The following is a 110,671-nucleotide window of genomic DNA, read 5'->3' as shown; positions in this document are numbered from 1 at the left end:
CACCGGACCCCGCACGGCCGGCCGGTGTCTCTCCCGGCCGTGTGTGCTCCCCGCTCGGCGGCGGCGCCGGAGGACCAGGCCGCCGGTGCCGGAGCGGCGGGCACGTCACCCGGGCGCCGCGCCCGGGTGACGGGCCGCGACACGGACCCGGCGGGCAGTGGCGGAGGCGTGGCATGACGCCGCAGCAGGAGGCGGCGGCCGTGGTGGACACCGTCCTGGCCGACCTGCCCCGTCACCGCGGCGTGGTCGTGGACTCGCCGCCGGGCGCGGGCAAGTCCACGCTGGTGGTCAAGGCCGCGGGGCACATCGCCGAGACCGGCGAGCCGCTGATGATCGTCGCGCAGACCAACGAGCAGGTGGACGACCTGGTGGAACGGCTCGCGGCCGAGCATCCCGATCTGGGGGTCGGCCGGCTCTCGGCGAGCGGCTACATCACGCCCGGCCGCATCCTCGCCCTGCCCAACGTCTCGGTCGCGGGCAAGCTGCCCGATCTGGGGGACCCGGCCGTGGTGATCGCCACCGCCGACAAGTGGGCCTGGATCGGCGACCGCACCTGGCCCTGGGCCATCGTCGACGAGGCCTACCAGATGCGTTCGGACAAGCTGCTGCGCATCGCTTCGCTGTTCGAGCGGTCGTTGTTCGTGGGCGACCCCGGCCAGCTCGACCCGTTCTCGATCGTGGACGGCGACCGCTGGGCGGGCCTGTCGTGGGACCCGGTACAGAGTGCGGTCTCGGTGCTGCTGCGGCACAACCCCGACCTGCCGGTGCACCGGCTGCCGGTCTCCTGGCGGCTGCCCGCCTCGGCCGCGCCCGTGGTCTCCGAGGCGTTCTACCCCTTCACCGGGTTCCGCGCGGGGACTGGCCCCGCCGACCGGTCGCTGGAGTTCACGGTGAACGGCATGCGCACCCCCTTCGATCTGGCGCTGGAGGAGGCGGCCGGGTCTGGCTGGGCACTGTACGAGCTGCCCAGCCGCCACACGGTGCGCACCGACGCGGAGGCCGTGCTGGCGACCGCGAGCCTGGCGACGCGGCTGCTCCAGCGGAGTCCGGTCGCGCACTCCGAGCGCGGCAGCCATCCCGTCACGGCCGACCGGATCGCCATCGGCGCCGCGCACCGCGACCAGGTGTCCGCGATCAGGGCCGCCGGGGTGCCGCCGGAGATCACGGTGGACACCGCCAACCGCCTGCAGGGCCGGGAGTACGACGTGACGATCGTGCTCCATCCCCTCTCCGGGCGCCGCGACGCCACCGCGTTCCACCTGGAGTCGGGGCGGCTGTGCGTGCTCGCCTCCCGGCACCGCCACGCCTGCGTCGTGGTGGCCAGGGCGGGCATTCCCGAGCTGCTGGACGCCCACCCGTCGGCCGAGCCGGTCCAGCTCGGCGTGCCGGTGAAGTTCCCCGACGGCTGGGAGGCCAACCAGGCGGTCCTGGCCCACCTCTCCAAGCACCGGGTGACTCCTGACGACTGACCTCCCACCGGCTGAGAGCGCCTTCCCCGCTCGATGGCGCCATACGGTGCGGGTCAGATCGTGCGCCGCCAGACGTCGATGGCCAGCACCTGGCGCATGCCCACCGAGAGGTAGAGGTCGAGGGCGGGCGTGCTGTTGTTGGCGTCGACGTGCAGGTAGGTGCCGACCCGCCCGCGACGAGCGTCGTCGGCGAACGCCCCGCGCAGCATGAACCGGCCCAGGCCGCGGCCCCTGAAGGCGGGGAGCACCGCCAGCCTGCGCACGTAGCCGCAGTTCTCGTCCCCGAGGAAGGCGTTGGTCCCCAGCAGCATCGCCACGGGCTCGCCGTCGAGGCGGGCGACCGCCAGTTGCGACCAGTCGGTGTTGACCGAGGAGTTCAGCTCGTCGTACCACTCGTCGTAGTCCTTCGGGGCGAACCCGAAGTGGTCGGCGAAGCCGGCCTGCTCCACGGCGTGGCCCTGGCGGCGCACCTCCTCGGTGAGCCCGTCGTGCACGGTCATCCCGGCCGGCGCCCCGGGGCGGCCGACCGGCCCGGTGTGGTCGGCGCGGAGCCGGATGAAGCTGGTGGCGGCGCTGAAGCCGCGGGCGGCGGCGACGGCGCGCTTGCCGCTGTCCTCACGGTAGATCCCGATGTCCACCACGGCCCGGTCGTGGCCCAGCTCGGCGGCGATCCGCCTGGCCCGCTCGGTCACGGTCTCCCAGAGCGGGCCGGTCAGCTCCGGCGCGCCGGGGTGCACCACGACGTCGACGTCGACGTTGTCACTGGCGCCCTTGCGGCAGGCCCAGGCCCAGGCCACCAGGCGCCCGCTCTCGTCGTGGACGAGCCAGCCGTCGGAGTCCACGTCGAAGGAGGAGTCGTTCAGCTGGTCGGCGACGTCGTCGAGGGTCATGTCGGCCTTGCCGATCACCTGGGTGTCGCAGAGCGAGATCAGCTCGTGGATCTCGGGGGCGTCGGCGGCGGAAGGCCGCCGGGTGAGGTACCCGGCGGCGGGGATGGTCGTCTTCATGCCCCTCATCGTGGCGGGGGCGGCTTGGGAATCGCTGGGTCGGAACTTGGGATCGGTTGTTGACGCCCGCCACGCTGTGGTTCCAGCGAAGGACGGGTCGACCTCGCGACTGAAGCCGGGGGTCCGCACCCAGGATCTCTGATCAGTCGAGCACCGGCACCTGGGCCTCGGCCTCCTTGGCGCTCTCGGTGCCGCTGCGCAGCGGGACCTCCTTGATGAAGGCCGCCAGCAGCGGAACCAGGACGGCGAACAGGATCGCCCACCAGAAGACGCCGGAGATGGAGTCGGCCAGCGACTCCAGGAAGCCGATCCGTACTCCCGAGGGCAGCTCGTGCAGGGCTGCCGGGTTGAACTGGGCGCCGCCGGAGGCGAGCTGCTCGCCCGCGGCGCCCAGCTTGCTCTCCAGGTTGGAGGTGAGGCGGTTGTTGAAGATCGCGCCGAACAGCGAGACGCCGAACGAGCCGCCGATGGAGCGGAAGAAGGTCGAGGCGCTGCTGGCGACACCGAGGTCCTTCTGCTCGACGCTGTTCTGGGCGATCAGCATGGTGGTCTGCATCAGGAAGCCCATGCCGAGGCCGAGCACCGCGATGAACACGCCGGTCTGCCAGGCGGGTGTGTGGACGTCCATCAGGGAGAGCAGCCACATGCCGATCGCCATGATCGCGCCGCCGAGGACCGGGTAGATCTTGTACTTGCCCGTCTGGGTGATGGCGCGGCCGACGAAGAGCGAGACCACCATGGAGGCGGCCATCATCGGGAGCAGCAGCAGGCCGGAGTTGGTGGCCGAGGCCCCCTGGACCGTCTGCTGGAACAGCGGCAGGAAGTTGATGGCACCGAACATGGCGAAGCCGAGCAGGAAGCCCACACCCGAGATCAGGCTGAAGTTGCGGTCGCGGAAGACGTTGAGCGGCATGATGGGCTCGGCGGCGCGGCGCTCCACCGGGATGAACAGGGCCAGCGTGACGACGGCGAGGGCCACCAGACCGAGGATCTGCGGCGAGTTCCACCCGTAGTCGTTGCCGCCCCAGGTGGTGATGAGGACCAGCGCGGTGATGCCGACCGAGAGCAGGGCGGCACCGAGCCAGTCGATGCGGTGCTCGGTGCGGTACCTGGGCAGCTTCAGCTTGACCGCCAGCAGGGCCAGCGCGACGAACCCGATGGGCAGGTTCACGTAGAAGGCCCAGCGCCAGTCGAGGTGGTCGGTGATGAATCCGCCGACGAGCGGGCCGGCGATCATGGCCAGTGACATCACGGCGGCCATGATGCCCTGGTACTGGCCGCGCTCGCGGGGCGGGACGAGATCGCCGATGATGGCCATGGCGTTGACCATCAGGCCGCCCGCGCCGAGGCCCTGGAACGCGCGGAACGCGATGAGCTGCATCATCCCGTTGGACGGGCCGCCGAGCATCTCCGAGCCCGCCATGCCGCAGAGCACGGAGCCGATCATGAAGATGACGATGGAGGCGAGGAAGATGTTCTTCCTGCCGTACAGGTCACCGATCTTGCCCCAGATGGGGGTCGAGACGGTGGCGCCGAGCACGTAGGCGGTCACCACCCAGGACAGGTGCGTCAGCCCGCCGAGCTCGCCGACGATGCGGGGCATGGCGGTGCCGACGATCATGTTGTCGAGCATGGCCAGCACCATCGCGAGCATCAGGCCCGGTAGCACTACCATGACCTCACGGCGCCGCGCCGGTAAGGCCGCGGTCTCCTTCACTTCGCCCCCTAGAAGAGATCTTGCTTACTTGCCGACCGGTTAGTGTCGGATATGCTGGAAATGTAGGCCGCTTACTTGCCGGCCGTCAAGCTGATTTCTCGGTAAGGGAACCATGAGGGAACACGCCGATACCCGGACGCGCATTCAGGACGTCGCCCTGACTCTTTTCGTCGAGCAGGGCTACGAGGCCACCTCGCTCCGCGAGATAGCCGAGGCCCTCGGCGTGACCAAGGCGGCCCTCTACTACCACTTCAAAAACAAGGACGACATCGTCGCCAGCCTGGCCGAGGACCGGGTGCGCGCGGTCGAGGAGCTGATCGCCTGGGCCTCGTCCCAGCCGCGCACCGAGGAGACGCGCCGCGAACTGCTCCGCCGTTACTCCGACGACCTGCACCGGGGCCGGCACCACGAGATCATGCGGTTCTTCGAGCGCAACCAGACCTCGCTCAAGAACCATCCGACGATGGAGAAGACCCGCCACCGGATGCTGGACCTGCTCACCTTCCTCGTCGAGCCGGACGATCCCACCGCCACCCGGCTGAAAAACTCGATGGCCCTGTTCGCGCTGCACGCCGCGTGGATCATCCTCAGGGACGAGACGATCTCCGACGAGGAGCGCCGGGCCGCCGCCCTGGAGGTCGCGCTCGACCTCGCCCGGCGGTGAGCGTGCTCATCGACCCGCCCAACTGGCCGGGTCCACACGCTCTGTTCTGGTCGCACCTGGTCAGCGACAGCTCGACCGGGGAACTGCACGCCTTCGCGGAGCTGCTGGGCGTGCCGCCCCAGGCGTTCGACCGCGACCACTACGACGTTCCCGAGACCTTCTACGAGCGGGCCGTCGCGCTGGGCGCGGAGGCCGTCTCCTCGCGCGAGCTCATCACCCGGCTCATCGGCTCCGGCCTCCGCCGTCGCAAGGTTCGTCCTGGAATCAGTAGCTCTCGCATAGATTCCGGCTGAGGCGAAGAGTCGCAGGACAGCCGGTCCGCCTGAGGCGGACCGGCTGTCCTGCTGCCGTGTCACATTTTTTCATGCACCGAACTTTGCCGCGCCTTTCCGATATCCGGAGTCACGATCAACCATCTCCGGTTAGGACGGAGCGTGCCGGGCAAGCCTTTAGGTGACCGGCTGCGAAAGGAGGACACCGTGGAGGCCACTATCGCGTTGCGTCTGCCGCGTGACGCCGCCAGCGTTCCCGTGATCAGGCAACTTCTCGACGCCTCGCTCCGCGCCCTTGGCGTGGTGTCCCAGATCCGCGAGGACATCCAGCTCATGCTCTCGGAGGCGTGTTCCAACGCCGTCAAGCACGCCACCCCCAGTGACGACTACATGGTCAGCACCGAGCTGTCCAGGGACCGTTGCGTGATCAAGGTGGTGGACGCCGGCGACGGCTTCGACTTCTCGGGCCCCGCCTTCCCCGCCCCCACCTCCGAACACGGCCGGGGCCTGCTGATCATGCGCGCCCTGGCCGACGACATCCGTTTCGTCAACAGGCACGAGCGAGGCTCGATCGTCTGCCTGGAGAAGACCCTGCGCTTCGTCAAGGGCGCGCCCGGCCTGTCACTGCTGCTCAGCGAGGAGCTTCAGTTCCAGCAGGGCGTCTCTGAGATAGTCGGTGACGGCCCAGACATCGGGAACCATCTCACGGCAGGCGATCACGCCGACGTCAAGTGAGCCGTCGTAGGAGAAGACCGTGATGTTGAGGCCGCCACTGGCGTCGGTCACCACCGAGACGGGGTAGTACGACAGCAGCCGGGCACCGCTCACATAGAGGGGGAGTTGCGGGCCGGGCACGTTGGAGATCATCACGTTGATCGGGCCCGCGCTGTCAGCGAAGAGGTTGAAGGCCGCCCGGGAGGCCAGGCCGGTCAGCGCGGAGGGCATTATGTCGCTGAGCTCCTGAATCCAGCTGGCCGGCGCCAGCGACGAGCGATCCTTGATCAGCCGCATCGCGTCACGTACCGCCAGCAGCCGTTCCAGTGGGTCGGCCACCTGCGTCGCCAGTGTGGTGATCATGATGGTGACCTGGTTGCCCGCGCGCCGGTCATCGGGGGCGCGGAGCGAGAACGGCACCCCCGCGACGAGAGGCTGCTCGGGCAGCGCGTCGTGCTTGATCAGCCACTGGCGCAACGCCCCGGCGCACAGGGCCATCACCACGTCGTTCACCGTGACGCCGAGGGTGTTCTTGACCAGCTTGACGTCCTCCAGCGGCAGGGCGGCGTAGGCGAACCTGCGGTGCGCGCTGATCCTGCCGCTGAAGGGGGTACGTGGGACGGCCATCCGCGGCATGTCGGGCACCTCCGCGGTACCCGACAGGCGGTTGGCCAGCTGCCGGGTGAGCCGCGAGACCAGCCCGGCCCCGGGCACCTGGGAGATCAGGGGGATCTCGTCCAGGTGCGGGACGGCGTTGAGCAGGAACCGCACCGTGTTGGCCGGGTTGACCACCGCCTTGACGATCCCCCTGGTGACCATCTCCCGCGTGTCGATCCGCTCCTCGGGCTCGGCCGCGGGCGCCATCTCGACCTCGGCGGGCTCGGGGGAGGTGTCCAGCAGGCTGGCCAGCACGTCGGCGCCGGTGACGCCGTCGACCGCGGCGTGGTGGACCTTCGTGTAGAGGGCCGTACGGTCGCCGGCCAGACCGTGGATCAGATACATCTCCCAGAGCGGCCGCCGCCGGTCGAGGCAGCGGGCGTGCAGCCTGGCCACCTGCTCACCCAGCTGCTCGTCGCTGCCCGGTCCGGGCAGCGCGATCTCGCGCACGTGGTAGTCGAGGTCGATCCTGGAGTCCTCGGTCCAGTACGGATGGTCCAGGCCGAACGGGACGGAGACGAGTCGCCTGCGGAAGGGCGCGGCCAGGTGGAGCCGCCGGGCAAGCAGCGACACCAGGTCGCTCCGCGACAGCCTGCCCGACAGGATCGCGAGCCCTCCGATGTTCGCGACGTTCGTCGAGGTCTCGAAATTCAGGAACTGCGTGTCCACCGCGCTGAGCTGCCGCATCGTCTACCTCCGGGAAGTCGTTCCTCCATCCTGCTCCCGTGGTGTCGCCAGAGCCAACGCCGCGAGTGCGACGAGGACGACCACCGACACGATGACCAACGACAGCGGGATGAGCGTGAGCACGATGACGACGGTCATGATCTCGCTGATCAACTGCGGCATCGCAGAGCTGTGCCCGGATTGTCCGGCCGTTACACCGCATTCCAGCGACCGAGCTTCAGCGCGAGATGAAGTTCTAACCTGTGGGTTCCGTTCTTGAGGTTGCGGCCGGCCAGCTGCTCGATTCTGGTGAGGCGGTAATAGAGGCTGGTGCGGTGCAGGTGGAGCAACCGGGCGGTCTCCTGGGCGTCTCCCCCGCTGTCCAGGTAGGTCTCCAGGGTGACCAGGAGTGCCGGATGCTCCCGCAGAGCGTCAAGCGGACCGCCAAGCGTGCCGGGAGTACCGGGAGTACCGGCGACCGGCTCGGCGAGCAGCCGGTAGACGCCCAGGTCCGGCCAGTGGGCGACCGGCCGCAGCGCCGGTTCCGCCGCCGCCGCCCTGGCCGCGGTGAGCGCCTCCTCATGTGCCCGTACGGCTGACTCAAGCCCCGGGTGCGGTGCGCTGACCCCGGCGCCCGTGCGGGCCCGCGCGGCCAGCCGCTCCCCCAGCGCCGTCGCGTCCTCGCCACGGTTGAGCAGCAGCACGGCGTGCCGGTCCAGGATCGTGAAGGCCGGCGGCCGGCGCGTCCTGGCCAGCTCCGCGCCGACCGCCTCACGCAGGGAGGCCGGGTCGCCCCGCAGCGCCAGGACGCGCAGCGGCCCCTCCCCGAGCACGCCGGCCGCACGCCGCACACCGATCTCTCCGGTGAGCAGGAGGCTCAGGGTGTGGGAGCTGCCGCCGTCGTCCAGCAGGGCCGCGATCGCGGCGGCGTCACGCACGGCCCGGCCCTGCTCCTGCGGGTTCAACGGCCCCGGGCCCTCGATGATCCACAGGTAGCCGACCCGGCGGTCCTGGTGGAGCAGGGGCACGCAGAGCCGGGCCGCCATGCCCAGTGAGGGATTCTCCGGAACCCTGACCGGCTCTCGGGTCGAGGCCACCCCGTGCTTCTCCTGCCAGGCCCCCACCGCCGCGGGAACCGACCGTGACAGAATGGCGCGGGCCCTGACCTGGTCGACCTCCCCGTGATGGGCGCTGTGCGCGACGACCCGCCCCTCCAGGTCGTCGACGGACATGCCCCTGCCCACGCTCGCGGCCAGCGCCTCCAGCAGGTCCTGAACATCATCCGCGATCACGTTCTAATCCTACAGATGTAGGAAGGATCTCCGCTGGCGGAACGATGACTCCCCCCGGCACTGGCCGTAGCGTCACAGTATTCGTTTTGGAGGAGTCCACCTCGTGAGAGCCGCCTGACAGCCCTGTGAAAGGAGCTTCGTGCAGGAGCGCAGCCGCGTCGCCCCGTGGGCACCGCCCCAGGCACAGCCGCGCCTGGCCGAGCTCGAGGCCGAGGTGTCGGGGCTGAGCCTGGAATCGGTGACCAGGCTGGTCGACGCGGTGCTGGCCGAGCACCGCGGCCGCCTCGACGAGGACGGTGTGGTCCTGTACGCGGGCACCAACACGATGAGCGAGCGCGCCAGGGCCGCCCATGAGATCTCCCTGGGCTGCCGGCCTTCGATGGGCTGGCCGGGGGACAAACGCCAGACCGGCCTGGAGGAGCTGGACGTGCTGGAGGTGCTGGTCCCGCTCCAGATCGCGGCGCTGATGGGCGGCGAGTTCGCCGAGGTGCGGCTGCAGAGCGCCACACTGGCCAACCTCGCCTGCTACAGCGCGTTCGCCGGCCCCGGCGACACGATCGCGGTGCTGCCTCAGACCGCCGGGGGCCACACCAGCCACCACGCCCAGGGCGCCGCCGGGATCCGTGGCCTGCGGGTCGTCGACCTGCCCTACGACGCCGGACGGCTCGACGTCGACCACGCGGCCCTCCCGGCGTTCCTGCGCGAGAGGCGGCCCGCGCTGGTGGTGCTCGGGGCGAGCCTGATGCTGTTCCCCCACGACGTGGCGCGGGTGCGGGCGGCGTGCGACGAGGTGGGCGCCCTGCTGCTCTATGACGCCTCGCACGTGGCGGGACTGATCGCGGGCGGCCGGTTCCAGCGGCCGCTGGACGAGGGCGCGCACCTGATGACCATGTCCACCTACAAGTCCTTCGGCGGGCCACCTGGCGCGGCCGTCGTGACCCGCGACGAGGATCTCGCCCGACAGGTGGCGGCGGCGGCCTACCCCGGCCTGACCGCGAACTACGACGCCTCCCGCCTGGCCCCGCTGGCCGTCGTCGCCGCGGAGCACGCCGAGGGCGGTTCCGGGTACGCCGACCGCTGCATCGCCAACGCCGGGGCGCTGGCCGCCGCGCTGGACCGCGAGGGCTTCACCGTGATCGCCGCCCATCGGGGCTGGACCGCCTCGCACCATGTGGCGGTGGACGCGGGCGCGTTCGGCGGCGGGGACGAGGCCGCCCGGTTGCTGGCCGAGGGGGGCGTCTACCTCAGCGGCATCGGCCTGCCCGGCCGACCTGCCGAGGAGCCCAGGCGGGGCCTGCGGATCGGCACCCAGGAGGTGACCCGCCGCGGCTTCGGCCCGGACACCATGGGCGAGATCGCGGCCCTGATGCGCCGCCTGCTCATCGACGGCCAGACCCCCGCGAAGGTCCGCCAGGACGCACTGGCCCTGCGCCGCGCCATCCCATGATCCCGGACCGGCCCGCTCGACCCCCGGGGGTGCGCCCCCTGGCGGGCCGGTCCGCTGAATCCTTCCCCGGCCGTCTCCACCCGCGCGTCCCTTCCTTCGGGAGAGACCCGCGGGGTGAAGGCTGACGGAGCCTCAGACCGCGCGATGGTACTGGTCGGGCCAGCGGCCTTCGGCCGCGCCGAGCTCGCGGGCGGCGTGGTTCGGCCAGTACGGGTTGCGGAGCAGCTCGCGGCCGAGCAGGACGGCGTCGGCCTGACCGGAGGCGATGATCTCCTCAGCCTGCCGGGGCCGGGTGATCTCTCCGACCGCGCTCACCGGCAGGTCGGTCTCGGCCTTCACCTTCGCCGCGAACGGCACCTGGTAGCCGGGGCCCGTGGGAATGCGCGCGCCGGCGACGTTGCCCCCGGTCGAGACGTCGAGCAGGTCGACACCGTGGGCGAGCAGGTCCTTGGCGAAACGGACCGTGTCGTCGGCGCTCCAGCCCTCACGGTCGTCCCGCGGGTCCTCGGCCAGCCAGTCCGTGGCCGAGATGCGAAAGAACAGGGGAAGCTCGTCCGGCCAGACCTCGCGTACCGCGTCGACGACCCGGAGCGCGAACCGGGTGCGGTTGTCGTACGAGCCGCCGTACGCGTCGGTGCGGCGGTTGCTGAAGGGCGACAGGAACTCGGCGATGAGGTAGCCGTGCGCGCCGTGGATCTCGGCCACCTGGAAGCCCGCAGCCAGTGCCCGCCGCGCCGCCGCGGCGAAGTCGCCCACCAGCCGGTCGATGTCACCGACGCTCAGCTCCGCGGGAGTGGGGTGGCCGTCGTTGAAGGGGACCGGGCTCGGCGCGACCGGCTGCCAGCCGTGCTCGCCTGGACCGGCGGGCCCACCGCCCTCCCAGGTACGGCGGACCGAGGCCTTGCGCCCGGCGTGCGCGAGCTGGATGCCGGGCACCGCGCCGTGTTCCCGCAGGAAGCGGGTGACGCGGGTGAACGCCTCCCGCTGGCGGTCGTTCCAGAGTCCGAGGTCCGCCGGGCTGATGCGGCCCTCCGGCGAGACGGCGGTGGCCTCGGTCAGGATGAGACCGGCACCGCCCACCGCGCGAGCGGCCAGGTGGGACAGGTGCCAGTCGGTCGGCGCCCCCTGGTCGGGCCCCTCGACCGCCGCGGAGTACTGGCACATCGGGGCCATCCAGATCCGGTTGGGGATGGTGAGGTTCCGCAATGTCACGGGCTCGAACAGGACACTCACTGCCGTACTCCTTCTTCGGGGGATCGCGTTCTCCGGAGGCGTCCGGCGGTGCTCCGGCAACCCTCTAGTACGATAATCGACGTACTACGATAGATGTCAAACTACGATTCCTTTCGTACAATCGGACCGATCTCCAGGAAGGGAGCCGCCGTGTCGACCTCGTCCGTCAGGGCTCTGGCGCACCCCGCCTGCCAGGAGATCCGGCTGGAGGGCGTGCTGCACGCGCTGTCCGACCCGATGCGCCTGCGGATCGTACGCTTCCTGCGGCGACTGGGGGAGGGGGAGGGTGCCCCCTGCTCGGCGATCGAGCTGGAGATCACCAAATCGACCACCACACATCACTTCCGGGTGCTGCGCGAGGCGGGTGTGATCAGCCAGGTCTACCAAGGGACCGCCAAGATGAACGCGCTACGCCGCCACGACCTCGACACGCTCTTTCCCGGCCTCCTCGACGCCGTGCTGGCCGCCGACGCGGTCCAGGGGGAGCGTGACGGTCTGCCGGCGACCTGACTCGGCCCGGCTCGGCCCGGCCCGGTGACGGTGCGGCCGGCGACCGGCTCGGCGACGACGGTGCGGCCCGCGGCCGGGATGGCCGGGCGGGACCGTGAGAAGCACAGGACGGAGTACCGTCCTGTCATGTGCCGCAGCATCAAGACTCTCCGTGAGCCCTACGCCAGCGACGTGACCGACGACGACGTACGAGCCGCCGCGCTCCAGTACGTCCGCAAGGTGTCGGGTTTCCGCTCCCCCTCGGCGCGCAACGCCGAGGCCTTCGAAAGGGCCGTGGACGCGGTGACCGCCGCGACCCGGGCCCTGCTCGACGAGCTCCAGTTGAAGCAGGTGTCCCAGGACTGACCGGAGACGTCCGCCCGCCCACCGGCGACACAGGGGTGCCGGTGGGCGGCCGCCGGGCTCACCGGGCGTCGGTCAGTCGCGCACGTTCGAGGAGCGGAAGAGCCTGCTCGCGAACATGACCACCACGCCCACCAGGCCGATGATCAGAGCCCACTTGAGGAGCGTGAACAGGAAGCCCAGAACCGAGCCCAGCAAGATGAAGGCGATCACCACGGCCGCCACGATCAGAAGAATTCGTCCCATGCCCTCAACGCTAGGCCCTGGCCGGGCCCGGCGGCAGACCCGCGAGCCGATGTCAGGGACATGCCAGGGTCATCCCTCAGACGGGCCCCGACCCCCTCCCCCCACCCGGGACGCTCGATGGACACGACGGCCCGCCAGGAGCGACGGCTTCCCCGATCCGGATGAGCAGGTACGCCGGGAACGTGCCCGCTCATCCGGATCGAGGCCGTGACCCTAGAGGGCGGAGCGGCCGCCGACGAGGGGAAGGGTGACCGAGCTGGCGCGGGGGTCGACCGAGACGGCGGTGCCCGGGGGCAGGCGCAGCGTGAAGTCGCGGTCCGTGGAGATGAGCACGACGCCGATCCGGTGACCGGCCTTGACGACGTAGTCGCCGGGCTGGAGGTCGAAGCGGAAGTCGTAGAAGCGGTCCTCGCGCAGCAGTTCGGTCCTGGCCGCGGAGTCGCGGTTACGGACGTCCAGCCAGCCCCTTGTAATGATCTTGTAGGGGGCGGTCACCGTGACGTGCTCGGCCAGCCGGGCGCAACCGGTGTCGCCGGGCACGCCCTGGCCGTAGCAGACCTGGGTGGCACCGTAGGCGACGTCGCCGTAGGCGCGGGCGTCGGTGCCGTAGTCGACGAGCAGCGCCGTCAGGTATGGCGAGCGCCCGCCCTTGAACGCGGCCCGCACCGAGACCTCCGGGGTGCCGGACAGGCGCGCGTCGCGGGCCAGCGGACTCGACAGGTAGGCCAGGCGGTTGGGGTCGGTGCTCTCGGTGTTCTCGACGAGCTGATCGGCACCGCGGGTGCTCTGGTCGACGAAGGACTCGACGACGGCGCGGCCTCGGGGGCGGTCGGCGCCCAGGGTGCCGTTGCGGCCGTCCTGCCCGGCGGCCAGCTGGAGCCGTACGTCGCGGGTGCCCGGCAGCGGCCACGAGGCGTGCTGCGCCCACTGCCCCGGACCCGACTCCACGTCCGCCTGCGGCTCGTCCATGATGCCGTTGCGCAGGCCGTACAGGTGGAAGTCGAACCAGCGGTGGAGCTGGCGCAGCCACTCGGCGTTGCGCCCGGCGAAGGAGAACGGGTTGAAGTGCGCGCCCTGGTGGAGCCAGATCTTGCGGGGCACGTTCCGCTTCGCGAGGGCGTCCCACCACTGGACGGCCTGCTTGGTCTTGACGTTCCAGTCGTTGAGGCCGTGCACCAGGAAGACCGCCGCGCGGACCTTGCGCACGTCGTTGAGGTAGTTGCGCCGGTCCCAGAAGTCGGAGTAGTCACCGGTGACCCGGTCCTGGTCCTTCTCTATCCGGTCCATCAGCGCGCCGCAGGCCTGCTGGGCGTTCTGACGGGTCAGCACGTAGCGGGCGAGCACGTCGGCGTCCTCACCCTGGTAGCCGCCGGGGGCCAGCACCCCGCCGTTGGCCCGGTAGTAGTCGTACCAGGAGGAGATGGCCGCGATCGGCACGATCGCCTTGAGGCCCTTGACCCCGGTCGCGGCGACGGCGTTGGGCAGCGTGCCGTTGTAGGAGACGCCGATCATGCCGACGTTCCCGGTGGACCAACCGGCTTTGACCTCGTTGCCGGCCGCGTCGAATCCGCGGGCGCGGCCGTTGAGCCAGTCGATCGCGGCCTTGGGACCCGCGGTCTCGTTGTCCAGGCCGGTGGTGGGACAGCCGGTCGCCCGGCCCGAGCCGAGGTTCTCCACCAGCGCGATCGCGTAGCCGCGCGGCACGAAGTAGTTGTCGTAGTAGCCGCGGAAGGGCGGAGCGACCGCGCGGGCCACGTCGGAGCCGTCGCCGAACATCTCGTCCTGCAGGTCGTTGAACTTGTTGCGCCGGTACTCCATGCCCGCGGGGTCGGAGCCGTCGAGGTCGACGACGTGGTTGGGCACGTCGTTGCCGCCCGCGTAGTAGGGGCTGGCCTCCATGATGACCGGGACCTTCATCCCGGAGTCGGTCTCCTTGGGCCGCATGATGTCGACGGCGACCCGGTCGGGGAGCCCGTCGGCGTCACTGTCGACCCCGGCGACCTCGACGAACACGGTCTCGGTCAGCGCGTCGGCGCGCGAGTAGACCGGCTGGGTCTCGCCGTTCTCTATCAGGGGGGCCGCGGATCGGGCGGCCACCGCGGGTGACGCGGCGGCCGGCAGGACACCGGCCGGCAGGATGACCGCCAGCGCGACGATGATCGTCTTCCATCTGTTCATCGGAGGAAGCTCCCAGAGGGTCGCTAAAATCTGACAACTCCGGTCAATCTCCTTCGAAGCAATCTTGACCTGCAAGATCGAAGATATAACGAATAGGCGGCTATCTCGCGCTAAGCACGAGTTCCGCGGCGTATTCGGTGAATGGGGGGCCACTGCCGTTCATGGGGTGCCATACGCCCACCGGACGTCACGGACCGGACGGGAGGACGTCGACGCCCCGGTCACGGAACGCCCGCGCGCGTCCGGCGCGGTGGAGGAGGGGATGCCGTTGAGGCAAGATTCGAGGAAGGCTAGCCTTACCTCATGCCTTCCCTCGATACCGGTGAGACCGGCACGATCGTCACGGTCGACTCGGAAGAAGAACTCCGCCGGATCGTCGGCGAGGTCGGCGAGGTCGTCCTGCGCAAGGACATCGGTCACCTCGACGAGCACGCCCGGGATTTCATCGCCACCTCGCCCTTCCTGCTGCTGGCGACCTCGGGATCCGACGGCACCTGCGACGTCTCCCCGCGCGGCGAGGAACCCGGCGGCGTGCTGGTCCTCGACGACCACACGCTGGTGATCCCCGAGCGGCCCGGCAACCGCCGGCTCGACAGCCTGCGCAACATCGTCACCAACCCGCAGGTCGGCCTGTTGTTCGTGGTGCCGGGCACCGAGGAGACCCTGCGCGTCAACGGGCGGGCGCGGGTGGTCAGCCAGGCCCCGTACATGGAAGGCCTGCGGGTGAAGGGGAAGGTTCCCACCCTGGCGGTCAGCGTCGAGGTACGGGAGTGCTTCTTCCACTGCGCCAAGGCCTTCCGGCGCTCGGCGCTCTGGCAGCCGGAGCGGTGGCCGGACCGCGGGGCGCGGCCCACGCTGGGCCGGATCTTCAAGGAGCAGCTGGACCTGGAGTGGTCGGCCAAGCTCATCGACGACGACCTGAGCATCGACGCCCGCGAGAACCTGTACTGACGCGCGCACCGACCACCGGATCCGTTCGGGAGGCGCTCGCCGGCACGCCGCACCCGGTCGATGAGCGCCGGGGAAAACCCGTACCGGCGCCGGGCCCGGGCCTGGCAGGCTGTGCGGATGGAAGTACGGTACGTCCCGGATCACTCGGTGCTGTCGGTGGTGGTCGGCTCGCGGGCATACGGGCTGGAGAGCGAGGAGTCCGACGTCGACCGGCGCGGGGTCTTCGTGGCGCCGACCCGGCTGTTCTGGCGGCTGGCCAAACCGCCCACGCATGTCGAGGGACCGCTGCCCGAGCAGTTCTCGTGGGAGGTCGAGCGGTTCTGCGCGCTCGCGCTGGAGGCCAACCCGACGGTCCTGGAGTGTCTGTGGTCGCCGATCGTCGAGCACGCCACCGCCGCGGGCGAGGAACTGCTCTCCATCCGGGACGCCTTCGTCTCCGGACGAGCCGGACAGACCTTCGTCGGATACGCCAACGCCCAGTTCCGCCGGCTGGACCCCGAGCGTCCCAGATGGAAGCAGGCCATGCACATGGTCCGCCTGCTGATCAGCGGCCTGCACCTGATCCGCCACGGCGAGCCCCTGGTCCGGATGGACGCCCACCGCGACCGGCTGCTCGCCGTACGGCGGGGAGAGCTCTCCTGGGACGAGGTCGACCGCTGGCGCTCCGAGCTGACCGCGAGGTTCGACGGTACGGGCACGCTGCCGGCCGAACCCGACCGGCGGCGCGTGGACGAATATCTGGCGAGCACAAGGGAGGCGGCGCTGTGACCGTGACCCTGCCGTCCTGGCTGGCCGAGATCCCCGCCGGGCAGACACACCCGACCGCCTTCGCCACGATCAGCGGGGCGCACCTGTACGGTTTCCCCTCCACCGACTCCGACGTCGACCTGCGCGGTGTTCACCTGCTGCCGCTGGAGGAGGTGGTCGGCCTGCGGACGGGAAGCGAGACCCTCACCCGCTCCTGGGTGCGCGACGGTGTCGAGGTGGACCTGGTCACCCACGACCTGGCCAAGTTCTGCCGCCTGCTGCTGCGCCGCAACGGCTATGTGCTGGAACAGCTGCTCTCCCCGCTGGTGGTGGCCACCTCGCCGGTCCACCGGGAGATGATCGCCGTCGCCCCCGGCTGCGTCACCCGCCACCATGCCCACCACTACCTGGGATTCGCCCGCACCCAGTGGCGGCTGTTCGAGCGCTCCGGCGAGCTCAAGCCGCTGCTCTACACCTTCCGTGTGCTGCTCACCGGCATCCGTCTGATGCGCACCGGAGAGCTGGAGGCCGACCTCACCCGGCTCTCCGGCGGGCCGTCGTATCTCGGTGACCTGATCGCCGCCAAGCGCTCCGCCGAGCACGGCCCGCTGCCGGCGGACGCGCCGGAACCGGAACGACTGGCGGGCGACGTCACCCGGCTGACCGGGGAACTGGAGGAGGCGCGGGACGCCTCCCGCCTTCCCGACATCGCGCCGTCGGCGGACGCGGTGCACGATCTCGTCGTCCGCACTCGCCTGTCAACGAGAACCGCGATGGCCTGAACCTCCGTCGCGGCCGTCAGGCGCACCCGGCCGCCGGAGCAGCGGTGGGTGAGCTCGTCGCTCAGAGTCTCGGGGAGGGAGGGAGCGACGGCTGTCGCGGCCGGCGGCCCGTCTCGCCGCCGCGCAGCAGTTCCCACCAGCTCTCCAGCAGCGGGACGTCGGCGGTGTCGACGCGCTCACCCGGGCGGGGGACGGCGAGGCGGACGTCACGGGCCTTGGCCTCGCGCCAGAGACGGTCGACCGGTTCGGCCCAGGGGTGCGTGGCCAGGGTGAAGGTCGCCCAGTGGACCGGGAGGAGCAGCCTGCCGCCCAGGTCGAGGTGGGCGTTGACCGCCTCCTCTGGGTTCATGTGGATGTCGGGCCAGGCGGCGTTGTAGGCGCCGATCGGCATGAGCGTGAGGTCGAACGGGCCGTGCGCGGCGCCGATCCCGGCGTATCCGTCGAAGTACCCGGAGTCACCGGCGTAGAAGACCTTCCTCTCCCGGCCGGCGATGACCCAGGAGCCCCACAGGGTGACGTTGCGGTTGAGGGTGCGACCGGAGAAGTGACGGGCGGCGGTCGCGACGAACCGCAGGCCCGCGACGCTCGCCTCCTCGTCCCAGTCGAGCTCGACGATCCGCGAGGCGGGCACGCCCCAGCGCTCCAGGTGGGCGCCGATCCCCAGCGGCACCAGGAACGGCGCGGTCTGCAGCGTGAGCAGGCCGCGTACCGTCGCACGGTCGAGGTGGTCGTAGTGATCGTGCGAGATCACGATCGCGTCGAGCGGCGGGAGGCCTGCCAGCGGCCCCGGCATCGGGTGCAGGCGCCGCGGGCCGACCAGCTGGGAGGGCGAGGCGCGCCTGCTCCACACCGGGTCGACGAGCACGCGGCGGCCCTCGATCTCCAGCAGCGCGGTGGCGTGACCGTACCAGACGACGCTCAGCCCGGTCGGGGACGGCCCGCCCGCCGGTGCGGTCACCACCGGGACCGGCGTGGCCGGGCGGCGCTCCTCGCGGTTGTGCAGCATGTTCCAGGCGATCTCCCGCGCGCTCTGCGGCGAGGGTACGAAGACGCCGGGCGTGGAGTTGCGAAAGAGGCCGTCGTGGAACTGCGGCGAGCGGCGCATCCGCTCCAGCCGCTCCCCCCTGGCCCTGCCCCCGAGTTCCGCGGGGATGTCCTTCAACGCCCATCCGGCGGCGGCCAGTGCCAGCCCGCCCATGAGGAGACGCCCGATCGATCTGCTGCCCGCCATGCGGCCCACGCTCCTGAAGTCGCCAGTGCCTGCAGAACGATCTCGGCTCCGCGGCTGTTCCCGTCACGCCTTGGGCGGAAGCCGCCCAGCGTCGCGACGAACGGGGACCGGAAGGCATCATGAGGAACGATCCCGGCTCCGCCACCGCTCCCGTCACACCATGGGCAGGACCCGCCCGGCAGCATGAGAACCCGGGACCGGAGGGCACCGCTGGGGGTGGGACGCCGCACGGCGACTTCACCGGTCACCAAAGAAGACGAACAGTCCCAAAATATAACGTCATACTGTAAAAGTAGCGATCATGTAGTTATGAAGGTACAAATGCCGCGCACTGTCATGGAGGCCGAAGCCATCCAGGACGAGCTCAGAGCACTGCTCGACCTGACCGGCCCCGGTCCCCGCAGTCCGGCCAGGGTCGCGGGAGTGGACGTCGCCTACGACAGGGACCGGCTGGCGGCGGCGGTGACCGTGCTGGACGGGACGACGCTGGAGATCGTCGAAGAGGTCGCCGTCAGCGGGAGGGTGGCCTTCGACTACGTCCCCGGGCTGCTCGCCTTCCGGGAGGTTCCCGCCCTGCTGGACGCCCTTGAACGGCTCTCCGTGACCCCCGACCTGGTCGTCTGCGACGGATACGGCCTGGCGCACCCGCGCCGCTTCGGTCTGGCCTGCCACCTCGGCGTGCTCACCGGACTGCCCACGATCGGGGTCGGCAAGACCGCCTTCGTCGGCACCTATCCCACGCCCGCGCCCGAGCGGGGCTCGTGGGCCGACCTGACGCTGGACGGCGACGTCGTCGGCCGCGTGCTGCGCACCCGGCACGGGGTCAAGCCCGTCTTCGTCTCCGTGGGACACCGTGTCGACCTCGCCACGGCCTGCCACAACGTGCTGAACCTGACACCCCGCTACCGCCTTCCCGAGACGACCCGCGCCGCCGACCGGCTCTCCCGCGAGGCACTGATCGAAAACTGTCGTCCGGACCTGGTTGGATTCACTCAATACCACGAAATGGGATGAAGTGAGCGACAACGAGTGGGCCGAGGACGTCGACGCGTGGTGCGACACCAACCTGGCGCGGATCCGCCGGCGACTGGCGAGCGGGTTCGATCCCGGGCAGTGGCTACCGTGGCTGCGCACGACGCCCCTGCACCGGGCCGCCCAGGAGGGTGCCGTCCAGGTGATAGAGCTGCTGCTGGCCTCGGGCGCGGAGGTCGACCCCGTCGACGCCGACGGCGCCACCCCGCTCTGGGAGGCCGTGCGCCACGGCTGGGACGACGCCGTGCGGGTCCTGCTCGCCGCGGGCGCGGACCCCTGGCGGCCGTGCATCGCGGGCCGCTCCCCCGGCTCCCAGGCGCTCTTCACCGAACTGGCCGACCTGTTCGCCCAACTGCCTGGGGCTCCCACCGTCAGCCCCAGGCTCCGCGAGCTCCAGGACACCGTCGACGCGATGATGTTCTCCTACGAGGACTACAACGAGGGACTGTGCGTCGCCTTCGTCGGCGAGGTGACCGAGGAGGAGGTCATCCGCCGCCTGGGCGCCGTGCCGGAGTCGTGCCCGCCGCTTTCGACCGGCGAGCTGTGGAGCGCCGAGCATGCCTCCCCTGTGGAGGTCCTGCGGGTGGCCAGCCCGCCGGGGGGTGGGGTGGTGCTCTTCCAGTCCGACGGCATCCTGCCGGTGCACGACGGGGTCGGCCGTGCCGTCACCTCGGGCGGCGGAGTGCTGGCCGGGGCCTTCCCGTTCGCCAGCGCGTCCGTCGACATCTGGCGGGACGGGCTCCCCGCCGGACGGCCCTCGGTGCACGAGCAGCTCTCCGACAGCAGCATGGTCGAACTGTGGATGTGCCGTTTCGGCGACTGCGGCGCCCACCCCTCCACCGCGACCGAGCGCACCCTGGGCCTGATGACGCTGCTGACCTCCACCTACATCACCGAGGAGTGGTTGTGGAGCGCTCCGATGAGACTGGTCCCTGTCGCACTGCGGTGAAATGGGTAGAGTCGCACAACGATGAGAATCCACACGATCACCGCGCTCTGGGAAGACATACCCGACGATGCCGACGACCTCGTCCTGGTACGCGGCGGGTTCCGGGTCTATCTCTGCCTGTGCGGCAGGCCACTGGCCGACAGGGCCGCAGCCGAGCTGCACGCGTCGGAGACCAACCAGTGCACCACCTGCCTGGGCAGCACCGTCGAGAACATCGTGCCCGACTTCTCCCAGCAGTGCACGGCCTGCGCCGGAACCGGCCGGCGCAGGGCGCAGCTGACCTGGCAGCTCGCCCACGCCGAGGCCGAGACGGTGATCACCGTCGAGTTCGTCCGCGGACTCATCGCCGGCTTCACCAAGCCGTTCCGGCTCTCCGAGGTGGCCGACCTGGTCCGCGACACCCTCAACCTCCCGGTGGGCCGGCTGCCGGTCGGCCCACGGGTCCGCGACGTCCTGCGCACCCTGGAGGCGAGGGGCGAACTCGTGCTGCTCTCCGCCCCCGACGAACTCCTGCGCGGCACCTCGGTCATGCTCTACCGCGACCCCTACTGGGAACACGCCGCCGGCTGAGCGTCCTTCGCGGCTACATCTTCTCCGCCGCCGCGAGGTAACCCGCCAGCATGGCCAGCGCGACATCGCGTACCGCGTCGTCGCCGGGCAGGAAATCGGCGCTGTGCATGCGTACGTCCGTACCGTCACCGACCCCGACGAACATCATCAGGCCGGGCAGCACCGCGGAGAGGTAGGAGAAGTCGTCGGCGCCGAAGGAGAGCAGCGGCCGCGAGAGCGTGAGGCCCAGGTGGGTCAGGTGGGCACCGGCTCGGGTGGCGAGCCCGGAGTCGTTGTACAGGACCGGCTCCCCCCGGGTGATGCTCACCTTCGCCTCGCAGCCGTGGGCCCGCGCGACCAGGTCCGCGACCTCCTCCAGCCGGGCGTGCACCTGGTCGCGGATGCGCTCGCTCAGCGCCCTGACCGTACCGCCGGCCGTGGCCTCGTCGGGCACGACGTTGGCCGCGCTGCCGGCCGCCAGCGTGGAGACGCCGAGGACCGCCGAGCTGGTCGGGTCGACGTCACGGCTGACCACCCGCTGCAGGGCGACGACGACGTGCGCGAGCGCGAGCACCGGATCGCTGGTCAGATGAGGGTAGGCGGCGTGCCCGCCGCGGCCCCTGACCACGACCGTGAACTCGTCGGCGGCGGCGTTCACCGTGCCGGGGGTGGCCGCGACCTCGCCTCGCGGCAGGGTGGGCTGGACGTGCGCACCGATGATGGCGGTGATCTGGTGCTCCGCCAGCGACGGCGACCGGGCGATGTCGTGGGCGCCGGAGGGGTAGGTCTCCTCGCGCGGCTGGAGCATCGCGACCAGCGGGGGCGCGCCGGGGGTGTCACCGACCGCGTGGCAGAGCGTCACCAGGGCGGCGAGGTGCACGTCGTGCCCGCAGGCGTGCATGCGGCCCGGCCTCCCGGACGCCCAGTCGACGCCGGTCCGCTCGGTCACCGCCAGCGCGTCGAGTTCGGCCCGTACCGCGACCGCGGGCCCAGGGCCGCCGACACGCACCAGCGCGCCCGTACCGGCCACCGCGTCCACCGGGCGTCCGGGCAGCTCGGCCAGGATCAGGTCGCGGGTCGGCCCCTCCTCCCCCGACAGGTCGGGGTGGGCGTGCAGCCGGCGGCGCAGCTCCGTCGCGGCGGGCAGCCGGCGCTCCAGTGCCGCCCGGAGCCTGGCCTCGACGGAGTCGGCGGCCGAGCCGAAGGCAAGAGGCTCGATCATTTGGCCGGGTCCAGACCGTAGACGCGCAGGGCGTTGTCCACACCGATCATGGTGGCCACCCGGACGGCCTCCTCCTCGGCCCACTCGCCGGCGTCGACCCACCCGCGCAGTGCCCGGCCGAGCCCGCGGCGGAACAGGTGCGCTCCCAGCATGTGCAGCTCCGCCGGACCCCAGGCGTCCGAGGAGAACAGGATCTTGGCGAACGGCGCGAGTTCCAGCGACTCGGCGATCAGCGCGTCCGACCGGCTGCCGGTGTAGTTGACGCCGAGACCGACATCGAAGTAGACGTGCGGGAAGACCTGCGCGAGATAACCGGCGTTGCGGTGGTAGGGGTAGCAGTGCAGCAGCAGGATGTCCACGCCGTGCGGCTCGATGAGCTTCAGCCAGCGGGTGAGCAGCAGCGGGTCGCACATGTGCAGTTCCACATCGGGGTCCCCGTAACCGGCGTGCAGTTGCAGCGGCAGCCCGCGCTCCACCCCGGCCCAGAGTCCGAGGCGGAGCAGCACCGGGTCGTCCACCCGCCACTGGCCGCTCGCCTCACCGGCGGACAGCCAGCGGTCCGCCGCCAGGGCGACCTCCCGGTCACCGGGTGGTGCCGGGTCGAAGGCGAAGCCGTGCCGGTAGGCGACGATGCTCTTGAGGCCGACGGCGTCGGCGGTGCGGCGCTCCAACTCCTCGCGGAAGCGGCCCGGCAGCTCCGCGGCCGAGACCCCCGAGGCGGCCACCTGCTCCAGCACCCGCTCGATGCGGACCACCTCGTGCGCGGGCCGCCCCGACGCCTCCGCCATCCCGGCCGGGTCCAGGACGTCGTCGCCCCGATAACCGGTCTCCAGCAGGAAGCGGCCGATGCCGCTGGCGGCCAGTAGCAGCCGGTTCACCTCGGCGGCGCCCAGTTCGGTGCGGCGCGCCAGGTATTCCTCCGGTGCGGCGTGGGCGGGCAGGCCGAGGACCGGCGCGCACCAGCGGCGGATCGCGAAGCCGAGCTGGGAGTCGAACTGGGTCATGAACGCCGGGATCGGCCGGTCGGACTCGGTCACCAGCGTCTCGAACTCACCGCGGCCCAGGTCTCCCGAGGAGGCACCGTGTACATGGTGGTCGACCAGGGGCAGGGTGGCGAGCACGCTCTCCAGGTCGCCGGCCGCGTCCCCGGAGAAGTTCTCAGTAGACATCGGCGACCTTCCGGCAGAGCTCGTGGTCGGGCAGTCCCTTGACGCAGGCCAGCTCGGCCCGTCGCACGGCGAGGAACGTGTGGAGCAGTTCGTGGGGGAACCAGCCTCGGGCGACCTCGTCGGCCTCCAGCGCGGCGAGGGCCTCAGGCAGGGAGCCGGGGAGCGCGGGCTCTCCGGCCAGGTCGGCCTCGGTCGCGGTCTCCGGCCACACCCGGGCGGGCTCGGCCCCGGCCAGTCCCGCGAGGCCGGCGCGGATCAGGACGCCGAGCACCAGCCACGGGTTGGCCGTGGCGTCCGCCGCCCGGTACTCCAGGTGGAGCTGGCCCGCGGGGTCGGCGCCGCCGATCTCGACGGTCGGCGCGATGCGCAGCAGCGCCTCGCGGTTGCGCTCGGCGAGGAAGACCCCGCCGGCACTCCACCGGTGCGGGGTGAGCCGCAGGTAGGAGCCGACGCTGGGCGCGGTGACGGCCACCACCGCACCGGCGTGCCGCAGGATTCCGGCCGCGAACCTGGCCGCGGTCGAGGAGAGCCTGCCGGGTGCTCCGGCGTCGAACATCACCGGGCCGCCACCGACCTCGCGGAGCGAGAAGTGCACGTGGACGCCATTGCCGACGCCCGCGGGGTCGGCCAGCGGGACGAAGGTGACCGAGTGCCCCCGGCGGCGGGCGAGGTCGCGGACGAACTCGCGCAGCAGGACCGCCCGGTCGGCGGCGACCATTCCGGGGGCGGGCCGCAGGGTGATCTCGAACTGGCCGTCCCCGTACTCGGGGAGCCAGCTCTCCGGCTCCAGCCCGGCCGTCTCCAGCAGCGCGACCAGGTCGGTGCCGAACGGCTCGGCGCCGCGCAGGCGCTGGAAGGAGAAGGGCGGCGCCTCGGCCTGGCCGCCGAGCATGAACTCGTGCTCGAAGGAGACGTTCACCTCAAGGCCCGCGATCTCCCTCAGGTCCGCCAGCGCGCGGGCGAGAAAGCCGCGCGGGCAGCCGGGCCAGGGGCTGCCGTCCAGGCCGGTCTGGTCGGCGAGGTAGAGGCGGGTGCCCGGCACCGGACCGTCGGCGGGCAGGTCGACGGCCGTCGCGGGGTCGGGGAGCAACCTCAGGTCGCCCACCGAGCCGAAGACGTTGTCGTCGGCCAGGTGGCCGAAACAGGTCAGCGCCAGATCGGCGGGGACCCACCCCACTCCGGTACGCAACGTCTGGTCCAGCCGGGCCACCGGGGTAGCCCGGCCCCGCACCTGGGCCGCGAGGTCACAGGTCGCCACGAAGGCGGTCCCTGTCGTCATCGGCTCTCTCCTCCCAGTCCGGTCCGCACCTCGCGTCCCGGCCGCCCTAAGTGAAACATATGGTTCACATGTATGGTCAAGACGGCGGAATGAAACTTAGCATGCGTGTTACCTGGTAGCCCCGACAGAAACGCCCAGGTCATATGTGTCGAGCCAGCGGGAGGCCGCTCCCGCCCGGCATCACCGGAAGGCATCCCATGACGGACAGCTTCTCTCCCGGCAGGCTCAACGGGACGGTCGTCCTGGTCACCGGCGGAGCCCAGGGCATCGGCCGGGGCATCACCGGGGCGTTCCACGAGGCGGGGGCGACGGTCGTCGTCGCCGACCTCGACGAGACGCGCACGGCGAGAGTCACCGCGGAACTCGCCGCCGTCCCTGGCGGCTCACCGGCGGCGGCCTCGGCGGTGCGCCTGGACGTGCGCGACCCGGGGTCGGTGACCGCCGCCTTCGAGCAGGCGACCGCCCTGCACGGCGGGGTGGACGTGCTGGTCAACTGCGCCGGGGTCTATCCGAACACCCCGGTCCTCGAGATGACCGCCGCGGAGTGGGACGAGGTGTTCGCCGTCAACGTCCGCGGCGTGATGCTGGCCTCGCAGGCCTTCGCCCGTACCTCCGGCTCCCTCGGGGGCGGGCGCCGGATCGTCAACGTCTCCTCCGGTGCGGCCCGCTCGGCCCGGGTGGGCGCCGCCCACTACTGCTCGTCCAAGGCGGCGGTGGAGATGCTCACCAGGGTCCTGGCGCTGGAGTTCGCCCCGTCACAGATCACCGTCAACGCCGTCGCCCCCGGGCTGATCGAGGTCCCGGCCACCGTGGCGCTCTCGGCCGAGTACGTGGCGGCACTGGTCGCCGGGCAGCCGGTGCACCGCATGGGCACGCCGGCGGAGATCGCGCGGGCGTGCGTGTTCCTCGCCGATCCGGACTCCTCCTTCATCACCGGGAGTGTTCTCGACGTGGACGGAGGCTTCCTGGCCGGAACGGCCCTGCCGCCGAGCTGATCCATGTTTTACGAGATCAGAGCGGTACGACGGATCGAGTTTAAGTAACAAACCTTTTACAGGTCTAGCCTTTGCCGCAGGATGCAACATACGTTTCAATTGTCGACAGTGACAGAACGTTGCAAAACAGGCATGTGACGCCCTCCGGCATGTCCCGCATGCGTTCGTCCCCTCGTCCCACAGACGCAGAGAGGCTTCACCGTGGCCCGTTCCCCCTTCCTCCGTCCCCGGACGCCCATCCGGGCGATCACCGCCGTCGCGGTGACCGGCGCCCTGGCGGCGCTCACCGCCTGCTCCTCCTCCACCTCCCCCGACACCTCCGCCGCGGAGACCGGCGGCGCGGCCGGCGCGAAGGAGATCCAGATCGGCCTGCTCGCCCCGCTGACCGGGGGCCTGGCATCCGACGGCCTGGGCATGAAGCAGGGGGCCGAGCTGGCCATCAAGCAGCTCAACGAGGCCGGTGGCGTCAACGGGTACACGTTCAAGCTCAAGGTCGTGGACGTGCAGAGCCAGTCCAACGACGCGGTGACCAAGGGCGTGCAGACCCTGACCGACGACGAGTCGGTGAAGGCGGTCGTCACCGGCTACGCCTCCACGTCCAACTTCGAGATCGACGAGTTCGCCGCGGCGGAGAAGGTCTACCTCATCGGCGGCAACACCGCGCAGACCCAGGCCATCATCGAGAAGGACCCGGCGAAGTACCCCACGGTCTGGTCGATCACCCCCGACTACGACGCCTACGGCACCGAGCCGGTCGACCTGGCGGAGTCCTGGGCCGAGCAGGGGCTGTGGAAGCCGCGCAACAAGTCGGCGTTCATCGTCCGCTCCGACAACCCCTACAGCGAGAACATCGCCGACGGCCTGGTCAAGCACTTCAAGGCCAAGGGCTGGAGCATCGCCGGCCAGGAGAAGGTGCCGTTCGGCACGGTCAACGACTGGGGCACGGTCCTCGGGAAGATCCGCTCGGCCGACCCCGACTTCATCGTCAACACCGACTACCAGGTCTCCAACGAGGCCAGCTTCCTGCAGCAGTTCCTGCAGAAGCCCACCGAGTCCCTGGTCTTCATGCAGTACGGCCCCAACCAGCCCCAGTTCTTCGAGCTGACCAAGCAGCAGGCCGAGGGCGTGCTGTTCAACAACCTCGCGGGCATGGTGCCCTCGCCCAGCTACCCGCCGGCCGCGCAGCTGCAGAAGGACTGGCAGGCCGCGTACGGGACCGACAACGTCGACCCGCAGGGCGTGATGACGTACGTGGAGACCATGATCTACGCCGATGCGCTGCGCGAGGTCGGCGACCCCGACGACGCGCTGGCGATCGGTGCCGCCATCGGCAAGAGCGACAGCGAGCGGGCCTCCGGCCGGATCGTGTTCGACCAGGCCACGCACCTGGCCAAGCAGGGTGACGACTACGTGCCGCTGCAGTCCTTCCAGTTCCAGGACGAGAAGCGGGTGCTGATCGCCCCTGAGAAGTACAAGTCGGGTTCCTTCCAGCTCCCGCCGTGGATGAAGAAGTGACCTCGGCTCCCCTGGCGCTGCCGCCGGGCAAGCGGATGGCCGTGGCGCTGACCTTCGACTTCGACGCCCACTCCCCCTGGATGGGCACCATGGGCCGCACCTCGCCGTCCTACCTGTCGCGTGGTGACTTCGGCGCCGAGCAGGGGGTGCCCCGGCTGCTGGAGCTGCTCGGCCGCAACCACCTGCCGGCGACCTGGGCCACCCCCGGCCACGACCTGGTGACCTTCCCGCACCGCATCGAGCAGATCCTGGCGGCCGGGCACGAGATCGCCGCGCACGGCTGCTACCACGAGGTCGTGCCCGACCTGGGGCCCGACGAGGAGCGCCGGCTCATGGAGGTCGCGCTGCGCCAGCACGAGCAGGTCGTCGGGCGCCGCCCCCGCGGCTACCGCTCGCCCGCCTGGGACTTCTCCGAGAGCACGCTGGGCCTGCTCGAGGAGTTCGGCTTCGACTGGGACAGCTCGCTGATGGGCCGGGAGTTCGAGCCGTACCGGCCCCGGCGGGTCACGGTGAACTACGAGTCGGCCAGCGAGTTCGGCCCGGAGAGCCGGATCGTGGAGATCCCCGTGTCGTGGTATCTCGACGACTGGCCCTCGGTGGAGTACGTCGCCGGGGTCTCCCCGCTGGGTTCCCACCGCGACATGGAAGACCGCTGGAACACCATCTTCGACTACGCCCACCAGCGGGTTCCCGGCGCGGTCTACGTGCTCACCATGCACCCGCAGACCATCGGCCGAGCCCACCACCTGCTCGTCCTGGAGGCGTTGGTCGAGCGGATGCTGGCGGCGGGCGACGTCTGGTTCGCGACGCTGAGCGAGATCGCCGATGCCTGGCAGGGCTGAGCCGGGCGCTCCCCGGGGAGCCGGCGGGATGGTCACCGCGCCCGACCCGAGGGCGGCGCGCGCGGGGGCGTCGATGCTGCGCGCCGGCGGCAGCGCCGTGGACGCGGCGGTCGCCACGGCCTTCGCCACCGGAGTGGTCGAGCCCTACATGAGCGGGCTCGGCGGCGGCGCCTGGCTGGTGGTGCGCGAGCCGGGCGCCCCGGCCGCGACCGTCGTGTGCGGCCCGATCCTGGCTCCGGGCCTGGCGCACCCGCGGATGTTCGCCCCGGCGGCGTCCGCGACCGGCACCGGCCTGTACAACTGGCCGGCCATGCGTGACGACGCGAACATCGTCGGCCCGCTGTCGGTGGGCGTCCCCGGAGCGGTCGCCGCGTTGTGCCGGGCGCACGCCAGGTTCGGCCGCCTGCCACTGGCCCAGGTGCTCGCCCCGGCGATCGAACTGGCCGAGGCGGGGCACGAGACCAACTGGTTCGCCTCCTCGGCGATCTGCGCCGAGGCCCGGACGCTGCGGGCCTTCCCCTCCTCCGCGGAACTCTTCCTGCCCGACGGCCTGCCGCTGCGCGGCCCGTCCCAGGGCCCCGGCGACAGGCTCGTCCAACCCCGGCTGGCCCGGGTGCTCCGCGAGATCGGCGCCGGCGGCCCTGACGCGTTCTACCTGGGCCGGGCCGCCCGCGCGATCGCGACGGCCGTCACCGGGGCCGGTGGCCTGCTGTCGGAGAAGGACTTCGCCGGGTATGTCGCCGACGAGTCCGAGGTCCTGCCCGTCGAGATCGGCCCGATGCGGCTGTACGGCCCGCACGCCACCGGGGTGATCTCGGTGATCGAGGCACTGCAGCTGGTCGAGGCCGCCCGGCGGCGTGGGCTGGATCCGGGGGCTCGCCTGTGGGCGCGGGTACTGTCCCACGCCTTCGAGGACCGGCTGCGCGAGGTCACCACCTCCCAGGAGGGTCCGGCGAGCTGGGCCCGGCTGGCCTCCCCCGAGTACGCCGACGAGATGGTGGCCCGCTGGATCGCGGGCGGGAACAACCCTCCCGCGCCTCCCGGCGGCTCCGCCAGGGCGGGGTGCACCTCGCACATGTCGGCGGTCGACGACGAGGGCATGACGGTCTCGCTCACCCAGACGGTGCTCGACCTGTTCGGCTCCCGCATGGTGGAACCGGAGACCGGCATCGTGCTGAACGACGGGATGATGTACTTCGACCCCCGCCCCGGCCGGGTGACCAGCGTCGCTCCGGGCGCGGCCGGGCTCAGCGCGGTCAGCCCCGTCGTGCTGACCGGCCCAGGGGACGCCGAGGCGACGCTCGGCGCCTCGGGCGGGCGGCGGATCATCTCCGCCGTCGCCCAGATCGCCGCCCGCTGGCGTGACGGCGTGGACCTCCAGGAGGCGATCTCGGCGCCGAGGATCCACGCCGAGGGCGACCGCGTCTGGCTGGACACGCGCGACGCGGGGGCCTCAGCCGACCTCTCCGCCGCCGGGTTCGACGTCCAGGTCGTCACCGAGGAGCCCACCACCTGGCACTTCGCCCGGCCCAACGGCATCGCGCGGCGCGGTGGCGGAGCGTGGTCCCCCGGCGTCGACCGGATGAAGCCGTACGGGGTGGGCCTGCCCGGCGGATGAGACAGGCCGGCCGAGACGGCCACCCGGCCGCGGCCCACCACGGCCGACCAACACCACGAGTACCAGCAGATTGAGGGAGATATCGCGATGGCGAGCACTCTGACCGGGCAACGCGCCCTGGTCACAGGCGCGGCGGGCGGGATCGGCGCGGCCATCGCGCACCGCCTGCGCGCGGAGGGGGCGCGGGTCATGATCGCCGACGTCGACGTGGAACGCGGGACACGTACCGCCCTGGAGTTGTCGGGGGACGGCCCCGCATGCGTGTTCCAGGCGGCGGACGTGTCCGACGAGGGCAGCGTCGAGGCGCTGTTCGCGCGGGCCTCGGACGAGTTCGGCGGCCTGGACATCCTGGTCAACAACGCCGGCATCGCGGAGAGCGGCGGCGGCGTCACCGGCGTACCGGTCTCCGAGTGGCGCAGGGTCATGGACGTCAACGTCACCGGGACGTTCCTGTGTGCCAGGGCGGCCTTCCCGCTGCTGGCCGCGGGCGGGGCGGGCGCCATGGTCAACCTGTCGTCCATCTTCGGGGTCACCGGCCTGCCGGCCTTCCCCGCCTACTCCGCGGCCAAGGGCGCCATCGCCAACCTGACCCGGCAGCTCGCCGTCGAGGGCGGCCCGCGGGGAATCCGGGTCAACGCCGTGCTGCCCGGCTACGTCGACAACGACATGGGCGACTCGCGGAGCCTGCTCGACGCCGAGGCCGCCGCGGAGTCCCTGCGGCAGCGCGAGGCGGCGGCGGCCCGCCAGCCGGCCGGGCGGCAGTGCTCACCGGACGAGATCGCCGCGGCGGTCGCGTTCCTGGTCGCCCCGGACGCCTCGTTCGTCAACGGCGTGCTGCTCCCGGTCGACGGCGGTTTCCTCGCCCAGGGCGATTGGCGCGGGCCGGGGCAGGTCGCGTCGTGAACGGGAACTCGCAGGTCATCCTCGCCGCGCACGAGGTCGGCAAGTCGTTCGGCAGCCTCAGGGCCGTCGACGGCGTCTCGATGTCGGTGACGCGCGACGAGGTCTTCGGCCTGGCCGGCCCCAACGGCGCGGGCAAGAGCACGCTGTTCAACCTGCTCACCGGTATCCCGATCCGGCCCGACTCCGGAAAGGTGATCTTCGACGGTCACGAGATCCAGAACCGCTCGCCGCGCTGGATCGCCAAGGCCGGTCTCAAGCGCACCTTCCAGACCGAGGCCGTCTTCGAGTCGCTGAGCGTACTGGAGAACGTCCGTATCGGCTCGGCGTACGGCGGCGCGGGCAGGGCCAGGCGCTGGAACCCCGCCCGGTGCCGGGAGGCGCTGGACGCGGTGGAGCTCGGCGGCGATCTGAACCGCCCGGCCGACGGGCTTTCGCTGATCGACCGCAAACGCCTGATGATCGCCGGCGCACTGGTCAGCGGCCCTTCGGTACTGCTGCTCGACGAGCCCGCGGCCGGCCTCGACCCGGCCGACCAGGACGCGCTGATCCGGTTGCTGGCCGGTGTGCACGGCACGGGCGTCACCATGGTGATCATCGAGCACGTGCTGTCGGTGCTGGAGGCGCTCGCCGACCGGATGGCGGTCCTCGACAGCGGCCGGATCATCGTGACCGGCCGACCGGCCGAGGTCCTGTCCGACCCGAGGGTCGTCGAAGCCTACCTGGGACCGGGGGCCGCGCGATGAGCGATCTGCTGACCGTGGAGAACCTCACCGCCGGCTACGGCCAGGCGAAGGTGTTGCGCGGCATCTCGCTGCGCGTCGGACAGCACGAGGCGATCGGGCTGCTGGGGCCGAACGGCCACGGCAAGACCACGCTGCTGCGCTGCGTCTCCAACCTGCACCGGGCCGCCTCCGGCACGATCGCCTTCGCCGGACGGGACACCAGGGGCGAGTCCCCCGGCAGCCTGGTCAGGCGCGGGCTCATCCACGTGCCGCAGGGCTCGCGGCTGTTCCCGCAACTGACCGTGGAGGAGGCACTGCGGCTCTCCGCGTCCTCCAGCGGGCACTCCTCGACCTGGCGGGACGGGATCGACCAGGTGTTCTCGGTCTTCCCCAAGCTCAAGGAACGGCGCCGGCAACTCACCGGCACGCTCAGCGGCGGGGAGCGCCAGATGGCCAGCCTCGGCATGGGCCTGATGGCCCGGCCCACGCTGCTGATCCTCGACGAGCCCACGCTGGGCCTGTCACCGAAGGTCAAGCACGAGCTGAGCGAGTGCATCGTGCGGGTCCGCGCCGAGGTCTCGTCGGTCATCCTGATCGACGGCGACATGGACCTGGTGCTCGACCTGACCGACCGCTACCACGTCATCCTGCACGGCGACGTGGTGGACAGCGGCGCGTCGGACGGCAGCCGCAGCCGCGACGAGATGATGTCGCTCTTCCTGGGAGGGACCGCCGATGGACGGCATTAGTGTCATCGTGACGAGCACGCTCGTCCTCGGCGGCCTCTACATGCTCATGGCGGCGGGGCTGACGCTGATCTGGTCCACGCTGCGGGTCTTCAACTTCGGGCACGGCGCGCTGATGATGTTCGGCGCCTACCTGACCTGGACGCTGCTCGACGCCGGCGGGCTGCCGGTGGCGGTCGCGCTGCTCGGCGCCGTGGCGGCGATGGCGCTGATCGGGTTGGCCTACGAGTTCCTGCTGGTCAGCCCGTTCATCCGGCGCCCAGGAGGCGACATGCTGGTGATGGTCGCCACGCTGGCGGCCACGATGCTGCTGCAGAGCGGCGCCCAGCTGATCTGGGGGCCGGAGATCAAGCAGCTCCCGCCGTTCGGTGGCGCACGCGTCGAGGTCGCCGGGGCGGTCGCCCAGGGCAGCCAGCTCGTCACGATCCTGCTGGCCCCGCTGCTGGTGGGCCTGCTGGCCCTGGTCCTCAAACGCACCGGCATCGGGCTGACCGTACGGGCGCTGGAACAGAACCGCGAGCACGCCCAGCTGCTCGGCATCGCACCCCGCCGGGTCTACGTCTTCGTGGTCGTGGTCGCGATCGGCCTGGCCACCGTGGCCGGGGCGCTGCTCGGCAGCATGCAGTTCATCTCCCCGGGCATGGGCGGCGACCCGCTACTGCGGGCCTTCGTGGTGCTCGCCTTCGGCGGAGCCGGCAGCCTGGCGGGCACCATCGCCGGCGCGTACGCCATCGGCCTGCTCGAGGCCGTCACCACCTACTACTTCGGGCTCTCCTGGAGCCCGGTCCTGGTCTTCCTCGCAATGATCGTGATCATGCTGGTCAAACCCGAGGGACTGCTGCGGACCAGGGTGAGGAGCGCGTGAACGTCATGACCAACCTGCGCTCCTGGGCCGGCTGGCCGGTCTACGCGATAGTCCTGGTGGCCCTGCCACTGGTCTTCACCGACCCGCACGCCCGGCTGCTGCTGATCCTCTTCACGATGTACGGCGTGCTCGCCATGAGCTGGAACCTCACCCTCGGTTTCGCCGGCATCTTCAACTTCGCCCAGATCGGGTTCTTCGGCATCGGCGCCTACACCACGGGCATCCTGGCCACCCGCACCGGCATCGACCCGTGGCTGGCCCTGCCGATCTCGGGGCTGTCGGCCCTGCTGGCCTCGCTGGTGGCGTTCCTGCCGGTGCTGCGGCTGCGCGGCATCTACGTGGGCCTGGCCACGTACGTCTTCTCCCAGCTCTGCATCTACCTGGTGCTCGGGCAGGCGGGCCTGACCGGCGGATCCAACGGCATCGTCGGCATCCCCCGGCTCAGCCTGGGCGATGTCAACCTGCGGGCCGACGGCCGGATCGGCTACTACTTCCTCGGCGCCGCGCTGCTGTTCGCGGTCACCGTGCTGGTACGGATGCTGACCCGCTCGACCCTGGGCATGTCGCTGCTGGCACTGCGCGACAACGAGGCGCTGGCCACCAGCCGGGGCGTCTCCAGGGTGCGCCAGCACCTGATCGTCTTCATGATCGGCGCGGCCGTGGCCGGGGTGGCCGGCAGCTTCAACGCCTTCCTCAACGGCGTGGTCAGCACCGACGTCTTCGGCTTCGGCTACCTGACCCTGCTGCTCAGCATGATCTTCCTGGGCGGCAGCGGCAGCGTCTACGGGCCGATCGTCGGCGCCGTGGTCGTCACCCTGGTCTCCGACGTGCTGCAGGACGCCGGGGCCTGGCGCGACATGGTGATCGCCATGCTGATCCTCGTGGTGCTCTGGATCGCCCCCAAGGGCCTGGCCGGCATCGCGAACTCCGTCCTCACCTCGCTCCGGCGGCCCCGCACCCCCGCTCCGGAGCCCCTTCCCACCACCTCGAAGGAGACCGTATGACCACCGAACACGACGTGACCCGCCGGGTGCTGGAGCAGGTCGACCTGCTCGCCGAGCGGATGGTCTCCAGCCTGGCCGACGCGATCGCCATCCCCAGCGTGAACCCGCGCTATCCCGGCCAGGAGTACGACAAGATCGTCGGGGCGGAGGGCGACGTCAGCGCGCTGCTCGGCGACCTGTACGCCGAGGCCGGGGCCGAGGTCACCAAGGTCACCGTGGAGCGGGGCCGCGACAACGCCTGCGGCGTCGTGTCCGGCGCCGGCGGCGGCCGGTCGCTGCTGCTCAACGGGCACGTCGACGTCGTACCGCCGGGCCGCCTCGACCGGTGGCGCGGCGACCCGTTCCGCGCCCAGGTCACCGACGACGCGGTGATCGGGCGCGGCGCGACGGACATGAAGGGCGGCCTGGTCGCCGCGGCCTACGCGGCCCTCGCGCTGCGCGGGGCCGGCGTGCGCCTGGCCGGTGACCTGGTCCTGCAGGGCGTCGTCGGCGAGGAGGTCGGCGACCACGAGGCGGGCACCACCGCGGTGCTGGAGGCCGGGTTCGGCGCGGACGCGGCCATCGTCTGCGAGCCGTCCGGGCAGGCGGGCACCCTGCCGGCGTCGGTGCCGGTGACGCCGGGCCTGCTCTGGTTCAGCGTCTCCCTGGAGGGCAAGACCGCGCACTCCGGGCTGCGGGGCATGACCGTGCACCCGACCCTGGAGGGCGACGCGCTCGGCGTCAACACCGTCGACAAGTTCTGGGTCGTCTACCAGGCGCTGCGCGCGCTGGAGGACGACTGGGCCCGGCACAACCGGCACCCGCTCTTCCCGCCCGGCTACTTCAACCTGCTGCCCGGCGTGCTGCGGGCCAACCCCTCGGGCATCCTGGTGCCCTTCTTCCTCGCCGACGAGCTGGTCGTGGAGTACTGCGTCTACCACCACCCCGACCGGTCCAACGAGGAGGTCATGGCCGAGATCGAGTCCCGGGTCATGGACGCCTGCCGCACCGACCCGTGGCTGCGCGAGCACCCGCCGGTGTTCGAGTGGAAGCTGCTCTGGCCGCCGTACTCACTGCCCGACGACGCCCCGCTGAGCGCGACGCTGGTCGGCGCGCACACCACGGCGGCCTGCGGGCAGCCGCCGCTGACGACCGGTTTCATGGGCGTGTGCGACCTGACCTGGATGGACCGCAAGGGCATCGGCGGCCTGGTGTACGGCCCGGGCGTCGGCTACACCGCGCACGCGGAGAACGAGTACGTGGAGATCGCCCAGCTGGTGCAGTCGGCGAAGACCTACGCGCTGACCGCGATCGACTGGTGCGGGCTCGCGGACGAGCGGTGAGCACCGGACGGCCGCGAGGCTGGGAATCGCCGATGGGCGGTGGGCGATGGGCCGCGAGCGGCGGGTGAGCGGTGAACGTCCGCCGGGCGGCGCCCGGTCCGAGGACGACGTTCTCTTTTCGTACGGTTCGTGGCATGATCCCTTCCTTGCGACGCGCCGCACGATCCGGCGGTCGTCCATGAGGAGGCAACATGCTCGGCACCCCTGAGCCGCGCACCGTCGCGGCCCAGCTCCGCGACGTGCTGCCCAAGCTGCCCCGTGCGGAGCAGCGGGTAGCCCGCACCCTGCTCGCGGGCTACCCGACCGCCGGTCTGGAGCCGCTGGCGACCGTCGCGAGCCAGGCCCAGACCAGCCCGGCCACCGTGCTGCGGCTGGCCTACCGGCTGGGCTTCGAGGGCTACCCGGAGTTGCAGCAGGCGCTCAAACGCGAGACCCAGCAGCGCTACTCCTCTCCCCTGGCCCAGTACGGCAGTGCCGAGGAGGACACCGGCAGGGTGCTGAGCCGGTCCCGCCGGGTGCTGCTGGACGCCACCGCCATGACCTTCGACCAGCTTCCCGAGGGGGAGCTGGTCAAGGCCGCGGAACTGCTGGCCGACCCCGGCCGCCGCATCTCGGCGGCCGGTGGCCGGTTCAGCACCATCCTGGCCCAGTACCTCATCGCCCACCTGCACCAGTTGCGTCCCAACGCGACGTACATCGCCGGGTCCACCGCCGACCACGCCGCCCACCTGCTCGACATGGGCCGCCGCGACGTGCTGGTGCTCTTCGACTACCGGCGCTACCAGCGCGAGACGATCGCCTTCGCCCGCGCCGCCGCGGCGCGCAACGTGAAGATCGTGCTGCTGACCGACCCGTGGCTGTCGCCCGCCGCCACGGTGGCGGACGTCGTGCTGCCCGCCCAGGTCCGCTCGCCTTCCCCGTTCGACTCGCTGACCCCGGCGGTCGCGCTGCTCGAAACGCTGGTCGCCGCGGTGGTCGAGCAGCTCGGCGAGGCGGGCAGGAGCCGGGTGGCCGAGTACGACCAGATGGCCGACGACGTGCTGCGCGAGGACGACGGGCCGCTCCCCCCGACCGGCCCCGGCACCGAGCCACCCCGTGGGACCCGGACGACCTCGGAGCCCCACTCCTGACGGCACTCCCGACGGCACTCCCGACAGCACTCCCGACGGTGCCCCGTACGCGTTGACCGCCACCGTGTGCCAACGAGTACGGGGCCCGCCCGATGACCTCGGAGGCTCGGTCGTCAGGCCGCGCAGCCGGCGTACTCGTCGCGGCGCCGGAGCATGGCGACCAGCATCAGCGGGAACATCGCCACGTGGGCGAGCGTCATCATGGCCCCGCCGTCGACGAGCCCCAGCCAGAGCAGCGGGAAGAGTGGCACGACGGGGACGAACATGGCCGCGCACATCTCCAGGGTGGCCGCCCAGCCGTGGCCCCGATAACGCATCCAGATCGCCATGCCGACGGACATGTCGAACGCCATCAGCAGGTAGGCGAGCTCGGGCTGCCGCTCGTGGGAGAAGCCGAGCCCGACGGCGGACAGGAGCATTCCCAGGACGAACATGCCGGCGAACATCGCGATGACCATCTCGACGTAGTGCCAGGCGAACCTGCGCCGGCGGCGGGTGACGGTTGCTGTCTGAGTCATGCCTCCACCGTGCCGCCATACCGGCCGCGTACCAAGAAAGGCCGCCGCAGAGGTCTGGAAACCTGGGATTCCTGTCCTTTCTGACATACGCTCGCCCCGTGATCGCACGCCGGATCGCCGTCATCGGATACGACGCGGCGGAGTTGCTCGACATCGCCTGCGTGACCACGACCCTGGAGAGCGCGAACTGGCATGGCGCCGATCCCTTCTACCGCTTTCGCCTGGCCACCCCCGGAGGCCGTCCCATCACCTGCGGCACCGGCCTGACACTCCAGGCCCAGGAGTCCCTCGAACGGGTCGCCGGGCCGCTCGACACGCTCATCGTGTCGGGAGGCATGGGCCACGAGGCCGCGGCCGGCAACCGATTGATCGTCGCTCACGTCCGCCGCCTGGCACGCGAGAGCCGCCGCGTCGCGTCGGTGTGCACCGGAGCCGACATCCTGGCCGCCGCGGGCCTGCTCGACGGCCGACGCGCCACCACCCACTGGCAGTCGGCGCACGAGATCGCCGCCCGCTACCCGAAGGTCGACATCGATCCCGGCCCGATCTTCATCCGGGACGGGGACACCTACACCTCCGCCGGCATCACCAGCGCGCTGGACCTCACCCTCGCCCTCATCGAGGAGGACCACGGCGCCGAGCTGGCACGGCGGGTGGCGCGGAGCCTGGTGACCTACCTGCAACGCCCTGGCAACCAGGCGCAGATGAGCATGTTCACCGCCGTCGGATCTCCGGAGAACGGCCTGGTCAAGCAGGTCGTCGAGCACATCACGGGACACCTGGACGCCGACCTGACCACGGCCACGCTGGCGAGCGACGCGGGCGTGAGCGAGCGGCACCTGACCCGCCTGTTCCTCAGGCACCTCGGGCGGACCCCGGGCCGGTTCGTCCGCCAGGCCCGCACCGAGGCCGCCGCGCACCTGCTGGTCTCCACCTCCCTGCCGCTGGCCGGGGTGGCGGCCCGCTGCGGCTTCGGAACCACGGAGACACTGCGCCAGGCATTCGCCGACCGCTACGGAATCCCCCCTTCGCGCTACCGCGCCACGGCGACCTCCACAGGGCAGGATCACCTGAAAGTCGCCGGGAGAACCTCGACACGGTAAGTGATCCTGTCTCGACGGCAGGCCTCACCCGACAATGTCAGCGCCCTTGAAGACGGGCCTGCCTCCGGGCGGCGATGACGGTCCCGAGGAAACCGAGGCGGCCGTGGTGGAGGCTCAGGGAATTCCGAGCCGAGGTCACTCCGTGCTCGGGCGACGCGATTACTTTCTTTCTCAAAGTGTTCTCTTGTATTCAGCGAGAGCGGTACGGATGTCGGCGGTGGCGGTGTCCTTTCCGAACATGCTGTAGACGGTGATCTCATGCTCCGCGGACTCGCCGAAAGGCTCGTCGCCGCCACCGTCACCATCCCACCGGCGCTCTCGCTGGTACTCATCGTAGTGTCCGATGAGGGTGGCGCACCCGGCCTGGACACGTTTCGCGCCCGCCCAGGCTCCACCACACGCCGGACGTTCGGTGAAGACCCAGTCGAGAACGTATATCCTGGGCCAGTCTTCCGTCCTCTTGAGTTCGACGAGCCTCTCGTTGAAATGAAAGAACTGATACTCCGAGTGACTGTTGTTGACTCTGGCCTTCTTCCCGTAAATGCCGTACTCCACCATCACCCCGACGCCCGTGCTGGTCGCGGTGAGCACCAGGTCGGGGAATACATCCGGCGAACACAGGGTCGGGTTTTTTTCGCGTCGGGTGAAATGGAACGTTGCAATGTTCTGGCCGGGCGTGACTCCCCCGCCCATGCGGAGCCTGGCCGCCGCCGACGTGTACACGCCCTGACCGTACGACTCATTTTGCACCCATTCGTACTTCACGCATTCTCCCTTTGCCCTGCGGGCTTTCACGACATTCGGACGTTACGTCACGGTACATAATCTGTCGAGTTATACATATCTCCCCCAAACGCCTATATCACCAGCCACCGCTCTTATGCGACAGGGCGTTAATCATCCAGATTTACCGTGACCATACTCCGCCACCACCGACTCGATCATCAATACAAGAAGAAATAATCGTGTACTCAATTCACGTAAGCTTCAGTGAAATCGGGAGACCGGCCGCACTCCGATGGTGTCACCGCACGAGAAACGCCGCCACCAGGGCGAGTTGCGGGAAAAAGCGAGCACCACGCTAACCACGGGTTGAACGTCTGCCGACCTACCCGCTCCTAACGTTTCCATAGTCGACAAAAGTCGGCGTCGGACCGAAAGGGTGGGTCATGCGGCGGCTGAGAAGTGAGCGGCGAAGGCCCGGTGTGATCGCCCCCCTGATCGGGCTGGCGGCGTGCGTCCTGTCCGCCTGTGCGGGCGAGCGACCGGCGTCGGCGCCGGGCTCGCTTCACCACGCCGGGGCCGCCGGTGGGACGCCGACCGCCACATCGCCGGGCGGTGCGGCGAGCGCCCCGGCCACCGGATCGGCCACCGGATCGGCCGATCCGGTGGACGTCTACGCCCACGACCGGCCCGGCATGCTCAGTCCGGTCGTGGCGAGGTTCCCCGAGCGGGTCTACGTGCCCAACAGCGAGAGCAACACCGTCAGCGTGATCGACCCGCGTACCTACCGGGTGCTCCGCACCTTCAGGGTGGACGGGCGGCCGCAGCACGTCGTCCCCTCGTGGGACCTGAAGACGCTCTGGGTCAACAACAACGACGGCAACTCCCTGACCCCGATCAACCCCATGACCGGCAAGGTCGGCAAGCCGGTGTTCGTCGACGACCCCTACAACCTGTACTTCACCCCGGACGGCCACACCGCCCTGGTGATGGCCGAGCGGGAGAACCGGCTCGACTTCCTCAACCCGCGCACCATGCGGCTCCGGCACTCGCTGCACATGCCCTGCCGGGGGATCAACCACGCGGACTTCACCGCCGACGGGACCCTCCTCCTCGGCAGCTGCGAATTCTCCGGCCAGCTGGTGGTCATCGACACAGCCGCCCGTAAGGTCCGCGCCGTCATCGACCTGGCGGACGGCACCACGCGCCGCAAGGGCATCCGGCGCACAGCCCCGCAGGGCGACAACGCGTCGTACGAACTGGAACACGACATGGCGCACGACGCCATGCGGCACGGACACATGCCGTACCCCAACATGCCGCAGGACGTGAAGCTCTCCCCGGACGGCACCACCTTCTATGTCGCCGACATGGCCAAGGACGGCGTGTGGCTCGTCGACGCCGGGGAGTTCCGGGTCACGGGTTTCATCAAAACCGGCGCGGGCGCTCACGGGCTCTACGTCAGCCGGGACTCGAAGGTGCTGTACGTCTCCAACCGGGGCGCCGGATCGGTCTCGGTCGTCTCCTTCGCCCTTCGCCAGCCGATCGACACCTGGCACATCCCCGGCGGCGGTTCACCGGACATGGGCGGCGTGTCGGCCGACGGCCGCCGCCTGTGGCTGTCCGGACGCTATGACGGGGTGGTCTACGTGTTCGACACCGAGAACGGCAACCTCATCCGCAAGATCGCCGTCGACGCCGGCCCGCACGGCCTGGCCATCTACCCCCAGCCCGGACGCTACTCACTCGGCCACACGGGGGTCTTCCGCTGAGGTACGACGACGCTCCACCCGGCTGACGCGAGTACGGCCGATGGATCGCAGAGGACCACCTCCGGCGGAGTGACCGCCCCGCCTCATTACGGACCAGGTCAGGCCGGGGTCAGGCGCTGCGCACCTCGAACATGAAGCAGCCGTACTCCACGGCCCGTACATGTACCAGTTCCACCTCGGGGTCGGCGAACTGTTCGGCCAGGATGGCCTCCGACGCGATGGATCAATGCTCGGCCCTGACCGGTCGGTCCGCCGACGGGAATCAGACCTGGTTGCAGGCCCGCTGTTGAACCGCCGGGGCGATCCGAGGACACAGGGCAAGGATCGAGAGGAGACCCCGCCCCGGTTCACCGGGGCGGGGTCGTACCTCATCGAAGTGGCCGGGTCGGCAGGTGGCCGACGCGGTGTTGGTGCCGGTCTCTCAGGCCGCGCTCACCGCGCGGTTCAGCAGCCGGTCCAGGGTCGGTGTGCCGACCTCGGGCTCGCTCTCCGTGGGGCCGGGGGTGTCCGTCGTGACCGGGTCGGGGACGTCCACCACCGAGGCGTCGGGGTCGTCCGTGGGATCCGGGACAGGGGTGGTCGTCGGCGTCTGGCCGGGGTCCTCCCCGTGCGGGAAGTCCGAGGGCTTGGGCGGCCTGGGGGTCTCCAGCTCGGGCTCCTCCTCCACGGGCGGCGGACCGCCGTTGAGGATCTGGTCCACCCGCTCCGGGTTGTCCATGAGCGGCGCGATGACCGGCTCACCCGGCGCCTGCTCGACGAACACGCCCTCGCCGATCGGTAGGTGCACCGAGGCCAGGTAGCCGGCCAGCGCCTGGGGCACGGTCCGTCCCTCGGCCTGGCTGCGCTCCAGGGCATTGTGCACGTAGAACAGCCCGTGCCCCGCGCTGCCGATGGAAGCACGCAGGATGTCCAGGGGGGTGTGATTGGGCTGCTCGACCTGCAGCCGGATCTGACCGTTCTGCACTCCGAGGCCGAGCTGTCCGGACAGCGTACGGTCCACCCTGACGACGAGGCTGGCGTAGCGGACCGCCGCGTCGGGATCGTCGTAGCCGACGATGGGCGCGGTGCCCGCGCCGTCGTCGGAGCCGAAGGCGATCCCCGGCTCGATGCCGACGATGGTGCCCTCCAGCATTGCCGCCGCGGGGGCGAAGGCACCGGAGGCCGGCGCACCCGGCGTCAGGTCGTCCAGCGAGTCGTAGAGGTACTCGCCCGTCGACTCTCCCACGTTGGAGCGCATCAGGGACCAGAACGGAGGAGCGGGGTCGTTGGACCGGGCTGCGGCCACACCGACGGCGGCCAGCAGGCCCAGGGCGGTGACCAGGGTGAGGCTCACTCCCGCGGTGCGGGATCGGAGCGTCTTCGGCATGTGTTCCGTCCTCAGAATCGGCCGTTGATGTGCGCGACGTCGTGCGAGGTGTAGGTGCGCACGGTGGAGCGGCCTGACTTCATGCAGGAGTCGCTCTGGGAGGAGTGGTCGAGCCCGGTGGTGTGCCCGACCTCGTGGCAGGTCGTCTTCTTACGCTCGTTCTCCGAGAAGCGGCTCATGTCGGCCAGATCGAAGCGGATCTCGTACTGGTCGCACTTCCACCAGCCGTTGATGAGCCCCGGACTGATTATCCGCACGCACTTGGCGTGGGCGTAGATGTTCTTTCCGGTGCTCGACCCGTCCCAGTCGAGGCCCCAGTAGTCGTTGTAGTACTGGTCGAACATCTCCACATCGGTGTGCTTGTCGGGGGTGGAGTCGTAGTGCGTGGCCATGTCGGTCTGGGAGTCCAGCTTGATCATGGCGTAGTTGCCCGCGACCTTCATGTACGAGGTCAACGACGAGTAGTTGTAGTAATGGTCCTTGTTGTCGGCCTGCGCGCAGCACCCTGACGGATGCAGATACGACCATCCGAACGCGTTGGCGCTCGCCGGCGGCGCGAACGTGAGGAGCATGACGAAGGCGAGCAGGGTCGAGAGCGCCAAGGTGTGGCCTCGGACTCCCGATTCGCTCGATGGCTTTTTGGGCACCCGTAGTCCTTACAAAAGGCATGACAAAACGCGATGATCTTCGCAGTTTCCTGACCGTGTCCGCAACAGGCTTTTCTCGCCGTTGACAGGAACGTCCTGACCAGGCACGTCGGCTCGTCCGGCCGGACCCCGGGCGCCGCTGGTCGGCGAATCCGGGCGTTCAAGGCGACCCGCGCGTTCGAGGCCGGAGCGGCAAAAATCCTCGGTGGAGGCGTCAGGATACAGTCGCCGGTTCGGCGGTGACGGTGTCCTCGGTGTCCTCGGCGTCCTCGGCGTCCTCGGCGTCCTCGGCCGAGGAGCCGGCCCGGCGCGCCGGGATCGCGGAGGCGATCGCCGCGGCGACGAGTGCGACGCCGCAGCCGATCAGCAGACCGGTGCGGAAGCCGCTCTCGGACGGCAGGGTGTGCCCGCCCACTCGCATGGTCATCTGGGTGAGGACGACACCGATCACCGCGGCTGACACCGAGGTGCCGATGGAGCGCATCAGTGAGTTGAAGCCGTTGGCCGCGGCGGTTTCCGACCGGGGAACCGCGCTCATGATCAGGGCGGGCATCGCACCGTAGGCCAGCCCGACGCCTATGCTGCAGAGGCAGGTGACGACCAGCAGGCCCCACGTCGTCCCGAGCAGGGCCATCGAGGAGCCGTACCCGAGCGCCATGACCAGGCTGCCGGCGACCAGGGTGACCTTGGGGCCGCGAGCGGCCGACAGCCGCGCACCCAACGGCGAGACCACCATCATCATCAGGCCCGACGGAGCCGTCCACAGGCCGGCGGCCAGCATCGACTGGCCCAGGCCGTACCCGGTGGCCTCGGGCAGTTGCAGGATCTGGATCACGATCAGCGCCTGGGCGTACATCGCGAATCCGACCACGACCGAGGCCACGTTGGTCAGCAGTACCGGGCGCCGGGCGGTGACGCGCAGGTCGACCAGTGGATCACCGGCTCGCAGTTCCCACCAGCCCCACACCACGAAGACGACCAGCGCGACGGCGAACAGCCCGAGGGTGGTTCCGCTCGCCCAGCCCCAGTCCGCGCCCTTGGAAACCCCCAGCAGCAGGCAGACCAGGCCAATGCCCAGGCCGAGCGCGCCGACGACGTCGAGGCGTCCCGTGGTCCGGGCGGGCGTGGCGGGCACCAGCAGCCAGATCAGGCCGGCGACCAGCACGCTCAGCGCGGCCACGCCCCAGAACAGTATGCGCCAGCTCGCGTACTCGGCGACCGCCGCCGCGACCGGCATCCCGAGCGCTCCGCCGATGCCCATGGACGAGCTCATCAGCGCGATCGCGGGGCCCACCCGCTCGGACGGCAGCAGGTCCCGCAGCGCGCTGATGCCCAGCGGGATCATGCCCATGCCTATACCCTGCAGACCTCGCCCGATGATCATCTGGGTCACCGAGTCGGCCAGCGCGCAGGTCACGCAGCCCGCGATGATCGGCACCGAGCAGGCCAGCATCATGCGGCGCTTGCCGTACAGGTCGCCGAGCCGCCCGATCACCGGGACGGCCACCGCCCCCACCAGCAGCGTGACGGTGATCACCCAGGAGGCGTTGGCCGCGTTGGTGTGCAACATGCGGGGCAGCTCGCCGATCAGCGGCACCACCAGGGTCTGCATGAGTGAGGCGACGATACCGGCCACCGCCAGCACACCGACGATCCCGCCGGGGCGGGTGGTGGACGTGGAGTCGTCCACGTGGATCTCCCTTGTCTGGACGAATAAGGCGATGTGTACGATACACATAATGTGCTTAATACATAACATGGGGGTGATACATAGTGATTGCCGATGCGCACCCGTACGGCGAAGCAGGGCGCGGGGAAGTCTGGAGAGGGACCAGCATGGAGAAGCCCACACACTCGATCGAGTACGAGACCATGCTGCTCGGGCGGTACTACCACCTGACCCTGTCCAGCGCCGAACGCGAGGGCGACCATCTGGACCGCAGCGCCTACCTCCTGCTCAGTCGCATCCAGATCGTCGGCCCGATGTCCATCGGGCAGCTCAGCGAGGCGTTCGGCCTGGACCCCTCCACCCTCAACCGGCAGACCTCGGCCATGCTCCGCGCCGGGCTGGTCGAACGTATCCCCGACCCCGACGGGGGCATCGCCCGCAAGTTCCGCATCAGCGCCGAAGGCGAGCGCCGCCTCCAGCACCAGCGCGACGAGATCGTCCGCAGCATGGAGAAGTTACTGGACGACTGGACGCCCGAGGAGGTCGCCACCTTCGCCGCCTGCCTCAAACGGTTCAACACCGACATCGAACGTCTCACCGGCCGTCCCTGGCCCCGCCCCTGACCGCCTACCGGCGATGCCGGCCGAGGTTTCCGGTCAGGGCCGGCCTGGCCCCTCGGGCACTAAGCCCGTCTCGGAGAGGAGACCTCCGGCCCAAAGGATCCGGTAAAGACGTCGGCGGCTTTCCGGCGTCGGGCACGGCGGCCAAAAGACCTACGTGTTAAGGACCTCTGGCTGTTACCTCCGAGTCCTGCCCGGTGGTGTGATGGAGGTATGGGAAGACCCCAGTAGACAAGGAGGACACCATGAGCATGCCGATGCTCCGCGAGCGGCGAGGCCTCGTCCCCGAACTGTTCAACTGGTTGGACATGCCCCTCGCCGCTATGCAGTCGACGGCGGTGCACCCCATCAAGTTCGAGGACTACGTCAAGGACGGTCGCTACGTGCTGCGGGCCGAGTTGCCGGGAATCGACCCCGACAAGGATGTCGACATCACCCTGTCCAACGGCGTCCTGACCATCCACGCCGAGCGGCGTGACGAGCAGCGGGACCAGCAGCGGACGGAGTTCCGCTACGGCTCCTTCACCCGGTCGATCACGCTGCCCAGTGACGTGGACGAGAACGACGTCAAGGCTTCCTACGACAAGGGGGTTCTGGAGGTCAGCGTCAAACTCGCTGACACCAAACAGCAGGAAAAGCACATCCAGATCGAGTCCACGCCCCGGAAAAAGTCCTGACTGATCGGGCGGACCCGCTCGACATGACGCGGGTCCGCTCATGACCCGCAGATCACCGGTCATCCGCCCACCGGTCGGCCACGAGTACTTTCTGTCATAATTTGATATACTCAGGGTAGCGGTTCGGTTAATCCGTAGCTTTGTCATAGTCAGCAAGGGTTTTGCTTTCCTGGAGTGTCGATCGTGCCCACCGTCACGTCACCCGGAGCCGCGAGGAGACCCTGGACACCCGTGGAGCCGGCGTCGAGGTGAGCGTCCATGTCGTAAGACGTGGGCCGCCAGAGCACACTCACAAGCAGGTACGGAAGTCCCGCCCGGCCGGGGCCTTCTGCCCTATCCATATACAAGGCCCCTGACCAGCGTGGAAGCAGGACAACCCACGGGGGGATCATCATGATCACTTTGAGTGTCATCAAGGCCGACACCGGGGGGTTCGTCGGCCACTCCGCGGTGCACCCGAACATGATGGCCGAGGCCCGCCGCGAGATCGACCGGGCGACCGCCTCGGGACTGCTCATCGACGGTCAGGTCGCCAGCTGCGGCGACGACATCTCGCTCATCATGACCCACACCTACGGCGCCGACGCGGGGCTCATCCACTCCTTCGCCTGGGACACCTTCCAGGCCACCACCCACATCGCCAAGGGACTCGGCCTGTACGGCGCCGGCCAGGACCTGCTGTCGGACGCCTTCTCCGGCAATCTGCGGGGTATGGGGCCCGGATATGCCGAACTGGAGTTCGAGGAGCGCCCGTCGGAGCCGGTGCTGTGCTTCCTGGCCGACAAGACCGAGCCGGGCGCGTGGAACCTGCCGCTGTACAAGATGTTCGCCGACCCGTTCAACACCGCGGGCCTGGTCATCGATGGAAAGATGCACGCCGGCTTCGGCTTCGAGGTCTACGACCTGTACGAGGAGAAGCGCATCGTCTTCGACTGCCCGGCCGACCTGTACGACATGCTGATGTACATCGGCGCCCCGGCCCGTTACGTGATCCACGGCGTCCGTTCCAAGACCCTGGACGAGACCGCGGCCACGACCAGCACCCAGCGGCTGTCCCTGATCGCCGGCAAGTACGTCGGCAAGGACGACCCGGTGATGATCGTCCGCTGCCAGTCCGGACTGCCCGCGGTCGGCGAGGCACTGGAGCCCTTCGCCTTTCCGTACACGGTCGCCGGGTGCATGCGCGGCTCGCACCACGCACCGTTCCTGCCGGTCCCGGTCCAGCAGGCGCACCCGTCCCGGTTCGACGGCCCGCCGCGCGTGGTCGCGCTGGGATTCCAGATCCACGACGGGAAGCTGATCGGCCCGCGCGACATGTTCGACGATCCGGCCTTCGACGGCGCACGGGCCCAGGCCGGCGAGATCATGGACTATCTCCGCCGTCATGGCCCGTTCGAACCGCATCGGCTACCACTGTCGGAACTGGAGTACACCACCATGCCCGCTCTCGCCCAGCGGCTCGCGAACCGCTGGACCCCGATGACCACCGAGATCGCGACACCCGTCGGATGACCCGCGTGACCGCCCGGCCATCCCAGGCGATCGGCACCTGATCGGGCTCGCCGCGCACTCGGGAGCACGACACCGCGAACACCTGTTCGATCGGAGGTTCCTTCCATGGAAGCCAAGCAATGGACCGTGCAGATCTACATCACCGAAGAGGGCGACGACACCTCCGCCCGGGCACTCCTGACCACCAAGAACGACACCCACCTGACCGGGATCGGTCACGCGCGTCGCAATCCGGTCGACCAGTCGGTCCCCGAGATCGGCGACGAGCTCGCGGTCGCCCGCGCGCTGGCCGACCTGGCGGAAAGGTTGCGCACCGTCACCGCGGAGGACATCGCCCAGGTCGGCGGGCCCACCTCATGGTGACGGCCCCTCGCCTCGGGCCACCGGGATCGGCATGACCGCACCGTCCGCCTCGGCCACGATCCGCGGACGGTGCGCGCCCTTCCCCTGTCGACGCGCAGGGGCCATCCCATGGCGATGAGATCCACGTGCTCCACCTATCGGAACCTGAACACACCCGTGGAGTCACCCATGAAGCAGAACCGGAACGGCACGATGAAGATCACCTGGCACGGCGGTGGCCGCTTTGACGTGCAGATACGCCGCCACACCATCCGTGTCGACCAGCCCACGGACTTCGGCGGAGGCGACACCGGTCCCGTCCCGGTCGAGCTGTTCGTCGGGAGTCTCGCGGCCTGCGTCGCCCATCGCGCCGAACGCTACCTTCACCGATGTGAACTGCCCGCCGGCGTCACCGTGACCGCCCGCTACGACCTGGGACTGCGTCCGGCACGGGTCGGCCGAATCGATCTGGTCGTCGACGCTCCCGGCCTTCCCGAAGGACTTCGGGAATCGTTCACCACCGTCATCGAGCACAGCGCCGTGCACAACTCGCTGCGGCTGCCGCCGGAGATCACCCTTCAGGTCCGCACCGAGGAGGGAGCGGTCATGGAGGCGATCGAAACGACCTGATGCCACCGGTGACCTGAGCCCGGCACGTCCTCGGGCCGATCCGCGGTCCGAGGATGTGCCGGGCTCTGCTCACCGGTGACGTCCAGGCCGAAGAACTCCGCGGAGTGACCCGCCTCTCCCGGCTCCTTGACGAGCCGGATACCCTCGGTCTCCTCGACCAATGAGATGATCTTCCCGGCAGGGACGACTCCCTCGTTCAACAGCCGCGTGTTCACGCTCCGGCCCGGCGACATCATCGCCACCGGAACGCCGTCCGGGATCGGCTACGCGCGTACACCCCCGTGGCTGCTGCACGACGGCGACGTGGTCGAGGTGGAGATCGGGAAGTCGAGCGGCGTCCGTACTCCAGTGATCAACACAGCGAGCGCAGAGGACTGGGCATGAGTGAGACCGTGAGCGCCGGGCACGGCCCGGCCGGCAGCCACCCCGTGACCGAGCAGGTCGTCGGCCAGCTCCAGGGCGCGGACACCCGATTGATGACCATCATGGAGAGCCTCATCCGTCACCTGCACGGCTTCGTCGAGGACGTGAGGCCGACGGCGGCCGAGTGGGAGGCGGGACTCGCCTTCCTCGCGCGTACCGGCTCGTTCTGCACGCCCACCCGGCAGGAGTTCGTCCTGCTCTCGGACATGCTGGGACTGACCACGCTCGTCGATGACGTGAACAACCAGGGACCAGCCGACATGACACCGAGCTCGGTGGAGGGTCCCTTCCACTCCGTGGCCCCGCCGCGCGAGCTGGGTGACCTCATCGCCGCGGGCCCCGAATGGGGCCGGGCCGAGAGTGCCGTGATCCACGGCACCGTGCAGGACTGCCACGGGAACCGCCTGCCGGGTGCGATCCTCGACGTGTGGCAGGCCGACGACAAGGGCCACTACGACACCCAGGACGCCGGGCAGCCCGAAGGCAACCTGCGCGGTCTGTTCACCGCCGACGAGAACGGCGAGTACTGGTTCCGTACCGTGAAGCCCGCCAGCTACCCCGTACCGATGGACGGCCCGGCAGGCGACATGCTCCGCGCCATGGGACGTCATCCCATGCGCCCCGGCCATCTTCACATCCGCGTCGAGGCAGCCGGGCATCACACGCTGACCACCCACGTGTTCGTCAACGACGACCCCTACCTGGACTCCGACGCCGCCTTCGCGGTCAAGCCGGAGATCATCGTCGACTTCGAGCCGCGCGAGGACCAGGCCTCGATCGAGCGGTACGGGATGAACGGGCCCTACCTGGACGTCACGTTCGACATCAGGCTCGCCACCGAGTCGGAGATGAAAAGGTGATCACGGAGAGCCCCGGCACCTGCTCGCCACCCCACTGGTAACGATCTCCCCGAAGCGGGCCGATCGAATGTCCCCCTCCCGCGGAGGGGGGACATCCGCCGGCGGTGTGACCGCCTCAGCTACGGAGGCGATCGACGATGCCCGAGGCCAGGAGGTACTGGGCCGCGACGTAGGTCGCCATGATCACCAGGCCGGTCATCGGCGGGCGGGGAAGGTCCGCCAGGCCGAACGCGATCAGCGCGTCGGAGAGCAGGAACAGGGCGCCCCCGGCCCCGATGCGCGGGCCGAGACCGGCGGCGGTCACCGCGGTGGCGGTCAGCAGCAGCGAGTAGACGGCCACCGGCAGGCGCAGGTCGCCCAGACCGGGCCAGAGGAGGAAGACCATGCCCGCCCACAGGACGCCGTAGACCACCGGGATCGCCGGACGGCGGCGCAGCGCCCGAAGTGCCCCCTCGCGGACGAGACAGGTCACGTAACAGACGTGCGCCCCGGCGAACAGGGCCATGCCCGCGAGGAAGAGACCGTCGATCTCCAGGGCCACATCACCGCCCCAGGAGAGCAGGAGCGCCGCCACCAGCAGGCGCGGTCCCCGCCGCGCCAGCACCCAGGCCGCGAGCAGCGGCATCAGCAGCGCCTTGGTCACCGAGTTCATCGGGCCTTCGCCGGCGGCGACCAGCACCAGATGGACCGCGGAACAGAGCCAGAAGGCGGTCAGCAGGGTGCGTGGGACCACCCCGGCCCTTAGAACATCATTCTGCACATCTGGATGCTAGGGCCTGCCACCGGGCAGGCCCAAGGCGCCCGTCGCCTTTCGACGGTACGAGGGCGACGAAGCGCTCCCCCGCGGGATCACCGTCGACGACGCGGACCTCGTCGGTCGCGGGGACCCCGACGAACTGGATGCGCGCGCCGTACCAGTCCGACCGGAAGTGGCTCCGTGCCCGTGAAAGCCACCGCCTCAGCCTCGGAGGAGAGTTCCAAGGCCGCTCGAACGCGCGACTCCGGCCAGATCCCCGAAGACCTCCGCACCCGCCAACTCGCCGAGGAGACCACCCCCGCCCCCGGCGGAGGCGGCCCCGTCCCGCCCCCTGACCCCCTTCGGCCGCGAACACCTCTCGGCGAGGGACGTCGGCCTGTGCCGGCGTGGCCGGGGGGCCACCGAGCCACCCGGACCGGGCAGGGCCGATCCGGGACTCCGGGTCAGAACGCAGGGTCAGAACGTGCGGACGGCGAGGCCCCCCTACGGCTTGCGGCCCACGCCGCCGTACTGGAAGACGTCGCGGTCGCGGAAGCTGGTCTGCGGTTCGGGCCGCCACTTGGGCAGCGACACCACGCCAGGCTCCAGGAACTCCAGCCCGTCGAGGAACTCCTCCAGCTGCTGCTGGGTGCGGAGGGTGAGCGGGGTGGCGGCGCTGGCGTTCCACTTGGCGGCGGCCTCGTCCATCGACGGGCTGTGCACGCTGTGCGCGATGGCCAGGTAGCTGCCCGAGGGGAGCGCGTCCAGCAGTGTGCGCACCGCGTTGTGGGCCTGGTCCCCGTCGGGGACGAACTCCAGGACGCCCATCAGCATCAGCGCGACCGGCCGGGAGAAGTCCAGCGTCCGCGCGGCCTGTCGCAGGATGGGCTCGGGATCGCGCAGGTCGGCGTCGATGTAGGCGGTCTCCCCATCGGGGGTGCCGCGCAGCAACGCCCTGGCGTGGGCCAGCACGATCGGGTCGTTGTCGACGTAGACGATCCGCGCCTTGGGGTTGACCCGCTGGGCGACCTGGTGGGTGTTGTCCGCGGCCGGAATGCCGGTGCCCACGTCCAGGAACTGGTCGATGCCCGCCTCACCGGCCAGATGGCTCACGACCCGGCCGATGAACTCCCGCTCGGCCCGCGCGTTGACCGGCAGATCCGGCATGACCTTCACGATCTCGTCGCCGACCGCACGGTCGGGACCGTAGTTGTCCTTACCGCCAAGCCAGTAGTCCCACACCCGCGCCGAATGTGGGATCGAGGTGTCGATTCGCGCCAACACCTCGGTGTCGACCTCTGTGATTTCCTCGCTCATCAGAGCCTCCTCACCAGCACACCCCGTAACAACACGATCGAAGCCCACCTTAGATGATCTCCGATCGGCCCGGCGAAAAAAACGCCGTACATCAGGGCAATTCAGCCTAGGAACCCCCAAAACATGACGTCTTACCGCACCGGTGAGCCGTAACGGCAGGGGCTCCCCCGGTACGGATAGCCGCCCATACCACGGCGTTATGGGATTTTGTGAGGTATTCGTCTGCCTCGCTCGGTGTCAGCTTTGGGGTAGCCCCGACTCTTAGGGCTCCTTGTATCCCTCTTCCCCTCCAGGGACACCGAGAGGAGTCACCCCCCGTGAATCCGAAGACCAAACTGGGCGCCGTGGCCGTGCTGGCCGTCACCGCCCTGGTCACCCCCACCGCGGTGAGCGCCGCCTCAGCACCGGCGGACATCACCGCCCGCACCGTCTCCGCCGACCCTCCGCCGTACTCACCACCGGACGCGGAGGCGCGCAACCGCGCCGTGACCACGGCCAACGCCACCATCGCGATGAGGTCGGAAGCCCTCCTCAAGGGGCAGAACGAGAAGTTCACCCTGACCGCCAACGTCTCCGGCGCCCAGGGCCTGCAGTACCTGACCTACGCGCGCACCTACCGAGGGCTGCCGGTGTACGGCGGTGACGTGATCGTGTCCACCGACCGGGCCGGAGAGCTGGTCGGGTCGGTGAGCTCGGGCCAGCAGTCCAGGATCACGGTCGACGTCACGAGCAAGGTGGACGCCGCCGCGGCGACCGCCACCGCCCGCGCGCAGGTGTCCACCGTGGAGAGCGTGAGCACCCCCCGGTTGCTCGTGCACGCCGCCACCACCACGCCCAAGCTGGCCTGGGAGGTGGTCGTCACCGGCACCAACGGCGAGACCCCGAGCGTCCTGCACGTCTTCGTGGACGCCGTCGACGGGTCGATCTTCGACTCCTACGACGACGTCCGCGCCGGGACCGGCAACAGCTACTACAACGGCAACCCGGTGACCATCCAGACCTCGGGTTCCGGCAGTTCGTACTCGATGACCGACACCACCCGTCCCGGCCTGCGCTGTGGCGGGCAGGGCGGCACCGCCTACACCGGGACCGACGACTCCTGGGGCAACGGCTCGGGCACCAACCTGGAGACCGCCTGCGTCGACGCCCTGTACGCGGCACAGACGGAATGGAACATGCTCCGCAACTGGCTGGGCCGCAACGGGTTCAACGGCTCCGGCGGCGCGTTCCCGGCCCGGGTCGGCCTGAGCGCCGTCAACGCCTACTGGACCGGCACCTATACCAACTTCGGACGCAACCAGGCCAACAACCGGCAGGCCACCCCGATGGACGTGGTCGGCCACGAGTACGGCCACGCCGTCTTCCAGTACTCCGGGGGGCCCGGGGGCAGCAGCACCGAGACCGGCGGCCTGAACGAGTCGACCGGCGACATCTTCGGCGCGCTGACCGAGCACTACGCCAACCAGCCCGCCAGCCTCGACCCGCCGGACTACCTGGTGGGCGAGGAGGTCAACCTGGTCGGCTCGGGCGAGATCCGCAACATGTACAACCCGTCGGCCGAGGGACACCCGAACTGCTACAGCTCCCCCTTCAACTTCGAGGTGCACGCGGGAGCGGGCCCGCAGAACCACTGGTTCTACCTGCTCGCCGAGGGCACCAACCCGGTGGGCAAGCCGGCCAGCTCCGTCTGCTCGGGTCCGGCCACGCTGACCGGCATCGGCATCCAGAAGGCCGGCCAGATCTTCCAGGCCGGGCTGAACAGCAAGACCGCGCCGTGGACGCACCCCAAGGCACGGAAGGCCACCGTGGCCGCCGCCAAGGCGCTCTTCCCGAGCGGCTGCGTCGAGGTCAACGCGGTCAAGGCCGCCTGGACCGCGGTGAACGTCCCGGTGCAGAGCGGCGAGGCGACGTGCCCGTAGCACCGGGCGACTCCCCGCTCCGCAGATGAGCCACGGTTCGGGCCCCGGCGACTCGCCGGGGCCCGAACGGTGATTTGAACATCCGAAAGGGGTACGTATCGGCTGCTGAAAGCCGAAGGCGGAGAACGGGGGCGGCATGCTGGTCCTCAGCCGGTCACCCGTACCGCCCGAAGATCTGGAACGCGGCGGGAGGAGAAGACCGGCGGACCGGGAGGCCGGGCCCCCGCACCGCGCGACCGGATGAGCGACGAGACGACGGCTCTGAGAGACCAGGAGGGAGCCGACCCACGCCGCTGGAAGGCGCTGACCGTCTGCCTCGTCGCCGGCTTCATGACCCTGCTGGACGTCAGCATCGTCAACGTGGCGCTACCGGCCATCCGCAACGGGCTGAACGCCCCGCAGAGCGACCTGCAGTGGGTGGTGTCGGGGTACGCGCTCACCTTCGGGCTGGCGCTGATCCCCGCGGGGCGGTTCGGCGACATGCACGGCCGGCGCAACGTGTTCGTCCTCGGTGTCGTCCTGTTCACCCTGTCCAGCGCGGCGGCCGGGATGGCCGGGGACCCGAGGTTGCTGGTCATCGCGAGACTCATCCAGGGGATGGCCGGCGGGGTGTTGAATCCGCAGGTCAGCGGATTGATCCAGCAACTCTTCCGGGGAGCGGAACGGGGCCGGGCGTTCGGGATGCTGGGCACCGTCATCGGCTTCTCGACCGCGATCGGCCCGCTGCTCGGCGGGGCGCTCATCCAGCTCGGCGGCGGCCCCGACGCCTGGCGCCTCGTCTTCTACGTCAACGTGCCGATCGGCATCCTGGCCGTGGTCCTGGCGTACCGCTACATCCGGCCTCCGGCGCGCGAAAGGCGCCCCCGGGAGAGCATGGATCCGGTGGGCGTGCTGCTGCTCGCCCTCGGCGTCGTGCTGGTGCTCCTGCCGTTCGTCGAGGGGCAGCAGTGGCAGGGCGCGGAAAGGTGGCCGACGCTGTTCGCCGGGCTCGTCGTGCTCGCCGCCTTCGTGGCCTGGGAGCGCCGGTACGGGCGGCGGCGCCAGCCGGTCGTCGACCTGTTCCTGTTCCGCAGACGCTCGTACGCGCTCGGCGCCCTGCTCGGCACGCTCTACTTCGCCGGCTTCAGCGCGATCTTCTTCATTCTCACCCTCTACCTGCAGAACGGCCTGGGCTACTCGGCACTGGAGGCAGGGCTGGCGACCACCCCCTTCGCGGCGGGGTCGGCCGTGGCCGCCGCGCTGGGCGGCCGGACCGTCACCCGGCTGGGCCGGCCGCTGGTGGTGGCGGGGCTGCTGCTGGTCGCGGCCGCGCTGGGCGTCACGGCGCTCGCCGTGCGGCTGGTCCCCGGCGAGCACGTGGCCTGGGCCATCGCGCTGCCGCTGCTCCTCGCCGGCCTGGGCAGCGGCCTGGTGATCTCCCCCAACCAGACGCTGACCCTGTCGGAGGTGCCGGTCGCGATGGCCGGCACCGCCGGCGGGGTGCTCCAGACGGGACAGCGGCTCGGCACGGCCGTCGGCATCGCGGCGATCGGCTCGGTGTTCTTCGCCGAGGTCGCCTCCTCCCACGGCGACTACGCGACGGCGTTCCGGCACTCGCTGCTGGTCGCCATCGCCTTCGTACTGGTCTCATTGGTCGTGGCCGTCGTCGACGTGGTCACCGCCCGGCGTGCCGGGCTCCGCTGAGAGCGAGGGCGGTCACTCCGTGAGCACGCAGCGGGTGCCGGAGTAGATCGTCGGCATGCACCGGTTGCAGTGGATGCACCGGGATTCGACGGCCCGGTTCTTCATGATCCGGTTGGGCAGGTCCGGCTCCATGAGCAGGGCCCGGCCCATGGCGGCGAACTGGAAGCCCTCGCGCAGGGCCAGTTCCATGGTCGCCAGGTTGGTGACGCCGCCGAGGAGCACCAGCGGCATCCTCAGGGCGGCGCGGAAGGCGCGGGCGTCGTCGAGCAGGTAGCCGTCCCGGTAGGGGTAGGAGCGCAGGAACCGGCCGCCCAGCAGCCGCACCCCCAGCCGCTGCGGCTGCCGCAGGGCCGCGGCGAAGTCACGGATCGGGGCGTCGCCCTTGAACAGGTACATCGGGTTGAGCAGCGAGCTGCCCACCGTCAGCTCGATGGCGTCGAGTCCGCCGTCCGTCTCCAGCCAGGTCGCGACCTGGAGGCTCTCGTCGGGCGTCAGGCCGCCGCTGACCCCGTCGTCCATGTTGAGCTTGGCCAGGATCGCGATCCGGCCGCCGACGGCCTCCCTTACCGCCAGGGCGACCTCGCGCGCCAGCCGGGCCCGGTTGGCCAGGCTGCCGCCGTAGCCGTCGGTCCTGTGGTTGAGCCGGGGGCTGAGGAAGGAGCTGACCAGGTAGTTGTGCCCCAGGTGGATCTCGACGGCGTCAAAGCCCGACTCCTCCGCCAGGAGCGCCGCGTCGGCGTGCGCGCGGACGATGCGCTCGATGTCCGCGACGGTCGTCGCCTGGGTCATGCTCATGCCCAGCCAGTTGAACCGCCGGGACGGGCCCAGCGCGGGGAGCCTGTTGGAGGCGGGGTTGGCCACCGGGCCGGCGTGACCGATCTGCGCGGAGATGGCGGCGCCCTCGGCGTGTACCGCCTCGACGAGGCGGCGCAGGCCGGGCACGGCCTCCGGGCGCATCCAGATCTGCCGCCACTGCGTGCGGCCTTCCGGTGCCACCGTGCAGTAGGCCACCGTGGTCATGCCGACGCCTCCGGCGGCCACCCGCCGGTGAAAGTCGATCAGCTCGTCGGAGACCAGCGCCTCGGGGGTCATGCCCTCGAAGGTGGCCGCCTTGATCAGGCGGTTGCGCAGGGTGATCGGCCCGAGCTTCGCGGGCGCGAAGACGTCGGCGGCGGTTTCTGCCATGGGCCAGTGTTACCAAACAAGCGCTTGGATGCCAAGAGGCCCGGGCCGCCGTCAGGCCGGCGCGTACGTGAGGCAGTCGATGTCCTTCTGCACGTAACCGACGACGATGCCGGAGGCCTGGCATTCGTACTGGACGTTGTGCTGGCAGTCGGACATCTTGCAGGCGCCGACGCGGCCGGTGGCGGCGGGGTCGCCACCCTTCAAGTCGACCTTGAAGAAGGTCTCGCACTCCGCGTGATGACTGTTGCCGACCGTGATGGCCAGCGCGTGGCAGACGTGGTCCGCGTTGTAGGCGCACGCATCGACCTGACACTCGTTGACTGTGGGCATTTTCATGGCTGACGTCTCCTAGGACTCGGGCCGGCCCCGGACGCGACCAGCCGTCGTCGGGGCCGGTCCCCCGACGCTCTGTTCGGTATCACCGCGCGGCGGTGCCGGCGCGTCCGGCCGGCACTCGGGCCGTCAGGTCCTCATCACGCTCTCTCGCGCTCACGAGTCGGACATGACACGGTCCCCGGTCCCGCACGCGGACTACCCGGTTTAGTACCGTGCCCGGATCACCTTCACGCTCATCCGGTCCCCAAGGCTTCTCCAAGAGCGGCTTCCGGCGGACCTACACGATCGGGAAAGGCTGGACGGCGTCGCCCTCGACGGTGACCCAGGCGGCGCCGTAGTCGGTGTGGAGGGCGAAGTCGTACGGCGTGAGCGTGTCGCGCACGACGTTGCCGCGGACCACCGCGCCGTTGTCGTGGGAGTCGCCCTGCGGGCCCGGCCGATCCCGTCCACGATCGTCACACCGGAACCCGGGAGCCGCTCGTCCCGAGCGGACGCCTACTTGCGCGAGTCGCTCAGCACCGTGAAGGTGATGCCCGCCCGCACCAGGCGGCCGATCAGCGCGTCGCCCATCGCCACGGCGGTGGTCAGCTGACCGGAGGCCTCCGGGAGGTCGTCCGTCGCCAGGCAGAGCGCCGACTCGCCGAGCATCTTGGCGGTCTCGCCGTAGCCGGGGTCGCCGCCCGCGACCTCGGTGACGACGCGCGCCCCGCCGCCCAGGCCGAGGAAGGTGACCTTGAACCAGCTCCTGGCCCGCTGCTCGACGCCGGGCCCCTCACCGGGTGCGAAGCGGCGCAGCAGCAGGGAGCGCGCCGGTGGGATCTGGGCGAGCAGCGCGAGGGCGCCCACCCCGGTGGCGAGGCCGAGCGCGACGGGCAGTCGCCTGACCGCGAAGTGGTGACGGTAGGTGAAGTCGGGGCCGTAGCGGTCCAGCGCGCGGGCCGAGCGGGCGACGATCTGCGGGTCGAGCGTGGGCAGCGGCAGTGCCCACCCTCCGACGTAGCGGACCGGGCCCGGCATGCCACGCGTCTTCCTGGTCCTGGAGGCCGCGGCGGCCCCGGGCACGATTTCCAGCTCGCGCCGGACGTGTGCGGCCTCGGCCGTCTGCCGGAAGCGGGAGATCGCCATGACGGCGGAGTGCGCGGTGCCGCCGGAGGCGGCACCGGAGGCCCGGACGAAGCCGCTGACCTCCAGCGGCACTCCCTCGGGCAGCCGCCTGACCGTGAAGTAGGCGCCGAGGTCGTGCGGGACGGAGTCGAAGCCGCAGGCGTGCACGAGCTTGGCCCCGGTCCTCCTGGCCCGCTCGTGATGGCGGATGAACATGCGGTCGACGAACTCGGGCTCGCCGGTGATGTCGGCGTAGTGGGTGCCCGCGTCGGCGCAGGCGGCCACCAGCGGCTCGCCGTAGGAGACGTAGGGGCCCACGGTGGTCGCCACGACCCTGGCCTGCCTGGCGATCTCCACCAGGGAGGCCGGGTCGGTCACGTCGGCGTGCAGCAGCGGCAGTTCGGGCAGGCCGATCCGGTCCCTGACCGCTTCGAGCTTGGCCCGGTTACGCCCGGCCAGTGCCCAGCGGAGGGCGGGAGCGGCGTTGCGCGCGAGGTATTCCGCGGTGAGCGCCCCGGTGAACCCGGTGGCGCCGAACAGCACGATGTCGTACGGGCGGTCGTCAGGCATGCACCGAGATTCCTCCCCGCGGAGATCACGCGCAAGACGGGCTCGCCGGATGTGGCCGTGATCACCCCTGGACGGGCGCGGCGACGCGGGGAAGCACGTTCTCGCCGAACCAGTACGCCTCCTCCAGGTGGGGGTAGCCGGACAGGACGAACTCCTCGATGCCGAGCGAGGTGTACTCCTCGATCCGCTCGGCGACCTGGGAGTGGCTGCCGACCAGCGCGGTGCCGGCACCGCCCCGCACGAGGCCGACCCCGGCCCAGAGGTTCGGATGGATCTCCAGGTCGCGGGCGGTGCCACCGGTGAAGCCCTCGTGCAGCTCCAGCATGCGCCGCTGGCCGACCGACTCGCTACGGCCGAGCAGCTTCCTGGCCGAGACGATGTCGGCCGGGTCGATGGCGGCCAGCAGCCGCTCGGCCTCCGCCCAGGCGTCGCGCTCGCTGTCGCGGGTGATCACGTGCAGCCGGATGCCGAAGCGGAGCTTGCGGCCCTGCTCCTCCGCCAGCTCCCGGATCCACTCGATCTTCTTCGCCACCTGCTCGGGGGGCTCGCCCCAGGTGAGGTAGACGTCCACGTGCCTGGCCGCGACCGGTCCGGCAGCCTTCGAGGAGCCGCCGAAGTAGATCTCCGGGACGGGATCGGGCGTCTCGGCGACCATCGCGCCCTCGACTCGGTAGTGGCCGCCGTCGAAGTCGTAGGGGGTACCGCTCCAGGCACCGCGCACGACCGACAGGAACTCGTCGGTGCGCGCGTAGCGTTCGTCCTTGGACAGGTGGTCGCCGAACCTGGCCTGCTCGGCGCTCTCCCCGCCGGTCACCACGTTGAGCAGGAGCCTGCCGCGCGAGAGCCGCTGGTAGGTGGCGGCCATCTGCGCGGCCAGCGTCGGTGACATGAAGCCTGGCCGGAAGGCGACGAGGAACTTCAGCCGCTCGGTCTCGCGGGTCAGCGCGGCGGTGACCAGCCAGGCGTCCTCGCACCAGGTGCCGGTCGGGGTCAGGACCGCCTCGAAGCCGAGCTGCTCGGCGGAGCGGGCGACCTGCGCCAGGTACTCGATGTCCGGCGGGCGGAACGTGGCCGCCTCGGAGCGGCCGTGTCCCCTGCTGAGGCCGTGGCCGCCCCCGGTGAGGACCCGGCTGTCACCGGCGGTGGGCAGGAACCAGTGGAACTTCATCGGATGCCTCCAGGCGTGGATCCCCCGGGCACGGACCTCGGGGCGGGCGTCACGAGGGGTTGTCCAGGGTGGCGTCGAACCTGGTGTCGACGAAGTCCGCGAACGTGACGGGGGCGGGGATGAGCTTGGCCTCGCTGAACGCGTCGGCGACGAGCTGCTCGCGGTCGACGACATCGCCGGCGAGCTTGAGGTCCCGGTACGAGCTGCGCCTGACCGCCGTACTGATGATCGCCTGGTCCAGCCCGGTGAGCTCGGAGAAGACCTTGGACCACACGATTGTTAATCCTTCATATGGGGGTGCCATTACCACCCTCGGATAATCAGCCAGCGGACATACACATATTAACCGATCGGATGTACATGAAACGATGGCCAAAAAGCGATACCCGGCCCTCGAATTCGAGGACCGGGTATCGCGCACGCCGACGATCACAACCAGGGCATCGACCCCGCCCACACCGCGCCGCCGCCCGCGTCCAGCCGATACCAGCCCGGGCCGTACGCCGCTCGCAGCAACACCGGCTCCGTGCACGGGTCCCCCCGGCCCCAGTAGCAGACCCGGCTTCCGCACGATCGTTCGGTTCAATGGCCAAGTGCGTGTCGCGATCACAGCCGAGCCTGGGCGGGGCAGTGGTTCGACGATAACCGTTCTACGTACGCGGCCCGAAGGAGATGATCGCGGCGTTCCACGCGATCGAGCACCAGGCGCCCGCCGGAGACGAGGTCTTCCTCGACGTGTTCGAGACCATCAGCAGCGTGGTGGTGCCGCTGCCACATGAGATCTTCAACGGCCCGCATGACCGCCGGTTCGCGCCCACGCCGGACGGCGATGGGCTGAGTCTGCTGCCACAAAACGCCTGAACCTCCCGCCTGGGCACCGTTGTGGCGTCGATCGGTGGCCCCGGCTCATGGGGCGGCCTGGTAGCCGACGGCCAGTTCGGCTACCCGCCGATGCAGGACCGACACCGGGATCAGGTTGCCGCCGGGGGTGGTCCATACAGCGAGGTTGGCAGGCATGCCCAGGTTCAGCAGCACCCAGAGGACCCCCGCGGCTCACCCCTCATCGAGCAGCGGGTAGGCCAGCTGGGTGAGAAAGTCAGCGTAGTCGTCGGACAGGACGAGCCTGCCGACGAGCTCACGGGCCGAGGTCCAGTGGCCCAGGGCGTACGCGGCCTCGCCGAGTTCCTCGCGGATCACGGCCAGACGCTCGTCGAGAGCATGGGTCAGCATCTGCGCGGTGACGGTGACGCCGTCGTCGAGCCGTACCGCGTTGTGGCGCCACTGCCACAGTTGAGAGCGGCAGATCTCGGCGGTCGCGACGTCCTCCATGAGGTTGTGGATGCCGACCGCGCCGCTGCCGCCGAGCCAGGCCGCCAAGTAGCGCAGGAGCACGTCGGCGGCGTTGTCGAGACCTGCACGGGTGAAGCGGTCACCCGCCGAGCGCACGTCGAGGAGCTGGTCGGCGGTGATCTGCACCTCGCGTCGCAGCCCGAGCTGGTGGGGACGGTCTCCGAGGGTCTCGTCGAAAACCTCATGGCAGACGGGCACCAGGCCGGGGTGGGCCACCCAGGAGCCGTCGAATCCGTCACCGGCCTCTCGCCGTTTGTCGGTGCGCACGTGGTCCAGTGTGATCCGGTTGGCCTCCGGATCCCGTCGCGAGGGGATGAAGGCCGACATGCCGCCGATGGCGTGCGCCCCCCTGCGGTGGCAGGTGGCGACCAGCAGGTCGGTGTAGGCACGCATGAAGCCGGCGGTCATGGTGACGGTGTTGCGATCGGGTAGCACGAAGGCCGGGCCCACGTCACGGAACGTTTTGACGATGGAGAACAGGTAGTCCCAGCGTCCGGCGTTGAGCCCGGCGGCGTGCGGGCCGAGGGCGTGCAGGATCTCGTCCATCTCGAACGCGGCGGTGATCGTCTCGATCAGCACCGTGGCGCGGACCGTCCCGGCGGGCAGCCCGAGGGCCGCCTGGGCGGCGAGGAAGACCTCGTTCCACAGTGCGGCCTCGCGGTGGCTTTCGAGCTTGGGCAGATAAAAGTACGGCCCGCTGTCCCGTTCGAGGAGGATCTGGGCGTTACGCAGGAAGTAGAGGCCAAAGTCGACGAGGGCCGCGACCGCCGGTTCACCGTCGATCTCCAGATTCCGCTCGTCGAGGTGCCACCCCCGAGGGCGCATCACGATCGTGGCCAGCGGGCCCTCAGGCAGCCGGTAGCGCTTTCCGTCGATCTCCTCGTCGATGTCCCGGGCGATCGCGGCCGAGAGGTTGATCTGCCCGGCGATCACGTTGCTCCAGCGGGGGGCGAGGGAGTCCTCGAAGTCGGCGAGCCAGACCTTGGCCCCGGAGCGCAGCGCGTTGACGGTCATCTTGCGCTCGGCCGGACCGGTGATCTCCACACGACGGTCGGTCAGGTCGGCGGGGGGAGGCGGTACGCGCCAGTCCCCGGCTCGCACGCCAGCGGTCTCGGGCAGGAAGTCGCACCGCCCTTCGGCGGCGATCTTCTCCCGCCGGACGGCCCTTGCCGTCATCAACTCGTTCCTGACCGGGGCGAACCTGCGGTGCAGTTCGGCGATGAATGCCAGGGCAGGGCCGGTCAGCACTTCCTCGACACCCGCCACCGGTGGACCGGCGACCCGGACGCCGGGCGGGGGGGTGACGGCGGACTTGGTCATGGAATCTCCCTGTGGGCCGGACGGGATCACCCCGCACGAATTTCTGACACATTAGTCTAATATTTAACGCATGAGAAGGGTGTTTCGGGGCGCCGACCGGAAGGGCCCGTTGCACCGGCATGGCAGATGATTTACGGTTACGTAAAATATTCTACGCAAAGCTAAGGAGCTCCATGGGCAATCGCACCCTGGTCAGCCTGGGTGGTGGCCCGGCCGGCCTGTTCCTGGCCCGGCTATTGCGTCGGGCAGACCCGTCCTGGCACGTCACGGTCTACGAGCGGGACGCTCCGAGCTCGACCTTCGGCTTCGGCATCGGCCTGGCGGACCGCACCATCGCGGCGCTGGCCGAGATCGACCCCGAAACGCAGCGTCGCATCGTCGAGGCCGGAGTGGTCGGCCACGGCATCTCACTGCGTCACCGCGCCACCGACGTGCGGTGGGGCCCACGAGGCGGGACCGCCATCGCGCGCGCCGCACTGCTGGACGTCCTGCGCGAGCAGGCCCTCGCGGTGGGAGTCACCCTCAAGTACGGCACCCCCGCCGAGCTCGGCGAGATCGGCGCCGACGTGATCGTGGCAGCCGACGGCGCCAACAGTGCCACCCGGACCGCGCTCAGCCACGAGTTCGGGGTGACTGACGGGCTCGGCCGGGCCAAGTACATCTGGTTGGGCGCCGAACTCGAACTGGCGGGGATGACCTTCAGCTTCGTCGCCGACGAGCACGGCGCGTGGGCCGCGCACGCCTACCCCTACGCGCCGGGCATGGTGACCTTCCTCGTCGAAACCGATGAGGACACCTGGCGCCGTGCCGGACTCGACCGGCCCTACGCCCCCCTGGGACCCGACGGCACCGATCTGCGCAGCAAGGAATACCTGGAGCGGCTGTTCGCCGCCGACCTCGAAGGCCGCCCGCTGCTCGGCAACAGGTCACGCTGGGCGAACTTCCGCAACGTCGACTGCGCACGCTGGAGTACCGGCAAAGTCGTCCTCATCGGCGACGCGGCCCACACCGCCCACTTCTCCGTCGGCTCGGGCACCACACTGGCCATGGAGGACGCGGTCGTACTCGCCCGATGCCTGGCCGCCGAATCCGACCCCGCTACGGCTTTCGCGCGTTACGAGGCCGAACGCCGCCCCGCCGTCGAACACCTCCAGACGCGGGCCATGGCCAGCCAGATCTGGTGGGAGACCTTCGGACAGCGCATGGACCGCGCTCCCAGCCAGCTCGCCTTTCAATGGCTGACCCGGACCGGGGCCCTGTCCTACGACCGGTTGCGCGCCGCCGATCCCGGCCTCGCCCGCGACGTCGAACGCTGGTTCACCGAAGCGACCTCCGCCGAGGTCGAACTCCCCCTCAGCACGGGCGCCGACCCCCTGTGCACCCCGGTCCGGATCGCCGGCCGCACGCTCCCCACCCGCGTCGTCGTCACCCGGCCTCCGGCCCCCGCGGACTCGGCGGGTCGCCACGAGCGCGACCTCGCCTTGTTCGGCGGCCTCGCCCTGGCCGGCGCCGGTCTCGTCGTCGCCGACCTTGCCGCGGTTCCGGCCGACACCCTTGACTGGACCGCCCTGTCTGGACTCGCCGACTTCGTCACCACCCACACCGAGGCGCTCGCCGGACTGCGGCTTCCCACCGACACCACCTTGGCCAAGGCCGCCGCCGAGGCCGGTTTCGGCTATGTCGAGTACACCTGCCCTGACGTGTCCGAGACCTCGGCCCAAACCTCACCGATGGACCTGGCCACCGTGATCCGGGCCACCGCCACCCCGCTGCGCGGTGTCGCCCTCACCGTACGGGCCGGGACCGCCACGGCCGCCGTCGTCGCCTGTGTCCGGGAGCTGAAGGCCGCAGGAGTGAACCTCGTGCGCCTCCTCCACACGGCGGGGCAGCCCGAAACCCCCACCTCAGAACTGGCGCTGACCGCGCTGGCCGAAGAGATCCGGGCCCTGGCCGGAGTGGCCACCCTGGTGGGCGACGGATCCGCCCGCACCGAGCACCTCCGCACCGCCGTGGTGGCAGGCCAGGCCGACCTGGTCGAATGCTGGCCCACCACCTCGGCTGCCACTGACCGCGGACCGGCTTCCCAGCCGGGCTCCCCTCGTAGTGGGTGAACCGGCCGGGCGCCCATAGCAGGGTAGTGGGATCGGGGAATCCCACTACCCCCGGAGGCTGAGGGCGAGCAGTTCCATCACGTGCATGACCTGCACCTCGGAGCCGGAGTCGCGCAGGGCGTGGCGGATCTGCATGGCGCAGCCCGGGTTGGCGGTGGCGAGGACCGCCGCGCCGGTGTCCCGTACGTGTTCCGCCTTGCGGTGGCCGAGGCGGGAGGCGGTGCCGGGCTGCAGGAGGTTGTAGATTCCGGCGGATCCGCAACAGACACCGGGTTCGGCGATCTCCCGGAGGTCGAGGCCGGGAATGCCGCTCAGCAGGGCACGGGGCTGGGCGATGATGCCCTGGCCGTTTCTGAGATGGCAGGCGTCCTGGTAGGCGACACTGAGTTCGACGGGGACACGGGTGGCTCGAGGGCCGAGTTCGACGAGCCATTCGGTGGCGTCGCGGACCTTGGCCACGAACCGGGTGGCCCGCGCCGCCCAGTCGGGGTCGTCGGCCAGCAGGTGTCCGTACTCCTTGATGGTCGCGCCGCAACCGGCCGCGTTGACGACGACGACGTCGACTCCCGCGTCCTCGAAGGTCCGGATCAGGGCGCGGGCGAAGCCACGGGCCTCCTCGGTGCGTCCGGCATGGGCGCTGAGAGCCCCGCAACATCCCTGGGCGGCGGGGGTCCGCACCTCACACCCCTCCGAGGCCAGCACCTCGACCGTGGCCTGGTTCACACCGGGGAAGAAGACGCGCTGGACACACCCGGAGACCAGACCGACGACGGCACGCCGGGGTTGCGCCCCGGGCACGGTCTCGGGCACAGCGGTCCAGGTGCGGCCGGTCACCTCGGGGGCGAGGGCGGCCATCTCACGTACGGCCGCCGGCAGGAGCCGGGAGACGAACCCGGCGAGAAAACGCTGATACAGCCAGAGCAGCGGGCGGACCAGACGGAGCCTTCGCGGATGCGGGAACAGGGCGAAGATGAGGATGCGCTGTGCCCGCTCCCGCCACGAGCGGGGATGCTCCTCCTCAACCCGTTCCCGCGCGTGCTCGATCAGCCTGTCGTAACGCACGCCCGACGGGCAGGCCGGCAGGCAGGCAAGGCAGCCGAGGCAGTTGTCCAGGTGCCCGGCCTGAACGGGCGAGACGGTGCCCGAGTCGACGATCTGGCCGATGAGCTGGATACGGCCCCGGGGAGAGTCGGGTTCCACGGCGTCAAGGATGTAGGTCGGGCAGGCCGGCAGGCAGAAGCCGCAGTGTACGCAGTCGGCCAGCCATCCGGTTGGGTCATCGCCTCGGGAGCCCGCCGCCGATGCCACCCCGTGCTCGCCCGGCGCGAGCGCGGGCAGCGGGCCAGGCGCTTCCCCGGGCTCGGAACCGGATGGGAACGGCGTGGGCGACGAGGTCATAACCCCTCCAGAAATCGGTGTCGGTTGAGCCGACGCCGGGGGTCGAACTGGTTTTTGACCGTACGCATCAGAGCGACGGCACCCGGCGGCACCCCCCAGGGGTCGGCGGGCAGACGGGCCGCCCCGGGGCCGGTGTCCACCACCACGCTGCCTCCGTACGCAGCGGCCAGCTCGCGGACCCCGTCCAGTGCTTCCCCCCATCCCGAAGGTGGTCCCGCCGGGGAGGGCGCCGGGAGAGACAGGGTGGCGACGCCGACACCGACGGCCGCCTCGGTCCACACCGTCTCGGGGGACCGGGCGCAGCGGGCCACGGTGTGGCGTACGAGGCCGGGCAGGCACGAGGGCGGGGCGGCGAGCCGGAGCCTGGCGGGCATGCCGCCGGCCCCGGGAGAAACTGGGCGGGTGCCGGCCGTACGGCTCTGCGGGGCGCCGGAGGCGAAGGGGGTCACCAGCGCGCGGGCCTGGCCGATGACGTCCTCGACAGCGGCCGGTACCCCTTCGAAGAGCAGCCGCAGCTCCCCCTCGCCTTCGCCGGGGCCGTACCACTGCGCGGCGGCCGGTTCGAGCGCGGCCTCGTCGATCGCTCTGGCCAGGTCGGTGGCGACCGGCAGGCCGCAGGGGACGGCCAGCCACCGGTGACCGGGCGGCAGCGGGGCGACCCGGAAGGCGAGTTCCGCCAGGACGCCGAGGGTGCCGAGACTCCCGGTGTAGAGCTTGCCCAGGTCGTATCCGGCCACGTTCTTGACCACGTTGCCGCCGGCGCGCGCGACGCGGCCGTCGGCGAGGACGACGGTGACCCCGAGGAGCTGGTCGCGTACGGTGCCGTGGCGCAGCCGGAGGGGGCCGCTGGCGTCGGCGGCGACGATGCCGCCGAGGGTGCCCCGGTCGTGCTCTGGGTCGAGGGCGAGTCGCTGGCCGTGCTCGGCGAGTGTCCGCTGAAGCCGGGCGAGGGGCATCCCTGCCTGGGCCCGCACCACGAGCTCCCCCGGGTCATAGGAGAGCAGGGCGTCCAGGCGGCTGGTGTCGACCACGATGTCGGCGGCCGTCCACGGTTCGCCGGGCGCGGCCGAGGTACGAGCGCCGACGACGGCCACGGTGAAGTCGCCGGTGTGACCGAGGACGGCGGCCAGGGCCTGAACGGTCGCCGGGAGGACAACGGCCGGGTCGCCGGGGACGAACGTGACATCGGGGAGGGCACGCAGGTCACGCCGGATGGCGTCGGTGAGGGTCATCAGTACAGCTCCGCCAGGCCCGCGTCCTGGAGCGGATGGGCGCCACGGCGGGGGCCGGGGGGTTCGCCGCACAGGCGCGGGGTGGGAAAGAGTTTGCCGGGGTTGGCGAGCGCGGCCGGGTCAAAGGCGCAGCGGAGGAGTTGCATGACGTCGAGGTCGTCGCGGGAGAACTGGCGGCCCAGATAGGCCATCTTCTCCACTCCGACGCCGTGTTCGCCCGTGACGGACCCGCCAAGGTCGAGGCAGACGCCGAGGATCTGGTTGGCCAGGCGCTCGGCGGTCGCGGCGGCGCCGGGAACCGCGGCGTCGAAGAGGACCAGGGGATGCAGGTTGCCGTCGCCGGCGTGGAAGACGTTGGCGACGCGCAGCCCGGCCCGGTCGGCGAGGGCGCCGATGCGCAGGAGCGCCTCGGGAAGCACGGTGCGGGGCACGACGCCGTCCTGGACGTAGTAGTCGGGGCTGATCCGGCCGACCGCGGCGAAGGCTGACTTACGGCCACGCCACAGAGCGGCCCGTTCGCCCTCGTCACGGGCCCGGCGCACGTCGAAGGCGCCGTGACGGCGGCACAGCTCCTCGACCTGGACCAGGGCGTGGGCGACCTCGGCCAGCGGCCCGTCGAGCTCGACGAGCAGGACCGCTCCCGCGCCGGGCGGGTAACCGCAGCCGACCGCGGCCTCAGCCGCCTCGACGGCGAGGGCGTCCATGAGTTCAGCGGCGGCGGGCACGACGCCCGCGGCGACGATGGCGGAGACGGTGGCCGCGGCCGGCTCGACGCCGTGGAACCCGGCCAGCAGGGTCTCCACCGTTTGGGGAGTCCGGGTGAGCCGTACGGTGATCTCCGTGGCGATCCCGAGGGTGCCCTCGGCCCCGACGAAGACGCCGAGCAGGTCGTATCCGATGGGGTCGGGTGCCCGGCTCCCGAGTTCGACGACCTCCCCGGTGGGAAGCACGACGGTGGCGGCCAGGACGTGGTTCACGGTGAAACCGTGTTTGAGGCAGTGGGCGCCGCCGGAGTTCTCCGCGACGTTGCCGCCGATCGTGCACACGGCCTGGCTGGAGGGGTCGGGCGCGAAGTAAAGGCCGTGCGCTCTGGCGGCGGCGCTAATCTCGGTGTTGACCACCCCCGGCTGGACGACGGCGGTCTTGTCGACCGGGTCGACGCCCAGGATGCGCCGCATACGGGTCAACGCGATGACAACCCCGTCGGCGACCGGCAGGGCACCGCCGGACAGGCCGGTGCCCGCGCCGCGCGCCACGAACGGGACCCCCGCCTCGGCGCAAGCCAGTACGGCCGCGCGCACCTGGGCGGTGGTCTCGGGCAGCACGACCAGGCCGGGCATGACCCGCAGGTGGCTCAGCCCGTCGCAGTCGTAGGTGCGCAGCCGGTCGGAGTCAGTGAGGATCGCCTCCGCGGGGAGCACTCCGGCCAGGGCACGGGCGACCGCGAGGGCCCCGGCCGGCCGGCCGGGGCCCCGGAGGTCCGGCCCGTCCCCGGTGCTCGCAGACCCGGACGCGGGTTCCCGGACGCGGGCACCGGGGACGGGCCCGGCCGGGACGGTCACCCGCGCTCCGCGAGGAGTGCCCCGGCGTCCGGCACCACCGGGGCCAGTCCGAGGGAGGTGAGCAGCGCGTGTGTGGTGGCGGTCGCGGCGCTGAGCACCGGGATGCCGACCTCGTCCTCGACCCGCTGGATCATCTGGAGTGACGGCATCTGCACGCAGGCCGACAGCACCAGCGCGTCACAACCGGAAAGGTCGAGCCTGCGGTAGTGCTTGAGCAGGTCGGCCGGGTCGAGGCAGCCGACGGCGAGGTTGTCGGCGACGCCCAAGCTGAGGGCGTCGCGCACCGTGACGCCGTGGCTTTCGAGGTAGCCGCGTACCAGGTCGGTCAGTTCCGGCAGGTACGGCGTGACCATGGCGACGGTGTGCGCGCCGAGCACGTCGAGGCCGGCGAGCAGGGCGCCGGCGCTGGAGATGACCGGGGCGGCCCCGCCCGCGTCGGCGGCGACCCGGGCCAGGCGCTTCTCCGCGGCGTCGTGGTAGCCGGGGCCCGCAGCCATGATGGCGACCAGGCAGGCGTAAGCGTAGGCGTCGCAGCGGGCGTCGGCGAGTTCGGCGACGCAGCGGTCCGCCTCGGCGTCCATGCGGCGCAGTTCCTCGGCGGTGACATGGCGCATGCGCATCCGGCTGCCGTGCACGGTGAACATGTCGCCGGGGTGGCGGCTCGTTCTCCGGCGCAGGAGCTCGGGGATCTCCGTCTCCATGGTGATGTTGGAGCTGGGCACGATCAGGCCCACCCGGTGGGTGCTCATCGGTTCTCTCCCGGCTTGCGGTACAGGAACCAGAGCCGCGGGCCGCCGTCGGGGAGTTCGGCCTCGGCGACGACGTCGAATCCGGCTCTGCGATAGAAGCGCACGTTGGCCTCGGTGGCGGTCTCGGTGAAGGCTGGGACCCCCTCGGCGTCGCACCGGCTGAGCACCGGTTCGAGGACCCGGCTGCCGAGGCCGCGGTTCTGCCAGTCGGGGTGGGTGCCCATGGAGGCGAGGTACCAGTGCGGCTCGGCCGGCCGCATCGGGTCGACGATCTCGGCCGCGGACATGGCGGCGGGCAGCCGGTCGCCCATCAGTTCCACGATCGTCGATCCGTGGCGTTCCTGGAACGCCTCGTCGGGGCCGACGACACCGGGCGGGAGCCAGGAGGCGACGGCGGCGCAGTCGTCGGTGACCCAGACCCCGTCGAGGCTCGCGGCGAACTCGGCGACGAACAGGGTGTAGAGCCCGCGCAGCCGCTCGTGCCGGTCATCGGCCTGAACGGTCCAGAGGGTGTAGGGGTAGTCGGCGAAGGCCCTGGCCATGGTGAGAGCCATCTGGGTGGTGTCGCCGGGCAGAAAGGGACGCACGTCGGTCATGCCGACCTCCGGAATACGGGTAGGGGCGGGGCGTCGGCGCGGGGCATCCAGGCCACCTCGACGACGTCGCCGATCTCACAGGTGGGGCCGGGCGCGCCGTCTTCGCCGACGATGAGGGTGGTCATCCGAGGGCCCTCGGCGAGCGCGACGACGACGACGGTGTACGGCGGAACCAACTCGGGCCGTACCTTGACGTGGACCTCGGTGCGCGAGTAGATCACGCCGGTGCCGCTCGCGGACGTCCAGGTCAGCCCGTCGTGGTCGCAGGCCAGGCAGAACAGCCTGGGGTAGAACTGATGGGCGCCGCAGCAGTCACATCGCTGCAGCAGCAGGCCGTGGCCGGCTGCCTCCCAGAAGGGGGCGGTGATGGCGTCGCCGTACGCCTCGGTCATGGGGCTCTCCTGTTTGACGGTCGTTGTCATCTGGCCAGGACCACCGTGGACGCGGTGGAGTTGTAGCCGCCCACGCCGTGGGCGACGGCGATCTCGGCGCCGGCCACCTGCCGGTCACCGGCCTCGCCGCGCACCTGCCGTACGGCCTCGACGAGCAGCAGCGCGCCGAGGGCGCCCGGGTGGTTGTAGGACAGGCCGCCCCCCGAGGTCATGGCCGGCAGGTCACCGCCGGGGGCGAGGCGGCCACCGGCCACGAAGGCGCCGCCCTCGCCCTTGGCGCAGAAGCCCAGGTCCTCCAGCGCGAGCAGCACGGTGACGGTGAAGGAGTCGTAGGGCTGGAGCACGTCCACGTCGGCCGCGGTGATTCCGGCCATGCCGAATGCCTCGCGTGCGGAGGCCGCTCCGGCCGTGACGGTCATGTCGGGCATGCTGGCCAGATGCCAGTGAGTCTGGCTCTCGCCCGCGCCGAGCACACGTACCGAGGGTTTGCGCGCGTCGCGGGCGCGCGCGGCGGTGGTGACGACGATGGCCGCGCCGCCGTCGGTGACCAGGCAGCAGTCGCTGCGCCGGAGCGGGGTGGAGATCATCCGGCTGGCCAGGGCCTGCTCGACGGTGAGCGGGTCGCGGGACCAGGCCTTGGGGTTCAGCCGGGCCCAGGAGCGGGCGGCGACGGCGACCTCGGCGAGTTGTTCGGGGGTCGTGCCGTACTGGTGCATGTGCCGGGTGGCCATCATCGCGTAGTGGCCGATGGGGGCGGGCAGGCCGTACGGCGACTGGAACTGCGCGGCCAGGCTGTCGGTGTCGACCACGCCGCCGCCGATGCTGCGGGCGCGGCGGGTGCGCTGGCGTGAGGCGTAGCCGATGAGCGCGACCTCGCAGCGTCCCTCGGCGACGGCGAGCATGGCGTGATGCACGAACGCCTCGAACGCGGCGCCGCCGATGTCGGTGGAGTCGACGTAACGCGGCGCGGTGATGCCGAGGTACTCGCCGACCTGGACGGTGCCCTCCTCCCCCATGTAGTTGACGAACAGGCCGTCCACGTCGCGCAGGGTCATCCCCGCCTCGGAGAGCGCCTCCCGCGCGGCGGTGGCGAACATCGACAGTTCGGTCTGGCCGTACACCTCGCCGAGCGCGGTCTCGGCGACCCCGGCGATGTGCACGCCGTACCTGTCCCGGACGGAGCGGGTCATGCGGTCCTGCTTTCCTGGTGAGTCTCGTGCGTGAGTGGCCCGGCGACCGGAAGGCCGTCCTTGACCACGAGAGCGATCCGGTCACGTAGACCGGTCAGGTCGGTGATGTCACCGCGAAGGGCGACCAGGTCGGCGCGTTTGCCCGGCGCGATCGTGCCCAGGTCGCCGTCCAGGCCGAGCAGCGCGGCCGCGGCACCGGTGGCGGCGTGCAGGGCGCGGTGCGGAGTCATTCCCCCGGCCCGCATGAGGTCGAGTTCTTCCAGGTTACGGCCGTGCGGGTAGCCGATCGCGTCGGTGCCCATGGCGACGGTCACCCCGGCGGCGATGGCCCGGCGGAAGGAGTCGGCGTGCGCTTCGACGATCTCGGCGACCTTGCGCTGGGACTGCTCGCTGAACGCGGCGCCCGAGGCGGCGGCGGACAGGACGCTATGCGGGGCGAGCAGGGTCGGGACGAGGACGGTACCCCGTTCGCACATCATCTCGATCAGCTCGTCGTCGAGGTAGATCCCGTGCTCGATCGAGCGGACCCCGGCGCGTACGGCGTTGCGGATGCCTCCGCCTCCCTGCGCGTGCGCCATGACCCCGAGATCCGCCGCGGCGGCCTCGGTGACAGCGGCGTGAAGCTCCTCGGCGGAGAACTGGGCTCGGCGCGGGTCGGTGCGGGGTGACATGACACCGCCGGAGGCGGCCACCTTGACCCAGTCGGCCCCGGCCCGCACCAGCTCGCGTACGCGCAGGCGCATCTCGTCGGGGCCGTCCACCACCGGCTGCGGCGCGCCGGGTGTGACGGGCAGCACCGGGACACAGCTTCCCGAGGGCAGCCAGGGGTCGGCGTGGCCGCCCGTCTGGCTGAGCATGGTGACGGCGATCCGCAGTCTGGGGCCGCGCACCACGCCGGTGTCCACCGCGACCTTGGTTCCCAGGTCGGCCCCGCCGGCGTCGCGTACGGTGGTCAGCCCGGTGTCCAGCAGGTCGCCGAGGTTACGCACGGTCTGGTAGTAGCGGAGCGAGTAGGGGTCTCCGAGGTGCTTGAGGGTATCGATGCCGTCGACGGTGACGTGGACGTGGCAGTCGATGAAGCCGGGCAGCAGGACGGCCCCGGCCAGGTCGACGCGGGTGTCGCCGTCGAGGCCGGGGCCGACCTCCACGATGCGGTCGCCGTCGACCACGACGTCGGCGGGCGCGGGAGCCGCCCCGGTGCCGTCGAAGACGGTCGCTCCGGTGTAGAGGGTTCTCATCGGCCTGACTCCGTGCCGCTTCGCGCGGGCTCGGCACCACCGAAGAAGTCGTCCAGGACGGGCGGGGTGCGGAGCGCCTCGGGGAGCCTGCGGTCCAGTTCGGGAAGGGTCCATCGGCCCTCGGTGCGCAGCCTGGCAGCGACCCTGGGCATGTCGACGACGATGATCTCCTCACCCGAGCAGTGGAAGACCTGGCCGTCGGCGGGGCAGCCGGCCTGGGCGAGCCAGGCCACCAGGGGGGAGACGTTGGCCGGGTCGGCGGGGTCGAAGGCTCCGTCGGGAACCTCGTTCGCCCCGGAAAGCCCCGCGCTCTCGGTGATGCGCGTGCGCGCGCCGGGTGAGACCGCGTTGGAGCGCACGCCGTGGCGGCCGGCCTCCAGCGAGACGCAGCGCGACAGGGCGAGCATGGCCATTTTCGCCGCGCCGTAGTTGGCCTGGCCGATGTTGCCGGCGAAGGCGGCGACCGAGGTCGTGTGTATGACGGAGGCCTCCGGCTTCGCGCCTTCCCCGGCCCTCCGCCGCCAATAGGCCAGGGCGTGGGCGGTGGGGGCGGCGTGGCCCTTGAGGTGGACGCGGACGACCGAGTCCCACTCGGCCTCGCTCATCTTGGCCAGTGTCCGGTCCCGGAGGATGCCCGCGTTGTTGACCAGGACGTGCAGGTCTCCGAAGGTCGTGACGGCGAGGCCGACGAGGGCGGCTGCCTGGGCCCAGTCGGCGACATCGTGGCCGCTGACGACGGCCTGGCCGCCCGCGTGGCGGATCTCGTCCACGACCTGCCGGGCGGGGGTGGTGTCCTGGCCCGCGCCGTGGACGTCGCCGCCCAGGTCGTTGACCACGACGGCGGCGCCGAGCCTGGCGAGGAGCAGCGCGTGGGCCCGGCCGAGACCGCGACCGGCACCGGTGACGATCGCGACGCGACCGGCGAGTGCGGACACTGGGGCTCCTTTCGGTTGGTTGATCTTTTCCATGAGGACTACCGAGGGGCTGCTGAGGGTTTTGTGAAGGTCGCGGGGTTTCGCGCGGGCCGGCCGGGTCAGCCGAGACGGTCGCGCAGCCAGTCGACGACGACGGTTCTGGCCCGGCCCGGCACATCGGGACCGTCCCCCTGAAGCGGGCCGCCGAAGTGGTCGCCCCGCACCCGGACATGGGTCTTGTCGGTGGCACCGAGCGCGTCGTGGATGGCCCGCACCTGGGTGGGGAAGACGCAGTTGTCGCCGGTGTACTCGACCACCAGGCAGGGCAGCGTCATCTCCGGCGCGGTGCGGGCCATCTCTGCGTTGCTGCTCAGCCCGGACCAGGTGGACAGCCACGCCTCGGGGGTGGTCGTGCGGCCGAATCCGACGAGGCCGTAGTTCGTCACGTCGGGGCGGACGCCGAAGACCGAGCCGTAGCGCCGCTCTGAGGGGTCGAGCGACAGGTCGACGGTGCGGGGGTCGGCGTCGGTGCGGTGCACGGTGACGACCGGCATGTGGGTGGCCAGGCGCAGGTCGGCGGCGGCTCCCAACCGCTTGTGCCGGGCTCGGGCGGCCCTGCGCCGCTCGATGAGCGAGCGGGCCCTGTCGTCGATGCGGGCGACCCTGGCCCGCTGGGCGGCGCGATAGCGCTGGAGGAACTCGGCGGTGAAGGACGCGGAGGCCGGAGGTTCGGCGAATCCGTTCGCCGGGTCGAAGGGGTCGAGCGCGGGGTCGGCGGACAGGGCGTCGTCCTCGTCGGTCACCGAGGGGTCGATGCATTCGAGGAGCAGTGCCCCCTGCCCCGGGTGGGGCGCCAGGTAGGCGACCGCGTCGGGGGCCGGGAGGTCGGCGGTGTCCAGACCGCTCGGGCGGCCTGCCGGGGTGACCGCGATGCGGTCGGCCGGGCCGCGCAGGGCCTGCTGCACGTAGAAGGTGTACAGGCTCGCGCCGCCGGAGTTGCCGAGGGCGGCGACCTGCTCGAAGCCACGCCCGCGCAGGAACGTCATTCCGGCCGCGACATCGAGCAGGGCGCTCTCATGGACGAGCCTGAGGTCGCTGCCACCTCCCCTGCCGGTCTGCGCCCAGACCGCGAATCCGGCCTTGAGCAGGTCGGGAATCAGGTAGTGGCGGCTGGCGTCGGCCCGTGGGTGCATGACGGTGACCACGGAGCGGGCGCGGGGCGGGGCGTAGAGCCAGCCTCGGGTCGCCGATCCGTCAGCGGTGACCAGCAGGTGGGAGGAGACGTCGATCCCGGCGGGCAGGTCCCGGGGATACCAGTCGCCGTTGAGCGCCGCAGGCGGGCGGCGGGCGGTCGTGGTGCGCACCCCGCCTCATCTCCCGTCCGGGAGGACCCGGATGCGGTCCTGGTCGAAGCATTCCAGGACGCCCGTGTATCCCCCGGTGAGCGCGCTGAACCAGACCGCGTCGACCAGGTCGGTACCGGCCCGCCGTACGGTGATGGGCCCTTCCGCGGTCAGCCGGATGTAGCCCGCGCGGCGGGTCAGGAGCAGATCGTCGGCGACGGCGGCGTCGGCCAGCGGCGAGAACTCGGGAACGTCGAGCACGTATATCGCGGTCATGTCAGTTGGCCTCCTCGGTGTGGCCGTCGGCGGAGTCGTCCGGAGTGACCTCGTTGTCCAGTTCCTTGGCGACGAGTTCGGCCTTGCGACGCCAGAAGGCTTCGAGGGTCGGCTCGGTGTCGTCTGCGAGGGAGTCGAGGAGTGCCTCCAGGGAGAGTTCGGCGTCCCGCCGGTCGCGCTCGGTGAGGTCCCGCAGGGGCCGGGTGATCTCGAAGACCATGCCGTTGGGGTCGCGGACGTAGATCGACTCGATGGTCTCGTGGACGATCTGGGCGATGACCCGGACGCCGTGCTCCTCGAAGCGCCTGCGCCAGGCGAGCAGTTCCTCCTCGGTGTCCACGTGCAGAGCCAGGTGGTAGTTGGGCGGCTTGGCCTCTGGATCCTCGGGCACGCCGAAGTAGTAGAAGAAGGCGAGCCGGTCGCCGTTGCCGATGTCGAAGAAGAAGTGGACGAAGTCGGGATGGGGCTTGCCGCCCCACCCCTTCGCCGTGATGGCGTGCGGGGTGGGCAGACCCATGACGTCGCGGTAGAAGCGGATGGTCTCGGCGGGCTTGGTCGTCACATATGCGGCGTGGTCCACACCCCGGGTCCGCATTACCTTCGGCACCCCACCACCTCCTGTCGCTATAGTAGATAATTTTACGCTCAAGTCAAATAATTGGACGGCGTGCTCCCGGCGCACCCGTGTGCCCTGTCCTGCCCCTCTGCGGACCGGCCGCCGGACGTTCCCGGCGCGGTCTATGGCAGGCGGCGCGCCCGCCTACCCGGAGGGTGAACCGCTAGCCGAGCGCGGCGGCCCCGCGCATCTCGAACGGGCCCATGGGCCAGCGCAACGCGTCCTTCATGATCGTGTCGACCTGCTCGGGGGTGGCCACCCCCTCTGCGACGATCATGTCGGCCTCCCTGCGGACCGCGGCGTTTATCCGGTTGGCGACGAACCCCCAGGCCAGCGGCTGGTCGTTGACGGTGACCACCCGCCGCCCGCACGACTCGGCGACCTCGACGGTCAGCCGGTGGGCCTCGGGGGTGACCGCGTCGTGCACGACCAGCTCGGCGCACCGCATCGCGGCGCACGGCTGGAACCAGTGCCAGCCGAAGACCTGCCCGGGCCGGTCCGTGGCGTAGGCCAGGGCGGCGACCGACAGCCCGGCCGTGTTGGACAGCAGCACGGCTGCGGGCGGGCTGACCAGGTCCAGCTCGCGGAAGACACGGACCTTCAGGCCCATGTCCTCCGGTACGGCCTCCTGCACGAGATCCACCCCGTCGCAGGCGGCGGCCAGGTCGGTGACGTAGGTCAGCCGGTCCTGGACGGCCTGCGAGTCCTCCTCGGCGAGCTTGCCCCGCGCCACCGAGGCACGCAGCCCGAAGCGGCCGTCGAGGATGCGCTCGCGCGCCGCGGCGAGCCTGTCCTCGGTGAGGTCGTGGACGCGGACGGTGTGGCCGTGGGTGGCGAAGACCTGTGCGATCTGCGCTCCCATCACGCCGCCACCGGTCACGGCGATGGTCTTGGGCTTCATCAAATACCTCCAGCGTGGAAACCTCGTCCTTCGGGACGGGAAGGAAACGCGGCGCGGTGCCGTACGGGTTCGGTAAGGTTTTCGGCGGTGGCGACAACCAAGCCGTCGTATGCGTGAGGTGAGACCCTCGCCGCCGGGCTGGCGGAGAGGTGAAACGCCTGTGGAGCCGGTGTAAGACCTCAAAGGAGGAGTTTTCTCCTGGCGGGCGACTGGCGGTGAAGCAGGAATTCCCACGGGTGACCGCGGGAGTCCCCTCCCTTCAGGGAGGGGAGAATGTCAAGAGTCACTCCTGACGGGAATGTCGGGGACGAGTCCGCGCCTGCGCAACTTCCCCGCCTCGTCGCGGGGGAGCCTGGCGCGGAACTCCACACTGCGTGGCACCTTCTCCGACGACAGCCGCTCACGGCAGAAGGCGGCCAGCTCGGTCTCGGTGAGTTCCATGCCGGCGGTGAGCTCCACCACGGCGTGCACGCGCTGGCCGTACTCCTCGTCGGGCAGGCCCACGACCGAGACGTCGGCGACGGCGGGATGCTCGGAGATCACCGCCTCCACCTCGGCGGGGTAGACGTTGGTCCCAGCATTGTTGATCATGTCCGAGAGGCGATCGGCCAGGTAGAGGTAGCCCTCCTCGTCCAACCGGCCCATGTCGCCGACGCTGGTGTAGCCGTCGAGGGTGCTGGTCGCCGGGGACGAGCCCAGATACTCGTAGGTCGGCCCGGTGACGTGCAGAGGGCGGGTGAAGACCTCGCCGACCGTGCCGGTGGGCACGTCGCGCCGGTCCTCGTCCAGGATGCGGATGTGGGTGTTCTCGCCGCGGCCGACGCTTCCCGGATGGGTCAGCCACTCACTTCCGGTGATGCAGGTGTTGCCCACCGCCTCCGAGGCGCCGAAGCGCTCGACGACCCGCTCCGGTCCGATTCTGTCGATCCAGGCCCGCTTCAGCCAAGGCGGACAGGGCGCGGCCGTGTGGAACAAGGTTTCGATGCTGGACAGGTCTCGCTCGGCGATGCCGGGCAGCCGCATGACGCGCTGCATCATCACCGGGGCCATGAACAGGAACTGCACGCGGTGCCGTTCGATCAGGTCCACCGAGTGGGCCGGGTCGAATCGGTCGGTCAGCACGAGGTGGTGTTCCTCACACAGGCCGAGGTAGGCCCAGCAGAAGGGCGCGTTGTGATAGAGCGCCCCGGCCACGAGCTGGGTCTGGCCGTGGCCGAACCCGTGCGCCGAGCCCACGCCCATCACCTCGCCTGATCGGTGCACCCAGGGGCGGGGGTCGACGATCACCTTCGGGCGGCCCGTCGAGCCGCCGGAGGCCACCGCCTTGCCCGGATGGGGCACGATCGGGGGCAGCGCTCCGGAGTCCAGGTTCCCGGTGGCGTCGAGTTCGGCCGTGCCGAGCAGCGTGACTGCCGGGGGCCGGTCCCACCCGTCGGCCACGACCACGACCGGCTCGACCAACTCGACGAAGCCGGCCTGTTCCCTCGGGGGCAGGGAGTGCTTCAGCGGAAGCACCATCGCTCCCACCTTCCAGGCGCCGATGCAGGCCAGGAAGTGCGCGGGCCCGTTGCGCAGCGCCACGATCACGCGCGTTCCCGGCCCCGCGCCGTGGGCGGCCAGCAGGCGGGCCACCTGATTGGCGCGGCTTTCCAGGTCGGCCCAGGTGAGCACGGTCTCGGGGCCGCCGACCGGGGCGAAGGTGAGTGCCGGACGGTCGGGGGTTCTGGCGGCGATGTGCGTGATCCGGGTGCCGAACCCCACCGGATCAGCCATTGGCCCGTTCCCTCTCCAGCGTCTCGGCGATCCGGGTGCGCAGATCACGCTTGGACACCTTGCCGACCTTGGTCCGGGGCAGGTCGTCGACGATCTCAACCCGTTCCGGCAGCTTGTACTTGGCCAGTCCCAGATCGAACAGGAACTTGGCCAGATCGGCGACGGTGGGCGCCCAGTCCCCTGCCGGGCGGACGAACGCGCACACCTTCTCGCCCAGCAGCCGGTCCGGCATCCCGACCACCGAGACCTCCGCGACGGCCGGGTGCCGGAGCAGGAGCGCCTCCAGCTCGTCCGCGTGGATCTTCTCTCCACCTCGGCTGATGTTGTCGGTGATGCGTCCCTCGTGGGAGTAGTAGGTGACGCCGCCGATCACGTGCGCGCGGGTGAGGTCTCCGGTGCGGTAGAAGCCGTCGCCGGTGAAGGCGTCACGGTTGCGCTCAGGCGCCCGGAAGTAGCCATGGATGGTGTAGGGCCCCCGCGCGGTCAGCTCACCGATCTCGCCGACCGGCGTCTCCTCCTCGGTGCCGGGAACCAGCACCCGTATCTCATCGAGGGGAGACAGCGGCGCGCCGCAGGTGCCCTTGCGGACGTGCTCGGGAGCGTCGTCGGGGGCGGTGAGGAAGATGCCCTCCCCCGCCCCGAAGAGCGGCACCACCGTGCAGCCGAAGAGTTCCTCCGCCTGGTCTCCCGCGGCCGGGATGGAGGGGGCGAAGAAGACGCGCCTGAGTGAGGAGAAGTCGAAGGTGTCCAGCTCGGGGTGTTCGGCGATGCGGGTCATCAGGCCGAGCCCCATCATCGTGTCCGTCACCCGCTCGGTGGCCACGGCCTCGGCGATCGTCTTGACGTCGATGCGCGGGACCAGCACCAGGGTCGCCCCGGTGAGGTGAGCCGACTGGACGGCCACGATGACGCCCGCGTTGTGCATCATCGGGGCCGCGTGCAGCACCACGCTGCCGGGGCCCCAGTCCCAGAACTGGCCCCAGGCCCTGGCGTTGTAGGCGTACTCGCAGTGCAGGCGCGGGATCACCTTCGGATCGCCCGTGGTGCCGCCGGAGAGCTGGAAGACCGCGACCGACTCGGGGTCGATGCGCCAGGTGGCCACCTCGGCCGCCGCCTCGTCGGGGTCCACGCCTTCGATCAGCGTTTCGTAGGCGTGCTGCCCGGTGCCGGCCGGGCCGCCGCACACCACGATGGTGTGCACGTTTCCGTGCTCGGCGGCGAGCGAGGCGGCGAATCCGGGCAGGTCGTAGTCGCGGAACTCGGCCTCGACCAGATGGGCACGCGCCGCGGTATGCCGGATCAGGTAGCCGATCTCCCGCTCCCGGTGCTGGGCCAGCGAGCAGATCGGGATGAGCCCGGCGCGCAGCACCCCGTAGTAGGCGACCACGGTGTGGACCTCGTTCGCGAGCTGGAACACCACCGGGTCACCGGGCTCAAGCCCCAGGCGGCGCAGCGCCACGGCGAACCGGTCGGCGCGGCGGTCCAGCTCGCGATAGGTGATCCGCTCGGCGGCGGTGACCACGGCGAGCGTGTCCGGCTGGCGCGCGGCGACCAGCTTCAGCTCACCGGCGATGGTGTACGGGCGCCACATCCCGGATTCCCGGTAGGCACGGGCCAGATGGGCCGGATAGGGAACGACATCGAGGGCGTCGGGGACGTTGGAGAGCGTCATGGAACCTCCGGGGCGGGGCCGCCCGGTTATACGGGTGCGCGGTCAAGCGAGATCGGCTGGTCGACGGGGACGACCTGGGTGAGCAGGGCGGTATAGCAGCCCGGGCAGTAGAACTGGCGGAACTCGATCGGAACGTCGACGTAGTCGGCGGGGTCGGCCCAGGCGGTGGGCCCGGCCTCGCCGGGCGACCCGGCACGGCGAGGCAGCGTGGCGAGGTAGTTCTCCCCCCACCGGCCGAGCGGGTGGTCACAGTGCGCGCAGACGACGACGCTGCCGCCCTCGCCGTCGGGGGCGAGTTTGAGGTTGTCGTCCAGCGGGCGGCGCTCACCGGCGACCGCGAGCACCGGCTCCGCCGCGCTCGCCGGGGCCGTCGCCGACTCCCGGCGCCGGACACGGGCCCGCCGCCTGGCGGCGTCCGTGGCCGTCGGATCGGCGGCGCCGGCCTCGTCCAGCACGACCGCGTAGAGCGTGCGGGCCGCCTCCGGTGACACCTTGCCGTCGACCACATCACGCGCGACCCCGGCCGGCTCGCGTAACAGGGGATCGCCGTAACCACCGCCGGCGCCCCAGCGCAGCACCACCGCGCTGTCGGGGTGTACCAGCACCTCGTCGTGGGCCTGCACCAGGTAGCGCTCGCCACCGAGTTCCTCCGTCGAGGTGGGGATGCGTCCCCCGGCGAGCGCCTGGCGTGCCCCGCTGTCGTGGACGACCAGGTCGAGCTGGGTTCCGCCGGGGTAGCCGCCGGCCAGTCCCGGGCTCATCGACGCGGCCTTGCCGGAACCGGTGAACATCGCCGTCATCGATCCCCGGGTGCCGTGCCCGATGACGCAGACCGAGCCGCTGAGACCTCCACGACGGCGCCCCGCGCCTCCGGTGTCGGCCTCCTCCCGCCGCCACAGGTAGAGCAGCGGCTGGGTCAGCTCGGTCATCTCCACGTCGGGCGCGCGGCCCATCGGGATGACGAACAGACCCGCGGTGTCCACACCGTCGGCGTCGGTCTGCGCCCCGTATCCGGAGGCCATCGTGTCGGCGAGGCCGCCGATGAAGGGGCGCCCCTCGGCGTCCATCCCGGACAGCAGGCATCCGTCGTAGGTGCCCGCGCACACCGACTGCACGCGGGGCCTGGACTCCAGCGTGGTGTCGAGCATCTTGCCCAGGCACTCGGCGACCAGGTTGGCCGTCGCCCAGGCCGGGCCGACCGGGGCCTTGGCCACCGCAGCGGGGAAGGAGGCGTTGTTGATCGTGCCCTCCTCGCTGACGAGGTCGAAGCAGCGCATCAGGCCACCGGCCGCCCAGGGGATGTCCCCTGCCAGGACCGGAAGAAGGGCGAACATGACTCCCGCGCGCATTCCCGCGTAGGGACAGTTGATCATGCCCTGCTGCGGGTCGGTGCCGGTGAAGTCGAACGTCAGATGGTCGCCGATTTTGGTCATCCGCAGTTCGATCTGGTAAATGCCTCGGTCGCCCAGTTTGGCCTGCTCCTGGTATCCGACCGCATGCCAGGAGCCGTCCGGAAGCGCGGCGAGCTTGGCGCGCAACCGGTGCTCCGCGTCGTCCATCATCCGCTTCATCACGGCCTTGACCAGGTCCGGGCCGTAGCGGCCGACCAGGGTGAGCAGGCGTTCGGTGGCCAGACGGTTGGCGCCGATCTTGGCACGCAGATCGAGGCCGACCATCTCGGGCACCCGGGACCGGCGCAGGTAGGCGTCGACCACGTCGTCCTGGATCTCGCCGCCACGTACGATCTTGATCGGCGGGGTGGGGACGGCCTCGGAGAAGATGTCGGTGGCGGACGGCGAGAACGAGCCGGGCGCGCTGCCCCCCAGGTCGGCGACATGGCAGATGGCCGTGGACCATCCGAACAACTGCCCGTCGTGGAAGACCGGGGCGAGCACGGCCACGTCGTTCTGGTGCAGGCCGCCGCCCACCCATGGGTCGTTGCACAGGAACATGTCGCCCTCGGCGATGCCGGGGTTGTCTGCCCGATGGAGCAGGGTCCAGTAGATCGCCAGATCCATGGCGGCGACCAGGCCCGTGTTGAACAGGCCGACCTGGACCTCCTGGCCCAGTTCGTCGCCGATGGTGAAGTCGAAGTCGTTGACCTCGGTCACCGAGGTGGAGCCGGACATGCGCTTGAGCGTGTCCCCCATCTCGTCGGTGATCGACCAGATGCGATGCCGTACGACCTCGTAGGTCAGCGGGTCGATCGCGTCGATCGCCGCCTGGTCCACGGTGTGCAGCCGCAGCTTCGGCGAGATGGCGCGGCGCAGTTCTTCGAGCGGGATCGGCCGGCTGGCGAACCGGTCGGAAAATGCGGCAGGCACGTGCGTCCCTCCTAGCTGTGAACTCAGGGCAGGTGGATGGCGAGGTTGCCGAGCCTGTCGATGTGGCCCTCGGCGTCGGCGGGGATGACGACGGTGGTGGTCGCCACTTCGACGACCGCCGGTCCGGCGATGACGTGTCCGGGACCGAGGGCCCGGTAGTCGTAGACGGCGGTGTCCGCCCAGCCGTGCGCGATGTCCAGGAAGACCGGCCTGCTCCCCTTGCGTGCCTCCTCGACCTTGCCGGACGGGGCGGGCGGCGTCGGCAGCCTGGGGTCGACCGGGAGTGTGCCGACACCATGGACGCGGTAGGTGATGACCTGGATGCCAGCCTCGCGGTAGCCGGTGCCCGGGCCGAACTGCCGGGCGTACTGGGCTTCGAAGTCGTCGCCGATGGCGGCCACCGAGGCCTCGTCGAAGGCGCCGTCGGCCACCGGGGTGGTGACCTCGCAGATCTGCGGGCCGTATCTGGCGTCGACCTCCCGGCGCAGGACCACCGATGTGAAGTCCAGTTCCTGATCGGCCAGGGCGGCCCTGACCCGCGCGGTGAGCACGTCGAAGTTGGCCTGCACCCGGGCCGGGTCGAGGGGCAACGACGCCGGATCGCTCAGCTCGGCCGAGACGGTCACAGCGCTGGAGGCCAGGCCGTACGCGGAGAACACCCCGGCTGTCGGGCCGAGCGGCACGACCAGCCGGCGCGCGCCCAGTTCGGCGGCGTAGGCGAAGCTGTGCATCGGCCCCGCGCCGCCGAAAGCATAGACCACGAAGTCACGCGGGTCGTGTCCCGTCTCGACCACGACCTTGCGAACCAGGTCGCCGGTCTGACCGTTCTGGACGGCGAAGACCGCCGCCGCGGCGCCCTCGGCGTCCAGCCCGAGAGGCCTGCCGACCTGTTCGAGCAGGGCCTTCTCCGCCAGTTCCCTGGACAGCGGCTGGCGGCCGCCGAGGAAGAAGTCGGGGTTGAGGATGCCGACGACGAGGTCGGCGTCGGTGACCGTCGGGTTGAGGCCGCCCTGCCCGTAGCAGGCCGGCCCCGGCCTGGCTCCGGCACTGTTCGGTCCCACCCTCAGGTTGCCGCCGGCGTCGACGGCGGCGATGGCGCCTCCGCCCGACCCGATCGCGTGCACCCGCAGCGCGGGGGTGTTGACCGGATGCTGGTTCAGGATCGTTCCAGCGGTGGACACCGGCCGGCCGTCGACGATCAGCCCGACCAGGAACGTCGTGCCGCCCACGTCGGTGGAGACCACGTTCGGGTGGCCGAGCTGCTCGGCGAGCCTGGCCGCGCCGACCACTCCGCCGGTGAGCACCGAGCCCACCGTGGTGATCGCCACCTCGGGCGCCTTGCGCGCCGAGACCGTGCCCCCGGAACCCTGCATGACCAGCAGCGGCCCGGTCAGGCCACGGTCGCGCAGGCGTCGCTCCAGCGGGTCGAGGTAGGCCCGGAGCGTGGGTCCCACCTGAGCGTTCATGATCGTCGTCGCGGCGCGGGCGAACTCGCGAATGCGCGGGGTCAGTTCACTGGAGAGCGTGACGTAGAGGCCGGGCGCCTCCTCCCGGGCCAGCTCCCTGATCCGCAGCTCGTGCGCCTGGTTGCGGAACGACCACAGCAGGCTGACCGCGAGCGCGCCCACTCCCCTGGCGACCAGTTCGCGCAGGTGCGCACGGACCTCGTCCTCGTTGAGCGGCACGACGACCTTGCCGTCACGGTCGATCCGCTCGGTGACCTCACATCGCAACGACTTCTCGACCAGCGGGTCCGGTTTGCGGGTGCGCAGGGTGTCCTGGGCATCATGGGGGGAGAGCCCGAGGTAGCGGCCCTCGACGTTCATGATGGTGATCGCGTCACCGTGTCCCCGGGTGGTCAGGAATCCCACGGTCGCCACGTCACCGGTGACCAGCGCGTTGAGCGCCGCCGTTGTGCCGTGCGCCACATGGCTGGTCCGGGCGAGCAGTTCCTCGGTGGTCAGGCCCGCCTGTGAGGCCAGCAGATCAAGGGCGTCCTCAAAGCCGCGCGCGAAGTCGGGCGGCGTCGATGGGGTCTTCGCGGTGTACAGCGCGCCGGACGAATCCGCCGCGACGGCGTCGGTGAAGGTCCCTCCGACGTCCAGGCCGATCACATATGTCACGCCCGCCTGCCTTCCTGGTCGGGTGGCCGTCGTCATAATCTGACAGTAACGAAAACTATTCGAATGAAGCGTCAAAGTCAACGGGAAACGGGGGCGCCGACCGGCAGCCCGGCACCGCCCACCCCACATGACCGTACGGAGACGTGACGCCGCCGCTGGAACGCCGGCGGCGTCACGTGGCAGGAGTCTGCGCAGGTCGCACGCGGGGGCCAGGAACGGGATGGGGACGGAAGAGGTGGCGGAGCCTTCGGGAGCAGGCATCCACAGGATCGGGAGAACCCGGGCGGGGACCCTGGAGGCGGGCGCCCCACGGAGGACGGCCTCCTTCAGGAGGCGGACAGGGGACTGGGGCGGACAGGGGGCGGCAGGGGGGTGCTTCAGGAGGCGGGACGCTCACCGTCGGCGAGCAGGCGCTCCAGATGCGTGAGATCCTCGCGGAGCAGCGCGACCGCGCCCTCGACCCCCCGCGCCGGAACCCTGTCCTCGCCCCGGAGCAGGCCGCGCGAGACCAGCGTATACATCTCCTCGGCGATCTCCTCGGGGGTGTTGGGCCCCTCCGGGTTGTACCACCAGGCGATCCAGTTGATCATCCCGATGACGGAGAAGGCCGCGACCCGCTCGTTGACCGGCCGGAACTCCCCCGACCTGACACCATCGCCGATGATTATGCTGAGCTCGTCGAGGATGCGCCCCTTGCTGGCGTTGTGCTCCTGGAGGATGTTGTCGGGCAGTTCCGCCTCGTTCCGCTCCAGCAGCCGGAACTGCACCGGGCTCTCCGCGACGCGTATCGCGGTGCCGATCACCACCGTCCGCAGTTTCGCCGCCGCGCTGAGATCGGCGCGTTCCCTGAGCTTGCGGAGCTCCTGCGAGCCGACCCCGGTGATGCCCCGGACCAGCTCCCGCAGGAGCGTCTCCTTGCTGTCGAAGTAGTAATAGAGCGCGGGCCGGGTCATGCCCATCGCATCGGCGATGTCGCGCAGACTGGTGCCCGCGAAGCCGCGTTCAGCGAACAGCACGGCCGCTTTCTCCAGCACCGCGTTGCTCATGAGTTCCTTGCGCGAGCTGGTCTTGGCCACCGGGCACCTTCCGTCACCGCCTACGGGTACGTCCAATACTTTACGGCAGTAGCAACATCCGGACGGCAACTGCGGTGATCACCTACCTTCACCGGGCTTGGAGCCTTCAGAGACGCCGGTACGGCGAGCGGAGACACCGACCCGATCGGCGCCGGCGGGCGGTGAGCGGCCCGGTGAACGTCGGTGGTCACCCCGCTAAGTCCGTTCGACGATCATGGCCATTCCCTGACCGCCTCCGACGCACATCGTCACCAGACCGACCGCGCCGTCCGTCTCGCGGAGCCCGTGCAGCACCGTACCGATCATGCGTGCGCCTGTCATGCCCGGCGGGTGACCCATCGCGATCGCCCCACCCCACACGTTCAGCCGGTCGTCACCGATGCCCAAATCCTCGGCACAGGGGATGACCTGGGCGGCGAACGCCTCGTTCAGCTCCACGAGGTCCACATCCCGCATGCTCATCCGCGCCCTGGCGAGGGCACGGCGAGCAGCCTCGACCGGGCCCAGTCCCATGATCTCGGGGCTGAGCGCGGACAGGCCGGTGGAGACGACCCTTCCCAGCGGCACGATCCCGAGGTCGCGGGCCAGCCGGTCGCTCACCACCATCAGGGCCGCCGCCCCGTCGTTGACCGGACAGGCGTTGCCCGCGGTGACCTTCCCCTCGGGATGCAGAAGGGGTTCGAGCGCGGCCAGCCCTTCGAGGGTCACCCCCCGGCGCGGGCCGTCGTCCCGGTCGGCGACCGTGCCGTCCGGCAGCGTGATCGGAGTGATCTCAGAGGTCCAGAACTCGTGATGGAGCGCCGCCCGCGTCTGCGACCGCAGCGCGAACTCGTCCATGGCGGCCCTGCCGACTCCCCGCAGCGCGGCCACGTACTCCGCCGTCTGAATCATCGTCAGGTAGGCGTCCGGCCGCTCCAGACGATCGCGGGGGTCGCCCCAGGCGAAGTCACCCCGGCCGCGGTGCTCCGCCGTACGGCTCGCCGCCGCCGTGTAGCACGTGTTGGGGGCGCCGGAGCTCTCGGCGTATCCGTGCTCGTAGCGGCTGGCCGTCTCCACCCCCGCCACGACGAACGCGTCCCCCTCGCCCGCCCGGATCGCGTGGGCCGCCATCCGGGTGGCCTGGAGACTGGACGCGCAGTGCCGGGTGACCGTGGTTCCCGGCAGGCCGTCGAGACCGAGCAGCACGGCGACCATTCTGGCGAGGTTCCAGCCCTGTTCACCGCCGGGGCTGCCACAGCCGAGCACCAGGTCGTCCAGACGCGCCAGGTCGACCTGAGGCACCTGGGCGAGGACCGCCGACACGACGGCCGCGGTCAGGTCGTCGGCACGCATCTGGCGCAGACACCCCTTGCCCGCCCGGCCGATCGGCGAGCGGGCAGCAGCCACGATGACCGCTTCTGTCATCTTTCCTCCTGGATGAAGTCCCCGGTGAGGTCCTCGGTGAAGACGGTGCCGGGGATGGGGTCGAGCGCGTCGAGCAACGCGCGGGTGTGCGGATGGGCGGGAGTGACCAGGACCTCCGCGCACGGGCCGCGCTCGACGCACTCGCCGAGATACATGACCGCGACCGAGTCGCACAGGTATCGCACGATCGGCAGGTCGTGCGCGATGACCAGATAGGACAGGTCCAACTCGGCCCGTAGGTCGCGCAGCAGGTTGAGGATCAGGGCCTGCACTGAGATGTCCAGCGCCGAGGTGACCTCGTCGAGCACCAGTGTCCTGGGCCTGACCGCCAGTGCGCGGGCGATGGCCACGCGCTGGCGCTGGCCGCCGGAAAGCTCGTGGGGATAACGGTCGAGCAGGCCGGCGGGCAGGCCGACGAGGTCGAGCGCCTGCCGTACGGCGGCCCGGCCGCTGTCACCGGCTTGCCTGGCGGCCTCGGCGATGACGGCCGCCACGGTCATGCGGGGGTTGAGCGACCCGTTGGGGTCCTGGAAGACCATCTGGATCTCAGGGTGGGGCCGAGGGCTGCGGCCGGCCGCCTGGAGCACGGTTCCCTCCCCGCGGATCTCGCCCGCGGAAAGCGGCACCATGCCGGTGACCGCGCGAGCCAGGGTGGACTTGCCGGAACCCGACTCGCCAACCACCCCGACCGCGCCGCCCGCCGGGACGTCGAGCTCCACGCCGGAGACCGCGGTCACGGCCTTCCCTCTCCGGCCGTAGCGCACACTCACGCCTCGCAGTTCGAGCCGGTTCAAAGGAGACTCCCCTCGACCACCCAGCAGGCGGTGCTGCGCCCGCCTGGGACCTCACGCGGCACGGGACGGGACTGCAGACAACGGTCCTCGGCCAGCGCGCATCTGGGTGCGAACGCGCAGCCCGGCGGCTCCTCGCCCGGCCGGGGCGGCTGCCCGTCGATGGCGGGCACCGGACGGCTGAGGTCGGTGGTCATGGTGAGCGAGCTGTCGAGCAGCGCCCGGGTGTAGGGATGCCTCGGGGCCGCCATCACGTCGGCGGTCGGCCCTTCCTCCACGATCCGGCCCGCGTACATGACCGCGATCCGGTGACAGAGCCCGCTGACCACGGACAGGTCGTGGGAGACCAACACGATCGCCGTTCCGTGGGCGGTGTTGACCTCGCGCAGCAGGTCGAGCATCCCTCGGCGGAGTGTGTTGTCCAGCGCGGTGGTCGGCTCGTCGGCGAGCAGCAGACTGGGCGCGCCGACCAGAGCCATCGCGATCGTCGCCCGCTGCCGCTGCCCGCCGGACAGCTCGTGCGGGTACTGTCGCAGCCGCCGTTCGGCTTCGGGGATCCGCACGTTCCGCAGCCCTTCCAGGGCCAGTTCACGAGCCCGCGCACGGTCGGCACCCCGGTGCGCGCGTGACGCCTCGGCGAGCTGGACCCCCAGCTTCAGCGCAGGGTTCAGGCAGGCCGCCGGGTTCTGGAAGACCAGCGCCAGCCTGGTGCCAAGCAGTCTCCTGAGCTCTTCCGGCCGATCGGAGTACAGGTCGTGCCCGTCAAGTGTGAGCGTGTCCGCGTCTGAGTCCACCGGGTACGGCAGGAGCCTGGCGACGGCGAGCATCGTCATCGACTTGCCCGAGCCGGACTCGCCGACCAGCCCGAGGATCTCGCCTCGGCCGACCCGCAGATCCACCTCGGACACGATGGCGGCGCTGTCCGGGCTGCGGTCCACCGTGACGGTCAGGCCACGCACGTCAAGCAGGGCCGGACCGTCCACGGCATCGCCCACCATTCGTTCCGCGCCCTTCGCGCCGGATGCCCTCCGGACCCGGTGACCACGCCCGGCATCGCCGGTCGTCCAGAGCGAGGGGTTGGCCACGCGGGCCAGTGCCTCGCCGAGCAGGCCGAAGGCCAGCCCGGTCAGCGCGATCATGGCCGCCGGGGCCAGCGCGACCAGCGGGGTGACGTAGAGGTCGCGGACCCCCTGCGACAGCATGCCGCCCCAGTCGTAGGCGGGCGGCTGGACCCCGACTCCGAGGAAGCTCAGCGACGACACCACGACCAGGCTCATCCCCGCGACCACCGACAGGCTCACCGCGAGGCTGTCGGCCACGTTGGGCACGACGTGCCGCACGAACACCCTGATCCGGCCGACTCCGAGCCCTCTGGCCGCCGCGACGTAGTCACGGGCGAGCACTGTCATGGCCAGAGTGACCACGATGCGGGCCACCCCGGGGGCGCCGGCCACGCCGACCGCCACCGCGGCGCTCACGGTCGCCGGCGGCAGGACCAGGGTGGCCAGGATCGCCACCAGGATCGAGGGGAAGGCGAGCACGGCGTCGAGCACGCGCAGGCCGGCCGACCGCGCCCGGGGGCCGGCCGCGGCCACCGCGCCGCCGAGGACCATCCCGCCCAGCGTGGCCACCGCGGCCGCGGTCAGGCCGAGCAGCAGAGAGCTGCGGGTCGCGACCAGCGTGCGGGCGAACACGTCACGACCGAGCCGATCGGTGCCGAGCCAGTGTTCGGTGCTCGGCCCGAGCACCGCGTCGGCGGCGTTCACCGTGACGGCGGGACCGTTCCCCAGCGCGGGCGCGACCAGTGCGACGATGGCCAGCGCCGCCAGCACCGTAAGGGCCACCGGCCCCACCAGCGTGGACCGGAACGCCCGCCAGCCTCCCGGCCGCGCCGAGGCCGAAACGGCCTGGGGCACGGCCGGGCCCATGATCGCGGTCACGGGGTGGCCGTCCGGACGCGGGGGTCGAGCAACTTGACGGCTGCCTCGACACAACTGTTCACCAGGACGATCGCCGCGCCGAGCAGCAGGATCACGGCCTGCACCACCGGATAGTCGCGGGCCATGACCGACTCGACGAGCTTCGACCCCAGCCCCGGCAGCGCGAACACATTCTCGACCACCACCGTCCCGCCGAGTAGTCCGGCGAACACCAGACCGCCGATGGTCAGGGCGGCCGTCAACGCGTTGGGCAGCACGTGCATGCCGTACACCCGGAGCGGGCGCAGCCGCTTGGCCCAGGCCGCCCGCGTGTATTCCTGCGCGAGTACGGCCAACGTCTCCACCCGCACGATCCGGGAGAGCACGGCCGTGGGCGCCAGGCTCACCGCGATCGTCGGCAGGATCAGACCGGCCGGATCGGCCAGGCCCGCGACCGGCAGCCAGCCGAGCACGACCGCGAACACGAGCGCCAGAAGCGTCCCCATCACGTATTCCGGGACCGCGCCGACCAGCGAGGTGCCCAGCGCGAACGAGGCCTCGGTTCCCCGGCGCCTGCCCTCCCGGGTCAGCGCGCCCATCACGAGCCCGATGATCACGCCGACCGACATCGTCACCACGATCCCGGCCACCGCGAGGCGCAGTGTCACCCCAAAGCGTGAGCCGATGACCTCGGTGACGGGTTCACCGGTCTGGAAGGAGCGGCCGAAGTCGAACTGGAACACGTGCGCCACGTAATCGACGAACTGCCGGTGGATCGGCTGGTCCAGTCCGAGTCTCTGACGCACCGCCATAACCTGCTCGGGAGTCGCGTTGAGACCCGCGACCCGGACAGCGGGGTCACCGGGAACCAGGTGCAGCAGCAGGAACGACACCACCAGCAGCCCGGCCAGCAGGGCCGCCGTCACGCCGATCCGGCGCGCGACCCAGGTCAGCACATGCACAACCGTCACCGTCTACGACCGGAGGAGGTGGTGAAGATCGACCATGGTGCCGCCCCCGGCCAGCCTGGCAGTGAGCCCCGCACGGGCGAACCAGGAAGGCTTCAGGTGCACCAGCGGAACGACGTCGGCGGACTCGACGATCGCCTTCTGCGCCTCGGCCCAGAAGGCACAGCGCTTCGCACCGAGCGACGCCTGCGCCTTGGCGACGGCACTCTCGAAACCGGAGTTGCGGATGCCGGCGAAGTTGGCCCCCTTCGGAGGGGCCTCACCCGTCACGAACAGCCCCAGCGCGCCGAGACTGGGGGCCAAGGGGGTGAACGGATAGACCGTGACATCCCAGTCGTCGCCCTTGAACAGGGTTTCGGCGAAGGCGTTGAGCTCGACGAGCTGGAGTTCGACGGAGGCACCGGTTTTGCGCAGGGCCTCCAGTACGTATTCGAACCCGGCCGCGTAGTCGGTCGAGCCAAGCAGCTTGATCCTCAACTGCTTGCCGTCCCGGACCAGCTCGCCCCCTTCCAGGGACCAGCCCGCCTCGGTGAGCGCCTTGGTCACCGCAGCCGAGTCGACCGTGGCGACGGGAGGTCTGACCTGGTTATGGCAGGGGACCTCGGGACTCACCGGGCTGGCGGCCGGATCACCCGCGCCGAAGAAGGCCGACGTGTTGAAGTCCGTGGCGCTGACCGCCCCAGCGAGCGCCGCGCGCAACGCGGGGTCGGCCCCCGGCCTTCCACTGGCCTGGTTGAACACCAGGAAGAACGCCCCGTAGATGGACTGCGTCACCGCGGTCAGCGACTTGTCCCCCTGGGCCCGGCGCACGTCCGGCCCGCCGATCCACGCCAGGTCGAGATCGCCCGAGCCGAGCATGTTCGCGGCTGTGCTGTCGTTCTGCACGACGCGGAAGGTCACCTCGCGCGGATAGGCACCCGTGTGGCCTGCCGGACCCCACGCGTATCCCGGCCTGGCCTTGAGCGTGTAACTCGCGCCCCTGGTCGTCCCGCCCAGCGTGTAGGGCCCGCTCCCGGCCGGAGTGGCGGCCAGGGTGTCGGAACTGCGCAGTCCTCCGGGGCAGACGATCGAGGCCATCGGCTGGGCCAGGCCGATCAGCAGGTCACTATAGGGCCGGCCCGTCTTCACCGTCACCGTACGGGCGGCGTCGTCGGCCTCGACGGTGTATCCGGCGTTGCCGAAGACCAGGTTGGCGTACGGCGCGCCGGTCTCCTCGGCCCCGAGCCGCTTCAGCGAGGCGGCGACCGCCGCCGGCGTCAGCTCCGCACCGTCGGCGCACGTCACGCCTTTGCGTAAGGTCAGCGTGACCGAGTCGGGGGTCTGCTTCCAGGACTCGGCGAGATAGGGGACGACCTTGCCCCCCTCGACCGCGACCACCCTGTCGTACAGGGCCGTGACGAGCTGGTAGCCGTTGGTCGTCCGTGTCTTGGCCGGGTCGAGGGAGTCCCAGTCGGAGTTGAGCCGCACCACGACGGCGGCGGCTGGATCGGGGGCGTGCTTCCCCGCCCCCGCACCGCCACAGCCGGCCGCCGTGAGAGCGGTCACTATGGCGATGGAGGTGAGTGTGCGCAGCCGAACACGGGACATTCGGTCGGATGGGGGGGCGCTGAGGCCGCGAGCCTTCGCCATGAGGCATCACCTAATTTCTCGACAGATGCGTCAAATAATGCACGCTAACGTCAACGAATGTGGCGCGTCAACGCCCCGCCCTCGAGCAACACCTACCGGCGGTTTGTTGGATCAAGGGTTGCGGCTGGTAGTGCGCCGATGTAGGGGCTCCTAGTGAAGGGAGCCGGTGATGACCAGGCGGTTGCCGTGCCCGCCCACCTGGTTCGCCGATCTTGCCGAAGGAGAGCGCGGCCAAGGCGTCCAGGGCGCCGAACGGCTCGTCGAGCAGACGATCACGTCGGCGCGGAGGATGAAGAGCGAGATCAGGCCGAACAGCGGGAGCGCCCGCAGCATCTGCAGCGGCGGGTCGACGGCGTTCTCGCCCACGCGACCGAGCCCCGCGACGAGGGCCAGGCCGATCGCGGCCCGCTGGAACGAGACGGCGATCGCCTCGGACAGGACTCCTTAACCTACAAAACAAATCGGTAATACCGGTTATGCTCGGCGTCACTCGACAAAGCCCGAGTTGGTAGGTTCTCCTGGCAAGAGAATCAGTCATACACACGCAAGGAGCTGGCACGGTGGAGGTCGAGCAGACGGCACTGCCAGGTATAGGGCTGCGGCACGAGTTCACGACGCGGTCTGGCAGGCGAATAGGAATCGTCTCTCACCGCACGGGCCGTCGTGACCTGGTGCTGTACGACCCGGATGATCCCGACAGCGCATGCGAGACCATAAAACTGAACGACGAGGAGGCCGACGCGCTCGCCGAACTGCTCGGCGCCCCGCGCATCGTGCAGCGCCTCAACGCCCTGCACAGCGAGGTCGAGGGGCTCGTCAGCCTGCAACTGCCGATCGTGCCCGGTTCGCCGTACGCCGGCCGGCCGATGGGGGACGCGCGCGTCCGCACCCGCACCGGCGCCTCCATCGTGGCCGTGGTTCGCGAGGGCCAGGTGTTCGCCAGCCCCGCCCCTGATTTCGGGCTGCTCGGAAACGACGTGGTGGTCGTGGTGGGCAGCCCGGAGAGCACCTCCGCCGTCTCCGACATCCTGTCCGGCGGGTAGGAAACCTGGTGCACACGGCTATTCTTTTTCTTGAGCTCGGTGCTGTCCTTCTCGGGCTCGGCATCCTCGGTGCACTGGCCCTCAAAGTCGGCATCTCGCCCATCCCCCTGTATCTCATCGCCGGACTGGCCTTCGGCACCGGCGGCATCCTGCCCCTGGCCACCAGCGAGGAGTTCACCTCCGTCGGCGCCGAGCTCGGCGTCATCCTGCTGCTGCTCACCCTCGGCCTGGAGTACAACGCCTCCGAGCTGGTGACGAGCCTGAAGGGCAACGCCCGCGCGGGCGTGGTCGACCTGGTGCTCAACGCCGCGCCGGGCGCGATCACCGCGCTGCTGCTGGGCTGGGGGCCGGTGGCCGCCATCGCCATGGCCGGTGTCACCTACGCCACCTCCTCCGGCATCACCGCCAAGGTCCTGTCCGACCTGGGGTGGATCGGTAACCGCGAGACACCGGTGGTGCTGTCGCTGCTGGTCTTCGAGGACCTGACGATGGCCGTCTACCTGCCGATCCTCACCGCGGTGCTGGCCGGGCTGAGCTTCGCCAGCGGTGCGATCGCCGTGGCGATCGCACTGGGCACGGTCAGCGTCGTGCTGCTGGTCGCGCTCCGCTACGGCAGGTTCATCGAGGCGTTCGTCTCCAGCCCCAACTCCGAGGTGCTGCTGCTGAAGGTCATCGGTCTCGCACTGCTGGTCGCCGGGGTGGCCCAGCAGCTCCAGGTCTCGGCCGCGGTCGGCGCCTTCCTGGTCGGCATCGCCCTCTCCGGCGAGCTGGCCGAGGACGCCCAGGAACTGCTCACCCCGATCCGCGACCTGTTCGCCGCGGTGTTCTTCGTCTTCTTCGGCCTTCAGACCGATCCGACCAAGATTCTCCCGGTTGCCGGGCTGGCCGTGCTCCTCGCCGTGATCAGCATGATCACGAAGCTGCTCACCGGCGCCTACGCCGCCCACCGGGCGGGTATCGCCAGAGCCGGACAGGCTCGGGCCGGAATCGCGCTCATCCCCCGGGGCGAGTTCAACATCGTGATCGCCGGTCTCGCGGTGGCCGCCGGGGTCCATCCCGACCTGGGCCCGCTGGCCGCCGCCTACGTGCTCATCCTCGCCGCGTTCGGCCCGCTGGCCGCCCGGATCATGCAGCCCTTCATCACCGCCATCGCCAAACGCGCCTGACGCGCCCGGCCTGATACCCGACCTGATATGTGGGCCCGGCCGCGGCGACGGACGCGGCCGGGCCCACAGGTCATCGCTCCGCCGCGGCGAGGTACTCCTCGCTGAGCTCGATGATCTGGATGTAGTTGCCGTCCGGATCCACCAGCGTGCCGAACAGCCCGGCGTCCCGCCGCTCGACCTCGACCAGCCAGGTCGCCCCCAGACCGTCGAGGTGCGCGGCCGTGGCACGGGCGTCCTCCACGTGGAAATTGAAGATCACCCGACCGGGCTCGGCGGTCGCCGGAGCGACGTCGGTGCGGTTTTCGAAGAGGACCCGGACACCGCCGAAGTCGATGAAGCCGTCTCCGAAGTGCTCGGGTGCCAGCGCGGCGAGGTACCAGGCGTGGAGCCTGACGGGGTCGACGCTACCGAGCAGGATGCTGCCGAGGGCAGAGCTCTTCATGTCTTGTCCTTTCCCGCACCCGGCACGGGGCGGTTCTCTTCCGGCGGCGAATCTCAGGACGCCCTCGTCAGGGGCGTCTCACCTGGGACGTCGGAGCCGACGACGCGTTCTCGACATCACGCCGGAAATATCTTCGGCGGCGGCCGTGGCCGCCACCGGGTGCCGGGTGCAGGAAGCCGGGGAGGCCGAGTACGGGCGGCCTCCCCGGCCTTGGGCGCGCCGGGACGGTGTCCGCCCGGCAGGCCGTCTGGGGCTCAGGCGACGAGCCTCGACCACTCCTCGGCGAGCAGCTCGTAGGAGCGGACCCGGTCGGCGTGGTCGTGGGTGATGGTGGTGACGAGCAGTTCGTGGGCGCCGGTGACGTCACGCAGGACGCGCAGCCTCTCGGCGACGGTACGCGGGGAGCCGACGAACTGGGTGTCCAGCCGGTCGGCGACCAGCGCGCGGTCCTCCTGGCTCCACTCGTGGGCCGCGGCCTCCGCCGGTGTCGGGAAGGGGATCGCCCCGGCACCGCTGCGGATGCTGCGGACCCAGAGCCCGTACGGGGAGGCGAGCTCGCGGGCCCTCTCGTCGTCCTCGGCCACCACGACGTCCGCCGAAACGATCAGGTGGGGTTCCGCCAGGGTCTCCGAGGGCTTGAACGCCTCCCGGTACGCCTCCGCGGCCTCCAGCACACCGGACGGGCTGACGTGGTAGTTCGCCGCGAACGGCAGCCCCCGCTCCCCCGCCACCTGCGCGCTCTGCCCGCCGCTGCTGCCCAGGATCCACAGCCGCAGGTCCGCGCCCTCGCCGGGCACCGCGTGCGCGGCCACCCCCTCCGGGGAGCGGTAGGTGCCGGCGATCAGCGCCGCGATGTCGTCCACCTGGTCGGCGAAGTCAGGGCTTTCCGCGCCGGGCTGCTGGAGCAGCGAGCCGTACAGGGAGAGCAGCGGCGACCTCGCGAGCGCGGTGAAGGAGAAGGGTTCGGGGATGAGCAGGCCGTCCACGACCCTGGCGGGCCTCGGCGCGGGCGGGGCCTTCTTCGCCAGCTCGGCGAACTCGGCCTTGCGCTGGCCCGACCGGCCCAGGCCGAGGTCGATCCGGCCGGGGTGGAGCGCGTCGATGAGACCGAACTGCTCGACCACCGACAGCGCGGTCTGGTGCCCGAGCTGTACGGCTCCCGAGCCGACCCTGATCGTGCTGGTCGCGGCGGCCACCAGGGCGATGAGCACGGCCGGGGCGGCGCTGGCGACGCCGGACGCGAAGTGGTGCTCGGCCACCCAGTAGCGGAGGTAGCCGAACTCCTCGGCCCGCCTGGCCAGGTCCAGGGTGTTGCGCAGCGCGTCGCCCGGCGTGCCACCGGACGGGACGGGGGCCAGGTCGAGGACGGACAGGGAGGTCATGAGCGCCCCCCGTGCTCCGTGTCCTCGTACCGGGGGAACGGTCTGCTGGGGATCTCCGCGCGCAGCACCGGGGCGATGTCGCTCTGGAAGAGTTCCAGTGCCGTCCGGTGCTGCTTGTCGGTGAGGCCGTCCGCGTCCGCGTGCAGGTGCATGACCTCGTGCCCGAGCTGCTCGTGGTAGCGGTGCACCTTGTCGATGATCTGCTGCGGGCTGCCGACCAGGATCGAGCTGCGCTCGATCGCGTCCTCCAGGGTGTGGAAGACCGGGTCCACCCCGACCTTCTTGAACAGCTCCAGCCTGGCGTTGAAGATCGGCCGGTAGGTCTCTATCGCGTCCTGGGAGTTCCTGGCCGCGTAGTACCCGGCGGTGCCCGCTCCCACCAGGGCGTCGGCGGGGTCGTGACCGTGGAACTCCCAGCGTTCCCGGTAGTAACGGATCAGCTCGGCGTACGGCTCGACCGGGTTGCTGACGTTGGCGGAGAACAGCGGGTCTCCGTACTGGGCGGCGAGGTCCACCGACTCCTTGCTGGTGGCGCTGCCGTGCCAGACGCGGATGGGCCGCTGCAGCGGGCGCGGCCAGGTCTCGGCGTCGGTCAGGGACGGCCTGAACCTACCGGACCAGGTCACCCTGTCCTCCCGCCACAGGCGGCGGAACAGCTCGTAGCCCTCCCGGTTGCGCTCCCACTGGTCCTCGCCGGTCACATGGAAGAGCTGGGCCTGCGCGGCTCCGTTGCCCTTGCCGATGATGAGCTCCAGGCGGCCGTCGGAGAGGTGGTCGAGGGTGGCGTAGTCCTCGTAGGCCCGTACCGGGTCCAGCAGGCTCAGCGTGGTGACCGCGGTGAACAGTTTGATCGTCGACGTCTTCGCCGCGATGTGGCTGAGCACGACCGGCGGGGAGGAGGAGATGAACGGGCGCTCGTGCCGCTCCCCGACGCCGAAGCCGTCAAAACCGAGTTCCTCGGCCAGCACGGCGTTCTCGACCACCTCGCGCAGGCGCGCGTTGGTCGACTTGAGCTCGCCGGTGACGGGGTTGGGGCCGTGGACGATGAGGGTGATGGCGAGGAATTTCAACGGTGCTCCTCCAGCCCCAGGTGACCGCGTAGCGTGGTGGTCTCGTACTCCGCGCGGAGGACTCCGCGCTCCTGCAGCAACGGGACGACCTTGTCGACGAAGCCGTCCAGGCCGCCGGGGGTGAGGTGCGGCACCAGGATGAAGCCGTCGGCGGCGTCGCTCTGCACGAACTCGTTGATCTCCTCGGCGACGCGCGAGGGCGAGCCGATGAAGGACTGCCTGCCGGTCACCTCGATGACCAGGTCGCGGATGCCGAGCCGTTTGGACTCGGCCAGGGCCCGCCACTCCGCCGCCGTGGCGAGCGGGTCCCTGGACATCCGGGTCCGGCCCTTGATGATCGAGTCTTCCGAGACGTCCGGGTCGATCTCGGGCAGCGGGCCCTCGGGGTCGTAGGCCGACAGGTCGCGGTTCCACAGCTGCTCGAGCAGCAGGATCGCGGTCTGCGGGCTGACCTGCTGGCGGCGGATGTGGTCGGCGTTCTCCTGGGCCTCGGCGTCGGTGTCACCGAGCGCGAACGTGACACCGGGGAGGATCTTCAGCGAGTCGGGGGACCTGCCGTGCGCGGCCAGCCTCGACTTGATGTCGCGGTAGAAGGCCTGCCCCTCTTCGAGCCTGCTGTGCCGGGAGAAGACGGCGTCGGCGGTGGCCGCCGCGAAGGCCCTGCCGCCCTCGGAGTCTCCGGCCTGGATGGTCAGCGGGTGGCCCTGCGGGCCGCGCGGCACGGTGAAGTGGCCGCCGATGTCGAAGTGGGTGCCCCGGTGGGCGAACTCCCCGGCCTCCCGCCTGGCGAACGTGCCCGCGGCCGGGTCCGCGACGAGGTCGCCGGCGGCCCAGGAGTCCCAGAGCTCGCGGACCGTCCGGACGAACTCCTCGGCCCGCTCGTAGCGTTGCGAGTGCTCCAGGAAGCCGCCCCTGCGGAAGTTCTCGCCGGTGAACGCGTCGGAGGAGGTGACGACATTCCACCCGGCCCGGCCGCCGGACAGGTGGTCGAGGGTGGCGAGCCTGCGGGCGAGCTCGTACGGCTCGTTGAAGGTGGCGTTGATGGTCCCGGCCAGGCCCAGGTGGTCGGTGACCGCGGCCAGTCCTGAGAGCACGGTGAGCGAGTCGGGGCGGCCGACCACGTCGAGGTCGTGGATCCTGCCGCGCTGCTCGCGCAGCCGCTGCCCGTCGGCCAGGAAGAAGAAGTCGAACCTGCCGCGCTCGGCGGTCCGCGCCAGGTGGACGAAGGAGGCGAAGTCGATCTGGCTGCCCGAGGCCGGATCGCTCCAGACCGTGTGGTTGTTCACGCCCGGGAAGTGGGCGGCGAGGATGACCTGCTTCATCGTCGGCTCCCTGCGTAGCGGCTGGCGGGTCGGGGCAGGTAGAGGTGGCCGCGGAGCGTGCCGGCCTGGTACGCGTGGCGGAAGGCGCCGCGTCCGCGCAGCTCGGGCACCAGGCCGCGGGTGATCGCGGTCAGGTCGGTCGGCAGCACGGCGGGCCGGAGCCGGAACCCTTGCAGCCCGGCCGCGCGCCACTCCAGGAGCAGGTCGGCGAGCTCTCCCGGGGTACCCGTGAAGATCGCGGCGTCGGAGGTGTACGTGGCGCCGTCGAGCTCGTCGAGCCGTGCCCCGCGTTCGCGGGCGCCCTTCGCGTCGTCGTCGAGGAGGACGACGAGGTCCGCGAATATCCTCAGCTCCTCCGCGGCCGGATCGCGCACCTGCCCGGAGATCTCACGTACCTCGCGCACGATGGCCCGCGCCTGCTCACTGTCGTGTGGCGTGACGTAGACGACGTCGGCGCCGCGCGCTGCGAACTCGTACGGGAGCCGGGAGTGGGCCAGCGCGGTGACCAGCGGCTGCCCCTGGGGCGGCCTCGGCACGATGGAGGGCCCCTTGACCGTGAAGCTCGTCCCCTCGAAGTCGACGTAGTGGAGTCTGTCCCGGTCGACGAACCGGCCGGTGGCCACGTCGCGGATGATCGCGTCGTCCTCCCAGCTGTCCCAGAGGCGCCGCACGGCCTCGACGGCGTCGGCGGCGTCGGCGAACAGCTCCCGCACGACACCCACCTTGTCGAGGTCGCCGAGGTTCTCGGGGCGGAGCTCGGGAACCTCCCGGCGGCCGAAGTGGGCCGCCTCGGTGCGGCGCCCGGAGATCTGGGCGCGCCATCCGGCCCGCCCGGTGCTGACGTAGTCGAGGGTGGCGATGGAGCTCGCGACGTGGAAGGGCTCGGTGTGCGTGGTGGTCGCCGTGGGCACCAGCCCGATCCGGCTGGTCAGGGGGGCGATCCTGGAGGCCACCAGGACGGCGTCGAACCGGCCGCGCACCTGGTCGACACGGCCGTCGTGGCCGTCCAGAAGAGTGGTCTGCAGGGCGAGGGAGTCCTCGATGGTGACGAAGTCGAGCAGGCCGTGCTCGGCTTCGGCCACCAGTTGGGCCCAGTAGGCGGCGGTGAACAGGGCTTTCGGGGAGGCGGCGGGGTCGCGCCAGGCCGCGGGATGCCATCCGGCGCCGTCGAGAGCGACGGCGAGATGCAGGGGAACTGCCGACATACAACGACAGTAACATTAAAACCCGTAATCTCTACATGTTTAGTTGGTTATATCGTGAGAGATCGACCGGCAGGCCCGACGTGCCCCGAGGCGCGCTTCCGGGAGCGACGGCTCGGAGTGGATCTCCATGGCACGGATCTTCACGGAACGCCCCGGAGCGATCCCTCCCAGAGGCCGTCCTCCTGCCGCCGACGCCGGGATCTGGTAGGCATTTGTCCCGTGATGCGTTTGCTGACGGTCCTCGCGACCGCCCTCCCCCTCCTGGCGGCCACCACTCCGGCCTCGGCCACCGCCCCTGGCAAGCCGCATGTCCCGGCCGGGGTGACCGCCGGTTACGTGGTCTTCGACCGGCAGACCGCGAAGGTGACCGAGTACCGCAACGCGCATCGGAGGTTCCGGTCGGCGTCGGTGGTGAAGATCCTCATCGCGATCGACCGTCTGGAGTCGCACAGCGACGTCTCCAAGAAGGACCTGGCGCTGCTCAAGGTCATGCTGCGGGTCAGCGACGACGCCGCCGCGACCTCCTTCTGGAGCAGAGGCGGTCAGGGAAGAATCATCCAGCGGATGGCACGCAAGCTACAACTCACCGACACCGCTCCCCCACCGGCCGACAAACCAGGCTTCTGGGGCTACACCTCGCTCAGCGCGATGGACGTCGTCAAGACCTACCGCTACCTGCTCGACCGGGCCGACCCCAAGGTCAGCGCTCTGATCCTGGGCCACCTGCGCAGGGCCGGACAGTGCGGCTCCGACGGCTTCGACCAGTACTTCGGCATCCCCCGCGGGGTGCGCGGGCCGTGGGCGGTCAAGCAGGGCTGGTCGGGGTACGGCTCCACCCCCCCGGTCCGCTGCCGCCCGGCGACCTCTCCCGCCGCCCGTACCGCCTCCGCCGCCTTCACCTCCGCCGCTGCGGCTCCGGTGGCCCTGGGCGCCACCGCACCGAGCGGGGTCACCACGGCGGCACCCGCCGGAGCCGGTCCCGTGCCCGATCTGGGCCGTCCCGTACTGCACAGCACCGGCCTGGTCGGCCCCGGGGAGCGCTGGATCATGGTCCTGCTGACCGCCCACCCGGCCGGGGCCACCTGGCAGCGCTCCACCGGCCAGACGACGAGGCTGGCCCGGGAGGTCCATCTCAGCGGGACCTCCTGACCACCGGCTCCCCGAAGTGGGCGGCCGCGACCCGCTTGGGCACGACCATCCGCCAGGCGTCCTCGACCAGCTCGCGCAGCTCGGTCGCGTCGATCGCCGCGAGCCGGACCCGCACCCAGTTGTAACGCTCGTCGGAGGGCCGGGGCATGTGGAACGTCTCCGGCGCGGACGCGATCAGCGCGGCCCGCTCCTCCTTGGGGAAGGCGAATCCCATCGAGGTCTCGTCGGGCGAGATCGCGGCGTAGACGATCCGGCCCACCCGGAACGTCACCCGGTCCCTGACGAGCCTCTCCTCGGTCCTGGGCAACGCCATGGCGACGCGGCGCACGTCGTCGGCCGTGATCATCGCGACGACTCGTCGAGGGAGGCGATGACCCGGCGCAGGGTCCGTTGCAGGTCGAGGGCCTCCGAGGGCGCGAGCCCGGCGGCCTCGAAGATCCGGCCGGGGACGTCGCACGCCCGCTCCCCCAGCTCGGCGCCCTCGGGCGTGGGCCGTACCAGCACGGAGCGCTCGTCGGAGGCGCTGCGCTCGCGGCCCACCAGGCCCGCCGCCTCCAGCCTCTTCAGCAGCGGTGACAGGGTGCCCGAGTCGAGCCGCAGCGTGAGACCGAGCTCCTTGACCGTCACCGGCCCGCGCTCCCAGAGCACCGTCATCACCAGGTACTGCGGGTAGGTGAGGCCCAGCTCGCGCAGCACCCTGCGGTAGACCGCGTCCAGCGCCCGCGAGGCCGCGTGCACGTCGAAACAGACGAGGTTCTCGACGGAGATCTTCACGGTCCTGATTATACCGAACTTGACTGCCACCAACTAAATTGCACACAATTGAGTTGTCCAAAACCAAGAAGGGGATCCCGATGAGTACGCTCTACACCGCCATCGCCACCGCCAACGGCAGGGAAGGCCGGGCGGTCTCGTCCGACAAGCGCCTCGACGTGACCCTCGCGCCGCCGCGGGAGATGGGCGGCTCCGGCGAGGGCACCAATCCCGAGCAGCTGTTCGCGGCCGGCTACGCCGCCTGCTTCGCCAGCGCGCTTCAGCTGGTCGGCCGGAGGGAGAAGGTCGACGTCTCCGAGGCGTCGGTGACCGCCGAGGTGAGCCTCCACCCGGAGGGCAAGGGCTTCGCGCTCGGGGTGACGCTGCGCGTCGAGCTGCCCGACGAGCTGCACGGCGAGACCGGCACCGCCCTCGTGGAGGCCGCCCACCAGGTCTGCCCCTACTCCAACGCGACCCGTGGCAACATCCCGGTCAACCTGGTGATCGAGTAATCGCGCCCTGGAGGAGACCCGCGATCAGGGAAGCGGCCGGCGACCGGCGAAGCCCAGCTCGTCGCGGTGGTACCAGGCCAGGTCGCGGTCTCCTTCGAGCCAGCACAACCGCACCGAAACCCCGTCGAGCACCGAGGGGAAGTCGACGAGCAGGGGCGCGACGCCCTTGACCTCGACGCCCTGCTCCTCGAACCAGCCGAGGATCTCCTCCAGCCTGGCCTCGTACGCCTTCGCCTCGGCCAGCCCGCCGGCTTCCGAGGTGCCGGTGCTGCGGAGCTCGTACGCGAGCTCGGCCAGTTCTCCCCGCATCGTCACGAACGCGGCGGCCCGCTCCAGCAGCGCGGGCATGAGCGCCCGCGCCTCCTCGACGGTGAAGGTCCCATCCACCCCTGCACGCTAGCGTGTCCCCGCCCGAAGCGTGCGGGGTGCCAGGAATACCGTCAGCATAAGCTGACAAAAGTGAATCTGTCAGCTTATGCTGACAACATGGGATCGCTGAGCGAGTTCTCCAAGGCCGTCGACGGCGAGGACCCGGTGGCTGCGCTGGCGGCCGTGGCGGCGCTGCGCAGGCTCCTGGAGGAGCTGGAGGCGGCGCACGTCATCGAGGCCAGGGCCCAGGGCTCGTCCTGGGAGGTCATCGCCGCGGCGCTCGGCGTCAGGCGGCAGACGGCGCACCGCAAGCACGCACACCGGATCATCGACGGCGGGAGCTGACAATGTTCGCGAGATTCACCCCCGAGGCCCGGCGGACCACGGTCCGGGCCGGGCTACTGGCACTCGACCACGGCCGCACCACGCTCGACGAGGACATGCTCCTGCTCGCCCTGGCGGAGTCGTGGCCGGCGGCGGGTTTCGGTGTCACCCCGGAGGCGGTCCGCGCGGAGATCGGGGAGCGCGAGGCGGCACGGGGCCTGGCGGGCGACCGCGAGCTGCTGGCCGCCATCGGCGTCGACCTGGACGAGATCAGGCGGCGCCTGCCCGCCCGGCGGGACGACCCCCTGGCGTGGCGGCTGTCGCGCTCCCGGCTGCGCCCGCTGAACGTGGTGCTCAGCGGCCCGGCCGGAGACCTGCCCCTCACCGCGAGGGCGAGGAAGGTCGTCGAGGTCGCCGTCAGCACCGGCGGCCACTCCGGGGTGACCGGGGAGGACCTGCTCAAGGGCCTGCTGGCCGACGGCTCGAACGCCTCGGTCTCCATCCTGTACCGCCTCGGCGTCGACCTCCGCGGTCTCGCCGCGAGCATCGGCTTCCTGCACCGGTCGGCCTGAGCCGGTCCAGCACGGTCAGACCTCGATCCCGTAGAAGCGCGCGGCCGTACCTCCGAGTACGGCCGCGCGATCGTTCTCGCCAAGGCCCGCGAGCAGCACGCCCGTCTCCCGCCACACCTTGGCGTAGTCTCCGGCGAGGATGGCCACCGGCCAGTCACTGCCGAACATCAGCCGGTCGGGGCCGGACACTCGCTCCCCCGAGACGAGTGTCCGGCACCGGCCCGCATGCCCGCCGCCCGGTTTCCCGCTATGCCGGTGACATCACCGGGTCGTCCGAGCGCGCGGCGGGCGGCGGGGTGTCGTCGCCGTCATCGTCGTCGTCCAGGAGGGTCGTCTCGTCGAACGGGACCCTCCCCGCCAGCACCTCGGCCGCGCGCTCCCGGTCGAACTCGCCGGTCCAGGTGCCGACCAGGACCGTGGCGACCGCGTTGCCCGCGAAGTTGGTCAGCGCCCGCGCCTCGGACATGAAGCGGTCGATGCCGACGATGAGACCGACACCGTCGACCAGGTCGGGGCGATGGGACTGCAGGCCCCCGGCGAGGGTGGCCAGGCCGGCGCCGGTGACCCCGGCGGCGCCCTTCGACGCGATCATCATGAAGACCAGCAGGGAGACCTGCTCGCCGAAGGAGAGCGGCGCGCCGGTGGCGCTCGCGACGAACAGCGTGGCCATGGTGAGGTAGATGGCGGTGCCGTCCAGGTTGAAGGAGTAACCGGTCGGCACGGTGATCCCGGCGACCGGCCTGCTCACGCCGAGGTGCTCCATCTTGGCGATCAGCCGCGGCAGTGCCGACTCCGACGACGAGGTCGACAGGATCAGCAGGAACTCCCTGCCCAGGTAGCGCAGGAGCGAGGGCAGCCCGATCCGCGCCACCAGCCAGAGCATCGGACCGAGGATGACGAACACGAAGAGCAGGCAGGTCACGTAGAAGGCGAGCATGATGACGCCGAGGCTCTTGAGCGCGTCCACGCCGGTGGCGCCGACGACCGCGGCCATCGCGCCGAAGGCGCCGACGGGGGCGGCCCACATGATCATGGCGAGGATCCGGAAGACGAGCCGCTGGATGTGCGCGATGCCGTTCAGCACGGGCCTGCCGCGCTCGCCCATCGCCTGCAGGGCGAACCCGGCGAGCAACGCGACGAGCAGGGTCTGCAGCACCTCACCCTCGGTGAACGCCGACACCAGCGTGGTGGGGATGATCCCGAGCAGGAACGTCACCGTGTCGCTCTCGCCGCCCTTGGCCGCCTCGGCCTCGGCGGCCTTGCGGAGCTCGTCGGTGAGCGCGAGGCCCTGTCCGGGGTCGATCAGGTTGCCCACGATCAGGCCGATGCCCAGCGCGACCGTCGACATGGCGAGGAAGTAGCCGAGTGCGAGACCGCCGACCTTGCCGACCTTGGCGGCCTTGGTGACGGATCCGACACCGAGCACGATGGTGCAGAAGATGATCGGGCTGATCATCATCTTGATCAGGGCGACGAAGGCGGTGCCGAGTGGCTTCAGCTCCTTGCCGAGATCGGGAGCGACGAGCCCGACGGTGACGCCGGCGATCACTGCGGCGATCACGGCTATGTACAGGTAGTGTGTTCTGTCTCGGGCCGCGCTCATGCGTGTCTCCACCGTGGTAGAAGAAAAATCCGGTCGAGCGACTATCCGCCGACGCTGTGATCTAAGTCACCATTGCGTACATTTCGTTCGTGAACTTGCGGGAGCTTTCCAAACAGGTGCGTGGCTGGAGTCTGGCCAGGCAGATGCTGGCGCTGCAGATCGTCGTCGTGGGCGTCACCGTGACCGGTGGCGCGCTGCTCGCCTTCCTGCAGATGCGCGACCTGCTCGTCGAGGAGGCCGTCGGCACCGCCAGGGCGGTGACGATCAGCGTGGCCGACTCCCCCTCCGTCCTCGCCTCCCTGGGCGACTCGACGGTCCTGCAGCCGTACGCGGAACGGGTGAGGCAGGAGACCGGGGTCGACTTCATCACGATCATGAGCCTGGACGGCGTGCGCTACACGCATCCCAACCCGGCCCAGATCGGCCACCGCTTCCTCGGCAACACCGCGCCCGCCCTGGCCGGGCAGACCTTCACCGAGACCTACACCGGCACGCTCGGTCCCTCGGTCCGCGCCGTCGCCCCGGTCCGCGACGACCGCGGCCAGGTGAAGGCCCTGGTCAGCGCGGGCATCACGATCAACAAGATCAGCGTCAGGCTCCGCGGCCAGATCGCCGGCGCCGCGCTGATCGGCCTGCTCGGCCTGTCCCTCGGCGGGGCGGGCACCTACCTGGTCGGGGCCCGGCTACGCCGCCAGACCCACGGCATGGGCCCCACCGAGCTGAGCCGGATGTACGAGTACCACGACGCGATCCTGCACGCCGTACGGGAGGGACTGCTGCTCGTCGACGACGCGGGCAGGGTGACGCTCTGCAACGACGGCGCCAGGGAGCTCCTGGGCCTCGCGGGCGAGGTGAACGGACGGCACGTCACCGAGCTGGGCCTTCCCTCCGCACTGAGCGAGCGGCTCTCGACGGCCGAGAACCGCACCGACGAGATCCATATGACCGGGGAGTGGACGCTGGTGGTGAACGCGGCGGTGGTCCGCTCCGGCAACCGCTCGCTCGGCACCGTGGTCACCCTCCGCGACCACACCGAGCTGCAGTCCCTGGCCGGGCAGCTGGACGCCGAGCGCGGCTTCGCCGACTCCCTGCGGGCCGCCGCGCACGAGTCGGCCAACCGGCTTCACACGGTCATCACCCTCGTCGAGCTGGGCCGCGCCGAGCAGGCCGTGGCGTTCGCGACCGCGGAGATCAGGGCCGCACAGCAGCTCACCGACCGGGTGGTGGGCGCCGTACGCGAACCCGTGCTCGCCGCGCTGCTGCTGGGCAAGAGCGCCGAGGCCGGGGAACGGGGGGTGGAGCTGGCGATCGCCGCGGACAGCGAGCTCGACGACCTCGGCCTGGACACCCGCGATCTGGTGACGATCGTCGGCAACCTGATAGACAACGCGGTCGAAGCGGCCATGGCGGGAACCCCGCCCGCCCGGGTGGAGGTGCGGTTGCGCGCCGACGAGACGGCCTTCGTGATCAGCGTGGCCGACAGCGGCCCGGGGCTCGACCCCACGACGGCGGGCGAGGCCTTCCGCAGGGGATGGACCACCAAGGGCGACGGCCGCGGCCTCGGGCTGGCCATGGTCGGCCAGGCGGTCCGCCGTCTGGGCGGAACGATCGAGGTCGGCGGGACCGTCCAGGCCGGTCACCCGGTGCGGGCACCCCATGCGACGGGGACGGCCCATATCGTCCCGGAGAGCGAGACGGGCGCGGTGTTCACCGTACGGCTGCCGCTGCGCGGAAAGGAAATGTGATGATCTCGGTACTGGTGGTCGAGGACGAGGAGATCACCGCCGAGGCGAACCGGGTCTTCGTGGAGCGGGTGCCCGGCTTCCGGGTGGCGGGGGTGGCCAGGTCCGGCGGGGAGGCGTTGCGCTTCCTGCGGCGCCACCCGGTCGATCTGATCCTGCTCGACCTCTACCTGCCCGACATGCACGGTCTTGAGGTGTGCCGGACGCTGCGGGCGGCGGGCGTGATGTCGGACGTCATAGCGGTCACCTCGGCGCGGGACCTGTCGGTGGTCAGGTCCGCGGTCTCCGTCGGCGTGGCCCAGTACCTGCTCAAGCCGTTCACCTTCGCCTCGCTCAAGGAGAAGCTCACCCACTACGCGGAGTTCCGCTCGTCGGTGGAGGGCCTGGGAGAGGCCAGTGGCCAGGGCGAGGTGGACCGCACGCTGGCGGCGCTGCGGGGCCCGGCGCAGAGCCTCCTGCCCAAGGGGATGACCCAGGCCACTCTCGACGCCGTGCTGGCGGAGCTGCGCAAATCCCCTGGCGGCCTGTCGGCCCAGACCACCGGGGCGGCGATCGGCGTCTCCCGGGTGACCGCCCGCCGCTACCTGGAGCACCTGACGGAGAGCGGAATCACCCGCCGGGTTCCCCAGTACGGTGGGGTCGGCCGGCCCGAGCTGCTCTACCGGGTCGTTTGACGCCCTCCGGAAGCACGGCGGCACCGGACCTGGTAGGAAAAAGGGCAGCCCGCCCTGTCACCCGCGGGCGAAGGAGCCGACCATGACCTTTTTCACCGCCTCATCGAGGCTGCTCGGGACGGTGTTCGTCGTCCAGGTGCGCGGAGAGCTCGACTACCGGCACGCCCCCGCCTTCCGCCTGGAGATGGAGAGGGCATGGGAGGCCGAAGCGCCTTCCCTGATCGTGGCCGATGTCACGGGGCTCACCTTCTGCGACTCCACCGGGGTCGCGGAGCTGATCCTGGCGCTCCAGCGAAGTCGCGCTCTGGGTGTCCGTCTGGCGCTCGTCGGCGTGCACGGCACCCTGGAGCGCATCCTCGCCATCACCGGCCTGCGCCCCTCCTTCGAGGTCTTCACCTCTGTCGAGGAGGCGCTGCAGGAGGCCTGATCAGCTGTTGCCGTTGTCCAGCGGCACCCGGGGGGCATCGATGATGACATCCGAGAAGATGTCGACCGCCAGGGCGACCACTCCGCCGAGCGCGACGATCCCGGTCCCGATCCAGAAGAACATCCAGTTGGGGCCGAGGCACAGGGCCACGCCTCCCACGGTGAACCCCAGCAGAATGATGATCACCGCAAGCCAAGACTTCGGACTTCCTCCGTGGCTTCCAGCCATGAGCCTTTCCTCTCCACATGAATCAGTGATGCGCGCCGTCCGCCGCGGCGATCACCCGGTTCAGCGACCGGTGGAGCTCCTGGAGCTCCTCCAGGTTCATTCCCAGACGCCTGACGATCGCCGGCGGAACCTTCTCCGCCTCGTCCCGCAGCCCTCGGCCCTCCGGCGTGAGCGAGACTGCCAGGACACGCTGGTCCTGGCCGTCACGCTGCCTCCGGATGTAGCCAACGGCCTCGAGACGCTTCAGCAGCGGGGACAGCGTACCGGGGTCGAGTCTCAGTAGCTTGCTCAGCTCCTTGACCGACAGCGGCGCCTGCTCCCAGAGGGCGAGCATGACCAGATACTGGGGGTGGGTCAGCCCCATCGGCTCCAGCAGCGGCCGGTAGACCCCGATGACGTTGCGCGAGGCGACCGCCAGGGCGAAGCACACCTGGCTCTCCAGACTCAGGGGATCAGTCATGTCACTCACGCGCACCTCCACCCGACATAGTACGATAATTAATACACAAACTATTATCGCCCCAAGCATCGGCGAGCAAAGGATCCCCATGTTTCACAGCAAGTCGATCGAGGAGCGGATCGCCGAGCGCCAGGCCGCGCGCCCCGCACTCAAGGAGGGCCGGCACTTCGAGCACGGCCCGGCGAAGTTCGTCTTCGTCTTCGTGATCGTCTTCGTGGTCGTCGGCCATCTCGCCGGACTGCTGCTGCTGATGGCCATGGACCTGAACTAGCGGGAGTGCCCACCCTCCCGTGTCACCACACGTCCCGGCCGCCGCCAAAGGCACCGGCGGCGACCGGCCCTCGCGGTCAGGCCCGCGACGTGTTCCAGCCAGCCGGACCCATGTTCGAAACATGAGAGGATGAGGTCCGGCTGGCCAGGGTGGGACCGTCCGCCCGGATCAGCCAGATCGGCCAGATCAGGAGGTCTGCATGTCTGACGTCACGCCGGAGGAGCCTGAGAGTTCCGACGACGAACTGAAGCGCAAGTTCCGCGAGGCCCTGGAGCGCAAGAAGCTCGCCCAGGCGGACGCGAACGCCGGGGGCAAGGGGAAGAACGCCTCGAAGATCCACGGTGCTCACGGCCCGGCTGCGGCCAAGCGCTCCTTCCGCCGCAAGAGCGGCGGCTGAGCCGCGTATCCGAACCGGGTCCGGATACCCCGGACCGACCGCCGCCCCGCTGGCGCCCGGCCAGCGGGCGGCACCCACCCGCCCGCGGAGCCACCCCCCTTTGAAGGGCACCGCGCACCTGCAATAGGCTGCGCCTGTGCGTGATCTTGGCGAGGACCCCCGACCGGCTCGGGGCGCGGTCAGCGAGGTCTACCGTGTCGACCGGGCGGCGACCCTGAACTACTCCCCCGACCTCGACGGCCTCGCCGACCCCGGCGAGATCGTCTGGGCCTGGGTCCCCTACGAGGAGGACCCGAACCGCGGCAAGGACCGGCCGCTGCTGGTCGTCGGCCGCCACGGGCGCAAGCTGCTCGCGCTGATGCTGTCCAGCCGAGGCGGCAGCGGCGACCCGAGCGACTGGCTGGAGCTCGGCCCTGGTCGCTGGGACCGGGAGAACCGCGTCTCCTACCTGCGCCTTGACCGGATCTTCACCCTCAACGAGGACGACATCCGGCGGGAGGGCTCCATCCTCGACGCCGAGCGCTTCGCCCGCGTGGCCGCCGTGCTCAAGCGCACCCACGGCTGGGCCGCCGACGGCTGAGGCCGTCCCCCCGAGGCCGGGAACCGCCCCGCGCGAACCCGCTGGAAAGCGGCGGGGCGGGTCAGCATCCTGTTGTCCCATGGACAGCAGACGACTGGTTCGAGTCTCCAAATATCTCTCCGCGCACCTCCGGCACCAGCCCGAGCGCATCGGGCTGGTCCTCGGCCCGCAGGGGTGGGCGGACATCGACGCCCTGCTCGCCGCCGCCGCGCGGCACGGCTTCGCGATCACCCGCGACGAGCTCGCACAGGTGGTCGCGGGCAACGACAAACGGCGCTTCACCATAGAAGGTGGCCGGATCCGCGCCAACCAGGGCCACACGGTCGAGGTCGACCTGGACCTTCCCGCGGTCGAGCCGCCCGAGATCCTGTTCCACGGAACGGTGGGCTCGCGCGTGGCCGCCATCAGGGAGGACGGCCTGCGGCCGATGACCCGGCACGCGGTGCACCTGTCCCCCGACCGGGAAACCGCGACCCGGGTGGGTGCGCGCCGGGGCAGGCCGGTCGTGCTGGTCGTTCGCTCAGGCGAGATGCACCGGGCGGGTCACGAGTTCCAGATCAGTGCCAACGGCGTCTGGCTGACCGCCCACGTGCCGTCCGCCCACATCTCGTTTCCCGGCTGAGGGGACCTCACCCTCGGCGAGGGGCACCGTTTCCAACGCACTCCAAAGTCTCGGGCATCCGCCCCCTCCGGCCCATGCGTGCCCACATTCCAGGTAAACACCTAGGTTTTTCATGCTCGACTCAGCCTGACGGAAGCCGACCGTTGACGTTCCAACATATTCGGGTGTAAATAAAGCTGAAACAACATTGAAACGGCGGTGAATCAACAGCATGTACGCCGAGGAGCGACAGCAGGAGATCCTGCGCCGGGCGCGGACCATCGGACGTGTGGACGTGGTGACGCTCTCGGAGGAGTTCGCCGTCACCACCGAGACGATCCGCCGGGACCTGACCGCGCTGGAGCGCGCGGGTGTGCTACGGCGCGTGCACGGCGGCGCCATTCCGGTCGAGCGGCTGGGGTTCGAACCCGAGTTGGCCGCCCGCGATGAGGTGATGACGGCGGAGAAGGAGCGTATCGCCAAGGCGGCGCTGGCCGAGTTGCCGCAAGATGGCGCGATCGTGATTGACGCGGGCACGACCACGGGCCGCCTGGTGCAGGCGTTGCCGGTGGATCGGGAGTTGACGGTGATCGTGAACTCGCCGCCGTTGGCGACCGCGCTGGCCACCCGCGCGAATCTGACGGT

The 110,671-nt window shown here is 70.6% G+C and carries 115 protein-coding genes; 52 read left to right on the top strand and 63 right to left on the bottom strand.

The features are described 5' to 3' along the window. Positions 1-173 precede the first annotated feature (173 nt). Positions 174-1,469 (top strand): AAA family ATPase, encoded by a 1,296-nt coding sequence (locus ABT061_RS38765; protein WP_350927572.1) that lies wholly within the window; start codon positions 174-176, stop codon positions 1,467-1,469. 53 nt (positions 1,470-1,522) lie between these two features. Here the strand turns inward: ABT061_RS38765 and ABT061_RS38760 are convergent, their stop codons facing one another. Beyond that, positions 1,523-2,476 (bottom strand): GNAT family N-acetyltransferase, encoded by a 954-nt coding sequence (locus ABT061_RS38760; RefSeq protein WP_350927570.1) that lies wholly within the window; start codon positions 2,474-2,476, stop codon positions 1,523-1,525. Positions 2,477-2,618: 142 nt separating this feature from the next. Continuing rightward, positions 2,619-4,151, bottom strand: a complete 1,533-nt coding sequence (locus ABT061_RS38755; RefSeq protein ID WP_350927568.1) for an MDR family MFS transporter — start codon at positions 4,149-4,151, stop codon at positions 2,619-2,621. Positions 4,152-4,305: 154 nt separating this feature from the next. Here ABT061_RS38755 and ABT061_RS38750 point away from each other — a divergent pair, with 154 nt between their 5' ends. The 3 genes from ABT061_RS38750 to ABT061_RS38740 all read left to right on the top strand — a co-directional run bounded on the left by ABT061_RS38750 (position 4,306) and on the right by ABT061_RS38740 (position 5,864). Further along, positions 4,306-4,857 carry a TetR/AcrR family transcriptional regulator gene (locus tag ABT061_RS38750; protein ID WP_350927566.1) on the top strand — a complete coding sequence of 184 codons (552 nt, stop codon included), beginning with the start codon at positions 4,306-4,308 and terminating at the stop codon, positions 4,855-4,857. Then, a complete protein-coding gene (locus ABT061_RS38745) occupies positions 4,854-5,150 on the top strand; it encodes a DUF4031 domain-containing protein (protein WP_350927564.1) in 297 nt (98 codons plus the stop codon). Before ABT061_RS38750 ends, ABT061_RS38745 begins: the two co-directional genes overlap by 4 nt. A gap of 186 nt (positions 5,151-5,336) precedes the next feature. Beyond that, positions 5,337-5,864, top strand: coding sequence for an ATP-binding protein (locus ABT061_RS38740; protein ID WP_350927562.1), 528 nt, complete (start codon positions 5,337-5,339; stop codon positions 5,862-5,864). Here ABT061_RS38740 and ABT061_RS38735 read toward each other — a convergent pair. The 3 genes from ABT061_RS38735 to ABT061_RS38725 are packed head-to-tail and all read right to left on the bottom strand — an operon-like array spanning position 5,751 to position 8,458. Beyond that, on the bottom strand, positions 5,751-7,187 hold the full coding sequence (locus ABT061_RS38735) for a WS/DGAT/MGAT family O-acyltransferase (RefSeq protein ID WP_350927560.1): 1,437 nt from the start codon (positions 7,185-7,187) through the stop codon (positions 5,751-5,753). The two genes, ABT061_RS38740 and ABT061_RS38735, sit on opposite strands and share 114 nt — an antisense overlap. A 3-nt stretch (positions 7,188-7,190) precedes the next feature. Then, positions 7,191-7,349, bottom strand: coding sequence for a hypothetical protein (locus ABT061_RS38730; protein ID WP_350927558.1), 159 nt, complete (start codon positions 7,347-7,349; stop codon positions 7,191-7,193). Positions 7,350-7,378: 29 nt separating this feature from the next. Beyond that, on the bottom strand, positions 7,379-8,458 hold the full coding sequence (locus ABT061_RS38725; protein WP_350927556.1) for a PucR family transcriptional regulator: 1,080 nt from the start codon (positions 8,456-8,458) through the stop codon (positions 7,379-7,381). A gap of 139 nt (positions 8,459-8,597) precedes the next feature. Here ABT061_RS38725 and glyA point away from each other — a divergent pair, with 139 nt between their 5' ends. Further along, positions 8,598-9,905: a serine hydroxymethyltransferase gene (glyA, locus tag ABT061_RS38720; RefSeq protein WP_350927554.1), complete on the top strand. Its 1,308-nt coding sequence runs from the start codon at positions 8,598-8,600 to the stop codon at positions 9,903-9,905. 132 nt (positions 9,906-10,037) lie between these two features. On the opposite strand, the gene ABT061_RS38715 is transcribed toward glyA, so the two are convergent. Further along, on the bottom strand, positions 10,038-11,138 hold the full coding sequence (locus ABT061_RS38715) for an NADH:flavin oxidoreductase/NADH oxidase (RefSeq protein ID WP_350927552.1): 1,101 nt from the start codon (positions 11,136-11,138) through the stop codon (positions 10,038-10,040). A 150-nt stretch (positions 11,139-11,288) separates the two neighbouring features. Here ABT061_RS38715 and ABT061_RS38710 point away from each other — a divergent pair, with 150 nt between their 5' ends. Both ABT061_RS38710 and ABT061_RS38705 read left to right on the top strand, forming a co-directional pair. Continuing rightward, complete coding sequence (locus ABT061_RS38710; protein WP_350927550.1) at positions 11,289-11,648, top strand: ArsR/SmtB family transcription factor; 360 nt, start codon at positions 11,289-11,291, stop codon at positions 11,646-11,648. A 126-nt stretch (positions 11,649-11,774) separates the two neighbouring features. Then, positions 11,775-11,993, top strand: a complete 219-nt coding sequence (locus ABT061_RS38705) for a DUF2277 domain-containing protein (protein ID WP_350927548.1) — start codon at positions 11,775-11,777, stop codon at positions 11,991-11,993. Between the two features lie 72 nt (positions 11,994-12,065). Here ABT061_RS38705 and ABT061_RS38700 read toward each other — a convergent pair whose 3' ends face one another. Beyond that, complete coding sequence (locus ABT061_RS38700) at positions 12,066-12,236, bottom strand: hypothetical protein (protein ID WP_169750237.1); 171 nt, start codon at positions 12,234-12,236, stop codon at positions 12,066-12,068. Positions 12,237-12,449: 213 nt separating this feature from the next. Further along, positions 12,450-14,414: a Xaa-Pro dipeptidyl-peptidase gene (locus ABT061_RS38695; RefSeq protein WP_350927546.1), complete on the bottom strand. Its 1,965-nt coding sequence runs from the start codon at positions 14,412-14,414 to the stop codon at positions 12,450-12,452. A 303-nt stretch (positions 14,415-14,717) separates the two neighbouring features. Here ABT061_RS38695 and ABT061_RS38690 point away from each other — a divergent pair, with 303 nt between their 5' ends. The 3 genes from ABT061_RS38690 (at position 14,718) to ABT061_RS38680 (ending at position 16,894) form a co-directional block, all read left to right on the top strand. Continuing rightward, entirely contained in the window at positions 14,718-15,365 is a 648-nt protein-coding gene (locus ABT061_RS38690) for a pyridoxamine 5'-phosphate oxidase family protein (protein WP_350927544.1), read from the top strand. Positions 15,366-15,482: 117 nt separating this feature from the next. After that, complete coding sequence (locus ABT061_RS38685) at positions 15,483-16,133, top strand: nucleotidyltransferase domain-containing protein (RefSeq protein WP_350927542.1); 651 nt, start codon at positions 15,483-15,485, stop codon at positions 16,131-16,133. Next, positions 16,130-16,894, top strand: a complete 765-nt coding sequence (locus ABT061_RS38680) for a nucleotidyltransferase domain-containing protein (RefSeq protein ID WP_350927540.1) — start codon at positions 16,130-16,132, stop codon at positions 16,892-16,894. Before ABT061_RS38685 ends, ABT061_RS38680 begins: the two co-directional genes overlap by 4 nt. Positions 16,895-16,955: 61 nt before the next feature. Here ABT061_RS38680 and ABT061_RS38675 read toward each other — a convergent pair whose 3' ends face one another. Further along, entirely contained in the window at positions 16,956-18,125 is a 1,170-nt protein-coding gene (locus tag ABT061_RS38675) for an MBL fold metallo-hydrolase (protein WP_350927538.1), read from the bottom strand. Positions 18,126-18,446: 321 nt separating this feature from the next. On the opposite strand from ABT061_RS38675, the gene ABT061_RS38670 reads away from it, so the two are divergent. Genes ABT061_RS38670 through ABT061_RS38660 form a run of 3 tightly spaced genes read left to right on the top strand, consistent with a single transcriptional unit; the run spans position 18,447 to position 20,676 of the window. After that, entirely contained in the window at positions 18,447-19,139 is a 693-nt protein-coding gene (locus ABT061_RS38670; RefSeq protein WP_451935398.1) for an endonuclease V, read from the top strand. 1 nt (position 19,140) lies between these two features. Then, on the top strand, positions 19,141-20,106 hold the full coding sequence (locus tag ABT061_RS38665) for an ankyrin repeat domain-containing protein (RefSeq protein ID WP_350927534.1): 966 nt from the start codon (positions 19,141-19,143) through the stop codon (positions 20,104-20,106). 21 nt (positions 20,107-20,127) lie between these two features. After that, positions 20,128-20,676: a hypothetical protein gene (locus ABT061_RS38660; protein WP_350927532.1), complete on the top strand. Its 549-nt coding sequence runs from the start codon at positions 20,128-20,130 to the stop codon at positions 20,674-20,676. Positions 20,677-20,689: 13 nt separating this feature from the next. On the opposite strand, the gene ABT061_RS38655 is transcribed toward ABT061_RS38660, so the two are convergent. Genes ABT061_RS38655 through ABT061_RS38645 form a run of 3 tightly spaced genes read right to left on the bottom strand, consistent with a single transcriptional unit; the run spans position 20,690 to position 24,325 of the window. Next, positions 20,690-21,877: a M20 metallopeptidase family protein gene (locus ABT061_RS38655; protein WP_350927530.1), complete on the bottom strand. Its 1,188-nt coding sequence runs from the start codon at positions 21,875-21,877 to the stop codon at positions 20,690-20,692. After that, on the bottom strand, positions 21,874-23,046 hold the full coding sequence (locus ABT061_RS38650) for an amidohydrolase family protein (protein ID WP_350927528.1): 1,173 nt from the start codon (positions 23,044-23,046) through the stop codon (positions 21,874-21,876). Before ABT061_RS38650 ends, ABT061_RS38655 begins: the two co-directional genes overlap by 4 nt. Beyond that, positions 23,036-24,325, bottom strand: coding sequence for a glutamine synthetase family protein (locus ABT061_RS38645; RefSeq protein ID WP_350927526.1), 1,290 nt, complete (start codon positions 24,323-24,325; stop codon positions 23,036-23,038). Before ABT061_RS38645 ends, ABT061_RS38650 begins: the two co-directional genes overlap by 11 nt. A gap of 197 nt (positions 24,326-24,522) precedes the next feature. On the opposite strand from ABT061_RS38645, the gene ABT061_RS38640 reads away from it, so the two are divergent. From ABT061_RS38640 to ABT061_RS38590, 11 genes are all read left to right on the top strand, one after another. Further along, positions 24,523-25,320 carry an SDR family NAD(P)-dependent oxidoreductase gene (locus ABT061_RS38640; protein WP_350927524.1) on the top strand — a complete coding sequence of 266 codons (798 nt, stop codon included), beginning with the start codon at positions 24,523-24,525 and terminating at the stop codon, positions 25,318-25,320. Positions 25,321-25,521: 201 nt separating this feature from the next. Further along, a complete protein-coding gene (locus ABT061_RS38635) occupies positions 25,522-26,835 on the top strand; it encodes an ABC transporter substrate-binding protein (protein ID WP_350927522.1) in 1,314 nt (437 codons plus the stop codon). Next, positions 26,832-27,677 carry a polysaccharide deacetylase family protein gene (locus tag ABT061_RS38630; protein WP_350927520.1) on the top strand — a complete coding sequence of 282 codons (846 nt, stop codon included), beginning with the start codon at positions 26,832-26,834 and terminating at the stop codon, positions 27,675-27,677. The genes ABT061_RS38635 and ABT061_RS38630 overlap by 4 nt, the downstream gene beginning before the upstream one ends. Before the next feature lie 28 nt (positions 27,678-27,705). Continuing rightward, positions 27,706-29,295: a gamma-glutamyltransferase family protein gene (locus ABT061_RS38625; RefSeq protein ID WP_350927518.1), complete on the top strand. Its 1,590-nt coding sequence runs from the start codon at positions 27,706-27,708 to the stop codon at positions 29,293-29,295. 87 nt (positions 29,296-29,382) lie between these two features. After that, positions 29,383-30,198, top strand: a complete 816-nt coding sequence (locus tag ABT061_RS38620) for an SDR family NAD(P)-dependent oxidoreductase (RefSeq protein WP_350927516.1) — start codon at positions 29,383-29,385, stop codon at positions 30,196-30,198. Continuing rightward, entirely contained in the window at positions 30,195-30,941 is a 747-nt protein-coding gene (locus tag ABT061_RS38615; protein WP_350927514.1) for an ABC transporter ATP-binding protein, read from the top strand. The genes ABT061_RS38620 and ABT061_RS38615 overlap by 4 nt, the downstream gene beginning before the upstream one ends. Further along, the gene (locus tag ABT061_RS38610; protein ID WP_350927512.1) at positions 30,938-31,669 is read left to right on the top strand and encodes an ABC transporter ATP-binding protein; all 732 of its coding nucleotides are present in this window, start codon (positions 30,938-30,940) and stop codon (positions 31,667-31,669) included. The genes ABT061_RS38615 and ABT061_RS38610 overlap by 4 nt, the downstream gene beginning before the upstream one ends. Next, complete coding sequence (locus ABT061_RS38605; RefSeq protein WP_350927510.1) at positions 31,656-32,531, top strand: branched-chain amino acid ABC transporter permease; 876 nt, start codon at positions 31,656-31,658, stop codon at positions 32,529-32,531. The genes ABT061_RS38610 and ABT061_RS38605 overlap by 14 nt, the downstream gene beginning before the upstream one ends. A 5-nt stretch (positions 32,532-32,536) precedes the next feature. Beyond that, a complete protein-coding gene (locus ABT061_RS38600; protein WP_350927610.1) occupies positions 32,537-33,535 on the top strand; it encodes a branched-chain amino acid ABC transporter permease in 999 nt (332 codons plus the stop codon). Beyond that, entirely contained in the window at positions 33,532-34,857 is a 1,326-nt protein-coding gene (locus ABT061_RS38595) for an ArgE/DapE family deacylase (RefSeq protein ID WP_350927508.1), read from the top strand. The genes ABT061_RS38600 and ABT061_RS38595 overlap by 4 nt, the downstream gene beginning before the upstream one ends. A gap of 191 nt (positions 34,858-35,048) precedes the next feature. Beyond that, positions 35,049-35,987, top strand: a complete 939-nt coding sequence (locus ABT061_RS38590; RefSeq protein WP_350927506.1) for a MurR/RpiR family transcriptional regulator — start codon at positions 35,049-35,051, stop codon at positions 35,985-35,987. 113 nt (positions 35,988-36,100) lie between these two features. Here ABT061_RS38590 and ABT061_RS38585 read toward each other — a convergent pair whose 3' ends face one another. Next, positions 36,101-36,505, bottom strand: a complete 405-nt coding sequence (locus ABT061_RS38585; RefSeq protein WP_350927504.1) for a hypothetical protein — start codon at positions 36,503-36,505, stop codon at positions 36,101-36,103. A gap of 98 nt (positions 36,506-36,603) precedes the next feature. On the opposite strand from ABT061_RS38585, the gene ABT061_RS38580 reads away from it, so the two are divergent. Next, positions 36,604-37,608: a GlxA family transcriptional regulator gene (locus tag ABT061_RS38580; RefSeq protein ID WP_350927502.1), complete on the top strand. Its 1,005-nt coding sequence runs from the start codon at positions 36,604-36,606 to the stop codon at positions 37,606-37,608. A 171-nt stretch (positions 37,609-37,779) separates the two neighbouring features. Here ABT061_RS38580 and ABT061_RS38575 read toward each other — a convergent pair whose 3' ends face one another. After that, on the bottom strand, positions 37,780-38,373 hold the full coding sequence (locus ABT061_RS38575) for a hypothetical protein (protein WP_350927501.1): 594 nt from the start codon (positions 38,371-38,373) through the stop codon (positions 37,780-37,782). 440 nt (positions 38,374-38,813) lie between these two features. On the opposite strand from ABT061_RS38575, the gene ABT061_RS38570 reads away from it, so the two are divergent. Further along, a complete protein-coding gene (locus ABT061_RS38570) occupies positions 38,814-40,103 on the top strand; it encodes a YVTN family beta-propeller repeat protein (RefSeq protein ID WP_350927499.1) in 1,290 nt (429 codons plus the stop codon). Positions 40,104-40,212: 109 nt separating this feature from the next. Here the strand turns inward: ABT061_RS38570 and ABT061_RS38565 are convergent, their stop codons facing one another. The 4 genes from ABT061_RS38565 to ABT061_RS38550 form a co-directional block, all read right to left on the bottom strand. Next, on the bottom strand, positions 40,213-40,305 hold the full coding sequence (locus tag ABT061_RS38565; RefSeq protein ID WP_350927608.1) for a DUF1203 domain-containing protein: 93 nt from the start codon (positions 40,303-40,305) through the stop codon (positions 40,213-40,215). A gap of 219 nt (positions 40,306-40,524) precedes the next feature. Continuing rightward, positions 40,525-41,469, bottom strand: coding sequence for a hypothetical protein (locus ABT061_RS38560; protein ID WP_350927497.1), 945 nt, complete (start codon positions 41,467-41,469; stop codon positions 40,525-40,527). An 11-nt stretch (positions 41,470-41,480) separates the two neighbouring features. Then, complete coding sequence (locus ABT061_RS38555; protein WP_350927495.1) at positions 41,481-42,071, bottom strand: matrixin family metalloprotease; 591 nt, start codon at positions 42,069-42,071, stop codon at positions 41,481-41,483. Between the two features lie 259 nt (positions 42,072-42,330). Beyond that, positions 42,331-43,806, bottom strand: coding sequence for an MFS transporter (locus tag ABT061_RS38550; RefSeq protein WP_350927493.1), 1,476 nt, complete (start codon positions 43,804-43,806; stop codon positions 42,331-42,333). A 146-nt stretch (positions 43,807-43,952) separates the two neighbouring features. Between ABT061_RS38550 and ABT061_RS38545 the strand changes: the two genes are divergently transcribed. The 7 genes from ABT061_RS38545 to ABT061_RS38515 all read left to right on the top strand — a co-directional run bounded on the left by ABT061_RS38545 (position 43,953) and on the right by ABT061_RS38515 (position 48,849). After that, complete coding sequence (locus ABT061_RS38545) at positions 43,953-44,408, top strand: MarR family winged helix-turn-helix transcriptional regulator (protein WP_350927491.1); 456 nt, start codon at positions 43,953-43,955, stop codon at positions 44,406-44,408. A gap of 242 nt (positions 44,409-44,650) precedes the next feature. After that, positions 44,651-45,082, top strand: a complete 432-nt coding sequence (locus tag ABT061_RS38540; RefSeq protein WP_350927489.1) for an Hsp20/alpha crystallin family protein — start codon at positions 44,651-44,653, stop codon at positions 45,080-45,082. A gap of 393 nt (positions 45,083-45,475) precedes the next feature. Next, positions 45,476-46,594, top strand: coding sequence for a fructose-1,6-bisphosphate aldolase/phosphatase (fbp, locus tag ABT061_RS38535; protein WP_350927487.1), 1,119 nt, complete (start codon positions 45,476-45,478; stop codon positions 46,592-46,594). A gap of 105 nt (positions 46,595-46,699) precedes the next feature. Further along, complete coding sequence (locus ABT061_RS38530) at positions 46,700-46,957, top strand: DUF1876 domain-containing protein (protein WP_350927485.1); 258 nt, start codon at positions 46,700-46,702, stop codon at positions 46,955-46,957. Positions 46,958-47,125: 168 nt separating this feature from the next. After that, the gene (locus ABT061_RS38525) at positions 47,126-47,566 is read left to right on the top strand and encodes an OsmC family protein (RefSeq protein WP_350927483.1); all 441 of its coding nucleotides are present in this window, start codon (positions 47,126-47,128) and stop codon (positions 47,564-47,566) included. Between the two features lie 126 nt (positions 47,567-47,692). Further along, positions 47,693-47,950: a fumarylacetoacetate hydrolase family protein gene (locus ABT061_RS38520; RefSeq protein WP_350927481.1), complete on the top strand. Its 258-nt coding sequence runs from the start codon at positions 47,693-47,695 to the stop codon at positions 47,948-47,950. Further along, complete coding sequence (locus tag ABT061_RS38515) at positions 47,947-48,849, top strand: dioxygenase family protein (protein ID WP_350927479.1); 903 nt, start codon at positions 47,947-47,949, stop codon at positions 48,847-48,849. Before ABT061_RS38520 ends, ABT061_RS38515 begins: the two co-directional genes overlap by 4 nt. A 115-nt stretch (positions 48,850-48,964) precedes the next feature. Here ABT061_RS38515 and ABT061_RS38510 read toward each other — a convergent pair whose 3' ends face one another. Continuing rightward, positions 48,965-49,609 (bottom strand): lysoplasmalogenase, encoded by a 645-nt coding sequence (locus ABT061_RS38510; RefSeq protein WP_350927477.1) that lies wholly within the window; start codon positions 49,607-49,609, stop codon positions 48,965-48,967. 480 nt (positions 49,610-50,089) lie between these two features. Next, positions 50,090-50,902: an SAM-dependent methyltransferase gene (locus ABT061_RS38505; protein ID WP_350927475.1), complete on the bottom strand. Its 813-nt coding sequence runs from the start codon at positions 50,900-50,902 to the stop codon at positions 50,090-50,092. Positions 50,903-51,219: 317 nt separating this feature from the next. Between ABT061_RS38505 and ABT061_RS38500 the strand changes: the two genes are divergently transcribed. Together ABT061_RS38500 and ABT061_RS38495 are read left to right on the top strand one after the other, a co-directional pair. After that, positions 51,220-52,821, top strand: a complete 1,602-nt coding sequence (locus tag ABT061_RS38500) for a M4 family metallopeptidase (RefSeq protein WP_350927473.1) — start codon at positions 51,220-51,222, stop codon at positions 52,819-52,821. 240 nt (positions 52,822-53,061) lie between these two features. Beyond that, positions 53,062-54,504, top strand: coding sequence for an MFS transporter (locus ABT061_RS38495; protein WP_350927471.1), 1,443 nt, complete (start codon positions 53,062-53,064; stop codon positions 54,502-54,504). 12 nt (positions 54,505-54,516) lie between these two features. On the opposite strand, the gene ABT061_RS38490 is transcribed toward ABT061_RS38495, so the two are convergent. From ABT061_RS38490 to ABT061_RS38465, 6 genes are all read right to left on the bottom strand, one after another. Further along, on the bottom strand, positions 54,517-55,689 hold the full coding sequence (locus tag ABT061_RS38490) for an NADH:flavin oxidoreductase (protein ID WP_350927469.1): 1,173 nt from the start codon (positions 55,687-55,689) through the stop codon (positions 54,517-54,519). A 51-nt stretch (positions 55,690-55,740) separates the two neighbouring features. Continuing rightward, a complete protein-coding gene (locus tag ABT061_RS38485) occupies positions 55,741-56,025 on the bottom strand; it encodes a DUF1540 domain-containing protein (protein WP_350927467.1) in 285 nt (94 codons plus the stop codon). Between the two features lie 277 nt (positions 56,026-56,302). After that, positions 56,303-56,425, bottom strand: coding sequence for a hypothetical protein (locus ABT061_RS38480; RefSeq protein ID WP_350927465.1), 123 nt, complete (start codon positions 56,423-56,425; stop codon positions 56,303-56,305). Positions 56,426-56,520: 95 nt separating this feature from the next. Then, positions 56,521-57,699: a saccharopine dehydrogenase family protein gene (locus tag ABT061_RS38475; protein WP_350927463.1), complete on the bottom strand. Its 1,179-nt coding sequence runs from the start codon at positions 57,697-57,699 to the stop codon at positions 56,521-56,523. A gap of 61 nt (positions 57,700-57,760) precedes the next feature. After that, positions 57,761-58,867 carry an LLM class flavin-dependent oxidoreductase gene (locus ABT061_RS38470; protein ID WP_350927462.1) on the bottom strand — a complete coding sequence of 369 codons (1,107 nt, stop codon included), beginning with the start codon at positions 58,865-58,867 and terminating at the stop codon, positions 57,761-57,763. A 49-nt stretch (positions 58,868-58,916) separates the two neighbouring features. Continuing rightward, on the bottom strand, positions 58,917-59,141 hold the full coding sequence (locus tag ABT061_RS38465; RefSeq protein WP_350927460.1) for a hypothetical protein: 225 nt from the start codon (positions 59,139-59,141) through the stop codon (positions 58,917-58,919). A 398-nt stretch (positions 59,142-59,539) separates the two neighbouring features. Here ABT061_RS38465 and ABT061_RS38460 point away from each other — a divergent pair, with 398 nt between their 5' ends. Then, on the top strand, positions 59,540-59,728 hold the full coding sequence (locus tag ABT061_RS38460; protein WP_350927458.1) for a hypothetical protein: 189 nt from the start codon (positions 59,540-59,542) through the stop codon (positions 59,726-59,728). A gap of 45 nt (positions 59,729-59,773) precedes the next feature. Here ABT061_RS38460 and ABT061_RS38455 read toward each other — a convergent pair whose 3' ends face one another. Beyond that, the gene (locus ABT061_RS38455; RefSeq protein WP_350927456.1) at positions 59,774-59,902 is read right to left on the bottom strand and encodes a hypothetical protein; all 129 of its coding nucleotides are present in this window, start codon (positions 59,900-59,902) and stop codon (positions 59,774-59,776) included. 18 nt (positions 59,903-59,920) lie between these two features. Then, positions 59,921-61,537: a malate synthase A gene (aceB, locus tag ABT061_RS38450; RefSeq protein ID WP_350927454.1), complete on the bottom strand. Its 1,617-nt coding sequence runs from the start codon at positions 61,535-61,537 to the stop codon at positions 59,921-59,923. Between the two features lie 173 nt (positions 61,538-61,710). Here aceB and ABT061_RS38445 point away from each other — a divergent pair, with 173 nt between their 5' ends. Further along, the gene (locus tag ABT061_RS38445; RefSeq protein WP_350927452.1) at positions 61,711-63,648 is read left to right on the top strand and encodes an FAD-dependent monooxygenase; all 1,938 of its coding nucleotides are present in this window, start codon (positions 61,711-61,713) and stop codon (positions 63,646-63,648) included. A gap of 45 nt (positions 63,649-63,693) precedes the next feature. Here the strand turns inward: ABT061_RS38445 and ABT061_RS38440 are convergent, their stop codons facing one another. From ABT061_RS38440 to ABT061_RS38330, 23 genes are all read right to left on the bottom strand, one after another. Continuing rightward, complete coding sequence (locus ABT061_RS38440; RefSeq protein WP_350927606.1) at positions 63,694-64,956, bottom strand: (Fe-S)-binding protein; 1,263 nt, start codon at positions 64,954-64,956, stop codon at positions 63,694-63,696. 86 nt (positions 64,957-65,042) lie between these two features. Further along, positions 65,043-66,278, bottom strand: a complete 1,236-nt coding sequence (locus tag ABT061_RS38435) for an FAD-binding oxidoreductase (protein WP_350927450.1) — start codon at positions 66,276-66,278, stop codon at positions 65,043-65,045. Next, positions 66,278-67,699 (bottom strand): FAD-linked oxidase C-terminal domain-containing protein, encoded by a 1,422-nt coding sequence (locus tag ABT061_RS38430; protein ID WP_350927604.1) that lies wholly within the window; start codon positions 67,697-67,699, stop codon positions 66,278-66,280. The genes ABT061_RS38435 and ABT061_RS38430 overlap by 1 nt, the downstream gene beginning before the upstream one ends. A 137-nt stretch (positions 67,700-67,836) precedes the next feature. After that, positions 67,837-68,589, bottom strand: a complete 753-nt coding sequence (locus ABT061_RS38425) for a maleate cis-trans isomerase family protein (RefSeq protein ID WP_350927448.1) — start codon at positions 68,587-68,589, stop codon at positions 67,837-67,839. After that, positions 68,586-69,185 (bottom strand): GNAT family N-acetyltransferase, encoded by a 600-nt coding sequence (locus ABT061_RS38420; RefSeq protein WP_350927446.1) that lies wholly within the window; start codon positions 69,183-69,185, stop codon positions 68,586-68,588. Before ABT061_RS38420 ends, ABT061_RS38425 begins: the two co-directional genes overlap by 4 nt. Then, on the bottom strand, positions 69,182-69,577 hold the full coding sequence (locus ABT061_RS38415; RefSeq protein WP_350927444.1) for a Zn-ribbon domain-containing OB-fold protein: 396 nt from the start codon (positions 69,575-69,577) through the stop codon (positions 69,182-69,184). Before ABT061_RS38415 ends, ABT061_RS38420 begins: the two co-directional genes overlap by 4 nt. Positions 69,578-69,603: 26 nt before the next feature. Further along, positions 69,604-70,767 carry an acetyl-CoA acetyltransferase gene (locus ABT061_RS38410; RefSeq protein WP_350927442.1) on the bottom strand — a complete coding sequence of 388 codons (1,164 nt, stop codon included), beginning with the start codon at positions 70,765-70,767 and terminating at the stop codon, positions 69,604-69,606. Beyond that, positions 70,764-72,005: a metal-dependent hydrolase family protein gene (locus ABT061_RS38405; RefSeq protein WP_350927440.1), complete on the bottom strand. Its 1,242-nt coding sequence runs from the start codon at positions 72,003-72,005 to the stop codon at positions 70,764-70,766. Before ABT061_RS38405 ends, ABT061_RS38410 begins: the two co-directional genes overlap by 4 nt. Beyond that, on the bottom strand, positions 72,002-72,940 hold the full coding sequence (locus ABT061_RS38400; RefSeq protein ID WP_350927438.1) for an SDR family NAD(P)-dependent oxidoreductase: 939 nt from the start codon (positions 72,938-72,940) through the stop codon (positions 72,002-72,004). Before ABT061_RS38400 ends, ABT061_RS38405 begins: the two co-directional genes overlap by 4 nt. Before the next feature lie 98 nt (positions 72,941-73,038). Beyond that, positions 73,039-74,283, bottom strand: a complete 1,245-nt coding sequence (locus ABT061_RS38395; protein WP_350927436.1) for an alpha/beta fold hydrolase — start codon at positions 74,281-74,283, stop codon at positions 73,039-73,041. Positions 74,284-74,289: 6 nt separating this feature from the next. Next, positions 74,290-74,538 carry a hypothetical protein gene (locus ABT061_RS38390; RefSeq protein WP_350927434.1) on the bottom strand — a complete coding sequence of 83 codons (249 nt, stop codon included), beginning with the start codon at positions 74,536-74,538 and terminating at the stop codon, positions 74,290-74,292. A 1-nt stretch (position 74,539) separates the two neighbouring features. Next, complete coding sequence (locus ABT061_RS38385) at positions 74,540-75,145, bottom strand: VOC family protein (RefSeq protein ID WP_350927432.1); 606 nt, start codon at positions 75,143-75,145, stop codon at positions 74,540-74,542. Between the two features lie 172 nt (positions 75,146-75,317). Further along, positions 75,318-76,055, bottom strand: coding sequence for a 3-hydroxyacyl-CoA dehydrogenase family protein (locus ABT061_RS38380; protein WP_350927430.1), 738 nt, complete (start codon positions 76,053-76,055; stop codon positions 75,318-75,320). A gap of 276 nt (positions 76,056-76,331) precedes the next feature. Further along, entirely contained in the window at positions 76,332-77,828 is a 1,497-nt protein-coding gene (locus ABT061_RS38375) for an AMP-binding protein (protein ID WP_350927428.1), read from the bottom strand. Further along, the gene (locus ABT061_RS38370; RefSeq protein ID WP_350927426.1) at positions 77,821-79,500 is read right to left on the bottom strand and encodes an AMP-binding protein; all 1,680 of its coding nucleotides are present in this window, start codon (positions 79,498-79,500) and stop codon (positions 77,821-77,823) included. The genes ABT061_RS38375 and ABT061_RS38370 overlap by 8 nt, the downstream gene beginning before the upstream one ends. A 26-nt stretch (positions 79,501-79,526) precedes the next feature. Further along, the gene (locus tag ABT061_RS38365) at positions 79,527-81,824 is read right to left on the bottom strand and encodes a hydantoinase B/oxoprolinase family protein (protein WP_350927424.1); all 2,298 of its coding nucleotides are present in this window, start codon (positions 81,822-81,824) and stop codon (positions 79,527-79,529) included. Positions 81,825-81,847: 23 nt separating this feature from the next. Then, positions 81,848-83,983, bottom strand: a complete 2,136-nt coding sequence (locus ABT061_RS38360) for a hydantoinase/oxoprolinase family protein (protein ID WP_350927422.1) — start codon at positions 83,981-83,983, stop codon at positions 81,848-81,850. Positions 83,984-84,324: 341 nt separating this feature from the next. After that, complete coding sequence (locus ABT061_RS38355; RefSeq protein WP_350927420.1) at positions 84,325-85,023, bottom strand: TetR/AcrR family transcriptional regulator; 699 nt, start codon at positions 85,021-85,023, stop codon at positions 84,325-84,327. A gap of 195 nt (positions 85,024-85,218) precedes the next feature. Next, positions 85,219-86,427, bottom strand: coding sequence for an acetyl-CoA C-acetyltransferase (locus tag ABT061_RS38350; RefSeq protein WP_350927418.1), 1,209 nt, complete (start codon positions 86,425-86,427; stop codon positions 85,219-85,221). After that, the gene (locus ABT061_RS38345) at positions 86,424-87,221 is read right to left on the bottom strand and encodes an ATP-binding cassette domain-containing protein (protein ID WP_350927416.1); all 798 of its coding nucleotides are present in this window, start codon (positions 87,219-87,221) and stop codon (positions 86,424-86,426) included. Before ABT061_RS38345 ends, ABT061_RS38350 begins: the two co-directional genes overlap by 4 nt. Further along, positions 87,218-89,158 (bottom strand): dipeptide/oligopeptide/nickel ABC transporter permease/ATP-binding protein, encoded by a 1,941-nt coding sequence (locus tag ABT061_RS38340; RefSeq protein ID WP_350927414.1) that lies wholly within the window; start codon positions 89,156-89,158, stop codon positions 87,218-87,220. The genes ABT061_RS38345 and ABT061_RS38340 overlap by 4 nt, the downstream gene beginning before the upstream one ends. Continuing rightward, positions 89,155-90,108, bottom strand: coding sequence for an ABC transporter permease (locus ABT061_RS38335; protein WP_350927412.1), 954 nt, complete (start codon positions 90,106-90,108; stop codon positions 89,155-89,157). The genes ABT061_RS38340 and ABT061_RS38335 overlap by 4 nt, the downstream gene beginning before the upstream one ends. A 3-nt stretch (positions 90,109-90,111) precedes the next feature. Beyond that, complete coding sequence (locus ABT061_RS38330; RefSeq protein WP_350927410.1) at positions 90,112-91,650, bottom strand: ABC transporter substrate-binding protein; 1,539 nt, start codon at positions 91,648-91,650, stop codon at positions 90,112-90,114. Positions 91,651-91,903: 253 nt separating this feature from the next. On the opposite strand from ABT061_RS38330, the gene ABT061_RS38325 reads away from it, so the two are divergent. The 3 genes from ABT061_RS38325 to ABT061_RS38315 all read left to right on the top strand — a co-directional run bounded on the left by ABT061_RS38325 (position 91,904) and on the right by ABT061_RS38315 (position 93,943). After that, positions 91,904-92,182, top strand: coding sequence for a hypothetical protein (locus ABT061_RS38325; RefSeq protein WP_350927408.1), 279 nt, complete (start codon positions 91,904-91,906; stop codon positions 92,180-92,182). Between the two features lie 112 nt (positions 92,183-92,294). Beyond that, a complete protein-coding gene (locus ABT061_RS38320) occupies positions 92,295-92,777 on the top strand; it encodes a cation:proton antiporter regulatory subunit (protein WP_350927407.1) in 483 nt (160 codons plus the stop codon). 8 nt (positions 92,778-92,785) lie between these two features. Next, positions 92,786-93,943 carry a cation:proton antiporter gene (locus ABT061_RS38315; protein WP_350927405.1) on the top strand — a complete coding sequence of 386 codons (1,158 nt, stop codon included), beginning with the start codon at positions 92,786-92,788 and terminating at the stop codon, positions 93,941-93,943. Positions 93,944-94,013: 70 nt separating this feature from the next. On the opposite strand, the gene ABT061_RS38310 is transcribed toward ABT061_RS38315, so the two are convergent. From ABT061_RS38310 to ABT061_RS38290, 5 genes are all read right to left on the bottom strand, one after another. After that, complete coding sequence (locus ABT061_RS38310; protein ID WP_350927403.1) at positions 94,014-94,385, bottom strand: VOC family protein; 372 nt, start codon at positions 94,383-94,385, stop codon at positions 94,014-94,016. A 254-nt stretch (positions 94,386-94,639) separates the two neighbouring features. Further along, complete coding sequence (locus tag ABT061_RS38305; RefSeq protein WP_350927401.1) at positions 94,640-95,767, bottom strand: LLM class flavin-dependent oxidoreductase; 1,128 nt, start codon at positions 95,765-95,767, stop codon at positions 94,640-94,642. Further along, entirely contained in the window at positions 95,764-96,837 is a 1,074-nt protein-coding gene (locus tag ABT061_RS38300; RefSeq protein WP_350927399.1) for an LLM class flavin-dependent oxidoreductase, read from the bottom strand. Before ABT061_RS38300 ends, ABT061_RS38305 begins: the two co-directional genes overlap by 4 nt. Further along, positions 96,834-98,159: an NtaA/DmoA family FMN-dependent monooxygenase gene (locus tag ABT061_RS38295; RefSeq protein ID WP_350927397.1), complete on the bottom strand. Its 1,326-nt coding sequence runs from the start codon at positions 98,157-98,159 to the stop codon at positions 96,834-96,836. Before ABT061_RS38295 ends, ABT061_RS38300 begins: the two co-directional genes overlap by 4 nt. Beyond that, positions 98,156-99,364: an LLM class flavin-dependent oxidoreductase gene (locus ABT061_RS38290; RefSeq protein ID WP_350927395.1), complete on the bottom strand. Its 1,209-nt coding sequence runs from the start codon at positions 99,362-99,364 to the stop codon at positions 98,156-98,158. Before ABT061_RS38290 ends, ABT061_RS38295 begins: the two co-directional genes overlap by 4 nt. Positions 99,365-99,586: 222 nt before the next feature. Between ABT061_RS38290 and ABT061_RS38285 the strand changes: the two genes are divergently transcribed. After that, entirely contained in the window at positions 99,587-100,513 is a 927-nt protein-coding gene (locus tag ABT061_RS38285) for a serine hydrolase (protein WP_350927602.1), read from the top strand. On the opposite strand, the gene ABT061_RS38280 is transcribed toward ABT061_RS38285, so the two are convergent. Beyond that, positions 100,497-100,859, bottom strand: a complete 363-nt coding sequence (locus ABT061_RS38280) for an MmcQ/YjbR family DNA-binding protein (RefSeq protein WP_350927393.1) — start codon at positions 100,857-100,859, stop codon at positions 100,497-100,499. The two genes, ABT061_RS38285 and ABT061_RS38280, sit on opposite strands and share 17 nt — an antisense overlap. Further along, complete coding sequence (locus tag ABT061_RS38275) at positions 100,856-101,281, bottom strand: MarR family winged helix-turn-helix transcriptional regulator (protein WP_350927600.1); 426 nt, start codon at positions 101,279-101,281, stop codon at positions 100,856-100,858. The genes ABT061_RS38280 and ABT061_RS38275 overlap by 4 nt, the downstream gene beginning before the upstream one ends. Positions 101,282-101,367: 86 nt before the next feature. Here ABT061_RS38275 and ABT061_RS38270 point away from each other — a divergent pair, with 86 nt between their 5' ends. Further along, complete coding sequence (locus tag ABT061_RS38270) at positions 101,368-101,778, top strand: organic hydroperoxide resistance protein (RefSeq protein WP_350927391.1); 411 nt, start codon at positions 101,368-101,370, stop codon at positions 101,776-101,778. Positions 101,779-101,802: 24 nt separating this feature from the next. Here ABT061_RS38270 and ABT061_RS38265 read toward each other — a convergent pair whose 3' ends face one another. Beyond that, the gene (locus ABT061_RS38265; RefSeq protein WP_350927389.1) at positions 101,803-102,165 is read right to left on the bottom strand and encodes a DUF2203 domain-containing protein; all 363 of its coding nucleotides are present in this window, start codon (positions 102,163-102,165) and stop codon (positions 101,803-101,805) included. Between the two features lie 99 nt (positions 102,166-102,264). Between ABT061_RS38265 and ABT061_RS38260 the strand changes: the two genes are divergently transcribed. Both ABT061_RS38260 and ABT061_RS38255 read left to right on the top strand, forming a co-directional pair. Then, complete coding sequence (locus ABT061_RS38260; protein ID WP_350927387.1) at positions 102,265-102,492, top strand: helix-turn-helix domain-containing protein; 228 nt, start codon at positions 102,265-102,267, stop codon at positions 102,490-102,492. A gap of 2 nt (positions 102,493-102,494) precedes the next feature. Then, on the top strand, positions 102,495-103,043 hold the full coding sequence (locus ABT061_RS38255; RefSeq protein ID WP_350927385.1) for a Clp protease N-terminal domain-containing protein: 549 nt from the start codon (positions 102,495-102,497) through the stop codon (positions 103,041-103,043). 15 nt (positions 103,044-103,058) lie between these two features. On the opposite strand, the gene ABT061_RS38250 is transcribed toward ABT061_RS38255, so the two are convergent. Together ABT061_RS38250 and ABT061_RS38245 are read right to left on the bottom strand one after the other, a co-directional pair. Next, the gene (locus ABT061_RS38250; protein WP_350927383.1) at positions 103,059-103,232 is read right to left on the bottom strand and encodes an amidohydrolase family protein; all 174 of its coding nucleotides are present in this window, start codon (positions 103,230-103,232) and stop codon (positions 103,059-103,061) included. A 58-nt stretch (positions 103,233-103,290) separates the two neighbouring features. Continuing rightward, a complete protein-coding gene (locus tag ABT061_RS38245; protein ID WP_350927381.1) occupies positions 103,291-104,646 on the bottom strand; it encodes a cation:dicarboxylate symporter family transporter in 1,356 nt (451 codons plus the stop codon). An 89-nt stretch (positions 104,647-104,735) separates the two neighbouring features. Here ABT061_RS38245 and ABT061_RS38240 point away from each other — a divergent pair, with 89 nt between their 5' ends. The 3 genes from ABT061_RS38240 to ABT061_RS38230 all read left to right on the top strand — a co-directional run bounded on the left by ABT061_RS38240 (position 104,736) and on the right by ABT061_RS38230 (position 107,489). Continuing rightward, the gene (locus tag ABT061_RS38240) at positions 104,736-106,391 is read left to right on the top strand and encodes a sensor histidine kinase (protein ID WP_350927379.1); all 1,656 of its coding nucleotides are present in this window, start codon (positions 104,736-104,738) and stop codon (positions 106,389-106,391) included. Then, positions 106,391-107,062 (top strand): response regulator, encoded by a 672-nt coding sequence (locus tag ABT061_RS38235; protein WP_350927377.1) that lies wholly within the window; start codon positions 106,391-106,393, stop codon positions 107,060-107,062. Before ABT061_RS38240 ends, ABT061_RS38235 begins: the two co-directional genes overlap by 1 nt. A gap of 82 nt (positions 107,063-107,144) precedes the next feature. Continuing rightward, complete coding sequence (locus tag ABT061_RS38230) at positions 107,145-107,489, top strand: anti-sigma factor antagonist (protein ID WP_350927375.1); 345 nt, start codon at positions 107,145-107,147, stop codon at positions 107,487-107,489. Here the strand turns inward: ABT061_RS38230 and ABT061_RS38225 are convergent, their stop codons facing one another. Further along, the gene (locus tag ABT061_RS38225) at positions 107,490-107,717 is read right to left on the bottom strand and encodes an HGxxPAAW family protein (RefSeq protein ID WP_350927373.1); all 228 of its coding nucleotides are present in this window, start codon (positions 107,715-107,717) and stop codon (positions 107,490-107,492) included. A gap of 22 nt (positions 107,718-107,739) precedes the next feature. Continuing rightward, positions 107,740-108,177, bottom strand: a complete 438-nt coding sequence (locus ABT061_RS38220) for a MarR family winged helix-turn-helix transcriptional regulator (RefSeq protein WP_350927371.1) — start codon at positions 108,175-108,177, stop codon at positions 107,740-107,742. Between the two features lie 88 nt (positions 108,178-108,265). On the opposite strand from ABT061_RS38220, the gene ABT061_RS38215 reads away from it, so the two are divergent. From ABT061_RS38215 to ABT061_RS38195, 5 genes are all read left to right on the top strand, one after another. Next, positions 108,266-108,448, top strand: a complete 183-nt coding sequence (locus ABT061_RS38215) for a hypothetical protein (RefSeq protein WP_350927369.1) — start codon at positions 108,266-108,268, stop codon at positions 108,446-108,448. A gap of 199 nt (positions 108,449-108,647) precedes the next feature. Further along, a complete protein-coding gene (locus tag ABT061_RS38210; protein ID WP_343960976.1) occupies positions 108,648-108,845 on the top strand; it encodes a DUF5302 domain-containing protein in 198 nt (65 codons plus the stop codon). Positions 108,846-108,981: 136 nt separating this feature from the next. After that, complete coding sequence (locus tag ABT061_RS38205; protein ID WP_350927367.1) at positions 108,982-109,425, top strand: type II toxin-antitoxin system PemK/MazF family toxin; 444 nt, start codon at positions 108,982-108,984, stop codon at positions 109,423-109,425. A 79-nt stretch (positions 109,426-109,504) separates the two neighbouring features. Further along, positions 109,505-110,047, top strand: a complete 543-nt coding sequence (locus tag ABT061_RS38200) for an RNA 2'-phosphotransferase (protein ID WP_350927365.1) — start codon at positions 109,505-109,507, stop codon at positions 110,045-110,047. 211 nt (positions 110,048-110,258) lie between these two features. Continuing rightward, positions 110,259-110,671 (top strand): DeoR/GlpR family DNA-binding transcription regulator (locus ABT061_RS38195; protein ID WP_350927363.1); only part of this gene is annotated, 413 nt, incomplete at its 3' end.

The sequence above is a fragment of the Streptosporangium sp. NPDC002544 genome (assembly GCF_040295965.1).
Lineage (GTDB): Bacteria > Actinomycetota > Actinomycetes > Streptosporangiales > Streptosporangiaceae > Streptosporangium.
Note: the sequence above shows the minus strand (reverse complement) of the source record. Positions and strands in the feature narration are given on the sequence as shown.

What these genes read in the sequence shown, in the direction of transcription:
- ABT061_RS38755 (WP_350927568.1), bottom strand. Translation starts at nt 4,151, where the DNA reads ATGGTAGTGCTACCGGGCCTGATGCTCGCGATGGTGCTGGCCATGCTC.
- ABT061_RS38590 (WP_350927506.1), top strand. Translation starts at nt 35,049, where the DNA reads ATGCTCGGCACCCCTGAGCCGCGCACCGTCGCGGCCCAGCTCCGCGAC.
- ABT061_RS38595 (WP_350927508.1), top strand. Translation starts at nt 33,532, where the DNA reads ATGACCACCGAACACGACGTGACCCGCCGGGTGCTGGAGCAGGTCGAC.
- ABT061_RS38285 (WP_350927602.1), top strand. Translation starts at nt 99,587, where the DNA reads ATGCGTTTGCTGACGGTCCTCGCGACCGCCCTCCCCCTCCTGGCGGCC.
- ABT061_RS38600 (WP_350927610.1), top strand. Translation starts at nt 32,537, where the DNA reads ATGACCAACCTGCGCTCCTGGGCCGGCTGGCCGGTCTACGCGATAGTC.
- ABT061_RS38220 (WP_350927371.1), bottom strand. Translation starts at nt 108,177, where the DNA reads ATGACTGATCCCCTGAGTCTGGAGAGCCAGGTGTGCTTCGCCCTGGCG.
- ABT061_RS38215 (WP_350927369.1), top strand. Translation starts at nt 108,266, where the DNA reads ATGTTTCACAGCAAGTCGATCGAGGAGCGGATCGCCGAGCGCCAGGCC.
- ABT061_RS38645 (WP_350927526.1), bottom strand. Translation starts at nt 24,325, where the DNA reads ATGACGACAGGGACCGCCTTCGTGGCGACCTGTGACCTCGCGGCCCAG.
- ABT061_RS38530 (WP_350927485.1), top strand. Translation starts at nt 46,700, where the DNA reads ATGGAAGCCAAGCAATGGACCGTGCAGATCTACATCACCGAAGAGGGC.
- ABT061_RS38640 (WP_350927524.1), top strand. Translation starts at nt 24,523, where the DNA reads ATGACGGACAGCTTCTCTCCCGGCAGGCTCAACGGGACGGTCGTCCTG.
- ABT061_RS38445 (WP_350927452.1), top strand. Translation starts at nt 61,711, where the DNA reads ATGGGCAATCGCACCCTGGTCAGCCTGGGTGGTGGCCCGGCCGGCCTG.
- ABT061_RS38735 (WP_350927560.1), bottom strand. Translation starts at nt 7,187, where the DNA reads ATGCGGCAGCTCAGCGCGGTGGACACGCAGTTCCTGAATTTCGAGACC.
- ABT061_RS38280 (WP_350927393.1), bottom strand. Translation starts at nt 100,859, where the DNA reads ATGATCACGGCCGACGACGTGCGCCGCGTCGCCATGGCGTTGCCCAGG.
- ABT061_RS38625 (WP_350927518.1), top strand. Translation starts at nt 27,706, where the DNA reads ATGGTCACCGCGCCCGACCCGAGGGCGGCGCGCGCGGGGGCGTCGATG.
- ABT061_RS38290 (WP_350927395.1), bottom strand. Translation starts at nt 99,364, where the DNA reads ATGTCGGCAGTTCCCCTGCATCTCGCCGTCGCTCTCGACGGCGCCGGA.
- ABT061_RS38225 (WP_350927373.1), bottom strand. Translation starts at nt 107,717, where the DNA reads ATGGCTGGAAGCCACGGAGGAAGTCCGAAGTCTTGGCTTGCGGTGATC.
- ABT061_RS38695 (WP_350927546.1), bottom strand. Translation starts at nt 14,414, where the DNA reads ATGAACAGATGGAAGACGATCATCGTCGCGCTGGCGGTCATCCTGCCG.
- ABT061_RS38515 (WP_350927479.1), top strand. Translation starts at nt 47,947, where the DNA reads ATGAGTGAGACCGTGAGCGCCGGGCACGGCCCGGCCGGCAGCCACCCC.
- ABT061_RS38350 (WP_350927418.1), bottom strand. Translation starts at nt 86,427, where the DNA reads ATGACAGAAGCGGTCATCGTGGCTGCTGCCCGCTCGCCGATCGGCCGG.
- ABT061_RS38410 (WP_350927442.1), bottom strand. Translation starts at nt 70,767, where the DNA reads ATGACCCGCTCCGTCCGGGACAGGTACGGCGTGCACATCGCCGGGGTC.
- ABT061_RS38760 (WP_350927570.1), bottom strand. Translation starts at nt 2,476, where the DNA reads ATGAAGACGACCATCCCCGCCGCCGGGTACCTCACCCGGCGGCCTTCC.
- ABT061_RS38765 (WP_350927572.1), top strand. Translation starts at nt 174, where the DNA reads ATGACGCCGCAGCAGGAGGCGGCGGCCGTGGTGGACACCGTCCTGGCC.
- ABT061_RS38730 (WP_350927558.1), bottom strand. Translation starts at nt 7,349, where the DNA reads ATGCCGCAGTTGATCAGCGAGATCATGACCGTCGTCATCGTGCTCACG.
- ABT061_RS38230 (WP_350927375.1), top strand. Translation starts at nt 107,145, where the DNA reads ATGACCTTTTTCACCGCCTCATCGAGGCTGCTCGGGACGGTGTTCGTC.
- ABT061_RS38200 (WP_350927365.1), top strand. Translation starts at nt 109,505, where the DNA reads ATGGACAGCAGACGACTGGTTCGAGTCTCCAAATATCTCTCCGCGCAC.
- ABT061_RS38490 (WP_350927469.1), bottom strand. Translation starts at nt 55,689, where the DNA reads ATGGCAGAAACCGCCGCCGACGTCTTCGCGCCCGCGAAGCTCGGGCCG.
- ABT061_RS38470 (WP_350927462.1), bottom strand. Translation starts at nt 58,867, where the DNA reads ATGAAGTTCCACTGGTTCCTGCCCACCGCCGGTGACAGCCGGGTCCTC.
- ABT061_RS38655 (WP_350927530.1), bottom strand. Translation starts at nt 21,877, where the DNA reads ATGATCGAGCCTCTTGCCTTCGGCTCGGCCGCCGACTCCGTCGAGGCC.
- ABT061_RS38435 (WP_350927450.1), bottom strand. Translation starts at nt 66,278, where the DNA reads ATGACCCTCACCGACGCCATCCGGCGTGACCTGCGTGCCCTCCCCGAT.
- ABT061_RS38700 (WP_169750237.1), bottom strand. Translation starts at nt 12,236, where the DNA reads ATGGGACGAATTCTTCTGATCGTGGCGGCCGTGGTGATCGCCTTCATC.
- ABT061_RS38670 (WP_451935398.1), top strand. Translation starts at nt 18,447, where the DNA reads ATGCCGCGCACTGTCATGGAGGCCGAAGCCATCCAGGACGAGCTCAGA.
- ABT061_RS38560 (WP_350927497.1), bottom strand. Translation starts at nt 41,469, where the DNA reads ATGCCGAAGACGCTCCGATCCCGCACCGCGGGAGTGAGCCTCACCCTG.
- ABT061_RS38255 (WP_350927385.1), top strand. Translation starts at nt 102,495, where the DNA reads ATGTTCGCGAGATTCACCCCCGAGGCCCGGCGGACCACGGTCCGGGCC.
- ABT061_RS38245 (WP_350927381.1), bottom strand. Translation starts at nt 104,646, where the DNA reads ATGAGCGCGGCCCGAGACAGAACACACTACCTGTACATAGCCGTGATC.
- ABT061_RS38505 (WP_350927475.1), bottom strand. Translation starts at nt 50,902, where the DNA reads ATGAGCGAGGAAATCACAGAGGTCGACACCGAGGTGTTGGCGCGAATC.
- ABT061_RS38685 (WP_350927542.1), top strand. Translation starts at nt 15,483, where the DNA reads ATGGAAGTACGGTACGTCCCGGATCACTCGGTGCTGTCGGTGGTGGTC.
- ABT061_RS38585 (WP_350927504.1), bottom strand. Translation starts at nt 36,505, where the DNA reads ATGACTCAGACAGCAACCGTCACCCGCCGCCGGCGCAGGTTCGCCTGG.
- ABT061_RS38660 (WP_350927532.1), top strand. Translation starts at nt 20,128, where the DNA reads ATGAGAATCCACACGATCACCGCGCTCTGGGAAGACATACCCGACGAT.
- ABT061_RS38375 (WP_350927428.1), bottom strand. Translation starts at nt 77,828, where the DNA reads ATGGCTGATCCGGTGGGGTTCGGCACCCGGATCACGCACATCGCCGCC.
- ABT061_RS38475 (WP_350927463.1), bottom strand. Translation starts at nt 57,699, where the DNA reads ATGCCTGACGACCGCCCGTACGACATCGTGCTGTTCGGCGCCACCGGG.
- ABT061_RS38675 (WP_350927538.1), bottom strand. Translation starts at nt 18,125, where the DNA reads ATGGCGGGCAGCAGATCGATCGGGCGTCTCCTCATGGGCGGGCTGGCA.
- ABT061_RS38305 (WP_350927401.1), bottom strand. Translation starts at nt 95,767, where the DNA reads ATGACCTCCCTGTCCGTCCTCGACCTGGCCCCCGTCCCGTCCGGTGGC.
- ABT061_RS38485 (WP_350927467.1), bottom strand. Translation starts at nt 56,025, where the DNA reads ATGAAAATGCCCACAGTCAACGAGTGTCAGGTCGATGCGTGCGCCTAC.
- ABT061_RS38705 (WP_350927548.1), top strand. Translation starts at nt 11,775, where the DNA reads ATGTGCCGCAGCATCAAGACTCTCCGTGAGCCCTACGCCAGCGACGTG.
- ABT061_RS38390 (WP_350927434.1), bottom strand. Translation starts at nt 74,538, where the DNA reads ATGACCGCGATATACGTGCTCGACGTTCCCGAGTTCTCGCCGCTGGCC.
- ABT061_RS38405 (WP_350927440.1), bottom strand. Translation starts at nt 72,005, where the DNA reads ATGAGAACCCTCTACACCGGAGCGACCGTCTTCGACGGCACCGGGGCG.
- ABT061_RS38425 (WP_350927448.1), bottom strand. Translation starts at nt 68,589, where the DNA reads ATGAGCACCCACCGGGTGGGCCTGATCGTGCCCAGCTCCAACATCACC.
- ABT061_RS38420 (WP_350927446.1), bottom strand. Translation starts at nt 69,185, where the DNA reads ATGACCGACGTGCGTCCCTTTCTGCCCGGCGACACCACCCAGATGGCT.
- ABT061_RS38495 (WP_350927471.1), top strand. Translation starts at nt 53,062, where the DNA reads ATGAGCGACGAGACGACGGCTCTGAGAGACCAGGAGGGAGCCGACCCA.
- fbp (WP_350927487.1), top strand. Translation starts at nt 45,476, where the DNA reads ATGATCACTTTGAGTGTCATCAAGGCCGACACCGGGGGGTTCGTCGGC.
- ABT061_RS38235 (WP_350927377.1), top strand. Translation starts at nt 106,391, where the DNA reads ATGATCTCGGTACTGGTGGTCGAGGACGAGGAGATCACCGCCGAGGCG.
- ABT061_RS38540 (WP_350927489.1), top strand. Translation starts at nt 44,651, where the DNA reads ATGAGCATGCCGATGCTCCGCGAGCGGCGAGGCCTCGTCCCCGAACTG.
- ABT061_RS38650 (WP_350927528.1), bottom strand. Translation starts at nt 23,046, where the DNA reads ATGTCTACTGAGAACTTCTCCGGGGACGCGGCCGGCGACCTGGAGAGC.
- ABT061_RS38295 (WP_350927397.1), bottom strand. Translation starts at nt 98,159, where the DNA reads ATGAAGCAGGTCATCCTCGCCGCCCACTTCCCGGGCGTGAACAACCAC.
- ABT061_RS38325 (WP_350927408.1), top strand. Translation starts at nt 91,904, where the DNA reads ATGACCAGGCGGTTGCCGTGCCCGCCCACCTGGTTCGCCGATCTTGCC.
- ABT061_RS38525 (WP_350927483.1), top strand. Translation starts at nt 47,126, where the DNA reads ATGAAGCAGAACCGGAACGGCACGATGAAGATCACCTGGCACGGCGGT.
- ABT061_RS38605 (WP_350927510.1), top strand. Translation starts at nt 31,656, where the DNA reads ATGGACGGCATTAGTGTCATCGTGACGAGCACGCTCGTCCTCGGCGGC.
- ABT061_RS38460 (WP_350927458.1), top strand. Translation starts at nt 59,540, where the DNA reads ATGATCGCGGCGTTCCACGCGATCGAGCACCAGGCGCCCGCCGGAGAC.
- ABT061_RS38310 (WP_350927403.1), bottom strand. Translation starts at nt 94,385, where the DNA reads ATGAAGAGCTCTGCCCTCGGCAGCATCCTGCTCGGTAGCGTCGACCCC.
- ABT061_RS38260 (WP_350927387.1), top strand. Translation starts at nt 102,265, where the DNA reads ATGGGATCGCTGAGCGAGTTCTCCAAGGCCGTCGACGGCGAGGACCCG.
- aceB (WP_350927454.1), bottom strand. Translation starts at nt 61,537, where the DNA reads ATGACCAAGTCCGCCGTCACCCCCCCGCCCGGCGTCCGGGTCGCCGGT.
- ABT061_RS38270 (WP_350927391.1), top strand. Translation starts at nt 101,368, where the DNA reads ATGAGTACGCTCTACACCGCCATCGCCACCGCCAACGGCAGGGAAGGC.
- ABT061_RS38750 (WP_350927566.1), top strand. Translation starts at nt 4,306, where the DNA reads ATGAGGGAACACGCCGATACCCGGACGCGCATTCAGGACGTCGCCCTG.
- ABT061_RS38380 (WP_350927430.1), bottom strand. Translation starts at nt 76,055, where the DNA reads ATGAAGCCCAAGACCATCGCCGTGACCGGTGGCGGCGTGATGGGAGCG.
- ABT061_RS38545 (WP_350927491.1), top strand. Translation starts at nt 43,953, where the DNA reads ATGGAGAAGCCCACACACTCGATCGAGTACGAGACCATGCTGCTCGGG.
- ABT061_RS38370 (WP_350927426.1), bottom strand. Translation starts at nt 79,500, where the DNA reads ATGACGCTCTCCAACGTCCCCGACGCCCTCGATGTCGTTCCCTATCCG.
- ABT061_RS38360 (WP_350927422.1), bottom strand. Translation starts at nt 83,983, where the DNA reads ATGACGACGGCCACCCGACCAGGAAGGCAGGCGGGCGTGACATATGTG.
- ABT061_RS38620 (WP_350927516.1), top strand. Translation starts at nt 29,383, where the DNA reads ATGGCGAGCACTCTGACCGGGCAACGCGCCCTGGTCACAGGCGCGGCG.
- ABT061_RS38690 (WP_350927544.1), top strand. Translation starts at nt 14,718, where the DNA reads ATGCCTTCCCTCGATACCGGTGAGACCGGCACGATCGTCACGGTCGAC.
- ABT061_RS38210 (WP_343960976.1), top strand. Translation starts at nt 108,648, where the DNA reads ATGTCTGACGTCACGCCGGAGGAGCCTGAGAGTTCCGACGACGAACTG.
- ABT061_RS38610 (WP_350927512.1), top strand. Translation starts at nt 30,938, where the DNA reads ATGAGCGATCTGCTGACCGTGGAGAACCTCACCGCCGGCTACGGCCAG.
- ABT061_RS38415 (WP_350927444.1), bottom strand. Translation starts at nt 69,577, where the DNA reads ATGACCGAGGCGTACGGCGACGCCATCACCGCCCCCTTCTGGGAGGCA.